This is a genomic window from Youngiibacter multivorans (assembly GCF_017873395.1).
GTDB lineage: Bacteria > Bacillota > Clostridia > Clostridiales > Clostridiaceae > Youngiibacter > Youngiibacter multivorans.
The window spans coordinates 57,672-144,122 of the sequence record NZ_JAGGKC010000005.1 but is presented as its reverse complement, the minus strand read 5'-3'; the positions used below and the strand labels follow the sequence as shown (position 1 = coordinate 144,122).

At 47.3% G+C, this 86,451-nt stretch carries 79 protein-coding genes and 2 tRNA genes (1 of these 81 cut by a window edge); 57 read left to right on the top strand and 24 right to left on the bottom strand.

The features are described 5' to 3' along the window. The first annotated feature begins 370 nt into the window (after positions 1 to 370). The 11 genes from J2Z34_RS04615 (at position 371) to J2Z34_RS04565 (ending at position 11,373) form a co-directional block, all read left to right on the top strand. Positions 371 to 1,099 (top strand): zinc dependent phospholipase C family protein, encoded by a 729-nt coding sequence (locus J2Z34_RS04615; RefSeq protein ID WP_209458689.1) that lies wholly within the window; start codon positions 371 to 373, stop codon positions 1,097 to 1,099. Continuing rightward, the gene (locus J2Z34_RS04610; RefSeq protein ID WP_209458688.1) at positions 1,089 to 2,795 is read left to right on the top strand and encodes a B12-binding domain-containing radical SAM protein; all 1,707 of its coding nucleotides are present in this window, start codon (positions 1,089 to 1,091) and stop codon (positions 2,793 to 2,795) included. Before J2Z34_RS04615 ends, J2Z34_RS04610 begins: the two co-directional genes overlap by 11 nt. Before the next feature lie 97 nt (positions 2,796 to 2,892). Further along, positions 2,893 to 3,219, top strand: a complete 327-nt coding sequence (locus J2Z34_RS04605) for an ATPase (RefSeq protein ID WP_209458687.1) — start codon at positions 2,893 to 2,895, stop codon at positions 3,217 to 3,219. Beyond that, positions 3,206 to 5,149: a V-type ATP synthase subunit I gene (locus J2Z34_RS04600; RefSeq protein ID WP_209458686.1), complete on the top strand. Its 1,944-nt coding sequence runs from the start codon at positions 3,206 to 3,208 to the stop codon at positions 5,147 to 5,149. The genes J2Z34_RS04605 and J2Z34_RS04600 overlap by 14 nt, the downstream gene beginning before the upstream one ends. A gap of 16 nt (positions 5,150 to 5,165) precedes the next feature. Further along, positions 5,166 to 5,645, top strand: coding sequence for a V-type ATP synthase subunit K (locus J2Z34_RS04595; RefSeq protein WP_209458685.1), 480 nt, complete (start codon positions 5,166 to 5,168; stop codon positions 5,643 to 5,645). 46 nt (positions 5,646 to 5,691) lie between these two features. Further along, positions 5,692 to 6,249 carry a V-type ATP synthase subunit E gene (locus tag J2Z34_RS04590; RefSeq protein WP_209458684.1) on the top strand — a complete coding sequence of 186 codons (558 nt, stop codon included), beginning with the start codon at positions 5,692 to 5,694 and terminating at the stop codon, positions 6,247 to 6,249. 9 nt (positions 6,250 to 6,258) lie between these two features. Next, positions 6,259 to 7,260: a V-type ATP synthase subunit C gene (locus J2Z34_RS04585; RefSeq protein ID WP_209458683.1), complete on the top strand. Its 1,002-nt coding sequence runs from the start codon at positions 6,259 to 6,261 to the stop codon at positions 7,258 to 7,260. After that, positions 7,253 to 7,561 carry a V-type ATP synthase subunit F gene (locus J2Z34_RS04580; protein WP_209458682.1) on the top strand — a complete coding sequence of 103 codons (309 nt, stop codon included), beginning with the start codon at positions 7,253 to 7,255 and terminating at the stop codon, positions 7,559 to 7,561. Before J2Z34_RS04585 ends, J2Z34_RS04580 begins: the two co-directional genes overlap by 8 nt. Positions 7,562 to 7,575: 14 nt before the next feature. Next, complete coding sequence (locus J2Z34_RS04575) at positions 7,576 to 9,339, top strand: V-type ATP synthase subunit A (RefSeq protein ID WP_209458681.1); 1,764 nt, start codon at positions 7,576 to 7,578, stop codon at positions 9,337 to 9,339. Beyond that, positions 9,332 to 10,720: a V-type ATP synthase subunit B gene (locus J2Z34_RS04570; RefSeq protein ID WP_209458680.1), complete on the top strand. Its 1,389-nt coding sequence runs from the start codon at positions 9,332 to 9,334 to the stop codon at positions 10,718 to 10,720. The genes J2Z34_RS04575 and J2Z34_RS04570 overlap by 8 nt, the downstream gene beginning before the upstream one ends. Before the next feature lie 2 nt (positions 10,721 to 10,722). After that, positions 10,723 to 11,373, top strand: a complete 651-nt coding sequence (locus tag J2Z34_RS04565) for a V-type ATP synthase subunit D (RefSeq protein WP_209458679.1) — start codon at positions 10,723 to 10,725, stop codon at positions 11,371 to 11,373. An 85-nt stretch (positions 11,374 to 11,458) separates the two neighbouring features. Here J2Z34_RS04565 and J2Z34_RS04560 read toward each other — a convergent pair whose 3' ends face one another. Then, positions 11,459 to 12,634: a carboxylate--amine ligase gene (locus tag J2Z34_RS04560; RefSeq protein ID WP_209458678.1), complete on the bottom strand. Its 1,176-nt coding sequence runs from the start codon at positions 12,632 to 12,634 to the stop codon at positions 11,459 to 11,461. Positions 12,635 to 12,886: 252 nt separating this feature from the next. Between J2Z34_RS04560 and J2Z34_RS04555 the strand changes: the two genes are divergently transcribed. The 8 genes from J2Z34_RS04555 to J2Z34_RS04520 all read left to right on the top strand — a co-directional run bounded on the left by J2Z34_RS04555 (position 12,887) and on the right by J2Z34_RS04520 (position 18,647). After that, positions 12,887 to 14,083: an FprA family A-type flavoprotein gene (locus J2Z34_RS04555; RefSeq protein WP_209458698.1), complete on the top strand. Its 1,197-nt coding sequence runs from the start codon at positions 12,887 to 12,889 to the stop codon at positions 14,081 to 14,083. 110 nt (positions 14,084 to 14,193) lie between these two features. After that, positions 14,194 to 14,433 carry a DUF1292 domain-containing protein gene (locus tag J2Z34_RS04550; RefSeq protein WP_209458697.1) on the top strand — a complete coding sequence of 80 codons (240 nt, stop codon included), beginning with the start codon at positions 14,194 to 14,196 and terminating at the stop codon, positions 14,431 to 14,433. Then, a complete protein-coding gene (locus J2Z34_RS04545) occupies positions 14,433 to 14,825 on the top strand; it encodes a hypothetical protein (protein WP_209458677.1) in 393 nt (130 codons plus the stop codon). Before J2Z34_RS04550 ends, J2Z34_RS04545 begins: the two co-directional genes overlap by 1 nt. A gap of 361 nt (positions 14,826 to 15,186) precedes the next feature. Next, complete coding sequence (locus tag J2Z34_RS04540; RefSeq protein WP_209458676.1) at positions 15,187 to 15,357, top strand: DUF896 domain-containing protein; 171 nt, start codon at positions 15,187 to 15,189, stop codon at positions 15,355 to 15,357. A 15-nt stretch (positions 15,358 to 15,372) separates the two neighbouring features. Continuing rightward, the gene (hprK, locus tag J2Z34_RS04535; RefSeq protein ID WP_209458675.1) at positions 15,373 to 16,320 is read left to right on the top strand and encodes an HPr(Ser) kinase/phosphatase; all 948 of its coding nucleotides are present in this window, start codon (positions 15,373 to 15,375) and stop codon (positions 16,318 to 16,320) included. 88 nt (positions 16,321 to 16,408) lie between these two features. After that, positions 16,409 to 16,831: a Fur family transcriptional regulator gene (locus tag J2Z34_RS04530; RefSeq protein WP_209458674.1), complete on the top strand. Its 423-nt coding sequence runs from the start codon at positions 16,409 to 16,411 to the stop codon at positions 16,829 to 16,831. Between the two features lie 65 nt (positions 16,832 to 16,896). Further along, positions 16,897 to 17,778, top strand: a complete 882-nt coding sequence (locus tag J2Z34_RS04525; RefSeq protein ID WP_209458673.1) for a DMT family transporter — start codon at positions 16,897 to 16,899, stop codon at positions 17,776 to 17,778. A 218-nt stretch (positions 17,779 to 17,996) separates the two neighbouring features. Then, positions 17,997 to 18,647: a YczE/YyaS/YitT family protein gene (locus tag J2Z34_RS04520; protein WP_245250509.1), complete on the top strand. Its 651-nt coding sequence runs from the start codon at positions 17,997 to 17,999 to the stop codon at positions 18,645 to 18,647. A 102-nt stretch (positions 18,648 to 18,749) separates the two neighbouring features. Here J2Z34_RS04520 and J2Z34_RS04515 read toward each other — a convergent pair whose 3' ends face one another. From J2Z34_RS04515 to J2Z34_RS04500, 4 genes are read right to left on the bottom strand one after another with little or no spacing between them, the layout of a single operon-like run. Beyond that, complete coding sequence (locus J2Z34_RS04515) at positions 18,750 to 19,157, bottom strand: VOC family protein (protein WP_209458672.1); 408 nt, start codon at positions 19,155 to 19,157, stop codon at positions 18,750 to 18,752. A 34-nt stretch (positions 19,158 to 19,191) separates the two neighbouring features. Further along, the gene (locus J2Z34_RS04510; RefSeq protein ID WP_209458671.1) at positions 19,192 to 20,013 is read right to left on the bottom strand and encodes a PHP domain-containing protein; all 822 of its coding nucleotides are present in this window, start codon (positions 20,011 to 20,013) and stop codon (positions 19,192 to 19,194) included. Positions 20,014 to 20,023: 10 nt separating this feature from the next. Further along, positions 20,024 to 21,250, bottom strand: coding sequence for a hypothetical protein (locus J2Z34_RS04505; protein ID WP_209458670.1), 1,227 nt, complete (start codon positions 21,248 to 21,250; stop codon positions 20,024 to 20,026). A 29-nt stretch (positions 21,251 to 21,279) separates the two neighbouring features. Then, positions 21,280 to 26,094, bottom strand: coding sequence for a cytidyltransferase (locus J2Z34_RS04500; protein WP_209458669.1), 4,815 nt, complete (start codon positions 26,092 to 26,094; stop codon positions 21,280 to 21,282). A gap of 126 nt (positions 26,095 to 26,220) precedes the next feature. Between J2Z34_RS04500 and J2Z34_RS04495 the strand changes: the two genes are divergently transcribed. The 7 genes from J2Z34_RS04495 to J2Z34_RS04465 all read left to right on the top strand — a co-directional run bounded on the left by J2Z34_RS04495 (position 26,221) and on the right by J2Z34_RS04465 (position 32,735). Then, positions 26,221 to 26,577, top strand: coding sequence for a hypothetical protein (locus J2Z34_RS04495; protein WP_209458668.1), 357 nt, complete (start codon positions 26,221 to 26,223; stop codon positions 26,575 to 26,577). Between the two features lie 12 nt (positions 26,578 to 26,589). Then, positions 26,590 to 27,537, top strand: coding sequence for a DUF4097 family beta strand repeat-containing protein (locus J2Z34_RS04490; protein WP_209458667.1), 948 nt, complete (start codon positions 26,590 to 26,592; stop codon positions 27,535 to 27,537). Between the two features lie 84 nt (positions 27,538 to 27,621). After that, positions 27,622 to 27,810, top strand: a complete 189-nt coding sequence (locus tag J2Z34_RS04485; RefSeq protein WP_023389074.1) for a ferredoxin — start codon at positions 27,622 to 27,624, stop codon at positions 27,808 to 27,810. An 85-nt stretch (positions 27,811 to 27,895) separates the two neighbouring features. Continuing rightward, complete coding sequence (locus J2Z34_RS04480; protein WP_209458666.1) at positions 27,896 to 29,125, top strand: O-antigen ligase family protein; 1,230 nt, start codon at positions 27,896 to 27,898, stop codon at positions 29,123 to 29,125. A 22-nt stretch (positions 29,126 to 29,147) separates the two neighbouring features. Then, complete coding sequence (locus tag J2Z34_RS04475) at positions 29,148 to 29,708, top strand: thermonuclease family protein (RefSeq protein WP_209458665.1); 561 nt, start codon at positions 29,148 to 29,150, stop codon at positions 29,706 to 29,708. A gap of 160 nt (positions 29,709 to 29,868) precedes the next feature. Then, positions 29,869 to 31,236, top strand: coding sequence for a glycoside hydrolase family 1 protein (locus J2Z34_RS04470; protein WP_280922301.1), 1,368 nt, complete (start codon positions 29,869 to 29,871; stop codon positions 31,234 to 31,236). Positions 31,237 to 31,304: 68 nt separating this feature from the next. Beyond that, the gene (locus tag J2Z34_RS04465) at positions 31,305 to 32,735 is read left to right on the top strand and encodes a 6-phospho-beta-glucosidase (protein ID WP_209458663.1); all 1,431 of its coding nucleotides are present in this window, start codon (positions 31,305 to 31,307) and stop codon (positions 32,733 to 32,735) included. A gap of 148 nt (positions 32,736 to 32,883) precedes the next feature. Here J2Z34_RS04465 and J2Z34_RS04460 read toward each other — a convergent pair whose 3' ends face one another. The 9 genes from J2Z34_RS04460 to J2Z34_RS04420 form a co-directional block, all read right to left on the bottom strand. Continuing rightward, on the bottom strand, positions 32,884 to 33,204 hold the full coding sequence (locus J2Z34_RS04460) for a PTS sugar transporter subunit IIB (RefSeq protein ID WP_209458662.1): 321 nt from the start codon (positions 33,202 to 33,204) through the stop codon (positions 32,884 to 32,886). Positions 33,205 to 33,213: 9 nt separating this feature from the next. Beyond that, a complete protein-coding gene (locus tag J2Z34_RS04455; protein ID WP_209458661.1) occupies positions 33,214 to 34,632 on the bottom strand; it encodes a glycoside hydrolase family 1 protein in 1,419 nt (472 codons plus the stop codon). A 93-nt stretch (positions 34,633 to 34,725) separates the two neighbouring features. Further along, positions 34,726 to 36,039, bottom strand: coding sequence for a PTS sugar transporter subunit IIC (locus tag J2Z34_RS04450; protein ID WP_209458660.1), 1,314 nt, complete (start codon positions 36,037 to 36,039; stop codon positions 34,726 to 34,728). A 116-nt stretch (positions 36,040 to 36,155) separates the two neighbouring features. Further along, positions 36,156 to 36,470 (bottom strand): PTS sugar transporter subunit IIB, encoded by a 315-nt coding sequence (locus tag J2Z34_RS04445; RefSeq protein WP_209458695.1) that lies wholly within the window; start codon positions 36,468 to 36,470, stop codon positions 36,156 to 36,158. A gap of 16 nt (positions 36,471 to 36,486) precedes the next feature. Then, positions 36,487 to 36,792 carry a PTS lactose/cellobiose transporter subunit IIA gene (locus tag J2Z34_RS04440; protein ID WP_209458694.1) on the bottom strand — a complete coding sequence of 102 codons (306 nt, stop codon included), beginning with the start codon at positions 36,790 to 36,792 and terminating at the stop codon, positions 36,487 to 36,489. A 520-nt stretch (positions 36,793 to 37,312) separates the two neighbouring features. After that, positions 37,313 to 38,623, bottom strand: a complete 1,311-nt coding sequence (locus J2Z34_RS04435) for a PTS sugar transporter subunit IIC (protein ID WP_209458659.1) — start codon at positions 38,621 to 38,623, stop codon at positions 37,313 to 37,315. 136 nt (positions 38,624 to 38,759) lie between these two features. Beyond that, positions 38,760 to 39,074 (bottom strand): PTS sugar transporter subunit IIB, encoded by a 315-nt coding sequence (locus J2Z34_RS04430; protein ID WP_209458658.1) that lies wholly within the window; start codon positions 39,072 to 39,074, stop codon positions 38,760 to 38,762. Between the two features lie 15 nt (positions 39,075 to 39,089). Then, on the bottom strand, positions 39,090 to 39,422 hold the full coding sequence (locus J2Z34_RS04425; protein ID WP_209458657.1) for a PTS lactose/cellobiose transporter subunit IIA: 333 nt from the start codon (positions 39,420 to 39,422) through the stop codon (positions 39,090 to 39,092). Between the two features lie 82 nt (positions 39,423 to 39,504). Next, positions 39,505 to 39,816: a PTS sugar transporter subunit IIB gene (locus J2Z34_RS04420; protein ID WP_209458656.1), complete on the bottom strand. Its 312-nt coding sequence runs from the start codon at positions 39,814 to 39,816 to the stop codon at positions 39,505 to 39,507. A 143-nt stretch (positions 39,817 to 39,959) separates the two neighbouring features. Between J2Z34_RS04420 and J2Z34_RS04415 the strand changes: the two genes are divergently transcribed. Beyond that, positions 39,960 to 42,623 (top strand): sigma-54-dependent transcriptional regulator, encoded by a 2,664-nt coding sequence (locus J2Z34_RS04415; protein WP_209458655.1) that lies wholly within the window; start codon positions 39,960 to 39,962, stop codon positions 42,621 to 42,623. 34 nt (positions 42,624 to 42,657) lie between these two features. On the opposite strand, the gene J2Z34_RS04410 is transcribed toward J2Z34_RS04415, so the two are convergent. Next, positions 42,658 to 43,071 (bottom strand): hypothetical protein, encoded by a 414-nt coding sequence (locus J2Z34_RS04410; protein WP_209458654.1) that lies wholly within the window; start codon positions 43,069 to 43,071, stop codon positions 42,658 to 42,660. A gap of 117 nt (positions 43,072 to 43,188) precedes the next feature. On the opposite strand from J2Z34_RS04410, the gene J2Z34_RS04405 reads away from it, so the two are divergent. Beyond that, on the top strand, positions 43,189 to 45,078 hold the full coding sequence (locus J2Z34_RS04405) for an ABC-F family ATP-binding cassette domain-containing protein (RefSeq protein WP_209458653.1): 1,890 nt from the start codon (positions 43,189 to 43,191) through the stop codon (positions 45,076 to 45,078). A gap of 105 nt (positions 45,079 to 45,183) precedes the next feature. Here the strand turns inward: J2Z34_RS04405 and J2Z34_RS04400 are convergent, their stop codons facing one another. After that, on the bottom strand, positions 45,184 to 46,092 hold the full coding sequence (locus J2Z34_RS04400) for a LysR family transcriptional regulator (RefSeq protein WP_209458652.1): 909 nt from the start codon (positions 46,090 to 46,092) through the stop codon (positions 45,184 to 45,186). Positions 46,093 to 46,443: 351 nt separating this feature from the next. Here J2Z34_RS04400 and J2Z34_RS04395 point away from each other — a divergent pair, with 351 nt between their 5' ends. The 5 genes from J2Z34_RS04395 to J2Z34_RS04375 all read left to right on the top strand — a co-directional run bounded on the left by J2Z34_RS04395 (position 46,444) and on the right by J2Z34_RS04375 (position 50,456). After that, entirely contained in the window at positions 46,444 to 47,820 is a 1,377-nt protein-coding gene (locus J2Z34_RS04395; protein ID WP_209458651.1) for an SLC13 family permease, read from the top strand. 34 nt (positions 47,821 to 47,854) lie between these two features. Further along, on the top strand, positions 47,855 to 48,439 hold the full coding sequence (locus tag J2Z34_RS04390) for a UbiX family flavin prenyltransferase (protein WP_209458650.1): 585 nt from the start codon (positions 47,855 to 47,857) through the stop codon (positions 48,437 to 48,439). Then, positions 48,420 to 48,809: a prenylated flavin chaperone LpdD gene (lpdD, locus tag J2Z34_RS04385; protein ID WP_209458649.1), complete on the top strand. Its 390-nt coding sequence runs from the start codon at positions 48,420 to 48,422 to the stop codon at positions 48,807 to 48,809. Before J2Z34_RS04390 ends, lpdD begins: the two co-directional genes overlap by 20 nt. A gap of 395 nt (positions 48,810 to 49,204) precedes the next feature. After that, on the top strand, positions 49,205 to 49,843 hold the full coding sequence (locus J2Z34_RS04380) for a DsbA family oxidoreductase (protein WP_209458648.1): 639 nt from the start codon (positions 49,205 to 49,207) through the stop codon (positions 49,841 to 49,843). A 16-nt stretch (positions 49,844 to 49,859) separates the two neighbouring features. Continuing rightward, positions 49,860 to 50,456, top strand: coding sequence for a nitroreductase family protein (locus J2Z34_RS04375; protein WP_209458647.1), 597 nt, complete (start codon positions 49,860 to 49,862; stop codon positions 50,454 to 50,456). Positions 50,457 to 50,516: 60 nt separating this feature from the next. Here the strand turns inward: J2Z34_RS04375 and abc-f are convergent, their stop codons facing one another. Beyond that, positions 50,517 to 51,998 carry a ribosomal protection-like ABC-F family protein gene (abc-f, locus tag J2Z34_RS04370; RefSeq protein ID WP_209458646.1) on the bottom strand — a complete coding sequence of 494 codons (1,482 nt, stop codon included), beginning with the start codon at positions 51,996 to 51,998 and terminating at the stop codon, positions 50,517 to 50,519. Positions 51,999 to 52,010: 12 nt separating this feature from the next. Next, positions 52,011 to 52,508: a Cys-tRNA(Pro) deacylase gene (gene ybaK, locus J2Z34_RS04365; RefSeq protein WP_245250507.1), complete on the bottom strand. Its 498-nt coding sequence runs from the start codon at positions 52,506 to 52,508 to the stop codon at positions 52,011 to 52,013. Positions 52,509 to 52,699: 191 nt separating this feature from the next. On the opposite strand from ybaK, the gene J2Z34_RS04360 reads away from it, so the two are divergent. From J2Z34_RS04360 to J2Z34_RS04275, 18 genes are all read left to right on the top strand, one after another. Next, positions 52,700 to 53,239: a helix-turn-helix domain-containing protein gene (locus tag J2Z34_RS04360; RefSeq protein WP_209458645.1), complete on the top strand. Its 540-nt coding sequence runs from the start codon at positions 52,700 to 52,702 to the stop codon at positions 53,237 to 53,239. A 10-nt stretch (positions 53,240 to 53,249) separates the two neighbouring features. Continuing rightward, positions 53,250 to 54,293: a spermidine/putrescine ABC transporter ATP-binding protein gene (gene potA, locus J2Z34_RS04355; protein ID WP_209458644.1), complete on the top strand. Its 1,044-nt coding sequence runs from the start codon at positions 53,250 to 53,252 to the stop codon at positions 54,291 to 54,293. After that, entirely contained in the window at positions 54,290 to 55,129 is an 840-nt protein-coding gene (locus J2Z34_RS04350) for an ABC transporter permease (protein WP_209458643.1), read from the top strand. Before potA ends, J2Z34_RS04350 begins: the two co-directional genes overlap by 4 nt. Then, positions 55,123 to 55,914, top strand: a complete 792-nt coding sequence (locus J2Z34_RS04345) for an ABC transporter permease (protein WP_209458642.1) — start codon at positions 55,123 to 55,125, stop codon at positions 55,912 to 55,914. The genes J2Z34_RS04350 and J2Z34_RS04345 overlap by 7 nt, the downstream gene beginning before the upstream one ends. Before the next feature lie 53 nt (positions 55,915 to 55,967). After that, positions 55,968 to 57,002, top strand: a complete 1,035-nt coding sequence (locus J2Z34_RS04340) for an ABC transporter substrate-binding protein (protein WP_209458641.1) — start codon at positions 55,968 to 55,970, stop codon at positions 57,000 to 57,002. Positions 57,003 to 57,285: 283 nt separating this feature from the next. Further along, the gene (locus tag J2Z34_RS04335; RefSeq protein ID WP_209458640.1) at positions 57,286 to 59,430 is read left to right on the top strand and encodes a TIM-barrel domain-containing protein; all 2,145 of its coding nucleotides are present in this window, start codon (positions 57,286 to 57,288) and stop codon (positions 59,428 to 59,430) included. Between the two features lie 15 nt (positions 59,431 to 59,445). Next, the gene (gene malQ / locus J2Z34_RS04330) at positions 59,446 to 60,924 is read left to right on the top strand and encodes a 4-alpha-glucanotransferase (protein WP_209458639.1); all 1,479 of its coding nucleotides are present in this window, start codon (positions 59,446 to 59,448) and stop codon (positions 60,922 to 60,924) included. A 2-nt stretch (positions 60,925 to 60,926) separates the two neighbouring features. Beyond that, positions 60,927 to 63,290 carry a glycogen/starch/alpha-glucan phosphorylase gene (locus tag J2Z34_RS04325; RefSeq protein WP_209458638.1) on the top strand — a complete coding sequence of 788 codons (2,364 nt, stop codon included), beginning with the start codon at positions 60,927 to 60,929 and terminating at the stop codon, positions 63,288 to 63,290. 292 nt (positions 63,291 to 63,582) lie between these two features. Further along, positions 63,583 to 64,905 carry a sugar ABC transporter substrate-binding protein gene (locus J2Z34_RS04320; protein WP_209458637.1) on the top strand — a complete coding sequence of 441 codons (1,323 nt, stop codon included), beginning with the start codon at positions 63,583 to 63,585 and terminating at the stop codon, positions 64,903 to 64,905. A gap of 67 nt (positions 64,906 to 64,972) precedes the next feature. After that, positions 64,973 to 65,407, top strand: coding sequence for a hypothetical protein (locus tag J2Z34_RS04315; RefSeq protein WP_209458636.1), 435 nt, complete (start codon positions 64,973 to 64,975; stop codon positions 65,405 to 65,407). A 13-nt stretch (positions 65,408 to 65,420) separates the two neighbouring features. Further along, entirely contained in the window at positions 65,421 to 67,514 is a 2,094-nt protein-coding gene (locus J2Z34_RS04310; protein WP_209458635.1) for a carbohydrate ABC transporter permease, read from the top strand. After that, complete coding sequence (locus J2Z34_RS04305; RefSeq protein WP_209458634.1) at positions 67,514 to 68,401, top strand: sugar ABC transporter permease; 888 nt, start codon at positions 67,514 to 67,516, stop codon at positions 68,399 to 68,401. The genes J2Z34_RS04310 and J2Z34_RS04305 overlap by 1 nt, the downstream gene beginning before the upstream one ends. Positions 68,402 to 68,427: 26 nt before the next feature. Then, entirely contained in the window at positions 68,428 to 69,519 is a 1,092-nt protein-coding gene (locus J2Z34_RS04300) for an ABC transporter ATP-binding protein (RefSeq protein WP_209458633.1), read from the top strand. 70 nt (positions 69,520 to 69,589) lie between these two features. Further along, entirely contained in the window at positions 69,590 to 70,621 is a 1,032-nt protein-coding gene (locus J2Z34_RS04295; RefSeq protein WP_209458632.1) for a LacI family DNA-binding transcriptional regulator, read from the top strand. A 65-nt stretch (positions 70,622 to 70,686) separates the two neighbouring features. Then, entirely contained in the window at positions 70,687 to 72,417 is a 1,731-nt protein-coding gene (locus J2Z34_RS04290; protein WP_209458631.1) for a glycoside hydrolase family 13 protein, read from the top strand. A gap of 2 nt (positions 72,418 to 72,419) precedes the next feature. Then, entirely contained in the window at positions 72,420 to 74,123 is a 1,704-nt protein-coding gene (locus J2Z34_RS04285) for an alpha-amylase family glycosyl hydrolase (protein WP_209458630.1), read from the top strand. 177 nt (positions 74,124 to 74,300) lie between these two features. After that, on the top strand, positions 74,301 to 74,672 hold the full coding sequence (locus J2Z34_RS04280) for a VOC family protein (protein WP_209458629.1): 372 nt from the start codon (positions 74,301 to 74,303) through the stop codon (positions 74,670 to 74,672). Between the two features lie 49 nt (positions 74,673 to 74,721). Further along, positions 74,722 to 75,117 carry a VOC family protein gene (locus tag J2Z34_RS04275; protein ID WP_209458628.1) on the top strand — a complete coding sequence of 132 codons (396 nt, stop codon included), beginning with the start codon at positions 74,722 to 74,724 and terminating at the stop codon, positions 75,115 to 75,117. A 174-nt stretch (positions 75,118 to 75,291) separates the two neighbouring features. Here the strand turns inward: J2Z34_RS04275 and J2Z34_RS04270 are convergent. Beyond that, positions 75,292 to 75,380, bottom strand: a tRNA-Leu gene (locus J2Z34_RS04270). Between the two features lie 36 nt (positions 75,381 to 75,416). After that, positions 75,417 to 75,503, bottom strand: a tRNA-Leu gene (locus tag J2Z34_RS04265). A gap of 205 nt (positions 75,504 to 75,708) precedes the next feature. On the opposite strand from J2Z34_RS04265, the gene polA reads away from it, so the two are divergent. From polA to J2Z34_RS04245, 4 genes are read left to right on the top strand one after another with little or no spacing between them, the layout of a single operon-like run. Continuing rightward, positions 75,709 to 78,318: a DNA polymerase I gene (gene polA, locus J2Z34_RS04260; RefSeq protein ID WP_209458627.1), complete on the top strand. Its 2,610-nt coding sequence runs from the start codon at positions 75,709 to 75,711 to the stop codon at positions 78,316 to 78,318. Continuing rightward, a complete protein-coding gene (gene coaE / locus J2Z34_RS04255) occupies positions 78,311 to 78,931 on the top strand; it encodes a dephospho-CoA kinase (protein ID WP_209458626.1) in 621 nt (206 codons plus the stop codon). The genes polA and coaE overlap by 8 nt, the downstream gene beginning before the upstream one ends. Beyond that, entirely contained in the window at positions 78,912 to 79,472 is a 561-nt protein-coding gene (locus tag J2Z34_RS04250; protein ID WP_209458625.1) for a lytic transglycosylase domain-containing protein, read from the top strand. Before coaE ends, J2Z34_RS04250 begins: the two co-directional genes overlap by 20 nt. Before the next feature lie 12 nt (positions 79,473 to 79,484). After that, a complete protein-coding gene (locus J2Z34_RS04245; protein ID WP_209458624.1) occupies positions 79,485 to 79,769 on the top strand; it encodes a hypothetical protein in 285 nt (94 codons plus the stop codon). Positions 79,770 to 79,829: 60 nt separating this feature from the next. Here J2Z34_RS04245 and pulA read toward each other — a convergent pair whose 3' ends face one another. From pulA to J2Z34_RS04225, 4 genes are all read right to left on the bottom strand, one after another. Then, positions 79,830 to 81,917, bottom strand: coding sequence for a type I pullulanase (gene pulA / locus J2Z34_RS04240; protein ID WP_209458623.1), 2,088 nt, complete (start codon positions 81,915 to 81,917; stop codon positions 79,830 to 79,832). Between the two features lie 107 nt (positions 81,918 to 82,024). Continuing rightward, positions 82,025 to 82,219: an SHOCT domain-containing protein gene (locus tag J2Z34_RS04235; protein ID WP_245250511.1), complete on the bottom strand. Its 195-nt coding sequence runs from the start codon at positions 82,217 to 82,219 to the stop codon at positions 82,025 to 82,027. A gap of 30 nt (positions 82,220 to 82,249) precedes the next feature. After that, complete coding sequence (locus J2Z34_RS04230) at positions 82,250 to 82,549, bottom strand: SHOCT domain-containing protein (protein ID WP_245250506.1); 300 nt, start codon at positions 82,547 to 82,549, stop codon at positions 82,250 to 82,252. A 96-nt stretch (positions 82,550 to 82,645) separates the two neighbouring features. Next, complete coding sequence (locus tag J2Z34_RS04225) at positions 82,646 to 84,355, bottom strand: urease accessory protein UreH domain-containing protein (RefSeq protein ID WP_209458621.1); 1,710 nt, start codon at positions 84,353 to 84,355, stop codon at positions 82,646 to 82,648. Between the two features lie 213 nt (positions 84,356 to 84,568). On the opposite strand from J2Z34_RS04225, the gene J2Z34_RS04220 reads away from it, so the two are divergent. Then, complete coding sequence (locus J2Z34_RS04220; RefSeq protein WP_209458620.1) at positions 84,569 to 85,837, top strand: N-acetylmuramoyl-L-alanine amidase; 1,269 nt, start codon at positions 84,569 to 84,571, stop codon at positions 85,835 to 85,837. A 29-nt stretch (positions 85,838 to 85,866) separates the two neighbouring features. Further along, a protein-coding gene (locus J2Z34_RS04215) for a glycoside hydrolase family 1 protein (RefSeq protein ID WP_209458619.1) crosses the window boundary here: on the top strand, positions 85,867 to 86,451 show its beginning. 864 nt of this gene lie beyond the right edge of the window; only the first 585 of its 1,449 coding nucleotides appear in the window; its start codon is at positions 85,867 to 85,869; its stop codon lies off the right edge, out of view.

Below are 86,451 nucleotides of genomic sequence, written 5' to 3'. Positions count from 1 at the left end.
TTTGTGCCTTTCTTGTCCTGGATCAGCACACTTTCATTGTATTGCTATGGGTCTCCTTTTTCAAAGTTCAGGTTTTTTCATTACAGGAATGCTCCTTGATGGTATTAGTTTCATTGTACCACCAAGTGGAGAATGTGCTCACAAGGGGCTTTGGCGAGATCGATTTTTCGCAATATGGCATGCTTAAGAGCCATAACTTATCGAATAGAGAATATATATTTTAATAAATTGATGATTTTGAAATTGTAAACGGTATTATTATTGATTGTTCAATAAATGAGCGCATATACGGTGAATTGACGCAAGATTTGCAAAAAAAACTCCGCAAAGGAGTATAATGTAATCATTAACATCAAGGAGCTGATCCCAGATGGAGGGTGCGATAGACAAGAAGCCCAAGGGCGCTGTCGAATACACATATGGAAAGGTCCTCACCGGCGTCATGGTAGCGGCCAATCCACTGAAGAAAATGGCTTTCAAGACCCCGTGCATGGTGCACAGGTTCATTAACATACAGGCTGTCCAGATACTCGAGAATGAAGGGCACATTGATGCGGCCCATTTCTATAAGGCATTCATAAAGCCCCTTAACGAAGGGGCTACTTGGGCTGACCAGGATTTCAAGTCGATAAACCACTTCTATCATAACAAGATGCAAAAGGGGTTGTACGGGTTTTCGGATGCGCTCAGCGAGGCAAAGAAATACAGGGACAAGAGTCTTTTCTATTTGAGCAGGAGCAACACCCATAAGTCGGTGTTCTACCTGGGGGCGGTGTGTCACCTTTCCCAGGACATGACGGTACCTCAGCATGTCAACAACAAGCTGCTCGACAGCCACAAGTCCTATGAGACCTGGATAAAGAACAAGATATTCGAGGAGATAGATTATTCCGTAACTGACGGGGTAAAACGATTCAGTGACTTCGATGAATACATCAGGGAAAATGCGAAGTCAGCGAATATGGCGGTAGAGGAGTTCAGAAGGGAAGAAGACAGGGACAGGCTCTATTATGAACTGTCCACAAGGCTGCTTGCCGAGGCGCAGAGGACAACCGCAGGTCTGCTCCTTGACTTCTACGAGCTGTACTATGCGAAATAGGCCGAAGGTTGTCCTTGTATCCATAGACTCCAGATTCATTCATACCAACATAGCGCTGAGGTACATGAAGGAATTCACGAAGGACTTGAATTATGATTGCATGATAAGGGAATATACCATACAAAGCCCCCTTATGGACATGCTTGACGACATACTGGACGACGAGCCTCAAATTGTGGGCTTATCCACATATATATGGAATGTGGATACTGTAGAAAGGCTCTCCCGACTTCTAAGGATTGGGAGGCCGGATATCAGGCTTCTTTTCGGAGGACCCGAGGTGAGCTGGAATGCTGAGGAAAGCCTTCTGAGACTTTCCGGGGACTATATCATAACAGGTGAAGGTGAGGAGACTTACCGTGAGCTGATTGAAAAATGCATATTGAACATGGAGGCCACTGGTTTCTTCAGCCTCGAAGACAATGATGTAATCAGAGGTCTTGCAGCCATGCGTAATGGAATTCCTGTAAGGTTTCCAGCAAGAAGCAAAATGGACCTTTCCAGGCTTCCATTCCCATATTCTATGGATGAAGACCTTAAAGACAGGATCGCCTGCATCGAGGCATCCAGAGGATGCCCCTACAGCTGCTCCTACTGCCTGTCGTCTGCTGAAAAGGACCTGAGGTTCAGGTCAGCTGATGATGTGATGTCAGATGTTGAGAAGCTCCTGGGCCTTGGGGCAAAGCTTGTGAAGTTCATGGACAGGACCTTTAATGCGCATCCTGATGCGGCAGAGATATTCAGGAGGATAATAGGCCTAAAAACCAATGCGGTCTTCCATTTCGAGATGTCACCGTCAATGGTTGATGACCTGCAGATGGGGGTGCTGAAGGATTCTCCTCCCGGAAGGATGCAGTTTGAAACCGGTGTGCAGAGTACAGATGAAAATGTGCTGAGGATGATAAGTAGATTTTCATCAGGGTCAAAGGAAGGTCTTAAGAAAATCCTTTCCCTTGGAAATATCCACCATCATCTTGACCTGATTGCAGGACTCCCCATGGATGACATGGAATCCTTCAACAGAAGCTTCAATGAGATATATTCCTTAGGTCCGGATGTTCTGCAGCTGGGATTCCTGAAGATAATAAAGGGAACCCCCATGGAGAGGGAAACGAAAAGGTGGAATATCATTTACAGCCCCTTCCCACCTTATCAGGTCATAAGCACCGGAACAATGGGCAGAACTGATATGGAGCGGCTGAAGTCCGCTGAGAAGTCTCTTGAAAAATATCATAATACGGGCAAATTCGAAAATTCTTTGAAATATGCCATAGGCTTCCATGAGAATCCGCTTCTCTTCTTTGAAGGTCTGGGCAAAGCGCTTGACAGCGAAGGGTACAGGGTCCGTTCACCATCATCTGATGACTACTACAGGATATTCCTCATGTATTCGATCAGGGAGCTGGAGAGAAAAGACGGATTCGAGCCTGGGCTCATGAGGGACCTTGTAAAGTATGACTTTCTCCTCTGGAACAGAAGGCAGGGCATTCCTGATTTTCTGGAAAGGATTGATAAAGATACAAATGAAGTCAGGAGAAGGCTTAAAAGGGAAGGAGGAATAGAGGGACACGTAGAATGGTTTGAAAATGATGTTGTTTCGCACTTGTCAAAAAACGAAAGAAATCAGGGTCCTGTTGCCATATTGTTCGAGAAGGGTCGAACGTACGGTAAAATTATCACATTGTTACAACAATAACAATTGAAAATCGGACGGACATGGTATAAGATAATGTCTATGCGGTAATTTAAATCATATTAAGTGGTACTTATTCTTTTATAAAGGTGGTGAGAAAGTGGCGAAAGAAGCGATCGAAGCTGTAAAAGCAGCAGAAGAAAGAGCGAAGGACATACTGCTCGAAGCTGGACAGAAGGCTAGAGATTCAAAACGAGAAGCTGAAATTTCGGCAGAGAGGTCATATAGAGAAATCCTCGAAAAGGCTGAAAAGCAAGCTGAAGAATTGAAGGCCTCTGCTGTCAGAGAGGGGGAGGCAATTGCAAAGCCGGCTATTGAAAAAGGCCTGCAGGCTGCAAAAGATATCGCATCGCTCGGCGATGACAAGCTAAAGGATGCGGTGAACATCATTATCGAGAGGATCGTGAAGACAAATGGCGATAGTTAAAATGAGCTCCTTCAGCTTGTTTGCCTTCGATTCTGAAAGGGACGACCTCCTACATGAACTGCAGAAGTTCGGATATGTGCACTTTTCTGACCTGGCCAATGATGAGGTTCTTAAGGGAGAGGGATTGCGTGACGTAATCGTTCCCGAGGGAATAACTGAAGTGGACCAGGACATCGCTAACATAAAGTACGCACTCGAGATACTGTCGAAGAATGACTCGAGGGAGACCGGATTAAAGGCGATGATCAAAGGCAAGACGAACTTCACACTTGAAGGACTTGAAGAAACAGCAGGTGCATATGATTACAAGCCTGTTTACGAAAGTCTGAAGGACAGGATGGGAAAGGTCGAGAGCCTGAACCAGGAGGAGATGAGGCTGAACGCTGCATCCGACGAACTGAAGCCCTGGGTGACACTCGGGTATCCGGTAAGTTCGATGAAAGGCTTTAGCCAGAGTGAAGTTTTCACAGGAACAGTCCCGAAGAAACTGAAGGATAAGCTGATGAATGAACTTTTGCCTTTCGACTACACCTATTATGAGGTGATAAGCGAAGGCAAGGACGAATCCTATCTTCTTGCAATCTCATCAAAGGAAGAGAAGGATGCAGTCAATGAGGTACTCAGGAACAACAGCTTCTCAAGCATCAAGATATCTGGTGAAGAGGAGCCCGACAAGGAAATGCACAAGATAGCCGAGAGGCTCAGTGCCCTGAAGTCGGAAAGGGATGCCATAAAGGCTGAGATAAAGGAAATGGCAGTTCATCTGCCTGACCTTGAAGTATACTACGAGTACCTGATGAACAAGAAGGTAAGGCTCCATGCTTCGGAAAATTTCCTAAGGACAGACAGCGTTAATGTGATCAGAGGCTATATCCCTACGGAAATGGCCGGTGACTTCAGGAAGGCCGTGGAGGCGTCCCAGAAGAACGCCTACTATCTGGATGTCAAGGAAGCTACCGATGAAGGTGACATACCAATACTTCTTAAGAACAACAAGCTTAACCAGACATTTGAGTCGCTTACAGCGATGTATGCGCTGCCGCAGTACAATGAAATTGACCCGACACCTCTTCTTGCACCGTTCTACCTGTTCTTCTTTGGAATGATGGTGGCGGATGTGGGCTATGGTTTGATATTGCTTGTAGGAACAGCAGTAATCCTAAAGATTGCGAACCTATCGGAAAGTACCGAGAAGTTCATAAGGTTCTTCTTCTATCTGAGCATACCAACCATATTCTGGGGTGCCATCTACGGATCCTTCTTCGGAGGGATAATAAAGATACCAGGACTCATTGATCCTGCCAAGGATTACATGATGATACTGATAATGTCAATCATATTCGGTCTTGTCCATGTATTCTTTGCCCTTGGTGTAAAGGCTTTCCTTTATGTCAGGGCTGGAGACCCGATCGGGGCCCTGTTCGATGCAGGCTTCTGGTATATGGCCCTTATCGGAGCCATAGGCTTCCTGCTTCCAATGTTCCTTGACCTTCCACCCGCAGTCAAGACCATCTCAATGGTTGTCATGATTATCGGAATGGGCGGAATAGTTGTTACAGGTGGAAGATCAGCTAACACAGTGGTCGGCAAAGCCGCAGGCGGACTTTACAGCCTTTACGGAATATCAAGCTATGTAGGGGATTTCGTATCCTATTCAAGGCTAATGGCGCTCGGACTTTCAGGAGGCTTCATAGCATCAGCGATAAACATGATGATAGGGATGCTTTCAGGAATGGGAATAATTGGCATACTCTTCGGAGTTGTGCTGTTCGTGGGCGGACAGGCATTCAACATATTCCTGAGCCTTCTTGGCGCATACGTCCATACATCAAGGCTTACCTATGTTGAATTCTTCGGAAAATTCTACTCAGGTGGCGGAAAGCCCTTCAATTTATTTCAAAATGCTTCAAAATACATCAATTTAAAGTAGTTAGGAGGAAATGTAAATGACTTTTTCACAGTTCTTGATTGATAATGGTGGCGTTGTTTTTGCAATACTCGGTATAGCCTGCGCGGTAATATTCTCAGGTTTCGGTTCAGCTAAAGGTGTTGGCCTTGTTGGTGAGGCAGCTACAGGACTTATAGTAGAAGAGCCTCAGAAGTTCGGTAAATCCCTTGTACTTCAGCTTCTTCCAGGTACCCAGGGCCTCTATGGATTCGTTATAGGACTTATGGCGCTCGGACAGCTTGATGCAGGCCTTACTCTTCAGCAGGGAATGTACATATTCATGGCATGCCTTCCTGTAGGACTTGTAGGCTGGATATCAGCTATTGCACAGGGTAGAACAGCGGCTGCAGGACTTGCAATACTTGCAAAGAATGAAGAACACTCCACAAAGGGTATAATATACGCCGTAATGGTTGAGACATATGCACTTCTTTCATTCGTCATATCCCTAATACTTCTCAACGCGGTGACTTTCTAGGCTTAGCCTGAAAGCTGCAGAGAAAATATAGGAAGGATGTGAGGGAATGTCAAATCTGGATAATCTGACCGAGAAGATCCTCGCGGACGCCAGGGAAAAAGCCCAGGCCATCCTCGATGATTCAGTCAAGGTCAAGGAAGATCTTGTTGATTCGAAGATCAAGGAAGCGAACGACAGGAAGAACAGGATCATAGAAAAGGCAGCCTTCGAAGCCAACCTCTTGAAAGAAAGGGTAATCTCCAACGGAGAGCTCAAAGTAAGGAACGAGAGCCTGAAGGCAAAGCAGGGAATAATCGACAGGGTCTTTGACCTTGCGAAGAAAAGCCTGGTGGAGCTCGGAGATGAAGACTATGTCAGGTATCTGAAGGATACTTTGGCAGGTCTCAGCCTCAAGGGTACTGAGACTCTCATCGTGACCAGCAGCATGAAGGAAAAGGTTAAGGCTCTGAACCTGGGATTCAAGGTCTCTGACGAAGAGAACTCGGCCTCAGGATTCCTTGTCAAGGACAAGGGAGTACTTCTTAACTACACCTTCTCTGATCTGGTTGACTTTCTCAGGGACGAGCTCGAAGCAGATGTAGCCTCCGCTCTTTTCAAGGAATAGGAGGTACTTATGAACAGAATGGATTTCGCCCAGGCTGTTACCAGGACCAGAGTCCTGGAGACCAGACTCCTTACCAAGGCAAGGATAGAGAGGATGGTCGATGCAAGGGATATAGACGAGGCTCTGAAGATACTGGCTGAAACTGAATACCAGTCCTCCATGGCCGGTGTCACAAGGGGCGAGGATTACGAGAGGATTCTCTCGCAGGAGCTCAAAAGGGTATATAAGCTCGTTGGTGAGATGACAACCGAGAAGTCGGTAGTAGAGATACTTTCACTTAAGTATGACTACCATAACCTCAAGGTTCTCGTCAAGGAGACAGCCATGAAGGCTGATTTCAAGGAAATGTACGTTAATCTTGGAGGCAGGGACATCCAGAAGATCAAGGCAGCCTATGCGGCTGGAGACCTTAGGGATGTGGAGCCGAGGCTTAGGGATGCCCTCATTGAGGCATCAAAGGACATGGAAGCTACAGGAGACCCTCAGAGGACAGACATGATACTGGACAGGCATTATTTTGCACACCTGTCTGCAGTCGCAGACGAGTCGGGAATACCGCTTTTCACAGATTATGTCAGGACGATCATAGACTTTACAAACGTAAAGACGCTTGTGAGGGTAAAGAAGCTTGAAAAGGACATTAAGTTCCTTGAGGAAGCTATAATCGAGGGTGGCACCATTCCACGCGGGGACATACTTCTTTCCCTTTCCGACTCATTGGAGACCATGATGTCAAAATTCAAGGGCTACAAGATAAGCGACGAGCTTAGGAAGGGACTGGAGTCCTATCAGAAGACCATGAGGCTTTCAGAATTCGAAAGGATCCTGGACAACTACCTCATGAAGCTGAATCTGCAGTCCAAGTCCATAGTCTTCGGACCGGAGCCGGTATTCTCCTACCTCGCCGCCAAAGAGGCCGAGATGAAGGCACTGAGGATCATAATGGTGTCGAAGCTTAACAAGATCTCACCTGAATCAATCAGGGAAAGGCTGCGTGAGCTTTATGTATAAGATAGGAGTTGTGGGCGACAAGGATTCCATACTTGCCTTCAAGGCGCTTGGAATCGATGTATTTCCCGTTTTGGACAAGGACGAGGCAAGAAAGGCAGTTGATACCCTGGCAGCAAGGAAGTACGGTATCATCTTCATCACTGAGCAGATGGCTGAGCTGATCCCAGAGACCGTTGAAAGATACAACAAGGAGATAGTTCCTGCGGTTATACTCATACCGAGCAACCAGGGATCCCTTTCCATAGGCCTCAGAAGGATCAACGCAAATGTTGAAAAAGCCGTTGGTTCAAATATTTTGTAGAAGGGGAGCTTAGATTGAAAGTAGGAAAGATAATCAAAGTATCCGGTCCCTTGGTTGTTGCCGAGGGTATGGATGACGCCAACGTCTATGACGTTGTCAAGGTTTCAGACAATAAGCTCATCGGAGAGATAATAGAAATGAGAGGCGACAGAGCCTCCATACAGGTATACGAGGAAACTACAGGCATCGGACCAGGAGAGCCGGTCTATACGACAGGCAACCCTCTTTCGGTCGAGCTGGGACCAGGACTTCTTGAGTCCATGTTTGACGGCATCCAGAGACCTCTGACCTCTATTAGAGAGCTGGTGGGGGACTTCCTTGTAAAGGGAGTCGAGGTACCCGCCCTTGACAGGGAAAGGGTTTGGCATTTTGTCCCCAAGGTAAAGGCTGGAGACAGCATTTCTCAGGGTGACATCATCGGAACAGTTCAGGAAACATCGATAATAGAGCACAGGATAATGGTGCCAAAGGGAATTTCAGGTGTCGTCAAGACGATAGCTGAAGGAGACTTCACTGTTGCAGACACTGTTTGCACCCTTGAGGACGGAACTGAAATCAACATGATCCAGAAGTGGCCTGTAAGGCGCGGAAGGCCTTATGACCACAAGCTAAATCCTGATGCGCCTCTTGTTACGGGACAGAGGGTCATAGACACATTCTTCCCGGTTGCAAAGGGCGGTACAGCTGCGGTTCCGGGACCTTTCGGTTCAGGAAAGACGGTTGTTCAGCATCAATTGGCAAAATGGGCAGATTCAGAGATAGTAGTATATGTTGGCTGCGGAGAGCGTGGAAACGAGATGACTGACGTTCTTATGGAGTTCCCTGAGATAAAGGACCCTAAGACCGGAGAATCACTCATGAAGAGGACTGTCCTCATAGCCAACACATCCAACATGCCTGTTGCGGCCAGAGAGGCCTCAATATACACAGGCATAACAATAGCGGAATATTTCAGGGACATGGGATACTCCGTAGCCATAATGGCTGACTCAACCTCCAGATGGGCTGAGGCCCTGAGGGAAATGTCCGGAAGACTTGAAGAGATGCCTGGCGATGAAGGATATCCGGCTTACCTGGGATCCAGAGCCGCCGACTTCTATGAGAGGTCAGGAAAGGTAGTATGCCTTGGATCTGACGGAAGACAGGGAGCGATAACAGTAATAGGTGCGGTATCACCTCCTGGTGGAGACATCTCCGAACCTGTATCGCAGGCGACCTTAAGAATCGTCAAGGTATTCTGGGGACTGGATGCGAACCTCGCGTACAGAAGGCACTTCCCTGCGATCAACTGGATGAATTCCTACTCGCTATATCAGACCAAGGTAGACAAATGGATGGACGCCAATGTTGAGAACACCTTCGCCTCAAACAGGGCAAAGGCAATGGCTCTTCTTCAGGAAGAATCAGGACTCCAGGAAATAGTAAGGCTTGTCGGAAGGGACTCACTTTCCGAGGGCGACCAGCTCAAGCTGGAAGCCGCAAAGTCAATCAGAGAGGACTACCTTCAGCAGAATGCGTTCCACGAAGTGGATACATACAGCTCGCTGGAAAAGCAGAACCTCATGCTGAAGTGCGCGCTTGCCTTCTATGACGAAGGAAAGAGGGCTCTGGACAACGGCATATACCTTAACGACATAATCAAGCTGAAGGTCAGGGACAGGATCGCAAGAATGAAGTACCTGCCAGAGAGCGAAATATCAAAAATCAACGAGGTTATGAAGGAGCTTGTCAAAGCCGTGGACGACCTCATAGAGGAAGGAGGAATCCTTAATGCTTAAAGAGTACAGGACCGTCCGCGAAGTCGTCGGACCGCTTATGGTTGTCGACGGAGTTGAAGGAATTAAGTACGAGGAACTGGTGGAGATCGAACTCCAGACCGGTGAGAAGAGAAGAGGAAGAGTCCTTGAGGTCAACGGGGACAAGGCCATGGTACAGCTATTCGAAGGTTCATCAGGAATCAACCTGAGGGACACAAAGGTCAGGTTCCTTGGCAAGCCGCTTGAACTTGGAGTTTCTGAGGACATGATAGGAAGAATATTCGACGGGCTTGGAAGGCCAAAAGACGGCGGACCCAAGATCATACCGGAGAAGAGGCTCGACATCAACGGAGTCCCTATAAACCCTGTATCAAGGGACTACCCTTCAGAGTTCATACAGACAGGAATATCAGCAATTGACGGACTGAACACGTTGGTCAGAGGACAGAAGCTGCCCATATTCTCAGGATCAGGACTTCCGCATGCAGAACTTGCAGCTCAGATTGCAAGGCAGGCGAGAGTTCTTGGCAAGGGCGACAAGTTCGCCGTTGTATTCGCGGCAATGGGTATAACCTTTGAAGAGGCACAATTCTTCAAGGATGACTTCAACAAGACCGGAGCTATAGACAGGGCAGTGCTTTTCATGAACCTTGCTGACGACCCGGCCATAGAGAGAATAGCAACACCAAGAATGGCGCTTACATGCGCAGAGTACCTTGCCTTCGAAAAGGGCATGCATGTACTTGTAATACTTACTGACCTTACCAACTATGCTGAGGCCCTCAGAGAGACATCAGCTGCCAGGAAGGAAGTACCAGGAAGAAGAGGATATCCCGGATATCTGTATACCGACCTTTCAACGATATATGAAAGAGCCGGCAGGATAAAGGGAAGAAGCGGATCCATAACTCAGATCCCGATACTTACCATGCCTGAGGACGACAAGACTCATCCAATCCCTGACCTTACAGGATATATAACCGAGGGACAGATAATCCTCTCAAGAGACCTGTACAAGAAGGGAATCCAGCCTCCGATAGATGTTCTGCCTTCGCTTTCAAGGCTGAAGGACAAGGGTATCGGAAAGAACAAGACCAGGGAAGACCATGCCGATACAATGAATCAGCTCTTCGCAGCATATGCGACCGGTAAAGAAGCCAAGGAGCTGGCGGTAATACTTGGTGAATCAGCACTGTCTGAGACTGACAAGGCATTCGCGGATTTCGCAGATGCATTTGAGAAGAGATATGTCAGCCAGGGCTATGACAACAACAGGGAAATAAAGGATACGCTTGAACTTGGATGGGAGCTTCTGACTATACTTCCAAGAAATGAGCTGAAGAGGATAAGGGACGAGTACATTGAGAAGTACATGCCCCAAGAGACCAAAGGAGTTGAATAGCCATGGCTAAGCTCAATGTGAACCCTACCCGAATGGAGCTCACAAAGCTCAAGGTTAGGCTGTCCACCGCTTCCAGAGGCCACAAGCTCCTCAAGGACAAGCAGGATGAGCTCATGAGAAGGTTCATCGAGATGATCAGGCGAAACAAGGCCCTGAGAGTCGAGGTGGAAACGGAACTCCAGAAATCCTTCAAGGAATTTCTGGTAGCAAGTGCCATAATGTCTCCGGAGTTCCTTCAGGAAGCTGTCGCTTTCCCTAAGGAAAGCATAACAGTGGACATCAAGAAAAAGAACATAATGAGCGTCAACGTTCCTGTGATGAATTTCATAAGGAAGCTCGAAGGCGATGAGGGCAGCATATATCCTTACGGATTCGCCCAGACCTCCTCTGAGCTTGACGACGCCATTTCAAAGCTCTACTCCATAATGCCAAAGCTCCTTGAGCTTGCAGAGGTGGAGAAATCCTGCCAGTTGATGGCCGACGAGATCGAGAAGACCAGAAGAAGGGTAAACGCACTGGAATACAGGACTATACCTGAACTGAAGGAGACCATCAAGTTCATCAGGATGAAGCTTGACGAGAATGAGAGAAGTACGATTACAAGGCTCATGAAGGTCAAGGACATAATCCAGAAATCGCAGGAAACAGCATAATAAAGAAAGGGCAGCATGCAAATCAGCATGCTGCCCTTTCTGTTCATTGTGGCAATATGATACTGTTGTACTCTGGGCGTCTGTTTCAGCTCTTCTTCCGGACCTTGCCGTAAACCATCCTGAGGAATGCAATTCCAGGCATGGGGTCACCAAGCTCAAGGATGGCAGGAGCCTTTCTCTTAAGCAGCGAGAGAGCCATTCCTGACTTTGAAAGCTGTCCGGCCCTTGCATATTCCCTCATGGCAAGAAGGTCTTCGTAAAGATATCTGAAGTAGATTCCGCTGTCATAGGTCTTCCTGTCATGAAGGATAGTCTCTCCAATCATTTCCCTGTAGGCAAGAAGGGGAAAGTTAACGCCGGCCTTGTAGAGCAGGCTGTTAAGGTTGGTTGTCCTTGCGTTTATCTCGATAAGGTAGTACTTTCCTGTCTTCGAATCCTTCTTGTACTCTATCTCGCCGAAGCCTCTGTATTCAATGTCCTTGAAGAATTTCCTGCTCATTTCATGGAGCTCGGGAACCAGCCTCTGCTCGGTATATACTGAAGCACCGAAGTTTATCGGAAACTGCCTGTGCTTCTGGCATGTCATCCAGTGGGTAACGTCAGAATGTTTGTCAAGGTAAGCGTCGTATGTATACATATGGTCGTCGAAGCCCGGGATGATCCTCTGGACCACGCCGCCCATGCCTGCTTCCATGATGGTGTCCCTGTATTTTTTAAGGTCGTTACTGCCCTTCAGAAGGAAGTTCTTGACCCTGAACTTTGCGACGAACTGCGTTGATTCTGTAGGTTTGAGAATGCATGGATAGCCGATGGTTTTATCGACCTTTTCTACAATATCGGGATCATCCAGCTGGACGCTTTCAGGCACCGGCATCCCGTATTTAATTGCCAGCTTCTCAAGTGAATCCTTCATCAGTGCGTCTGTCCATTTGCCCTTCCTGTCCATTGGAAACAGGTAGTGCTCCTTGAGGATATCAAAATTCTTGTCGATGAATTCGACATATGGGTCACCGCTTGGAAACAGCACAGGCTTTCTGTCCTGCTTCTTCGAGTATTCCACCATATACCTCACAAGCCTTTCCTCCTCCTTCCTGTAATGGGGGACGATCAGCTGCTCCTTGAGATATTTGGATTTTGCACCGTACGTGTTTTCAGTTGAATAATCCATTGAAACGGTATAGATTCCTTCTTTGCCTAGACATCTTATTATTGACAGGCCTATATAGTAATTTGAGCCAAGAATGACTGCTTTATTCTTCATTTTAATCCTCCTGTGCTTCCTAACTATACTATAATACAATTTCTGGCACATGGCATTCAATAGTTTCGCAGCATCTTAATCATCATCATTTTCCAATACCTTGCTTGTATGTTTTTGCAGGAATGCACAAATGAAAAGTGTTTGCACACAAATGTCATTGAAACAAATTTATAATCATTATAAAAAAGTAGTGCAAAGCAAACATAAATTTGATACAATATAATTGTTAAAAATTGATATGAGGTGATTATGATGGCTGCAAAGCTTTTAAAGGAAAATCTATACTGGATTGGCGTGGAAAACCCTGAGCTCAAGGTATTTGACATCATCATGGAGACTAAGAAGGGAACGACCTATAACTCCTACCTGCTGGTTGGAGAGGACAAGGTCGCTGTCGTGGACAACGTGAAGAATCCGTTCTATCCGGAATTCAGGGGAAATATTGTATCTGTCATCGGTGACAGGAAGGTAGACTATATAGTGACGCTCCATACGGAATGTGACCATTCGGGGACGATTGGAAGCCTTCTGGATGATTATCCCGATGCACAGGTAGTATCCTCCAGGGCTGCAATGAATTACCTGAAGGACATTCTGAACAGGGAGTTCAGCTGGATAGATGCCAGGGACAAGAGTGTACTCCCCCTTGGAAAGGACTTAAGCCTTGAATTCATATCTGCCCCCAACCTCCACTGGCCGGATACCATATTCGCATATGCAAGGGAAATGAAGACAATGTTCACCTGTGATTTCCTCGGTTGTCACTATGCAGAAGAGGAAGCCCAGTCTGCTGATGACGCAGGAAGCTACCTTGAAGAGATGAAGTACTACTTTGATGTCATAATGGGACCGTTCAAGGGCTTCGTGAACAAGGCGCTGGACAGGCTTGAGGACTATGAATTTGACATGGTATGCGTAAGCCATGGGCCGGTGCACACAGAGGATATAGGCTTCTACTTGGAAAAGTACAGGGAGTGGGCTGCCTTTCCTGAAAACTACCAGCAGGACATTGAGATACTTTACGTATCCGCATATGGCAACACAGCGGATGTGGCTAACCATATCGCAGAAAGGCTCAGGTCAAAGGGTGAGACTGTCCATGTGAATGACATTACAGAAATAGGGATAGAAGAAGCATCGAGGAGACTGGAGGAATCAAAGGCGTTCCTTGTTGGGTCACCCACGATCAACAGGGATGCCGTCCTGCCAGCCTGGGAGCTTCTTGGACACGCTTCAGCCATAACGAACAAGGGAAAGGTCTGCGGAGCCTTCGGGTCCTATGGCTGGACAGGAGAGGGTGTGCAGCTTCTGACTGAAAGGCTTTCAGGTCTCAAGATGAGTCCGGTTGAGGGGTTTCGGTTCAAGTTCGTGGCATCTCTCGAGGAGTACATGCAGGCAGATGAGTTTGCTGACAGGTTCCTCGCCAGGGTTCTGGAAAAGTGCAGATAGGATTTAATTGGATTTCTTTCTTAGATGTTCGTTGAAGCATTCTCACTTAGGTGTTATTATTTAATCAGACAAAAAAAAGATGCAGGGGGTGCACTTTGGAACGTGAGATAATGAAGTTCAAGGATGAAGATGGCAACGTGGTGGAGCTTGAAGCCGTGGCGAGGGTATATGTGGAAGAACAGGAGTACCTCGTACTTGCCCCCCTTGACGAGAACAGCGAAGATGAGTTCGTATTCAGGGTGGACAAGGATTCTGAAGGCAAGGAGGAGCTCAATGCGGTCGAGGATGACGTGGAGTTCCTGAAGGTAAAGAAGGAATACAAGAATCTTTTATACGGTGAGGTGGAATAATGGAAAAGAAGGATATCATCTCCATGATGGAGGACAAGGGACTTAGCGACATAGAGACACTAAAGGACGAAGAGGGTGTCCTTGTTGTCAGGGCATTCTATGATTTTGACGACGAGGAGCTGGCATCCGCGGCAAGCTTTGCAAAGGAAGAGGCCGAAGAGGAGAGCGACGAATACTACTTTGACCATATGTTCCCGTTTCTCACAGACCTTGCCGTTGACAATATCGGCGACATAGTTGAGGAAATAATCGAAGACGAGAACATAGACGGGCAGTTCATTACCTACGATATCGACCCGGAAGACTATGGTACAATAGAAGTCATCCTGATGTTTCTGAAGGATGACCTTGATGTTGATTTTGAAACAGTGCTTGAAGAGCTGAGCCTCTGATAAATGCCGTTACTCCATGGGGGACAAAGAACTTGGCAGAATATTAAGTTAATTTGTTGAGAGGTTTGTTGTAAATGGCCTGAAGTATGATATAATCTAATTAGGAATCCTGAGATGTACGCGTAGCCTATAAATTCAACCTACATTACAAATCCGGGATCTCCAACAAGATGGATGATATCAGACTTAAGGTAGTAGCTACACCTTCTCCATGGAACGTAAGGAGATAGAATTCCACCTGAGGGGAACCCACCTGCATAGAGCAGGTATGGATCAATAGGTGAACGGCATGTCGGGAAACTAGAAAGTTTGTGGTTGCTCTGCATTTATTGCAGAGCAATTTTTATTAAGGAGCATTATAATGGAACATGATGAGCTTGTAGCAAAGATAAACGAGTATTCAAGGATAGCCAGGGAAAGGGATCTTACCCTGGAAGAGACAGTTGAACGTGAAAAGCTAAGAAGAGAATATATTGACAGGGTGAAGGGAAACCTTAAAGGAAGCCTTGAGGGGATAGAACGCAAAAAATAATCGGGGGATATGTCGATGGCTGTTACAGTGGAAAAGATAATCAAGGAATTCGATATGGAGGTGCTGGTAAAGGGTCCTGAGAACGACGTCATAAACATAACCGACGTCAACAGGCCGGGGCTTCAGCTAGCAGGCTTCTACAATTACTTCAGCAGGGAAAGGATCCAGGTCATTGGCCAGGGGGAATGGAGCTTTCTCGATGAACTCATACCTGAACTCAGGAAGAAAAGGCTAGGAAGGTTCATGAGATACAACATTCCGTGCCTGGTAATAACCAGGGGTCTTGAGCCCCACCAGGAGATTGTGGATGCAGCGAAGACCTACAAGAGGTGGCTGCTTAGGACCAGTGAATCAACCACAAATTTCATATCGAAGCTCACCCTGTACATAGCCAACGCCACCGCACCTGAAACCAGGATGCATGGCGTTCTTGTCGACATCTACGGCATGGGAGTGTTCATAACAGGTGAAAGCGGCATAGGAAAGTCCGAAGCCACACTTGAACTGCTCAAGAGAGGCCACAGGTTGGTTGCTGATGATGCAGTCGATATCAGGGAGGTTGACGGAATCCTTAGGGGCAGGTCCCCTGAGATCACCTTCGGCATGATGGAGGTGAGGGGTCTTGGAATAATTGACGTCTCAGCGCTGTTCGGACTGTCTACAATGGTACAGAACAAGAGGCTGGACATAATTATCCACCTTGAACACTGGAGAGACGACGGTGATTATGACCGCCTTGGTATGGATGAATACCAGGATATCCTTGGCGTCAAGGTAAAGAAGATAACCGTTCCTGTCAGGAGTGGAAGGAACATATCCATAATCATCGAAGCTGCTGCTGCCAACTACAGGCATCAGCGTGTAACGAAGGTATCTCCTGCCGAGGTCATCGACCAGAGGATGCGGGAGGTAGCTACAAGGGACAAGCTTGGCGATTATTCCAGCATGGTTGACCTGGATTAGAACCTGGATCAGAAAATGGTTACTTTTCCATGCAAATCTGTTAAAATATAATTGATATAAATTGGAATGATTATAAGGAGGTGTCGTGATGGCGGTGAAGAACATCGATGTTTATCTGAGGGAAAATGGAGTCAAGCCCTCATATCAGAGAAAAAGGATTTATGAGTACCTTATGAACACGCATAACCATCCCTCCATAAACGACATCTATGATGCCCTGATAGGGGAAATTCCAACTCTCAGCAAAGCGACAGTATACAACACCATGAATCTCTTCATCGAGCACAAGCTGATTGAGATACTGCCCATTGAAGCGAAGGAAGCAAGGTTTGACATCTACAATCCCATGGAGCACGGACATTTCAAGTGCGATGTCTGCGGCAACATATTCGACGTCACCATAAAGGTGCCTGTATCTGAGCTTTCAGGAGACCTTGAAGGATTCGAGGTAACCCATGAGATATTCAACTTCAGGGGAGTCTGCAAAGACTGCCTTGAGAAAAAAGACTGATAAGATCAATGCCGGCTGATTACAGCCGGTTTTTAATTCACTAAGGATGAAGGGACTGTTGGATGATGAAAAGATACAAGGGTGAAGCGGGGTTGCTTCTGGTTGCGATGATATGGGGAAGCGGGTTCATAGCAGGAGCCATCGGCCTTGATTACCTGACGCCTTACCAGGCTATGGCAGGCAGGTTCTTTGTCTCATCGCTGCTGCTTGATGTTTTCTTTTTCAAAAGGCTTAAAGGAATGAGAATTGAAACCTTGAGGAAGGGCATTATAATTGGGATATTCCTTTTCGGAGCCTTTCTTCTCCAGACACTGGGTCTTGAGCTTACGACACCTTCAAGGAACGCATTTCTAACAGCAGTAAATGTAGTGATAGTACCGTTCCTTGGATTCATATTGCTAAAGAAGAAGCTGAACTGGAAGGAAACCTCAGGTGCGATACTTGCTTTAATTGGAGTAGGAGTGCTTTCACTTGACCTGTCAGGCTCGATAAATCCGGGAGATTTCCTGAGCTTTCTCTGCTCAATAGCGTTTGCCTTCCACATATTCTTCACAGGGATGTACTCGCAGGAAGAAAGCGCCATAGACCTTACGATTATTCAGATGAACGTTTCATTCCTTCTGTCGGCAATCGTACTTGCAGCAAGAGGCGGTACAATGCTTGGTGCTCAGCCTGAGGGCTATGCTGCCATAGTGTACCTGGGAGTCTTTTCAACTACCATAGCATTCTTCCTTCAGACATACAGCCAGAAGTTCACGAATGAAACGAGGGCTGCTGTAATAATGTCCACAGAGGCACTTTTTGCCACAGTTTTTTCTGTAATTGTGTTCCGAGAGGTTATTTCAACAAGGATGATAGTAGGGGCCTCACTGATATTCCTGGCGATACTTTTTCCCATGGTCTGGAAGTCAAGGGCAGCAGTTACCAAAGCTGCTGAAGAGATATGATAAGGCTTGAACACCTTCATTCAGCATGAACACCTTCATGCTGAATGAATACATAACGGCAGGAAAGCTATCCTGCTTTTTTTTATGTAAATTTTCAGGAATTGAAATAACAGAATTTGAAAATCCGTTGAAGCAGCTATGCTGTTAATGTAGACTCAAGTCATGGGATAGAGGTTCTTGAAGCCTTCTGCCACTTGTCATCAAAGGAGAATTGTCAAATGAAGGAAATCAAAAGATATGCTGCAATGCTCGTACTGATAATAGCAACCGGCATTGGCGCGGCATTTTCGATAAAGGCAGCTGTAGGAGTCGGAGCATGGGATGCCATGACTCAGACTTTGGGATTCCTTACAGGAATAAAAGTAGGCACAATAGGCATGGCAATCAACATATCCTGCGTTGCGGGACAGCTGGTCATCCTCAGGAAGGACTTCAAGTTCAGACACCTGCTTCAGGTACCGGTAAGCATCCTTCTTGGCATGGTGGTCAATTTCGTGCTCTACAACGTACTTGGAGACATTTCGTTTGACAGCTATCTATTGAGGATTGCAGTCCTCGTTTCATCATACACTCTTATAGCCGCATCGGTAGGTGCAATAATGGACCTGGACGCAGTCACATTCGCACTTGAGGGACTCTGCATGGCCGTTGCAGGCAAGACAGGGCTGAAGTTCAGCCATATCAGGCAGCTTGTTGATGTAATCTGCATAATGCTGGTGCTTATTCTTGTAGTCACAATCAAGGTTCCTCTTACCGTAAGGGAGGGGACTGTCATAGGCATGCTGATGTTCGGGCCGATGATTGGATTCTTCATGAAGAAATCAGGTCCTTTGTTCAGGAAGCTGAACCTATCAGCAACCTGTGCGTAGCTCAGGCATAAAATATTCGATAGATGAAACGGGTAAATGATGACAGCATCATTTACCCGTTTTTTAAAGTTTTTGTTCTCTTATTTTAGCTTATCCCTTTAATCACTCAACCTGTTGGAAACCTGCCTCGACAGTTGGACCGTTGGTAGTAAGGCAGAAAGGGTGGCCCGAAGGATCCAGCATTATATGGTATGAGGAATGGAACTGCTTCGGTGAATCTGCCGCGCCTATGCTTCTTGCATAGGAAACTGCTGACTCAAGGTCAGTGACAAAGAAGTCCAGATGGAGCTGCCTGCCAACCGCCGGAGACGGAAAGGTCGGAGGTATGTAGCTTTTCACTGGATATAGGGAAATTGAGATGCATTTGCCCGTAAGTGTCGGAATGACATCCTCCGAATATGGCTCAGGAATGAAGCCCGTTAGAAGCACATAAAAATCCATCATTTTCTTCACGTCTTCCTCACTGCAGTCGATGACTATGGTATCCAGACTAATATTCGGTCTTTCCATAATATGCTTTTCCTTTCAGTTTAAATGTGCTGTTTCACATGAATCTGCTCAAGAAAGGGACCAGATGTTCAGGGTCATATTCAATTGAGGCAAGGTAGCCATGCTTCCTGTCACCCTTGATTCCGTGATAGTCTGAGCCTGCAGTGACAAGAAGGTTCTTCTGTCTCGCAAGAAGCAGCGACTTGTTGGTAAGCTCCTCATTGTTCAGGAAGTAGTAGCATTCAAGTCCGTCAAAATCGTACTCAAGCAGGTCTTCCAGAGTGTTCTTCTTGTAGATGACAGGATGGGCGAGAACGACAACGCATCCATAGCCTTTCAGCAGCTTTATGCCTTCTTCGACAGGAAGATACTGGTTTTCCACATATGCAGGGCTGTCTTTGGATATGAAGTTGTCGAAGATGTAGTCTAAAGTGTACTGCTTGTAGAGCTTCGTTATTTCCTTGGCTACGTGGACACGTGTAAGGACTCCTGTGGAATTGTTCCTGATCTCGTCATAGTCCAGGTCGATTTCAAAATGCTGCTTTAAAAGCTTCAGCATTTTCTTCACCCTGTCGTTCCTGTGGGTGTACTTGTCCTGGAGAAATTCGCAAAGCTCGGTGTTCTTGTAGCTCTCGTCAGTGAAATAGCCGAGGACGTGGATGCTTTCTTCGTTTCGGCTTGTCGTAAGCTCTATTCCGGGTATTAGCTTTACTCCGCTTTCCATTGAGAGCTCAGCAAGCCTTGGAAGGGCAGCTGTTGTGTCATGGTCGGTGACAGCAAGAGTGTCAAGCCCTTCCTTTACGGCTAGAGCCATAAGCTCGTCTGGAGTCAGCCTCCCGTCAGAAGCGGTGGTGTGGCAGTGCAGTTCAAGTCTCATATATATCTCCTTATCTGAAAAAACTTAGCAGAAAATCTTCGCATGCTTCAAGCTTTGGAAGGATGCTCCTCAGCTGGATCCTTTCCGGCTGCGTGAATCCTTCTGACAGCATGCTCCTTGCCCCAAAGAACACCTTTCCGTCGAACCAGGCTGATGCGTGGTATTCTCCGCGTATGGCCTTTACCATCTGTATTGCTCCTGATGAAAGTGCCGGTGCTATATAGGGCTTAAAGCCGGTTTCCCTGATCCTGAAGTTTTCATGCTCAGTCCTTGCTGCCAGATTATCTGATACTTCCTCATCATATTCAGAAAGGGAATTAACAGCGATGATACCTTTTCCATGTGGTCCGTATACCCTGAGGTCGTCTCTGTAGGCTCCAAGCTCTTTCGCTATGTACCTGGCCCTGCCCTCCATGACTCCGAGTCCGAAGCCCCTTATCCTTTCAGGTGCAATGCCGCCGTTGACCATAAGGCTCATGCAGAGCTGGTCAACCGGGTCCGATACTATGAAGTACATTCCCCTGAAGCCTGCTTTTTCCGCATCCTTTGCGTATTGCAGGAGAACAGCACTGTTCTTCTCGAACTGTACCATCCTGACATCCTTAAGATCTGTGCCTAAGGGCGGAACGCCCAGGGAAACTGTGAAAATGAGGATGTCGCAGTCAAGAAGCTCCTGGTATGAGGAGACTATGACCTCAGGCATCGGGCCTCCATCGCTTATCTCATTTACCTCGAGCTCATACCGCCTGAGCTTATTCTCATCGGGGTCGAATATCCTTATGGTTCCGACCTCATCGCCCCCAAGAAGCCTGAGACCTATGAGAAGAGTTCCTCCCACATCTCCGAGACCTGCGATTGAAATCCTTGGCTTCCATGGTATGATCGGCTCAAGGTCGCCCGGGGCCTTTACCATATGGACCCTGAGGCTTCCAAGCGAGTCCTCCTCATCCATCAGTATGCGAACCCCTGTATAGCCAAGGAGCTCCTTCATGCTCTGGGCAACATGCCTGTTCAGCTTTACCCTTTCATCGACGAGGTAGACCGGTGAGCCATCTGCGGCAAGCTCACCTATGTCCGAAAGGCAGTTTTCCTCCTCGTTTTCGGCAACCAGAGCCATCACCGAATCAAGCAGCTCCGGTTCAAGGCTGTCGAGAAAAGCGGGTATGTCGGTTGAACCGCTTCTCCTCGAACATTCAATATATGCAAGTATTTCCTCAAGTGAAAAAGTGTTCCTCATATTATCTCCTTTCAGGCCTTAATATTTCGCTACCTTATGAGCCTGTCGTACCTCATGAGCTGTTCCAGGTCTGACTCCAGATAGCTCGAAGGGCTTCTTGACAGGTCGTAGGCAATGTCCTTGCCCTTGTCTGGTACCCTGGGCATTGTAAATACATGGCCAAGGGAGGATAGCGTAAGCTTCCTTTCATAGTATTTATGGAATTCCTCCTCAAGCACCTTCAGTATTTCAAGGGAGCTCTCGATGGAGACCCTGGAAAGCTCGAAGAGAGCCTCGTTACCGGCTTCAAGTATGAAGTTCGGGGAGGTGTAAGGCAATATCAGGTTTACTGAAGGTATCAGGTTCCTCTCCGGGAATGAGCCTCTCCAGAGGGCATTTCCGCCGATGAACGGGTACAGGTCGATTTCGTTGAACCAGACCTTGAGCCTTGGGATGTAGTAAACCGAGTCCACTGCATAGCCCTTGTGAGCCATGAGGTCCAGTCCTCTCGCCGAGAGGATTCCGGTGATTATCTTCCTGACCTCGATTCCTTCCTTCTTGAGCAGGGGATTCAGTGCCTTCATCCTGTAGCCCTTGTGAAGAAGCGTATCGACCAGTATGACAGGCCTTTTGAACGAGGCCAGTGTCCTTACCTGGTCCTCAAGGGACAGGTAGAAGGGAACCTCCTTGATGGTGAAGTCCTTCATGTCTGAATTGAAGTATTTCTCAGTGTGAAGTGACTTTGTGACAGTGTTCGGTATGAGCTCCCTGTCCAGTATGTCGCCGTAGGGGACGCACATTAGGTCGCCGAGGGTCCTTGGTTCAGTCACCTTCATCGAGACGCCATTTTCTTTGCATATCTTCTGGATCATACCCTGATGCAGCATAAGCGGCTCATAGGGTATCAGAAGGGTACCCGGGAAAAGTCCGCAGATAGCCTTTTGAAGCCGTCCCCTCGCGGTGGAGATCGCAGCAGCAAGCTTCTGGTTGGTCCTGAAGGGATCCTTAAGTATGTTGTCTATGTCGAGGTTAAGGACCAGTGGAGTCCTCATGTCCACATACAGCAGGGGATGCTCGTCTGAAAGCCTTCTGAAGTTGCAGTGCTCCATGATCGAATGGAATCCCAGGTCGTTCAGGAGATCGTGCTTTGGAAGGTATAGGGCATATTCATAATCCCTGGAGGTTGCGAAGGACAGAGTTTCTGTAAGCAGAATCTGCTTGTAGTTCCTAAGCCTGTCAGGAGGGTCCGTGAAGAAGCCGTCAAGGATCATTATCCTTCCCTGGTTCTTTTCCCTGACAAGGTTAGCAAGCCCGGGTTCGCCAACCTCCATCAGTATGTTTTCGCTCCTCGCCCAGTGGAACATCGACATACCCACAGGCCTCCCAGTGTTCATATCCTTCAGGACAAGGACTCTGCCTGAGGGCCTCCTGTAGTTGCTTTTTACAAGGCTACTGATGGTCTCGCTGTCATCTCCGAAGAGGGTCCTGATTTCCGAATCCAGCTCTTCGTTATATGCAGGAGCAATTTTCTTCTCAAGGAAGGACATCTGAAGCAGCGTCTTCTCCACTGGTGTCTTCTGGTAGAAGCCGTTGGTATATATGTATTTTTGTGCAAGAGGGTCTATGAGCGAGGAAATATCCCTGTTTTCATCTATGTTGACCCTTATCTGGGTGGAGCTGATTTCCTTCAGGTCCTTCGGAAGGTCAAGGAACATGACATCGCTTAAGATGCTCCTTATCCTTCTCTTGCTGCTGCGTCCTCTGCTCCTCTCAAAGACCAGGTGCCTCAGGGAATGTATCGAATCTTCAGTAGGTGGTTTCTTGTAGCTTGAGGCATTTTCGACCACATCGCTTCCGCAGACCATGCTTACCTCGCCGTTGAAGGAGTCTTTAAGCATCCTTATGTCCTCTGAGCTGGACAGGTTCATGGGCATGTCCTCAGGATAGAGGTAAAGGCCAAGCTCTCCTGCTGTGCTCATGTTAAGTATGCTTCGCCTCACCTTGTTGGGAAGGGTCTTCTTGGACCACGAGAATTCATCAATCGCAAGATATACCTCGTATCCCAGGTCCCTTATCAGTATGGCTATGTTCCTGTGAGATATTGTGAACGGGTCGAAGGTTCCGGGGAAGAACGCATATCTCTTTGCTTCGGTCAGCTTCAAGTCACCGTGGTCATGTATGTATCCTGACATAAACCTGTATATATGGTTAAGTCCTGCACTTTGGGCAAGGAACAGAAGGTTCCTGTCATCATGGGAAAGGAGAGTCAGAAGCTTCTTTCCGATCATGTCGAACAGCTGCCTCTTGTGCTCGTCTGAAACCATACCAGAAGCAAAAAGCACCTTACCTATGGTTGTGAATGAGGACCTGATTGTCAGCGGGTCGTAGTCGGACAGACCGTAAAGCAGGACCCTGACCATATTCTTTATTCTTTCTGTCTTCTCTTCCTCGGAAAGCTTAAGGTCCCTGAAACCGAACTCAATGAAGGACTCGAGGCTCGTTCCCAAAGTCTTGAGTATGAGGCTCCTGACGGAGGAAGTCGAGGTCTTTACCTTCTGGAGGAGGTCGTCGATGATTTCATCGAATTCCTTGGCTGGAAGAAAAAGGAGAGACTTTCCCAGTGGCTTCGGTATGTATTCGGTGAACCTGTGGCCTTCAATTTCAAGTGCCCTCAGGAGTTCAACCGAAACCTCGTTCCTTTCGTTGGGACTGAGCCTTCCCATAAGCGCCAGGAGCGTGTTTCCTGCAGTCCTCCTGACCGACTCGATGGCAGATACCTTGAGCAGGTTACAGAGGTGTATGGCATTGTTAAGCGCCATGGTGCCGTCACCTGTAAGGGTATAGTAGAGAAGCAGCCTTATTGAGACCCTCTTCACTATCCAGTGGGTGGCACTCTTGAGGTTGGCGAGATAGATTGCGGATATCTCAGACCTCCTTTTTTCAAGCTCATCTGAAAGAGCCTTCCTTTTCGAGGGGTCGCCAAGCCTTGCAGAAAGCCTGAAGAGAAGGTATACCTCCGCTGTCTCGGTTTCAGGCCTGATCTTATGGATCTTTTTCCTGAGCGTTCCGATGAAGCTGTCTGAAAATGCGCCAGTCATGTCCTGTGAGGTCAGCACCTCAAGTGCTGCAAGCCTTTGTATGTAGGTTCCCGACAGCATGTCTGTAAGGTATTTCTCCATGACTGCCGCATCACATGGTATGTGCCTGAGGGATCCTGCAAGGAACAGGGATGTGTCCTCGTTCTTGAGTGAGGAAGCAGTATAGCTTCGCATGACAACCTCTGAATACTCGCATACCCTTGATTCAGGAAGGGCTTTGAAGAGCGACTGCATAATGCCGCCAAGTGAGTATCCGAGAAAGAACCTGTGGCTCTCTATTGTGTTGTGGTCGGGGTACAGCAGGCTCTTCAGCGTTGAATCAAGAAGGTCCTTCCCCTTAACCATTGAGGATGGCTGAGTTTCCTCAAGGGGCAGCTCCTTCCTGTAGTCCTCGTCGAAGGTTCCGATGAGCCTTCCGATTATCTCGCTTGAATGATGCCTGATGTCGTCTTCAGGATGGACAAGGTTTTCCTTCAGGAAGCTGATGACCTGCAGCTTCTGGTTCTGGGTCAGGTATGTTGAATATTCCTCGAGGATCCTTATGTACTCCCTCAGATCCTTCCAGTCCCTAAGGCTTCTGGCCTCTTCCAGCATTGACTCCATGGAGAACTCGTTCCTCAGCTGCCACATGACCCTGATGTTATGGTCGATTGCATGGTATTTGAGCCTGTCCACGATTTCTTTGCCGAAGCACAGGCTTGCGTTCTTGAGGGTTTCAGGGACAGGTTCAGGTGCCGCATAGGCGTCGGTAACAACACCCAGCGTCTTCAGATACTCCTCGAAGTCCTTGAGCTTGGCATATACCTTTTCGTATCTTCTCCTTTTGGCATCATCTACGTTGTCCAGCTTGTCAAGGATCACCGCAAATGAGTCATCAAGGCCGTATATGTACATGGTGTCTTTTCCGTTGACTTTCCTGTTCTTTACCCTGAAGTCGGAGTATATGAGTATGAGGGCCTCCAGTGACAGGTTCTCCAGCTCCAGGTCCCAGGTCGAATGGTTGACCGCTATGTTCCTTATGTAGTTTATCCCATGCTTCTTGAACCAAATGTCTGAATAGTAGTAGTGGAGATAGGGGACTCTGCCCATCTCTCCCTGCTTCACGCCGTACTTCCCGATATCGTGTCCTGCAAGTGCTCCTGATACCCTGCCCAGGTCTATTGTAAGCCCAAGGGCCTTGAGCTGCCTTGCTATCCTCATGCCGACATGGTGCACTCCTGCCACATGGTCAAGTGTGTTGAATCCAAATAGCTCCCTTGAAAGCTTCATGATCTCAAGGATGTGGTCTTCATCCATGGCTTTCATGAATTTGCCGTACTCATCCTCCTCAAGGGCTTCAAACTCCTCTTTTGTGAGGAATGCGAAGCTGTGCACGACGTGGAACTCCCCGGAACCGCTGTGGGATTCCAGCCTGTTAAGTTCCCTGTATGCCGCAGCGTAGATGGAAGCGAAGTCTGATTCAGTCTGGCTGAATTCTCTGTCCCTTGAATCCTTGAAAGCCTTTTTAATCAGATATTCGTATACGTCCTTCAGGTCCATGTCTGGAACATCCATGATTTGTGACAGATGTCCTTTCACCATGCCAAGTAGCGTACCGCCTGAAAAGTCGAGAAGGCTTGACAGGCTGTGCAGGTCCTTGATGAAGGTCTTGTCCGACGAAAGGAACAAGGCTGCATCCCTGCCCGGCCCGAGCCGCTTTAAAAATGCAGGCGAAGAAAGCCTTTTCCTGATGTTATCCTGGAATTCCCTGTTCTGAGATTTTCCCATAGAGATTGCCCCCCAAAGCACACGATATTCTCTGTTCCCCTTTATTATATCCTGATAAAAGCTCGTTTGCATTTTAATTAAGCTTTAATCGAAGGGCGGTATAGTCATTGTATGGAGGGCAGAGCTATGTATGATGACAGGAACAAAAGAGACAAAGACAGATTCATAAAGGGACTGATCATCGCATTTGTGCTGATGGTAGTGGGGCCAGCCATTTTTGGCGTCATCGGGTCCTTGATCATTGCGCTCCTTTCAGTGTCCTTCGGGCTTCTTGTTGCGGCCCTGGCCCTTATCGCCTCTCCTCTCCTTATCCTTCTTCTGCCGGGTACGATTCTTCTGGGATTGCCCGCTGCTGCTCTCTTCTTCATGGGGATAGGGGTATTGGCCCTTTTCGTACTGAGCTTCACGCTTGTAATAAGGATCATAAAGTCAATTGTCATGGGGATAATAGGTATCATAAAGAACATTTTCAGAAGATTTTAGGAGGAAATGGCAATGGATACTTTCAAGAAGATAATTCTGGTCTGCCTTGTAGTGGCTTCAGTATCGTTCGGCATAGGAGCATGGATATTTTACGAGTCAGGATTCAGCATAAATGAGTTCGGAAGTCAGATTGCGAAATTCCTTGAATCAGGGAACCTTCCTATAATCGGGGATAATACGCTTACCCAGGAATTTTCAAGGACATATACATTTTCGGTTGATGATGCCAAAGAGATTTCAGTGGATACAACAATCGGTGACGTAACGGTCATCAGCCATGACGGCGATGAGGTTGTGGTAGACATTACAGGAAGAGTGTCCAGTGGCTACAGGGGAACACTTGAGACCGCATATTCCAGGGATGGAAAGGTTACGGTGGAAGTACTTAAGGATTCAAGCCTCTCCGGCCTTCTCGGGCAGAACGAAGCGAAGATAGTGATCAGCATACCTCACACGGCTCTTGAAGCAATGTCAGTTGCATCCGTATCAGGGGAAGTTGACATGGATGGAATTGAAGCAGGGTCGCTTAAGGTGAGGACAGTTTCCGGGGGTATTGAACTTACAGGAATCGAGGCAGGAAAACTTGATGCCGGAAGCGTCTCAGGAAGCATTGCAGCTGACGGCACTTTCGGAAGAGACGGATCAGATATATCGACGACTTCAGGAAGGGTTGAGCTTATTGGGATTGAAGGCAGGTTTGCAGTAGATACGGTTTCAGGAGAGATTGTAATTGATTCTGCTGAAGTAAATGGCGGAGAAATTGTGACTGTATCCGGCAGCATCACCCTGGAGCTTCCTGAAGGACAGTTCTCATATGACCTGAGCTCGGTATCCAGCAAGATCAGGGTGTCAAGAAACGGGAGCCTGGTTGAGAGCACAGGATCTTCAAAGGAAATCAACGGTACAGCTCCACTATATAAGGTGAAGTCTGTATCCGGAGGCATATCGATAAGTCAATGAAATAACAATGTTCACAATTTGTTCACAATTGTCATTGCAAATTTCTTTATAATATAAGTATCACGTGAAAGGGGGATTATGAGAATGAAAGCATTTGTAGATCAGGATCTCTGTATCGGCTGTGGAGTTTGTGCAAGCGTTGCTCCTTCAGTGTTCGATATGAACGACGATGGAAAGGCTTTTGCTGTTGCAGACGAGGTTGACGGAGCAGACGTTGACGCTGCGAAGGAAGCTGCTGACAGCTGCCCGACATCAGCAATAACAGTCGAGTAAGACAGGCAAGGAGACCTTAGAGGTCTCTTTTCTTTTGCCTTTTTTTGGGGTATAGTCTAATGTAGATTCGATTTTGGAGGACTGTATGGGCTTTTTCAACAGAAACCATCTATTCAGGCTTATGCTTGCAGCAATATTCCTTGTCCCGCTGGTTCCGATGTATATCACGCCGGCTCTTTTTGTGCCGGTAATAATATTCTATCTCCTTTATACAAAGAAAAACCCTGATGCATACGCAAGAATGAGAAGGTCCCTGGCTGAGATCAGGAAGTCAAGGTTCTCACTGGCGTTAATGCTCCTTTCAATATGGTCGCTGGTATCTGTGGTCTACTCTGGTGACAAGGCCATGTCCCTGGCAGGAGCTGCCATATATGCCAGTGCATTCGCTGCCTTCTTTATTTTGAAGTTCGAGCTTAACAGGCCGTTCCATACCAAGATGGTGCTGAGGACATACATATCCTCTGTGGTTGTAGTTTCAGCTTACCATGCACTTCAGCTCGTCTATTTTGCATTCTTCAGTCCGAAGCCATTCGTGAGGACTGAACATACATCCTTCATCGAGCATGGGAACATTCTGGCCTGCTATATGCTTATAGCCCTTTTTCCCATGGTGGTAATGGCTGTAAGGACCAGAAAGAGGGATGTAAAGCTTGCAGTATGGTACGCATTCGTTTCATGCCTCATAACCGGTTCGATTTTCCTGACAGGCTCAAGGGCTGGAATGCTTGGTGTATTCCTTGGGATACTGACCCTTGCCTTCTACAGCTCAAGGAAGTTCCTGGCAGTTCTCATACCGGCTTCATTCATGCTGATGGTCGTACCGTATTCAAGGAACAGGATACTCGACATCTTCAGCTATGAACAGAACTATTCGAGGCTAAGGATATGGAAGGCTGCCCTATATATGGCGAAGGAGCACCCGATACTTGGAATAGGCCTCAACAGCTTTTTCCACGAGTATCCAGGCTATGTGGCACGATTTCCGGAGCTGAACAACCCCTATGACAACAACGTGGTCTATCATGCGCATAATGCGCTCTTCAACATTCAGGCTGAGCTCGGCATACCGGGGATGGTCCTGCTTATGCTTATGCTTGTTGCCATGTACATTAGCCTAGTCAGGTATCTTGGCTCGGACAAGGTGTGGAAGGACGGATTATCCTTCTATTCAGGGTTTGCCGTTTCCATGATAGTTTTTGTTTTCCTTAATCTCATAGACAACTATTCCCTTACGCCTAAGATAATATGCACAATCGCAATCCTTGCGGGCGTCATGCACGGCGACGCCAGAAACAAGGGGATGCTGCACTTCTAGGAGGGCATTTGAAAGGATCGACATGCGAAGAAAAATATGGAATATCCTCTACATTATCCTTGCTGCTGCTATTCTGATACCTGCGGCCCTCGATTTTCTAAGGACTCAGAGCTACAGTGATTCCATACCTTCAGGATTCAGGGAGGCATATGTCACATCAGTCTCTGACGGTGATACGATAAGGCTTTCTGATGGAACTGCAGTAAGGCTTATAGGGGTCAACACTCCTGAGACATCAGGGGAAATTGAGCTGTATGGAGCTGAAGCCAAGGCCTATACAAAAATGATGCTTGAAGGCAGAAAAGTGTACCTCGAGAAGGATACTTCTGAAACAGATGCATATGGAAGGCTTCTGAGGTATGTATGGCTTGAGCTTCCTGACAAGGTTAATGATGAAGCGATAGATGAGCATCTGTTCAACGCACTTCTTGCAGCGGAAGGACATGCCCAGCCCTACGAGTTTCCGCCTGACACAAGATATGCTGAAAGGATAATGGATCTGGCGAGAACTGCACGCGATGCCGGTAAAGGCCTGTGGGGCATTTCGAGGCAGGGGACTACCAAAGGCACCTACGTACCATAAGATTTCTGTGAAGAATGTATTAATTTTTAGGGAAGCCCTGTTTCCAATTGTTGGAAACAGGGCTTTTCAGAGCCATCAGGTATTTTGTTCCTATTCTAAATATGCATAAAGGACCGTATAATTGAATCAAAGAAATATGCATGCAATGGGAGGGATAGAGATGGAATACAGGTTTCCTGAGAAGTTCTTTTTCGGTGCAGCAGCGTCAGGACCGCAGACGGAGGGTACGTCAGGCAAGAAGGGCATGGATATCTATGAGTTCTGGTACGAGAGCGAGCCTGAAGACTTTTATCATATGGTAGGACCGAAGATTGCCTCGGATTTCTATCACAGGTACATTGAGGATATCGGCCTGATGAAGGAAATGGGGCTGGATTCCTACAGGACCTCCATAGAGTGGTCAAGGCTCATTCCGGAAGGCATCGGTGATGTTGACCCGGAAGCCGTGGATTTTTACAACAGCATGATAGATGAGCTGAAGAAGCAGGGGCTCGAGCCATACATCAACCTTTTCCACTTCGACCTCCCGGTTAAGCTTCAGGAATACGGTGGATGGGAATCAAGGGTGACAGTCGATGCATACGTCGATTATGCAAGGGTCTGCTTCGACCTGTTCGGAGACAGGGTCAAAAACTGGTTTACCTTCAGCGATCCTCTGGTACCTGCAGAGCAGGGCTATGTGGAAGGCAACCATTATCCGAAGGTAAGGAACCTGAAAAGGGCTGTACAGGTAGCATACAACATGATCATAGCGCATGCCTCAGCTGTGGAAGCCTTCAGGGAGATGGGCACCGGCGGGGAGATTGGCGTCATCATGAACCTGAGCCAGGTATATCCGAAATCTGGTTCGAAGGAGGACCTTGAAGCCGCTGAAGCCTGCGACCTGTTCATAAACAAGGCGTTCCTGGATCCCGTGCTTAAAGGTGAATTCCCTGAAAAGCTTATTCATATGCTTGAAAGGAGCGAGATACTTCCGGAGGTAAGGGATGGTGACAAGGAGCTTATCGCAAAAAACAGGGTTGATGTCCTGGGAATAAGCTATTTCAAGCCCAGAAGGGTCATGGCACCCGCAGACAGGCTTCAGGAAGGACTCAACTACTATTTCGTCAACTACAGGATGCCCGGCAGGCGCATGAACGTATACAGGGGCTGGGAAATCTATGAGAAGGGCATATACGACCTGCTCACCGACCTGAGGCTTAATTACGGCAATCCGGCATGCTTCATTGCCGAAAACGGCATCGGGGTCGAGAATGAGGACAGGTACCGTCTGGACGGTGAGATCCATGACACCTACAGGATCGACTACATCAGGAACCATCTGAAATGGATCCTGAAGGCCATAGAGGAGGGCTCTGACTGCAGAGGCTACCATGCCTGGTCATTTACCGACAACTGGTCATGGAACAATGGCTTCAAGAACAGATATGGGTTCGTTGCAATAGATACAGCAACACTGAAGAGGACGGTAAAGCTTTCCGGCGAATGGATGAAGGATGTCACAGGGGACAAGGGTTTTTCAGATTGAACGATAAATGGCCGGGGAGGCAATGATTAGCTTGCTTCCCCTTCAAATGATAAATCAAGGAGGTAATTATGGGTTTTCAAAAAGGTTTTCTATGGGGCGGAGCTGTAGCTGCCCATCAGCTTGAAGGTGGCTTTGACAAGGGTGGAAAAGGTCTCAGCGTTGCCGATGTCATGACTGCCGGAGCCCACGGGGTGCCAAGAAGGATTACTGACGGCATAATGCCGGGGGAGAACTACCCGAACCATGAAGCCATAGACTTCTATGGCAGATACAAGGAGGACATAGCACTATTCGCAGAAATGGGATTCAAGTGCTTCAGGACATCCATAAACTGGCCGAGGATATTCCCGAACGGGGATGAGACTGTTCCAAACGAGGAAGGCCTGAAGTTCTACGATGACATGTTCGACGAGCTGCTTAAGCATGGCATAGAGCCGGTCATTACACTTTCCCACTTCGAGATGCCATATGGGCTATTCAAGAAATATGGCGGATGGAGGGACAGAAGCGTAATTGACTGCTTTGCAAGATACGCCGAGACAGTGTTCAGAAGATACAAAGACAAGGTTAAATACTGGATGACATTCAATGAGATCAACAACCAGATGAACCTGAAGAACCCGATATTCGCCTGGACGAATTCCGGTATCCAGTTCAAGGAAGGGGAGGACAGGAAGGAAGTAATCTACCAGGCTGCCCACAACGAGCTCGTGGCAAGCGCCCTTGCAGTAAAGATCGGCCATGGAATCAATCCTGACTTCAAGATAGGCTGCATGGTATCATTCCATCCTGTTTATCCATTTACTTCTAATCCAGAGGATACTCTGCTTGCACTCCACACAATACATGACAGGATATTTTTCACAGATGTCCACTGCCGTGGCCATTATCCTGCATATGCCCTTAAGGAATGGGAGAGGGAAGGCTATGACATAAAGATGGAGCCTGGCGACGCTAAGATACTTGAAGAAGGTACCGTAGATTATATCGGCTTCAGCTACTACATGTCTGACACGGTAAAATCAGGGGCTGAAGGTGAAAACAAGGACCTGGTGACTGGCTCACACGTAAGCGTTAAGAATCCTTTCCTCCAGGCATCGGACTGGGGATGGGCGATAGACCCTGTAGGCCTGAGAAATGCTCTAATTATGCTCCATGAGAGATATGAGAAGCCAATGTTCATCGTCGAAAACGGCCTTGGAGCAGTGGATGTCATAGAAGAAGACGGAAACATAAACGACGACTACAGGATTAACTACCTCCGTTCTCACATCGAGCAGATGGAAAAGGCCATAACCCATGATGGAGTGGAACTTATGGGCTACACCCCATGGGGCTGCATTGACCTTGTATCCTTCACCACCGGCGAAATGAAGAAGCGATACGGCTTCATCTATGTGGACAAGGACAATGAAGGCAAGGGGACCCTTGACAGGTCAAAGAAGAAGTCCTTTGACTGGTACAAAAAGGTAATAGAATCAAACGGTGAGATCCTGTAAGGCGAGCAAATGGCAGGGTATCACAAGATGAAGAAGGTTCAGGCGAAATGCCTGAACCTTCTGTTTTTCTTTTGTTTATTATTCTTCTTGTGCTCTATATTATCTTGTGTTCTATATATCAGTCTTACTCATGCTGCTTTTTAGTGGATTATCTGACCTTTCCCTCTTCAATCAGCTTCTCTGCCAGGGCAAGGACCTTCCTGCCGTCCATCATTCCGTAATCCGCATTTGGAATCATGGCAACCGGGATCCCATGGCCCAGGCATTCATCGGAAATCCTTTTGAAGGTGAACCTTATCTGAGGTCCGAGAAGTATCACGTCAGCATAGGGAATCACCTTTCGTAGATGGCCTTCGCCAAAGGCGGAAATCTCCGCTTCAAGACCTTTCTTGTCAGCTTCCGCCTGCATCCGTTTCATGAGGACGCTGGTGGACATGCCGCCTCCGCACAGTAAGACTATTCTGATCATTTGTGCCTCCTATGCAAGGTCAGTCCCGTTTGATCCTATGACCTTATTGTACCAGCCAAAGCTTTTCTTCTTTATCCTTCTCATGTCCTTGAGGTCATTTTCTTCCCTGTTGACATAGATGAACCCGTATCTCTTGCCGAAGCCCTGATGGGTGCTGACAAGGTCGATTGCTGACCACGGGCAGTAGCCAAGGAGGTCAACTCCGTCATTTACAGCTAGCCTTGCCTGCTCTATGTGGTCTCTCAGGTAGTCTATCCTGTAGTCGTCGTTAACTATGTCGCCTTCTTCAAGCTTGTCATATTCACCAAGACCGTTCTCTGTAACAAGAAGCGGCAGGTTGTACCTGTCATTGATTTCTCTCAGAGTGCTCCTGAAGCCTGTAGGATCAACAGTCCATCCGAAGGATGTGAGCTTGAGGCTTGGATTCTCACCCTGCCTGTAGACTCCCTCTTCACCGGATACGATCTGCTGGTCTGCCCCTGCAGCTTTGTCTGACCCGTCGTTCCTGCTTGCAGCAACTGTTGCAGTTGAGTAATAGTTGAAAGCTATAAAATCAGGCTTTGCAAGAGGAGCTCCAAGGATAGCCATGTCGCCATCCTCGATGTTTGGCGTCCAGCCTCTTTCTTCAAGATAGCTCCATGCTATGGAGTTGTATCTTCCGAATACGCACATGTCAAGATACAGCCAGTTCCTTATGGATGTCCAGTTCATTGCTGCTATGACATCATCTGGATTGCAGGTTTCAGGATATATCGTGGTTATGTTCGGAGCAGGCCCTATCTTTCCAGGAAGCTTCATCTCATGGTAGAGTGTGATAGCCTTTGCCTGTGCGAGAAGCATGTGGTGGTTCTGCTGGTAAATTTCCTTCTCGATGTTCTCGGTACCAGGTGCCACGATTCCAAGTGCCGCACCATGGAGTATCATCATGTTCTGCTCGTTTATTGTAAGCCAGTACTTAACCCTGTCTCCGAAATTATCATAAAGCACCTTTACGTAATCTACATATGCATCGATTGTGGCCCTGTTTGACCAGCCGCCCTTCTGGTGGAGAGCATATGGCAGGTCGAAGTGGTACTGGGTCACTATCGGCTCCATTCCATACTTCAGGATCTCGTCTATGAGATTCTTATAGAACTCAAGTCCCTTTTCATTGATCTTTCCAGTGCCTTCCGGGAAGATCCTTGTCCATGCTATCGAGAACCTGTATGCCTTGAGGCCAAGCTCTGCCAGCAGGGCGATGTCTTCCTTGTAATGGTGGTAGTGGTCACTTGTGACCTTGAAGTCAGCAAGTCCCTCAGGATGGTGTCCCATATCCATGACGGACAAGCCTTTTCCGTCCTCGTTCCATGCTCCTTCTACCTGGTATGCTGAAGTGGAGGCTCCCCATAGGAAGTCGCTTCTGAAGTCCTTAAGCTTCTTATAGTACATATATATCATCCTTTCGTATTTCGAGTTCAAGAATCAAGGGAGGAAGTGTTTCCACTGTCCTCCCCGCTGCATCTTTTGTTGTGTTGTCTTTAGTTATTCAGCTGGGTGGAGGAGATGTTCCTCGTGGATCGCAGCTTCTTCCTTCGCGTCAGCAGCATCCTGCTTCTTGAAGAACGGGAAGTATATTACTACTGAGAGTACAAGTATCAGCGCCTGAACAACCGCACCCTGCCAGCCTGTTACTATGAAGCCGGAGATGATAGGTGGTGTTGTCCATGGTGCCATGACTCCGGAGAACGGAGGCATGAAGCCTATGCTTATCGCCATGTATGTGATGAACGCTGCAAGTGCAGGTATTACCATGTAAGGTATAGCTATGAGCGGGTTCATTACTATCGGAAGTCCGAAGGTTACCGGCTCATTTATGTTGAACAGGCCAGGAACAAGGGCTATCTTTCCGAGTGTCTTGTTCTTTGCTGCCTTTGCAGCTATGAGCATTGCAACGACAAGTCCTATTGTTATTCCTGTTCCGGTCATGATTATGTAGTTATCCCAGAACTGCTTGGTTACTATCTTGGCTCCGTTTGCTATTGTAAGTGCAAGGCCGCTGTCAAGAATTGCCTGGTTAGTAGCTGTGTTTGCAAGAAGTATTCCATCCATTACTCCATTTACTATCGTGGTTCCATGTATTCCAAAGAGCCAGAAGAATGGTGCAAGAGCTGAAAGGAACATTATTGCCGGAAGTGAATCTGTGATGTTCTGGAGCGGGCTCTGAAGAACCTTGTAGATCCATGCCATGAAGTTTGTGTCCATTGATTTGAAGAGGATGTACAGGAGCATTGCGCCTGTGAATATGATTCCGGCTGGAATCAGGGCTGCAAACTGCTTTGATACGCCTTCAGGAACTCCGTCAGGCATCTTGATCGTAAGCTTCATGTCGAGGAGCTTGGAGTATATTGCGCCAACTACAAGTCCTATTATGATGGCGGCGACCATTCCCTGTCCGCCTCCCCAGGCTTTGTCTATAACGTTTCCTATTGTGACTCCGCTTGCCTTGTCAGTTACTGATCCTGGTGCGAGTATAAGGAAGGTTACGAGTGCGAGGAAGCCTGCATTGAGTCCGTCATGGGCACATAGCTTCGCATACTGGTAGGCTATGGCTACTACCGCAACGAGTGCGATGATGTTGAAGGTTGACCTGTATACCTGGAACAGTGGATCCCTGAAGTTCTCACCGAATATTGATATGAGGAAGTTGTTGATCACAGGGCTTGGAAGCTGTGCGAGAAGGAGGAATATCGATCCTATCATAGTGAGGGGAAGTGTGAAGATGATACCGTCTTTGAGTGCCCTGACTGCTTTGGTGTTGACAAAGGTCATTACGCCATTTACAAGTTTTTCTCCCATTTTTTCTCTCCTTAGTCTTATTATTTTATATTAGTGCAATTGGTAACAGTTTATTAGGTTGTATGAACTTATAATATTGCGGCAGCCTGAGAGGCTGTCATATTGAGGCTTTAAGTCTACTTCTTTGCTGCTATTATCTTCTCAGCAAGTGCAAGCACCTTTACACCATTCATCATGCCGTAGTCAGCAGGTGGAATGACATCTACCGGTACGTTGAACTTCTCTGCTTCAGCGGTTATCTTCTTGAGAGCGAACCTTATCTGAGGCCCCAGAAGGATGACATCAGCACTAGGACCGACCTTTGCCAGCTGTGATTCAGGGTATGCTGCGATATCTGCCTCAAGTCCCTTAGCCTTTGCAGCCTCCTGCATTTTCTTGACGAGCATGCTTGTGGACATTCCTGCCGCACAAAGTAATACGATTTTCATGATTTTCATACCTCCATTGCTATTTCTTTGCTTCTATTAGTTCCTGTATAGACTTTCTCATCTCTATGAGCTGAATTATAAGGTTCTTTTCTGAGATCGCTGTCATCAGGTGATCCTGGCTGTGAACGAAGAGTGCCGAGATTTCAACCTTCTCACCGTTGGCTTCCTTGAATAGGAATGATGTCTGTGCCTCGTGAGCCTTTTCCATCGCCTCATTGGCTTTTGTTATGCTCTCCTTTGCCTCATCATACTTACCTTCGTTTGCAAGGCTTAAAGCTTCATAGGCATGGTACCTTACATCGCCGGAATCTATTATGATCTGCATTATGAGTTCTTCCAATACATTCGCCTCCTTTGTTTTACACTATACATATAGCAATTGCCGTGCCAAAACACTATAAAACACCGAATAAAAATGCTGCAATAAAGCCGAATCGCCCATACAGCGGGTTTGGTGCTGGCAAGAAATTTTATGGAAAAACAGGAAATAAAACAGTGTTTCGCATTGTATCGATACTGCATCGCAGTGTTTCGTCGAATTTCAGCAGTGTTTCGAAAAAAGCCTGAAAAACACAAAAACAAAACGCTTGAAAACATTAACATAGTTCTACAGTCTGCAAGTATGTGATTAAAACATTTGAATTATTTCGTTTGTGACTGAAATATACGAAATTCATGACCGGAACTGTCCGATTTGGCACGATTATGCGTGAATTTTTCGAAACACTAGTCAAGCTTGCCATGAACAGAGCGTCTGGTCATTTGCGGAATTTGACTCGGTTGCCTGAAAATGGGAATGAAAAAAGGAAGTGTTTCCACTTCCTTCATTAAAACTTGTTCTTTGATTACTCTGCTGCGTGAAGATGTTCCTCGTGTATTGCAGTCTCTTCCTTCGCGTCAGCAGCATCCTGCTTCTTGAAGAATGGGAAGTATATGACTACTGACATTACAAGTATCAGCGCCTGAACTACCGCACCCTGCCAGCCTGTTACTATGAAGCCGGAGATGATAGGTGGTGTGGTCCATGGTGCCATGACTCCTGAGAACGGAGGCATGAAGCCTATGCTGATTGCCAGATACGTGATAAGCGCTGCCAGTGCAGGTATTATCATATAAGGGATCGCTAAAAGCGGATTCATTACTATAGGAAGACCGAAGGTTACCGGCTCATTGATGTTGAAAAGTCCGGGAACAAGAGCTATCTTTCCGAGTGTCTTGTTCTTTGCAGCCTTTGCAGCTATGAGCATTGCAACGACAAGTCCTATGGTTATTCCTGTTCCTGTCATGATGATGTAGTTATCCCAGAACTGCTTGGTTACTATCTTGGCTCCGTTAGCTATCGTCAGTGCCATTCCACTGTCAAGGATAGCCTGGTTTGCAGCAGTGTTTGCAAGGAATATTCCATCCATGACTCCCGTTACTATGGTAGTTCCATGGATACCAAAGATCCAGAAGAACGGCGCGAGAGCTGCCAGGAACATGATTGCCGGAAGTGAGTCTGTGACGTTCTGCAGCGGGCTCTGAAGCACCTTGTAGATCCACGCCATGAAGTTTGTGCCCATGGAGTTGAACAATATGAACAGGAGCATTGCGCCTGTGAATATGATTGCGGCAGGGATCAGTGCTGCAAACTGCTTCGATACGCCTTCAGGAACGCCGTCGGGCATCTTGATAGTGAGCTTCATGTCGAGAAGCTTTGAATATATCGCACCTACGATAAGTCCTATTATGATGGCGGCGACCATTCCCTGTCCGCCTCCCCATGCCTTGTCAATGATGTTTCCTACAGTGACTCCCGATGCTGCGTCAGTCTTGGATCCTGGAGCAAGGATAAGGAATGTGACAAGTGCCAGGAATCCAGCCATGAGACCGTCGTGGTTGCAAAGCTTCGCATACTGGTATGCTATGGCTATGACTGCAACCAGAGCTATGATATTGAACGTCGCTCCATAAACCTGGAAGAGAGGAGTCCTGAAGTTCTCACCGAATATTGAAATCAGGAAATTGTTGATGGCATCGCTTGGAAGCTGTGCAAGCAACAGGAATATCGATCCAATCATGGTAAGTGGAAGTGTGAAGATGATGCCATCCTTCAATGCGCGTACGGCCTTTGTGTTGACAAAGGTCATTACGCCGTTTACAAGTTTTTCACCCATGTTTTTCTCTCCTTAACATTGAATTTTGTCGCATGCAACAATTACAAGAAAATTCAGGAAAGCCATGATGTCTTGAGTATATGAAATTGGATTATTCCTGCAGCCTTATTGCGGCTGCGTATAATACTTGGATGGACTATTTTTTTGCAGCCGCCATCTTTTCAGCTAGCGCAAGTACCTTGACTCCGTTCATCATTCCGTAGTCAGCAGGTGGTATGACATCTACAGGTACGTTGAATTTCTCAGCTTCAGCGGTTATCTTCTTGAGAGCGAACCTTATCTGAGGCCCGAGTAGAATAACGTCAGCACTAGGGCCGACCTTTGCAAGCTGTGATTCAGGGTATGCTGCGATATCTGCCTCAAGTCCCTTAGCCTTTGCAGCCTCCTGCATTTTCTTTACAAGCATGCTTGTGGACATGCCCGCTGCGCATAGAAGTACGATTTTCAACATTTCATGTTCCTCCCTTTAGTTATTCTTGGCTTCGATGAGGTCCTGGATGGATTTTCTCATCTCTATGAGCTGTGCGATGAGATTCTTTTCTGAGATCGCTGTCATCAGGTGGTCCTGACTGTGTACGAACAGGGCTGATATTTCAATCTTTTCACCGTTAGCTTCCTTAAACAGGACGGATGTCTGTGCCTCATGTGCCTTTTCCATGGCTTCATTAGCCCTCTTGATGCTTTCCCTAGCCTCTTCAAACTTTCCTTCATTGGCCAGGGTGAGAGCCTCATAGGCATGGTATCTTACGTCACCGGAATCGATTATGATCTGCATTATGAGTTCTTCCAATACATTCACCTCCTTGTTTTCCTTTTGATTTATGATATCTGCAATGTAAAATTGGCTGCCGATTTTAAGTCATGAGACTGCCTGATACCTGCTATTCTTTTGAAGCAAGTCTTTCAGCCTGTTCCAGCACCTTGGCTCCGTTCATCATTCCGTAGTCCTGAGGAGTGATCACCTCAACTGGAATCTTGTATTTCTCACATTCAGCCGCAATCTTCTTGAGGGCGAACCTGATCTGAGGACCGATGAGCACAACGTCAGCAGTGGGAACATACTTTGTGAGCTGTGACTCAGGATATGCGCTTACCTTCAGTTCAAGATTCTTAGCCCTTGCCGCATCCTCCATTTTCCTGATAAGCATGCTTGTCGACATCCCGGCTGCACAGAACAATACAACTTTCAACATAAATTCTACCTCCGAACATGATCTTTGATGATGACCGCTTTCATATGAAAACGATAAAACTCTTTAAAACAATTATACTACACTTGAAACAATATAAAACACTATGTATTATGGATTAAGAGTGAATTTTTGATGAGGTAACTATGAAGAGAATAGATAAGGTATATTCCAGATTATGTGAATACAAGAACCAGGATGGTGTGGACGCCAACACACTGTCAGAAGCACTTGGCCTTTCAAGGGCCAATGTGAGCTTCGACCTGAACAGGCTGTATGAGGATGGCAGGGTCATGAAGCTTTCAGGGAGACCTGTTAAGTTCATTGCCGGCATAAATGTGAACAGTCTTCACAATAGTGTCACCAGCGAGCTGGACCGTTTAGGAAAGGAGAGTCCCAGCCTGAAGACGGTGGTTGACCATGCCAAGGCTGCAATCCTTTATCCGCCAAAAGGCATGCACAGTATAATACTCGGCGATACCGGAGTTGGAAAGTCCACCTTTGCTTCCCTTATGTACAAGTATGCTGTCGAATCAGGAGTGAAGTCGAAAAACTCTCCTTTTATTGTCTTCAACTGCGCAGATTACGCCAATAACCCTCAGCTTCTTACAGCCCAACTTTTCGGGGTGAAGAAGGGTGCGTTCACCGGAGCGGATCAGGACAGGGAGGGTCTTCTCGAGAAGGCTGACAATGGCATACTGTTCCTCGACGAGGTTCACAGGCTGCCTCCGGAAGGGCAGGAGGCTCTCTTTGTGTTCCTTGACAAGGGAACCTTCAGGAGAGTCGGTGACCCGGAGGACAGGACATCCAATGTCCTGATCATAACCGCTACGACTGAAAACCCTGCTTCAGCCCTTCTCAAGACCTTCACAAGAAGGATCCCAATGACCCTTCGGATACCTTCATTGAAGGAGAGAGCCATAGATGAGAGACTTGGACTTGTGAAGACCTTCTTCAGGGAAGAGGCTGCAAGGATAGGCCATGAGATACATGTGTCCATGAACCTGATGAAGGCGCTGCTGATGTATGAGACCTCCGGAAACGTGGGACAGCTTAAGAACGACATTCAGATTGTCACAGCAAAATCCTATGCGGAGTTTCTGACTGGAAAGAGATCTAAGGTCGAGCTCTGGAGCGCTGACCTTCCACCCTATATCAAGGAAAGCCTGTTCAACGAGAGAGGCTACAGGGACATTTGGAACCGGCTCTTCGAGAATGACATAGACAGCTTCAATTTCGGGAATGGAAGCAAGGTCCAATCCCTTACCACCAAGGAAAACACGATATATGACTTCATAGAGAGAAAAATTGGTGAGCTTAAGATAAGAGGTGTAGAGGAGAAGGAGATAGACACCCTCATGGAGGGCTACATATCAGAATTTGTCAGCACCTACATAGAGAAGAACAAGGATGGGTTGACCAAGGCAAATCTTGCGAACATCGTAGGGTCCGACATCATGGAGATAAGCGACAAGATATACTCACACGCAATAACGAGCCTCGGAATCCAATACAACGGCAACACCTTCGTGGCTCTCGCACTGCATCTGTTCGCTCTCCTGCAGAGGGTAAACCAGGGTTCACAGATTGAGAATCCACAGGTAAGGGTCATTAAGAGGAAATATCCGGAAGAGTACGCAGTAGCAATCGAATGCCTTAACATGATAAGGATAAGCACCGGTCTGGAGATACTGGAGGATGAGGCAGCATTCCTGGCACTCTTCTGGCTTCCGGCTGATGAAACAATCAATACAAAGGACAGGGTGAGGATAGTTGTCATCGCCCATGGAGGCAGCACTGCAAGCTCCATGGTTGATGTGGCTACAAAGCTACTGGGAGAAAGCTGGGCACATCCCATAGACGCTGCCATAGAGGTTAGTCCTCAGGTCATATTCGAAAGGCTGAGGAAGCATGTATCTGAGAATCCCACGACAGAAGGATATCTTCTCATGGTGGACATGGGGAGCCCGACGAATTTCGGTCCTGAGATAGAGGAGGAGTTCGGTGTCAGAATAAAGACACTTCCGCTTGTCTCAACACTGCATGTCCTGGATGCGACAAGGAAGGCGATATCCGGCGTAAGTCTCGACGAGATATACAGGGATACTCTAGCTGTCACACCGCAGAGCATGATCCCGGGACTTTATCAGCAGGAAGAGCATGCATCAAGGTATGTGATCCTTACCGCGTGCCTTACTGGAGAGGGAAGCTCGCAGGTAATGAAGAGTTTCCTGAAATCAAACTTACAGTACAACAAGAACCTGTTTGAAATCATGGCGATAAATGCGATCGACAGGGAATCCCTGATTAGCAAGGTAATGAGGATAAATGCCGAGAGACCGGTAGTAAGCCTCGTTTCATCGATACCAGTGGATATGGACATCAAGTCATATTCGCTCACTGAAGTGCTTTCCTTGAGCGCAATTAAGGAGATACAGGCTGAAATCGACCTGAAGACACTGATCGTCAATATGGACCAGGTGCTTAAGGACGTGCTGGTTTCTATAAAGGAAGACGGACTCAACTACAAGGTTCACGACCTGATCATGGGTATGGGGAGCGACCTTAAGTCACCCATACCGTCGGACATGCTGCCAGGCGTCATCATACACATTGCCTGCATGGTAGACAGGCTGGTCTCAGGGGAGCCAGTCACTCCTTTCGAGGGTAAGGATGAGTACATTTCAGAGAATTGGGAGAGGTACGAAATTGTGGAGAAGGCCCTGTCAGGCTTTGCTTCCAAGTATGGGGTTAAGGTTTCAAACGATGAGATATGCTTTGTCATGAAATTCTTCGAGAAGGATGAATGAGTAAGAGCCGGATGATTTACCATCCGGCTCTTCTTCACTTGAGTCCCGCCTTTTCCTTAAGCCTCAGTACGAATTCTCTTCGTACGGACTCATCCATGGGCTCAAGCATGATCTTGACATCCTGACCTTCCTTGAGCACGATTGTCACCTGGTCCTTGAACTGCCTGACCTGCCTGATATTGGTGTAGGCTATGGCCGGCTTCCTGAAAACAGACGACATTACCCTCAGCGACTTCTCCTCAAGCCTCAGATAAACACCGCCATTCCTTGTGTATGCGGTATAGGCAGAAATCGCAAGCGCGAATTCAATAGCTGAAAGAGGTATCAGTGCATACCACTTAAGAGAATCACCGCTTATTGCGACAAAGGCAAGTACCAGGAAAGCAAGGACTGTCCATGCTATCCCTGAAATCAGATATTCCTTTTTCTTCTTGATCCGAAAATCCATCATCCACCCCCACGTACAGTATACCAATCCCAAATGAGAGGTGCAATGACAGAGGATTCGTAGTAAAATGTACTGTATTGGAAAAATTAACGGTAGAGATTTAAGGGGAGCTAAAGATTGAATATACTTGCAGCAGAATCCATATCCAAGAGCTTTGGCGAAAAGGTCCTGTTCAGGGATGCCACGTTCGGCATATCAGAAGGGGACAAGATAGGAGTAATAGGAATCAACGGCACAGGGAAGTCAACGCTTCTTAAGGTGATATCAGGGGAACTTCCGACTGATACAGGCAGGATCGTTTATATGAACGGGGTTAGGATCTCAGTGCTTCCTCAGGATCCTGAATTCGATCCCGAGGATACGGTCATTTCTGCGATTTTCAGCGGGGAAGGCTCCCTTTCGATAATAAGGGAATACGAGGATGCTGTCGGGAGGTCAAATGAATCACCTGATGACAGCGTGCTGCATGATGAGGTAATGAGGCTAGCGGGAAGGATGGATGACGAGGGGGCATGGGGTCTGGAATCTGAAGCCAAGGCTGTCCTTACAAGGCTCGGCATAACTGAATTCTACAAGAAGACAAAGGAGCTTTCAGGAGGCCAGAAGAAAAGGGTGGCAATGGCAAGGGCGCTGGTCCTTCCGAGTGACCTTCTGATCCTGGATGAGCCTACAAACCATATAGATGATGTGACAGTTTCGTGGCTTGAAGGTATGCTCAAGAACCGGAAAGGCGCAATCCTCATGGTTACCCATGACAGGTATTTCCTGGAGAGGGTAGCTGACAGGATGCTTGAGATCGACAGGGGCGAGGTAATATCCTGGCAGGCAAACTTCTCAAGCTTCCTTGAGCTGAAGGCTGAGAGGGAAGAGCTGCTTGAGGCAGGAGACAGGAAAAGGCGAAAGCTGTTCATGAAGGAGCTCGAGTGGATGAGGAGGGGCGCAAAGGCCCGGACTACCAAGCAGAAGGCGAGGATCGGAAGATTCGAGGAACTTGCCCAGACCGACTCAAGGCCTGAGCAGTCAGCAATTGAAATCAAGGCTCTGTCATCAAGGCTTGGCGGAAAGACAATTGAGCTCCACGAAGTATTCAAGGCATATGACGGGACTGAGCTTCTCCATGGATTCTCATACAACCTGCTCCGCGACGACAGAGTCGGTATAGTCGGCATGAACGGGCTCGGTAAATCGACGCTCCTTGCAATAATGGCAGGTGCGCTGGACCCGGATAGCGGAAAGGTGGAAACAGGAGAGACAGTAAGGATAGGATATCTTACTCAGGACTACACCTTCAGGGACGAAAGCATGAGAGTCCTTGAATATATAAGGGACGCTGCGGAAAATATTGAAACCACCGATGGCATGTCGACGGCATCACAGCTTCTTGAGACATTCATGTTCCCTTCGGAATTCCAGTGGACTCCGATCAGCATGCTTTCCGGAGGCGAAAAGAGGAGACTCATGCTCCTTAGGATCCTCATGGAGAAGCCTAATGTGCTGCTTCTGGATGAGCCTACAAATGACCTGGATACAATGACCCTTGAGGTTCTTGAGGACTTCCTTGATACCTTCAGCGGAGCTGTTGTTGCAGTATCCCATGACAGATGGTTCCTTGACCGTATGGCCCAGAGGATACTCCATTTCGAGGGGAACGGGAATATAACCATGCATCCGGGAAACTATACAGACCTTTCAGAAAGGCTGGAGCAGGTTCTGGAGGCGGTACCTGAATCGCAGGCTGTTGCAAAGGCAGAGCGAAAGAAAGACAGGCCAAAAAAATTCAGCTACAGGGAACAGAAGGAATACGAGGGTATCGGTGACAGGATAGCAGCTCTTGAGGAAAAGATATCGATGCTGGAAAAGGAAATGGAAAGCAATCCGGCGGATTTCGAGGCCTTAAGCAAGCTGACGGAGCAGAAGTCAATGTGTGAAGCAGAGCTGGAAGAAGCGATAGAAAGATGGGCTTATCTGGAAGAGCTGGCGGAGGAAATTGCCAAAGGCAATGAATAGTCATTAAAGGGTGCCAAAAACCAGAGAATCTGGTTTTTGGCACCCTTTAAAATTTATTGTTATTAATTTTTATATATTTTCATTTACAGTTATACAACCGGTTCCCTATGCATTATCTGTCTGAGAGGGAACAGTCTCATAAGAAGTGAATGAGGTGAAGAACCTTTCCGCACCGAAGCTGGCCTTCTTATCTTTCCTCCTGATAAGTGCAACACTTGAAACCAATGGCTCCTTAAGCTCTACAGCAGCAAGCTGAAGGCTTACGTCATTCATCACCAGTCTTCTTGGGAAAAGAGTGATGCCAAGACCCGATGATACCATCGTAAGAAGAAGCTCATGCCCGCTTAAAGTGTACTTGACGTTCGGAGTGAAGCCAGACCTCCTGCATGCATCCATACAGAGTCTGTTTATTGTGGATTTATGGTCGAGAAGAATGAAGGTTTCATCCTTCAACTGGTCCATGCTTACATTTTCAAGTCTTGACAGCGGATGGCCTGATGCGCATACCAGGACAAGGGCGTCATCCATGAGAGGCTTGATTTCGTATTTTTCCATATCCATGAAATCAGTCCTGGCTATTGCCACGTCCAGAACATGGTTGTCGAGCATGTACACAATTTCCTTCTGCTCCCTTTCAAGGATATCAAGATGTATTCGGTCATTCGCCTCCTGGAATCTTGCCATCATGCCGAGCAGGTTGTACTGCGCAAGAAAGGGAAGAGTTCCTACTTTAACGCGGCTTGTTTTTGTATCATCTATTGTGGAAAGCTTGTCCACAAGCTCAAGGTAGTCATTCCTGGACTTTTTTGCAAACTCGAGGAAATATTCTCCTGCAGGAGTCAGATCGACTCTTGAGGAGGTCCTGATGAAAAGCTGGACGCCAAGCTCTTCCTCCAAAGCCTTGATTTGCTTTGAAAGAGATGATTGCGAAATGAACAGCTCTTCAGCTGCATGTGAAAAGCTCCGGCTGCCTTCTATTGTCAGAAAATAGTGAACCTGGCTGTAAGTCATCATTGATTCCTGCCTCATCTGTCCTTATAAGTATTAATTTTACTACTGCGCAGCTCTGTTGGGAACACTCTGGAGCAATTCTTCTTAAGTACGGAGATTTCAAGCAAAATGCAGAACATTGCTAGATTCCAAATTGGAATACATGGATTCCAGAACTGAATTGCAAATGGGAGGTAAAATTTGATTAAATATAAACGATACAGCAGATAGAATGGTATAGGAATATGCATAATCACTTTAGGGTTGCATATTGCGGAAGACAGTATGCGTTCCGGACCTTTTGCATGTTCTGATGTAGATTTCTTTCAGGAATATCAAGGGTAGAAGAATAATGAAGCATAGGGTGGATGAATGATGGACAAGAAAAAGCTTGGACTTGTACTTGGCATTGCAGTTGCCGCAGCCACGGCCATTATCCCGATTGACGGGCTCACTTACGAAGGCAGGATGACTCTTGGCCTGACGCTCATGACAGTTGTGTTCTGGGCCTTCCAGGTTGCACAATCAGGATACACATCAGGGCTTTACCTGGGGCTCCTTATCGTTACGGGCTGCGCACCATCAGGAACTGTATTTGCCTCATGGACCGGGCCTACCATGTATCTGGTGATAGGAGCGTATCTAATCGCAGGAGCTGTGAAATCATCAGGTCTTGGCGAAAGGATAGCATACGCATTCATAATAAAATTCGTGGACTCATACAACAGTATAATAATATCCGCCTTTGTGCTTACTTTCATTCTAAGCATACTGATACCTCATCCGTGGCCAAGGGCATTCCTGATCATGTCGGTCATGTCTGTGGTGATTAGAAGCGCAAATCTTCCCAGGGAAGATGCGGTGAAGATAGGATTCTCAGTATTTGCGGCATCTGTGCCTGTTTCACTAATATTCCTTACCGGTGACAGCGTCATTAATCCACTTGCAGTTCAGGCTTCTGGAGTACAGGTTGGCTGGTCCGACTGGTTTAAATACATGGGAGTCCCGGCAATTGCCGCAAGCATAATAACATGTCTCATGATACTCGTGCTTTTCAAGCCTTCGAAGAAGGTGACAATGAACAAGGATGAGATAAGGGCAAAGCTTTCAGCTATGGGCAAGCTGAAGGTTATCGAAAAAAGGACCATGGTATGGCTTGTAATAGCAGTGGCATTCTGGATGACCGACTCTGTGCACGGGGTGAACATCGGATGGGTCACGCTTATCATAGCAATGCTTATGAGCCTTCCGGTAGTTGGAGAGGTGCTTACACCTAAATCATGGTCTGAGGTTCCGGTGCACGTGCTCCTTTTCCTGACAGCTGCAATGGCTATAGGAAAGGTAGGCGGCGCTACCGGAATGAATTCATGGATAGCCAATACGATTCTTCCATCCAGTGTACCTGCAAATCCTTTCATACTTGCGGCATTGATAGCTGCGATATCAATAGGGATACACATGGTGCTTGGAAGCGTGATTGCTGTAATGGGAGTCGCGATTCCCGCACTTCTTGCCTTCACACTTCCTATGGGGATCAATCCCCTTATACCTACATTCCTTGTGTATACTGCTATTGCAGTACACTACGTATTTCCTTTCCAGCATCTGAACATGCTTGTGGGACAGGGTGATGAAAATGGGATGTATTCGCAGAAAGAGACTATGAGGCTGGGTATTCCTCTCACTGCAGCTGTTTTTATCATAACAGTGGCTGTAGAGGTTCCCTGGTGGATGCTTCTAGGGCTTTTCTAGAGCATGCGCTGATGATTTTGAAAGGATGGTTTGAATGAGGATAATAGTAGGAATATCAGGAGCAAGTGGAGTGGTCATGGGCTACTTCCTGCTGAAGGCATTGAAGCAGCAGGAGGGCTGTGAGGTTCACCTCGTAATTTCCAAGGGAGCAGTGACTACCTGGGAGCTTGAAACCGACATGCCCCTTTCAAAGCTTACTGAAATCGCGGACGTGGTACACAGCAACAAGAATCTTGCGGCTTCAATATCAAGCGGCTCTTTCCAGACAGACGGAATGATTGTCGTACCTTGCAGCATGAAGACACTGGCAGCCATAAGCGCCGGATATGCCTCAAACCTGCTCGTCAGGGCGGTGGATGTTTGCCTCAAGGAGAACAGGAGAGTAGTGCTTGTGCCAAGGGAGATGCCCATGGGCAAGGTTCATCTGAGAAACATGAAGGAAGCAGCGGATATAGGGTGCACAATCGTACCTCCGATGCTGACTTTCTATAACAACCCACACTCGCTGGATGACCAGATCAACCATGTAGTGGGCAAGATCCTCATGCAGTTCGGAATGAGACACACGAAATTCATACCCTGGGAAGGAGCGGTTGACGATGAAGCAGCAAAGCTTTGAAGCAGGAGAAGGGGTCTACAAGGTTGAAGCGGAAGTCCTTCTTTGCGGCAGGGATGTTTCCGTTGCTATATGCGGAGGGGATACACCCCACATCGGTGCAGTTGCACTGGCATCACCCAGGATGAGCCTTGCCGACAAGGAGAAGACATCAGCCTCAGCCAGCGTCATCTGTGTTACGGGACACAAGGAGGACGAGCTGGCAAGGTCAGCGGCACTGAAGCTTGCTTCAAGGTTTTCCTGTCAGACCGTAGTTGTAGCAGGCATACACATCGATGATGCTACAGAAGATGACATCAAGGTACTATGGAAAAACTATGAAGCTGTGATGGGAAAGATAATTGACGGACTGGAAAGCCTGATGGAAAAGTAGCTTCAGGCTGAAAACACAGAGGAGCAGTAACAGGTAATCATGTTCAAGATGATAAGGATCATACGAACAACAAGAAAAGCGGAGGAGGCCTGAAACCTCTTCCGCTTTTCTTGTTGTCACTCATTGTCTCCATGGCTGTTTGATAAAAATTAACGAAACAAGTCATAGATAATGATAAAATAGCAATATCTGCATGGTTTTCATGTCAAGAAGCTCCTGTGGTGTAAATCAGATTGTCATATTGTCAATAACATTCATTTGTTATTCAAAGCTGTGCGAGAAATAGCACTAATTAGTATTAAATCCTCATATTTGATAATATGCGATGAAATTGTATAAAATCTATGGTATCATTGGATTACGGCGAAGAACACAGCCGTGAAGGAGCGATGATCTTGAGGATAGATATTTGGTCTGATTATGTATGCCCGTTCTGCTACATAGGTTCCACAAGGCTGATGAAGGCGCTTGAGGAAACTGGTCTAAAGGACGGAGCCGAGATAGTATACAGAAGCTTCCAGCTAGACCCTGATGCGAAATCAGGCGAAAGCAGCCCATATTATATAAGCCTTTCTGAAAAGTACGGCATATCACATGAAGAGGCCAGGGACAGGATCAGGCAGGTTGCAATGATGGCTTCAAAGGACGGACTTAATTTTACTGATGAGCTGTTCCATGTAAGCACCTTCGATGCACACAGGCTTGGGCACCTTGCAAGGAAGAAGGGCCAGGGATCAAGATTCACTGAAGCAATGTACCGTTCGTACTTCGTGGACGGACTGGACATATCTTCAAGGGATGTACTTCTTGCAATTGCACAGGAGGCAGGCATTCCTGATGATGAGGCTATTGATATCTTAGACGGAAGCGGGTATTCTGCAGACGTTAAAAATGACCAGAAGGATGCAAAAGATTATGGAATCAGCGGCGTGCCGTTCTTCGTAATCGACGGAAAATACGCACTAAGCGGTGCCCAGAGCCCTGAAAGCTTCAGGAAAGTACTTGAAGGCGCAAGAGACGGGAAATTAGGATAATAACAGGAGGAAAAAAATGAACAATTTCAATGAAATCATGAAGGCCAGAAGGTCATTCTACAACATAGGTGCAAGGGAAGTAGTCGAAAAGGAAAGGATAAAGTCAATCATAGAGGATGCAATGCTGTATTCGCCTACTGCCATGAACTCGCAGAGCGGGAGGGTTGTTGTTCTGTTTGATGAAAACCACGCGAAGCTTTGGAGCATAGTTAAGGAAACACTCAAGAAGGTAGTCCCTGAGAACGCATTCCAGGCAACAAGCGACAAGATAGATTCATTTGCTGCCGGACTCGGAACAGTTCTTTTCTACGAGGATACTGAAGTAGTAAGAGGACTTGAGAAGCAGTTCGAACTCTACAAGGACAACTTCGTCCCATGGTCTTATCAGTCATCAGGCATGCTTCAGTACACTGTCTGGACAGGACTCACTTCAGAAGGCCTTGGAGCATCGCTTCAGCATTACAATCCACTTATAGACGACGAGGTCAGGAAGACATTCGGCATACCTGATACCTACAAGCTCATGTCCCAGATGCCTTTCGGAAGCGTAGAGGGACAGCCTGGAGCCAGGAATGCAAGTCCAGTAGCTGAGAGAGTGACCGTATTAAGCTAATAGCTTTAAAATTTATACCGGCAGAGGGTTACCTTTGCCGGTTTTTCTGTAACTGTGTATTCAGGAAAGGCTTATTGTCCTCGTGGCTACAGCTTCGCAAAAGGCGCTGTCATGCTCAACGAATATTATGGTCGGCTCGTATTCGAGCAGCAGCTGTTCTATCTGGATCCTTGAAAATACATCGATGAAGTTCAGGGGCTCGTCCCAGACATGGAGATGTGCCTTTTCGCAAAGGCTGCCTGCAATAAGGACCTTCTTCTTCTGTCCGCTGGAGCAGTCCTCAATATCCTTTTCAAATTGTGCCTTTTCGAAGCCGAGCTTCTGAAGGATCGCCCTGAAGAGGGCCTCATCTATGTCCTTTTGGATGCAATGGTCCCTTATGCTTCCATGGAGATGAGAGGTGTCCTGGGAGACGAAGGAGACCTTCAGGTCCGCTCCCTTCCAGAGTGTTCCGGCATGGCTTATGTCTTCCCCGCAAATAAGCTTCAGGAGGCTTGATTTCCCTGAGCCGTTCCTGCCGGTCAGGGCGATCCTGTCTCCGGTCCTGATCTCAAATCCAATTCCTGAAAGTATTGTCCTGTCACCGTAGCTTATCGAAATATCCTCAAGGCTTACGAGCCTTTCTGAATGGAAGTAAAGCTGAGATATCTTCAGGCTGTAGGTTCTTTCAGTGTCCTTGAAAAGCTTTGATTTGTCCTCTATGGCCAGGTTCTTCCTTGCTTCGATTGACTTTGACCGCTTCATCATCTTGGCTGCCATGTGGCCGATGTAGCCCTTGTCAGGCTTAGAGCCTGAATTCCTGGTCCCGATTTTGGTCTTTTCCACCTTGTCCGACCAGTCAGAGGTTCGTCTTGCAGAGTCCTTAAGCCTCCCGATCTCCTTCTTCAGCCTTTCGTTGTCATCAGCCTCCATCCTGTCCCTTATTTCCTTTTCGTTCCACCAGGTTGTGAAGTTACCCTTCCTGAGCTCGATGCCTGTCCTATTTATGGAAAGTATGTGGTCAATGCAATTGTCAAGGAACGCCCTGTCGTGCGAAACGAGTATGAAGCCCTTCTTGGAGGACAGGTATTCGCTGACAATTTTCCTTCCTTCCAGGTCCAGATGGTCGGTTGGTTCGTCTATGAGAAGGAAGCTTGTTTCCTTAAGGAACATGGCAGCAAGGAGAACCTTCGTACGCTCTCCGCTGCTTAAGGTGGAGAATGGCCTGTATAGGACATCTTCATCCACAGAGAGAAGGTTAAGCTCCCTAATAAGCTCCCAGTGAGAAAATTCTGCGTTTATGCCATTTATAACATCCAGCGTCATTTGTTTCATATTCTCCACAACATATGGAAAATACTCGAATGAGACACAAGACGATATGTTGCCGGAGTATTCATAAAGGCCCTGAAGCAGCCTCAGGAAGGTAGTCTTTCCCCGTCCGTTCCTGCCGGTAAGACCAAGCCTCCAGTCAGTATCAAGTCGAAGGTCGACGTTCTCGAATATGTTGTCGTAGCTGCCCTCATAGGCGAAGGTGAGGTCTGTTATGGTTATCTGTGACAAATGAGCACCTCCCTACCTGAATATGCTCTTCGTATCCTTTTTTATGTCAGTAACAGCTGCACGGGTAGCTCTCACAAGGTCTTTCGGATCAGCTTCGATCTGGAAGCCTCTTTTCCCTGCGCTGACGACGATCCTCTCGAAGGATCCTATGCGCTCGTCGAAGAAGGTCTTGAATTGCTTCTTCATACCAACTGGGCTGCAGCCACCGCGGATATAGCCGGTAAGCTTCTCCAGGTCCCGTTGGTCGATCAGCTCTATGTTCTTCTCATCAGCTGCCTTCGCAGCCTTCTTAAGGTCAAGCTCCTCAGTCAGCTGCACCACGAACACATAGTTATTTCCGCTGTGGCCGACGGTGACTATAGTCTTGAATATGGAAAGGACGTCCTTTCCTATCTGATCTGCAAGATACTCAGGGGACATTGACCCTTCAACAATCTCATAGGTCATAAGCTCGTATGCTATCTTTTCCTTCTCAAGGAGCCTCATGGCATTGGTCTTTACGTTCTTCAAATCATCACTTCCAGTCTTTGTTTCATACTAATTATAGCAAAAAACACAAAGCATGGCACACGGGCATAAAGCGATAACAGAAGGACACTGGAAGGAAGCTATGGGAAACATTGATTTTATTTCAGGTTGGTAATATAATCGAAGTGAGTTTAGTGATTCTATACTTTTTGTTTAATAAAGGAGGGGTTGAGTTGAAGATAGGTGAGAGGATAAGGGACCTGAGGACCAGAAACTACCTCACTCAGGAGGAGCTTGCTGACCGGTGCGAGCTCACCAAGGGATTCATATCACAGCTCGAAAGGGAACTGACTTCGCCGTCGATCGCGACCTTAGTAGACATCCTTGATGCCCTGGGAACCAATCTCAGGGAGTTCTTCACGGAGGATGAGGAAGAACAGGTCGTGTTTAGCTCTGAAGACACCTTCATGAAGACTGATGAGGAACGTGGATATTCCATAACCTGGCTCATTCCGAACGCCCAGAAGAACTCCATGGAGCCCATACTGGCTGAAATCCTTCCCGGGGGGGAGACCAAGGAGGACAGTCCCCACGAGGGTGAGGAGTTCGGTTATATCCTTTCAGGAAGCGTAGAACTTATAAGAGGACGTGAGGTCCAGAGGCTTGAGAAAGGAGACAGCTTCTATTTCAAGTCCCGGTCCGGACACCGGGTGAAAAACAGCGGGAAAAAGAATGCGGTGGTGATATGGGTCAGCTCGCCGCCGAGCTTCTAGGGGGATTAATATGAATGGAAACATAATAATAGAGCTGAATGGCATCTCTAAGAGCTTTGGAAGTGAAGAGGTGCTTAAGGACATCGACCTGAAGATCCGGGAAAATGAGTTCCTGACACTTCTTGGACCATCAGGCTGCGGAAAGACTACGACGCTTCGCATCATAGGGGGATTCGAGTCAGCGTCGAAAGGTGAGCTGCTGTTTGAGGGGAAAGACATTTCAGGGGTTCCCCCCTACGAACGACAGATAAACACTGTTTTCCAGAAATACGCCCTTTTTCCGCACCTCGATGTCTATGGGAACATAGCCTTCGGGCTTAAGATAAAGAAGGTGCCGAAGGATGAGATGCATGAGAGGATACTTGAGATGCTGAGGCTTGTGGACCTTAAGGGCTTTGAGAAAAGGAACGTGAACTCCCTGTCAGGAGGCCAGCAGCAGAGGGTCGCCATAGCAAGGGCGCTTGTCAACAAGCCAAAGGTCCTTCTTCTTGACGAGCCTCTTGGAGCGCTTGACCTGAAGCTTCGGAAGGAGATGCAGCATGAGCTCAAGCGCATGCAGCAGAGTGTAGGCATCACCTTCGTCTATGTCACCCACGACCAGGAGGAAGCCCTTACCATGTCCGACACGGTGGTGGTCATGGACAAGGGTGTAATCCAGCAGAACGGGACACCAATCGACGTCTACAACGAGCCAAAGAATGCCTTTGTTGCCAGCTTCATCGGTGAAAGCAACATAATGGACGGAATCATGCATGAGGACTTCCTGGTAGAATTCTCGGGAAAGAGGTTCGTATGCGTCGACAGGGGCTTCAGGGAAAGGGAGAAGGTCCAGGTGGTGGTAAGGCCCGAGGATGTGGAAATCGTATCACCTGAAAAAGGTGATCTGACTGGAGTCGTGACAGAGGTTACCTTCAAGGGTGTGCATTACGAGATGGAGATAAGGGGAGATGACAGGAGGTGGCTTGTCCACAGCACCAGGATGGTTCCTGTAGGATCATCTGTTGGCATTAAGATAGTGCCTGACAACATCCATGTCATGGGAGGCTTGTCATGAGCTTCAGGAAGAGTGCATACCCGTACCTTGTCTGGCTGTCCATATTCATAGTCGTTCCGCTTCTCCTTGTGGCATGGTTCGCATTCACAACCGGAGACAGCGGGAATTATACGGAGTTCACTCCAAGCCTATCCAATTTCAGCAGGTTCTTTACACCAATATATATGAGCGTGCTTTGGAGGTCACTTAGCCTTGCCCTCCAGTCAACATTGATCTGCCTACTGCTTGGATACCCGGCAGCATATATCATTTCGAGGGAGAAGGAAAGCAGAAGGAATGCCATGATCCTTTTGTTTGTCATACCTATGTGGATGAATTTCCTTCTGAGGACTTACTCGTGGCTGACAATACTCGGAAAGAACGGGATAATAAACAGCATCCTTGGATTCCTAGGAATTGCCCAGATGGAACTCATCTACAACGATACAGCTGTGCTTCTTGGAATGGTGTACAATTTCCTGCCTTTCATGGTCCTGCCGATATATTCCGTGCTTTCGAAGATGGACAGGAACCTGTATGAGGCTGCTGAAGACCTTGGTGCTGATAAGCTGAGGGTGTTCTGGAAGGTTGTGTTTCCGCTAAGCTTTCCCGGGATCATGACGGGTATAACCATGGTGTTCATACCTGCTGTCAGCACATTCATAATATCGAACCTCCTGGGAGGAAACAAATCGAACCTCATAGGAAACCTGGTTGAGCAGCAGTTCAGGTACGTTGGCGACTGGCACTTCGGATCAGCCATGTCAATGGTGCTCATGGTGATTATCCTTGCGGTCATGGCACTGACCTCCAAATTCGATACCGACAAGGAAGGGGGTGCAGGCGGATTATGGTAGGCAAAGGTATAAAGAGGACCTACACGTTCCTTATCTTCTTCTTCCTCTATGCACCTATACTTGTGCTCGTTGCCTTCTCGTTCAACGAATCCAAGTCAAGGGGAGTATGGACAGGATTTACCCTAAAATGGTACGCCGAGCTCTTCAGTGACAAGGAAGTCCTTGAGGCTTTGTACAATACACTGCTTATAGCCCTGGGTTCTGCGATGATATCGACCGTTATAGGAACAGCGGCAGCCATTGGGATTCACTGGATGAAGGGCTTCAGGAAGACAGTCGTGGTAAATTTGAACTATCTTCCGGTACTCAATCCGGATATTGTGACTGCGGTTTCGCTGATGACGCTATACAGGGCACTCAGCCTTGATTTTGGAATGATTACGCTTCTGCTTTCACATGTTGTGTTCTGCACACCATATGTAGTGCTGTCAGTGCTTCCAAAGCTGAAGCAGATGAACACGAACCTTGCCGAGGCTGCCATGGACCTTGGGGCCACGCCGCTCTATGCCATACGAAAGGTAGTGGTTCCGGAGATAATGCCTGGAATTGTTACAGGTGCGCTTATCGCGTTCACTCTGTCCATAGACGACTTCGTGATTAGCTTCTTCAACACAGGCCATGGAGTCTCCAACCTCAGCATTCTCATCTACTCGATGGCAAGAAGAGGTATAAATCCGGTTATCAACGCACTTTCAACACTTATGTTCGTATTTCTTCTGGTCCTTTTGCTCTACATCAACAGGAGGGCTGACAAGGAACAGAAAGGTATCGTTCAATCTGAATAAAGGAAGGAGGAAGCGAAGCAGGCCTTAACGCTAAGGGAGGTTTCGCAAAAGAAATGAAGAAAATAATAGTATCTGCAATCCTTGCAGTGATGCTCATGGCAGTATCTGCATGCGGGGAGAAGACAGAATCCATCAATGTGTACAACTGGGGTGATTACATAGACGAGACAGTGCTTGAGGAGTTCGAGAAGGAAACCGGTATAGAAGTGAACTATGACACGTTCGCAACAAATGAGGACCTTTACGTCAAGCTTAAGCAGGGTGGCTCCAGCTACGATGTTGTTTTTCCGTCGGACTACATGATTGAAAGGATGATCAGGGAGGACCTGCTCCAGAAGATTGACAAGACGAAGCTCACTAACCTCAAGGAAGTCGACCCGGCCTTCCTGGGCCTCGACTACGACAAGTCAGGGGATTACTCGGCTCCGTACATGTGGGGTACGGTAGGTATAATCTACAATACAACACTCGTAGATGATGAGGTCAAGAGCTGGGACATACTCTGGGAAGAGAAGTACAAGGGACAGATCGTAATGCTTAACAGCCAGAGGGATACTCTGGCGGTAGCCCTGAAGAAGCTTGGATATTCACTTAACACGAGAAGTGAAGCTGAGCTTGAGGAAGCGAAGGAAGAGCTAATAAGGCAAAAGCCGCTGGTATATGCATACCTAGGAGACGAGATCAAGGATGTGGTAATCGCCGGTGAGGCAGCGCTTGCGGTAGTATGGTCAGGCGATGCCATGGTCATGATGGATTCAAATGAGGACCTCATGTATGTCATTCCTGAGGAAGGTTCAAACCTATGGTTCGATTCCATGGTTGTCCCGAAGAGTGCAAAGAACAAGGCTGGCGCAGAGAAGTTCATTGACTTTATGCTGAGGCCTGACATATCCGCAAAGAATGCTGAGTACATCGGGTATTCAACACCGGTTACCAAGGCAGTTGAGATGCTTCCGGTGGAAATCAGGGAAAGCCTGGTTGCATACCCGACAGATGAGATGATTGAAAACTGCGAGGTCTTCAAGGACCCCATGGACATAATATCAGTGTATGACAGGATATGGACTGAAATAACGTCAGCAGAGTAAAAACAGAATTATGCTTAACATGAAAAAAGCCGTTCGGGACAAGCTCCCCGGACGGCTTTTCCATTGGCAGACAAGGATATTCTTCAAACTTTGTGAGATATTCTGCAATAAGGTACTAATGATGACATATCCATATACTGATATCATTTCAATCATCAGGCTTTAAGCCTCGAATTGACCGTCGCTGGATATGACTTAAAGAAAAAACCTTTACAAAAAACTTTTTTATGCTATATTGGAATTATCAGTGCAATCGCTTGCACAACTTCAGGAGCGTGATATATTGAAAGCATTTGATATCGCAGAAGGAATAAGGGTGCTTGTCTACGGCGAGCCAATGGACACTGGTGCAGTTGTTTGCCGACTGGGAAATGAGATAGAGGCGGATGGTTTCGGTCATGTTGAACTGCTTGGACCGGATGCTTCAAGGATAACCATGGAGCTTAAGAAAAAGGACATTGTATATGGCCTTGGCGCAAACCTTGGCGGCATAAACAAGAGAGGCAGGAAATACGAGAGCTATTGCACTGATGAACCGGTGCATTCTGAGGAGAAGAAAAGGCTTTATGCAGCACATAATTTCCTGATGATTTCAGGCAATGGCGCAAAGGGATTCTTCATCGACTTTCCGGGTCTCATAGGCTACGACATAGGATGCTCGGACAAGGACAAACTGATAATTGATGTTGCGGGAGAGGATTTTGCAGTCTATGAGATCGATGGCAAGAATGAGGATGAGGTTGTACAGCGCTTCCACTCCATCATAGGAAGGAGCTACGTGCCTCCCAAGTGGGGACTTGGATATTTCCAGAGCAGGTGGGGCTATGAGACCTCAAAGGATGTTAGGCGTGTTAAGAAGAGCTTTGACGACCTTGGCATACCGCTTGAGGGAATCTACCTTGACCTCGACTACATGGAGGATTTCAAGGACTTCTCGGTGTCTGACGAAAGGTTTCCGGATATGGAGGAGCTGGTCAGGGAATTCAAGGAGGACGGTGTTTACATCATTCCGATAATAGATGCCGGTGTCAAGATCGAGAAGGGCTACGATATCTACGAGGAAGGGATACTAAATGACCACTTCGTGAAGACCGAAGCAGGAAAGCCCTATGTGGCTGCAGTATGGCCCGGCAAGGTCCACCTTCCGGACTTTTTGAGACCAGAAACCAGAAAATGGTGGGGAGAGAAGTATAAGGTCCTTACAGACCTCGGGATCGAAGGCTACTGGAACGACATGAACGAGCCTGCTATATTCTATGACGAGGAGGAACTTGAGAAGGCCGTGGATGCGGCAATAGCTTCAAAGGGCGCTAACCTGGGTGTGTTGAAATATTTCGAGCTCAAGGACCTTTTCAAGGATATGGGAAACAGGGAGAGGTACTACAGGACCTTCTACCATGAGGTTGACGGAAAGGTTGTCGTGAACGAGAAGGTACACAATCTATATGGCCAGAACATGACGGTGGCTGCAGGAGAAGGTCTGAGGAGTATCCTTGGTAAGAGGCATGTGCTGATCTCCAGGGCATCATCCACTGGAATGCACAGGCACTCAGGGATATGGACAGGAGACAATTCCTCATGGTGGAGCCATCTGGAGCTTAACATAAGGATGATGCCAAGCATAAACATGGCGGGCTTCTACTACGTTGGAGCTGACACCGGCGGCTTCGGAAACAGCACCAACTGGGAGCTTCTGACAAGATGGCTTCAGTTCTCGGCGTTCACTCCGCTTTATCGAAACCATTCAGCTATAGGCAATGATTTCCAGGAGCCATATATATTCGGTGATGAGGTCACGGGCTGGAACCGTGAAATAATAAAGGCGAGATATGCCCTTATCCCATACCTCTATTCAGAGATGATGAAGTCTGTGATGAATGGAACCATGATGTTCAGGCCTCTGTCCTTTATGTTCAGGGATGATGCGTCAAAAGACACAGAAGACCAGCTTCTGCTTGGAAAGGAGCTGATGCTTACACCTGTCACAAAGCCAAATGCCAGTGGACGGACAGTCTATTTGCCTGAGGACATGGCGGAGGTAACCTTCAGGGATGGAGAGGTTAGTCTCGAGAGGACAGCTTCAGGTCTCAGGCGGCTTGAATACGGATTTGACTGCCTTAAGTTCTACCTCAGGAAGGATTCCATACTTCCATACAGCTCACCTTCAATGAACGTCAGGAGCCTTGACATAGGTACGCTTCATGCAATCGCTTACGTTGATAAGGAAGCTGAATATGTGCTGTATGACGACGACGGAGAGAGCTACGGATACGAGACAGGAGAATCGTGGAGTACAACGATAAAGGTCAGGCGGGATGGCCTGGATTTTTCAGCAGAAGCAATAAGCGACAATCCGAAGATAGAGAAAATAGTTGTGGACATACTTGGAACTGACGGAGATAGGATAAGAAAGACAATAACAATATAGGAAAGGAAGTGTACCATGCAAAAGAGATCAAGCGGGATACTGATGCACATATCCAGCCTGCCCGGCAGATACGGGATAGGGGATTTTGGAAGGGAAGCCTACAGGTTCGTAGATTTTCTTGTGGAAAGCGGCCAGGGAAACTGGCAGATACTTCCTCTGGGAGTCACCGGCTACGGAGACTCGCCATACCAGAACTTTTCAGCATTTGCCGGCAATCCCTACTTCATCGACCTTGATGAATTCCTGACAAAAGGGTATCTGACAGAAAAGGACATCGATAAGGAAGACCTTGGAAGCGATCCCCATTCTGTGGATTACGGAAAGCTCCATGAGGGAAAGAACGCTCTGCTGAGGAAGGCATACGTCAATTCGGCTAACGCGCTGAAGCCCGAGCTGGAAAGCTTCCTTGCTGAGCAGGGTGAATGGCTTCGTGACTACGCTCTCTTCATGTCCATAAAGACAGTGAACGGCGGGAAGTCATGGTTTGGCTGGGATGAGGAGCTCCGGAATTTTACATCGAAAAAGGTACTGGAATTCGAGAAGGCAAATTCTGAGGAGGTTCACTTCCATGTATTCCTTCAGTATTTCTTCTTCAGACAGTGGAAGGCACTGAAGGCTTATGCCAACAACCATGGAGTAAGGATAATCGGCGATATACCAATTTACGTTGCTGAAGACAGCTCTGACCTGTGGGCGAATCCAAGATTCTTCAACCTGGACAAGAAACTTAATCCCAAGACTGTTGCCGGTTGTCCTCCGGATGCCTTTTCAGCGACGGGACAGCTGTGGGGAAATCCGATCTATGACTGGGATGCAATGGAGAAGGACGGCTACAGCTTCTGGATAGACAGGATTAAGGCAAGCCTTGACCTGTATGATTCAGTGAGGATAGACCATTTCAGGGGCTTTGAAGCATACTGGGAAATCAAGTACGGAAGCCTTGACGCTGTTAAGGGCGAGTGGACCAAGGGACCGGGGATGAAGCTTTTCAGTAAGATAAAGGAAGAGCTCGGAGACATGGACATCATCGCGGAGGACCTTGGATTCCTTACGGAGGAAGTATTCCAACTCATTAGGGATACGGGATTCCCTGGCATGAAGGTTCTGCAGTTCGCATTTGATTCACGTGAGTCCAACGACTACCTGCCTCATACCTATGACAAGAACTGTGTCGTATATACGGGAACCCACGACAATGAAACTACTGCCGAGTGGATGGCTACGGTAAACAGGGACGATTTCAGCCAGGCAGTAAGGTACCTGAAGCTGAACTATGATGAAGGCCTGGTATGGGGATTCATACGGGGAGCCTGGTCAAGCGTGGCAAACCTTGCCATAGCACCTATGCAGGATTTCCTTTGCCTGGGACGAGAAGCCAGGATGAACAAGCCTTCAACGATCGGAGGAAACTGGACCTGGAGAGTAAACAAGGATGAAATGAACAGCTGCCTTTCAAAGAAGATCAGGGAGCTGACTAAAAGATACGGGAGATAGAGATGTTTGACAAAAAAAGACTTCAAGAGAGAATGAATGCCCATGCTGCAGTGTCCTTCGGAAGGACACTTAAGGAACTTAATGCCAGGGAAAGCCACATTGCCTTTTCAAAGGCCATCATGGAAGAGGTGGTCCCCCTGTGGACAGCCACCAGGGAAAAGCAGGAGGGAAAGAAGAAAGCCTGCTACTTTTCAGCGGAGTTCCTGATGGGCAGGGCTCTCGGAAACAACCTGATGAACCTCGGGATAAATGATGAGGCCAGGGAAGTGCTTGGCGGGATGGGACTTGACATCAATGACATAGAGGAAGCCGAAGAGGACGCAGGGCTTGGAAACGGAGGACTGGGAAGGCTTGCAGCCTGTTTCCTTGACTCTGGTGCAAGCCTAGGATACCCTCTCAACGGTTATGGCATCAGGTATGAATATGGTATCTTCAAGCAGTCGATAAAAGACGGTGCACAGGTTGAGGAAGGCGATAACTGGCTGGAGTACGGGGACCCATGGTCTGTAAGGCGTCTTGATGAAGCGGTGGAGGTATCCTTCTTCGACGGCCCGGTGCTTGCTGTGCCATACGACACTCCGGTTATCGGCTATGGCGGAAAGACAGTCAACACATTAAGGCTGTGGAAGGCTGAGGCCCTGAAGCCATTTGGCTTCAAAGAGTTCAACGACGAGGACTACGAAGGATCTGTCAGGGAAAAGAATAATGCCGAGACAATAACCAAAGTACTTTATCCCAACGACTGCACCGACAAGGGGAAGCTTTTGAGACTCAGGCAGCAGTACTTCTTCGTTTCAGCGTCCTTGCAGGACATTCTGGCAAAGCATTTGGAAAATGGGTTCAGCCTTGAAAGCTTTCCTGATTACCATGCCATACAGCTGAATGATACACATCCTGCTGTAGCCGTACCTGAGCTCATGAGGCTGCTCACTGAGGTACATGGAATGGATTGGGACGAAGCCTTCGATATAACAAGGAGGACCCTTGCCTACACAAACCATACCATTCTCGCTGAAGCACTGGAGCAGTGGCCGGTCAGGCTATACAGGAAGCTCCTGCCGGGGATATACGGAATAATAAGTAAAATAGACAGACAGCTGCAGTCAGACCTGAGGTCAAAAGGAATAAGAGGAAAGGCACAGGATAGATACAGGATACTCCTTGGCGGAAGTGTAAAGATGGCCTGGCTTTCAATTTACGGGACCCATTCCACAAACGGAGTTGCTGAGCTTCACACTGAGCTTCTCAAGGAAACTGAGCTCAGGCATTGGTACGACATATACCCGGAAAGGTTCAACAACAAGACGAACGGCATAACCCAGAGGAGATGGCTTAAGATGTCGAATCCGGAGCTGTCAGCTCTTGTCACTGAGCTCCTTGGTACAGACGGATGGATAACTGACCTTGACCTACTGAAGGGATTGAGAGGCTATACAGATGATGCGAATGTCCTTGAGAGACTGAATGAAATCAAGAGGGTAAAGAAGGTTCAGCTTGCTGAGCATATAAGGAAAGTCGAGGGAATAGAGATCGACCCGGATTCGATATTCGACATCCAGATCAAAAGGCTCCATGAATACAAGAGGCAGCTTCTGAATGCTTTCCATATACTTGACCTGTACTACAGGATAAAGGAAGGGGATGCAGAAAACATCACTCCAAGGACCTTCATATTCGGTGCCAAGGCAGCGCCTGGCTACAAGAGAGCCAAAGGCATAATCAAGTACATCAATGAGATAGCGAGTCTTGTCAACAGCGATCCTGAAACCAAAGGTAAGCTTAAGGTTGTCTTCGTGACCAACTACAGGGTATCCTATGCGGAAAAGCTTTTCCCGGCTGCAGATATCTCGGAGCAGATATCAACGGCAGGAAAGGAAGCATCAGGAACAGGCAACATGAAGTTCATGCTTAACGGTGCGCCCACAATAGGTACACTTGACGGTGCGAACATAGAGATAGTCGAAGAATCCGGGGAGGAGAACAACTTCATATTCGGTCTCAAGGTAGATGAAATAGAAGATATGAAGGAAACCTATGATCCTCATGTTCCATATCTTGAGGTGCCTGGACTGAAGAGGGTAGTTGATTCGCTTATTGACGGAACCTTCAATGATGGAGGAACCGGAGCCTTCAGGGAGCTTCATGATTCGCTGCTAAAGGGTGCAAGCTGGCACAAGCCTGACAACTATTTTATACTTGCCGACTTCGCCTCATACAGAGAAGCGCAGGAAGAGGTGGGAAAGGTCTTCAAGGACAGGCTGTCTTTCGCCGGGAAGTGCCTTATGAACATATCAGGAGCCGGAAAGTTCTCGTCTGACAGGACCATCAGGGAGTATGCAAACGAGATCTGGAACCTTGAAAATTGATTTTATTGCAGAAGAATCTGTAGTTATCTATCATTTTGTTAATGCAAGGGCTTGCATTGATTATTTTGGTAAAAATGCTCATTTTATGCAAAAAATCTTGATTATACGGTTTCAATGCGGTATACTTTAGAAGTAAAGCGTTTTCATTATCGAAATTGTGCAAACGCGTGCATGAATCTTACGAGATTATTGCACGCGTTGCATAAGGGACACCTGGTAAACGTATTCTAATAACGCTAGTTTCAAAATCAAAATACTGCCTCAAGGCAGAATCATTCTAGGAGGATGGAAAATGAAAAAAATTGTAAGTCTGGTTGTTGCTTCAATGCTCGCACTTTCAGTTGCAGCCTGCGGAGAGAAGACACCTACTACACCAACTGCCGCTCCTACTACCCCTGACAAGGGACTTAAGGGCACGATTTCAGTACAGGCGGAGGAAGGATGGAAATCCTACTATGACGCCGCAATAGCAAGGTTCAAGGCAGACAATCCTGATGCGGTAGTAAACCTTATTGTGAAGCCATCCTTTGAACATCTCGATGCGATTGACAAGACTGACGTCACAAACAAGGATGTTGCTGACGTATTCGCAATCCCAGCAGACAGGATCTACGGACTTTCAAAGAACGAGGCTTTAGCACCTATCGATGCAAAGGCCATAGCTGACAAGGTTGGCGGATTCGCAGACTATGACAAGGGACTTGGCGGAAACTTCAAGATAGGTGCCGACTACCTGGCATTCCCGATGAACATCGAGACACTCATAGCATTCATCAACACAAAGAATGCTGCAGCAGCAAGTGTTGATACCAAGGCAATCGAGATCTCCGACGCGAAGGTTGGAGAAGTACTGATTCCTGCATTCAATGCATGGTATGGAGTTGCTCTACTTAACTCAGTTGACATCGAGCTCCTTGGTAAGGATGCTTCAGGAAAGCTCTTCTCTGATATGACCAAGGAATGGAAAGACCTTGGAGCAGACAAGCAGGCTGTCATAACTGAGATCTACAACTACTGGAAGACCTACACAGAAGGCGGAGCTTCAGTAATGTGGGACAAGGATGCAGCATGGGGCCACATGGACACTGAATTCACAACTGGCGGAAAGGCCATAGCAAGAATTGAAGGTCCATGGGATACAAGCAAGCTTTCGAAGCTCGCTGCAGAGGGAGCTGACCTCAAGATAGCTCCAATCGGAACTGTAACACTCAACGGCAAGCCGCTTACACATTGGAAAGGCGGATGGGGACTCGCAATCAATGCCAGGAACGATGGAAACGCAGACCAGATGGCTCTTGCAGAAGCATTCATAGCAGAGCTCATCAACCCCAAGTATGCAGTTGACTTCTTCAAGGCTACCGGAAAGATAATGGAGAACGTACCTGCAGCTACATATAAGGCTTCAGACCTCTCCGCAACAGACAAGCTTGTAATAGAGAACGTTCTGGCATCCTACGCTGATGCACCTGCAAGACCTCTCTTCACAGAGTGGGGTTCAGTATGGGATACATGGCAGAACTCACTTCTTTCATGGTCGGCTGTAAAGCCTGCTAACGCTGAAGCGGCTTACAAGGAAATCAAGGCTGCATTCGACGCCATGATGCTCAACTTCTAAAAATAGGAACTTTATAGGAAAAGAGAGGCCAAGGCCTTTCTTTTCCCATATAAGAAAGGAATTTCCGATGGAAAACACCGTCAAACTGCCGACAAAGAACCTGTATGCCATTATCCTGGCATCAGGATTCATAATATTCTTTTCATCACTTGAGGCAATCATGGCAGCGAAGGATAGAGGGCTGTATGATGCCTGGATAACAAAGGCTGGTTCCGATGCCGATCTCGGCCTATACATATCTGCAGTATTCATGACATATTTTCTGAAGATCATGATACCGGCCGCTCTGTCGGTATATGCGATTGCAGCCCGAAATAAAATAGGGGTCAACAGCCTCTTCGTATTCATCTGGTCCGTGCTTGTAGCGGGCGGTGGAGCATACGCATTTATCGGAAGGAACACGTCATCGGTTTTTTTCTATCTGGTAATGGCTGGCTATGCAATCCTGCTGTTATCCGTACTGTCTGTTTCAGACGCATACTCCAGCGGGAAATATAAGTAAAGGTGGGAATATCTTGGCTAAATACAGCGAATTCGTATACGACTACATAGGCAACGCGTACGAGAGAAAGAACCTTTACCTCAGGGACGTGGCCCTGCTCCAGAAAAGGATCGGGGAAGCAGCTTCAGAAGAGAAAGCCGGATTGTCAAAGGATTTGGCGAACCTCACGTCCCAGAAGGAAAGTCATCCGTATAACATCAAGCTGAAGGATTTCAATGAAAAGGAAAAGGTCTTCCTCAAAGGTCTTGAGGACAGGACTAAGGAATTCACATCATCCCTTCCGGCAGGACTCTCCAAGGAGGGGAAGGAATTCAGGGTGGACCTCGAAAGGGCGAAGCTTCAGAAGGAGTTCTACAAGGACTATACATTCCTTACCTATGATGCGAAGCTGAAATTCGATGAAAGCAATGTCATCCTGAGGCTAATGCCCGAAATCATAGAGACATCTGAAAGGCTTGAAAATGAGCTCTCCGAAGCCATAAGGCTGAAGGGAACATTCAGCACAGAAGATGAGAACAAGGCGAAGCTTGACATAGATGACTATGTGACTGAGCAGAAGAAGGCTATGGAGATCGCCCAGAACAGGCTCAAGGATAAGAAGGCTAACGGTCTTATCTCATCCAAGGCTCTGAAGAACGGCGTACAGGAACTTAAGAAGGAATACAGGAACAATGTCAGGGTGAAGTCCTATGACTCTCCTGAAAGGAAGAATTCTGAGTTCATAAAGAGCAAGCGGTTCGAGCTTAAGGATTACCTGAAGGTCAGAAGACGGGTCGTCAATGCGGACATTGCAGATGCAAGAAGGAACAATCCAATTGAAGTTTCGAGGACAAGACCTCTTTACTCGTACCTGTCGATTCCATTACCGGGACTCGGTCAGCTCCTTAACGGTCAGATCGTAAAGGCTGCACTGTTTTTCCTTGCCGCCATATTTACCTATGTGATTGCCATACCCTACGCACTTGGCTTCGGAAACTATCAGGGCAATGGTATAGCAGGACTCATAACCCTGGCTGAAGGTGCCAGAAGGATAGACAAGTCGCTGATATTCATGATTGAAGGAATAATAGCAATCTTTCTTCTGATATTTGCGGTTGTCCTAATAATCCTCAGCTTCCGTGACGCCATGGGAGTGGAGAAGGGAATGATTAAGGGCATAAGGCCCGGAAACTGGTTCGAGACAAAGACCAAGCTCGGTGAGGAAGGCTTCCCTTACATGGTTTCGCTTCCAGCCCTGCTGGTAATCGTATTCATAGTGCTTGTGCCTATATCGACTGCGATCCTCCTTTCCTTCACCGGAATGGATCCTCAGAACCAGTCCAAGTTCCCATGGGTGGGAATCCAGAACTATGCGCTGATTGCCGGAGGAAAAGGTCTTGCAGGAAAGGTATTCTACAGCATATTCGGATGGACAGTACTCTGGACGCTCCTTTCGACGACACTGGCCATTTTCCTTGGATTTGCCCTTGCACTCATTGCAAACAATGAAAGGATAAAGGGAAAGGCGTTCTTCAGGATAGTGTATCTTCTTCCATGGGCTGTACCTGCATTCATAACGATAATGTTCTTCAGCATCATGTTCTCGCCGAACGGAATATTGACAGACGTCATTGAATTCGTGTTCGGATCGAGGTTCGAGGTAAAGAACAATGCGATGCTCACAAGGTCAGTCCTGATATTCATGCAGGGATGGCTGGGAAGCTCGTACATATTCCTGCTATCCACCGGAGTGCTTCAGGCGATACCTGAGGACCTGTATGAGGCTGCCCAGATAGACGGGGCAAGCGCATGGCAGAAGACGATGAAGATAACGGTTCCCCTGGTCCTTTTCCAGACAGCTCCGCTTCTGGTCGGACAGTATACATTCAACTTCAATAATTTTTCCATAATCTACCTCTTCAACGGAGGCGGACCGTTCAATCCTTCCGTTTACGGAAACCTTGCAGGGTCCACTGACATACTTATTTCATACATCTACAAGCTGACAATGGATAACCAGTACCAGTCAATAGGAGCGGCTATCACGATAGTCATATCCTTGGGACTCATGGTGTTTACATTCTTCGGCTATAGGAATTCGAAGGCATTCAAGGAGGAGAGGCTATAATGGCAAAGAAGAAAAAGGAACTTTACCTTTCAGACCGTCAGCCTCTTAACCTTGGCGGAATGATTATGCTTGTGCTGAGCTATGCGATACTGATCTTCTGGGCATTCGCCATACTCTGGCCTCTGTCGCAGATGGTAATATCCGCATTCAACGGCAAGCAATACGACTATCTCATATCAAACAGCGTGTTTGAATTTTCAACAATACACTTCAAATATCTGTTTGAGGAGACACTGTATCTAACCTGGGTAAGGAATACTATAATCATTGCAATAACTACCGCAGTGCTTACAATACTTATCGTATCCTTCACGGGCTATGCTTATTCAAGGTTCAGGTTCAAGGGAAGGAAGCCATCTCTGATGGCGATCATGCTCATTCAGACCATACCTTCCTTTGCCGGAATAACAGCATACTTCACAATGTACTCCATACTTAATTCCATAAGCCCTGTATTCACAAGGCAGCTTATGCTGATAATGATTTACGTGGGCGGAGGAATAGCATCAAACACATTCATTCTCAAGGGCTATATCGATTCCATCTCCACAGAGCTGGATGACGCGGCAAAGATTGACGGATGCTCCAACATGCAGGTCTACAGGCTTATAATCATGCCGATCGTAAGACCGATGCTTGCAATAATCGCCCTGTGGTCGTTCATTGGACCATTCATGGACTATCTGCTTCCAAGCGTTCTCCTTACAAGCCCCGAGTCATATACTCTGGCAGCAGGGCTGTTTACGCTTATCAACAACAGGGAGACGCTGAATCAGCCGGCATTTGCGGCTGGAGGGCTTCTTACGGCAATCCCGATAGTCATACTGTTCGCGGCGCTGCAGAAGCAGCTCGTATCTGGTCTTGCAAAGGGCTCGGTCAAGGGTTAGGAGATATGAATGAGGAGGAATCTTAGATGAAAGTTACTTTAAAAGACATAGGAAAGAAATATGAGGGCAGAGAGGAATTCACATTAAGGAACATAAACCTTGAGATAGAGGATAAGGATTTCTGCGTAATCCTCGGTCCGTCAGGCTGTGGAAAGACAACTCTCCTTAGGATGATTGCAGGACTCAACTCCATAACAGAGGGTGACCTCCTGTTCGGAGAGAAGAGGATGAACAAGGTTCCTTCCAAGGACAGGGACATAGCAATGGTCTTCCAGTCCTACGCCCTTTACCCACATATGACTGTCTACGACAACATGGCCTTTTCGCTCAACATGAGAAGGGAAAGGAAGAGCGTCATAGACGAGAGGGTCAGGGAGGCTGCTGAGCTGCTTCAGATAACAAGCTATCTTCAGTCGAAGCCATCGGACATTTCAGGAGGACAAAGGCAAAGGGTTGCCCTGGGCCGTGCCATGGTAAGGAAGCCGAAGGTATTCCTGATGGATGAGCCGCTTTCGAACCTTGATGCCAAGCTAAGGGAGCACATGAGGGTGGAGCTGGTAAGGCTTCACAAGGCCCTCGGTACCACATCCATATATGTAACCCACGACCAGACAGAAGCCATGACAATGGCGACGAAGATAGTCCTCATGAACGAGGGCAAGATACAGCAGGATGGAAAGCCTGAAGAGTTCTACAACACTCCGGCTAACCTTTTTGTTGCAAGGTTCATTGGATCACCTACCATGAACATATTCGAAGGCAAGATAGAGAACGGAAGGTTCGTGTCCAATGATTCATACATCAAGGCTGAGCCGAAGCCTGAGGATAAGGTGAAGGTTTCAGAGTATGAAGGAAAGAAGGTTTCTCTGGGCATAAGGGCGGAAAGGTTCAAGAGAGTTGAGAATGAGCCGCTGGGAGATACGTTCGAGTGCGAGCTTGACGTCATGGAAATGCTCGGCAAGGAGAAGATACTTTTCACAAAGCTTCCAAACGGGCAGGACATAACAATATCAGTTCCCGGTTACCTTGACTATGTGCCTGGCAACAAGTACACATTCGGATTTGACCTGGACGCGCTGCATTTCTTTGATACTGAAACAGGCCTCAGGATAAACTGATGCTTGGATTATCACAGCATTCGGGTTAATATATCAGAGTGCGCAATTAAATTTAAAGGGGGTAAGGGGCTTGAAGAACGTCGGAAAAGTGACGGTAAATGATGTGGCAGAATTGGCTGGAGTATCTCCATCGACAGTTTCAAGAGTCATATCCAACAACCCCAAGATAAGCCAGGAAACAAGGGACAAGGTACAGAAATGCATGGAGGAGCTGGGATATTATCCCAATGCAATAGCTCGTTCCCTTGCAAGAAGCATGACAGGGACAATAGGCGTAATAATGCCTACGAGGAAAGAGGATTTGTTCCTCAATCCGTTCTTCCCTGAAGCGCTCCGGGGCATCGTAAAGGGTGCTTCAATGGAGGGTTATGACCTGCTGCTTTCGACCAATACCGAAAAGAGCGGTGAGCTGAACATCATAAAGAACTTCATCAGAGGCTCTAAGGTTGACGGCATCATACTCATGTCAAGCAAGGTCAATGACGAGTGCGTTGATTACCTGAGGAGCGTGGATTTCCCGTTCGCTCTCATTGGTTCCACCTTCAGGTTCGATGACAAGATAAACCACGTTGACAACGACAACTACATGGCTGCATATGAGGTTACGAGATATCTTTCCATGATTGGAAGGAAAAGGATCGCCATGATCGGCGGAGATGAGAAACTTACTGTAACCCAGAAAAGGATCGAGGGCTACAGGAAGGCACTTACAGAGAGCAACCTGCCTTTTGAAGAGCGGCTGCTGTTCACGGGAAAGTTCGATGAGGAGACCGGCTACAGGTATGGAACTGAGATCGCAAAGATGGTGCCAAGGCCAGATGCGCTGATCGTAACCGACGACCTTATCGCATTTGGAGCAGTGAAGGTATTCAGACTCATGAACATTTCAATACCGGAGGACATGGCTGTTGCGAGCTTCAACAACAGTGTGCTGTCAAGGTACTCGGATACTCCGCTGACCTCGGTTGACATAAACGCAACTGCGTTAGGAGAAGGTTCGGTGAAGGTCCTGGTTGAGGCTATCAAGGGAGTCAGGGGCAAGAAGATCATTATCCCCTACACCATATACAAGAGACAATCAACCGAAGGAAAAGCTCCTTAAAAGGAACGAATAGCATTGAAGGGGCAGCGTCATCGCTGCCCCTTTGAGATATCAGGGAGGAAATTTTGAATAGACACGCGATTCTACATATTCCAGATACACCCTATGCCTACCCTTCAGGAAAGGATTCGCTGACCCTGAGACTCCGAGCCGCAAGTGGCGACAAGGCTGAGGTCATCGTAAAATACAAGGACAGATATGACTGGACGGGAAAATTCAGGGAACAGCCCATGGAGCACTTTGCGTCAAACAGCCTGTTCGAATGGTTTGAGTGTAAAGTAAGCCTTCCAAGGAACAGATACAGGTATTATTTTGAGATAAGGGACCACAGGGGAGTTAAGCTCTGGCTCGATGAGAGAGGGCTTAAGTCTGATGAGGAGAATATGGAGGCTGCTGCTTTCCAGTATGCCTATATCGGAGAGTCTGATGTCTACAGGGAAAGCGATTGGCTTCAGGAGTCTGTGGTATACCAGGTTTTCCCGGACAGGTTTGAGAACGGGAACAGTGAAAATGACCCTGAAGGTACGCTTAAGTGGGGCATGAAGCCTACTGCAAAAAACATGTTCGGCGGAGACCTGAAGGGTATCACAGAACGTCTTGACCATATCAGGGAGCTTGGAGCAGACCTTCTTTACCTTACTCCGATATTTTCGTCCTCCTCAAACCACAAGTACAACACAATGGATTACTATTCTGTGGACAAGAGCTTCGGAAGCATGGACGATGTCAGGGAGCTTGTTGAAAAGTGCCACAATCTTGGGATAAGGGTAGTATTCGATGCCGTCTTCAACCATTCGGGGAGCGACTTCTTTGCATTCCGCGATATCCTGGAGAACCAAAGGGATTCAAAGTACGCCAACTGGTATCATCTGGATGGTTTTCCTGTCACAACAGGAAAGACAAACTACTATACTTTCGCTGACAGCATACCCTCCATGCCCAAGTTCAACATCTCGAATCCAGAAGTCAGGGAATATCTGATTGAAGTCGGGAAGTTCTGGGTCAGGGAGATGGGCATAGATGGCTGGAGGCTGGATGTATGTGACGAGGTTGACCACAGCTTCTGGAAGGACTTCAGGAAAGCTGTGAAGTCAGCGAATCCGGATGCTGTAATAATCGGGGAGATCATGCATGAAGCATCTTCATTCCTGAAGGGAGACGAGCTTGATTCCATAATGAACTATCCGTTCAAGGGAGCCTGTGTTGACTTCTTTGCCAAGAGGTCAATAGACGCCGAGATGTTCTCGGGAATCCTCGCTTCATCAAGGGCAATGTATATGGACCAGATAAACAGGCAGATGTGGAATCTTCTAGGAAGCCACGACACGAAGAGGTTCCTAACTGAAGCTTCAGAGGATAAGAACAGGCTGAGGCTTGCTGCCGCCTTCCAGTTCCTCTACATAGGAGTACCGTACATATACTACGGAGATGAGATCGGCATGGCGGGAGGCAAGGACCCGCTTTGCCGCGGCTGCATGGTCTGGGACGAGGAAAAGCAGGACAGGGAGTTATTAGGATTCTTCAGAAGTCTCATAAGGATAAGGAAGGAAAATCCAGCTCTAATCAGGGGTGACCTGAGGATAGAGTTTGGAAAAGGGGGGATTGTTGCCTTCTCAAGGATATATGGAAATGACAGGATACTTGCTGTATTCAACAATTCGGATTTGAAAAAGAGACTGAGGAAGGGAATCCCTTCAAAGGTGATAAACCTATTTACGGGAGACACTATGGAGCTTAAGGGCAGCGTTGTAATTGAGCCGATGAGTTTCCTGGCACTTAAGGTAATGGAGGATTGAACATGAGAAGACTTGGAATGGCCTTAACCTCTGCAATGATGACAGTACTCCTGCTTTCATCATGTACAGGCAGCACCAGGATAGATACTGAAGGCATGGTGACAACATCTGAAGATTCATTTACCTGGGATGATGCTACCGTATATTTTGCAATAACCGACAGATTTCTAAACGGAGATGAGTCAAATGACAGCTCCTACGGAAGGCAGAGTGTAGATGAAAAGGGCAAGACAATAGCAACCTTCCATGGCGGAGACGTCAAGGGGCTTACAAAAAAGCTTGAGGAAGGCTACTTCAGGGACCTTGGGGTGGATGCCATATGGATAACAGCGCCCTATGAGCAGATTCACGGGTTTGTCAAAGGGACTAACGATGAATTCCAGCATTATCCATTCCATGGCTACTATGCCCTTGACTGGACCATGATGGACAAGAACATGGGCACAGTTGCGGAGTTCAGGACATTCGTAGATACTGCTCACTCACAGGGGATTAGGATAGTTATGGATGTGGTAATGAACCACGTAGGTTACTCAACTGAGACAGACATGGAGGAGTTCGGCTTCGGTGACGGCGCCTGGGACCGCTGGTGGGGAAGCTCATGGGTTAGGTCTGACAAGGAAGGTTATGAAAATGGAGGCTCTGACGATATAACGATGACACTTGCAGGGCTTCCGGATATCAGGACGGAAGTAAAGGATGATGCAGGCCTCCCTCCGGTCCTTCTGACCAAATGGGCGAAGGAAGCTGAAGGCTATGATGAATGGATAGTCCCTGAAGCGAAGGGGCTTAGAGCTGACATTGGCCTGTCACCTGCAGGCTATATCACAGAATGGCTTACAGCATGGATCAGGGAATTCGGGATAGACGGATTCAGGATCGATACTGCAAAGCACGTAGAGCTGGGAAGGTGGACTGAGCTTTCCAAAAAGGCTGATGAAGCCCTTGAAGCCTGGAGAGCAAAGAATAGCGGTAAGCCTGGAGCGAAGTGGGATGACAGCTTCTGGATGAATGGCGAGGTTTGGGGACACGGAGTGGTAAGGGACAGGTACTTCGATGGAGGCTTTGATTCTGTAATCAACTTCACCTTCCAGGGTGAAAAGAAGAACGGGCCTGCATACGACATGGACACCATGGACAGCGTGTTCACAAACTATGCGGATGCACTGAATGAGGACACATCCTTCAACGTCCTCTCATACATCTCACAGCATGATACTTTCCTTTATGACAGAAGGAAACTTATCGAGGGAAGCACATACCTCATGCTGCTGCCGGGAGCCGTCATGATATTCTATGGAGATGAAACCGCGAGACCTATGGGTGATGGCGGATCCGACTATACTCAGGGCACAAGGTCCGGTATGAACTGGGATGCCATAGACCAGGAAGTCCTTCAGCATTACAGGAAAATAGCAGCCTTCAGGCACAGGAACATTTCTGTAGGAGCAGGTGACCACAAAATGCTGAAGGAGGAGCCTTATACATTCTCAAGGACCTATGCAAAGGACGGACTGGACAACAGAGTGATAGTCGTGATTGGAGCTGAAGGAAAGACAACCATCGACGTATCCTCGGTATTCGCAGATGGTGACACCGTCCGTGACGCCTATTCCATGGAAGCAGCTGTCGTCAGGAAAGGGAAGGTAACTTTCACGTCTGATGACAAGGGGATAATCCTCATTGAGAAGCTTGTGAAGAAGTAGGACAAAATAAACAGATTATAAAAAACGCTTCGGAAATTCCGAAGCGTTTTTTAAATGCGATCATGCGGTTATTCCAAAAGATTTTCCGATTGTTCATGCTTTAGTTTCCTTCTGGTGATTAAATTAACTGATGGTTACTATAGAATTTAAGTGCAGATAAAGAACGGAGGGATGAAAATGGGATCAGGCGCTTTTTCAATCAGCCTTGCTGTCAAGGACATCAGGGCATCAAAGGTGTTCTATGAAAAGCTTGGCTTCAGTGCGCTAATGGGTGAAGCGGAACAGAACTGGCTCATCATGAAGAATGGTGATGCTGTAATAGGCCTCTTCCAGGGAATGTTCGACAGGAACATAATGACCTTCAATCCGGGATGGGACCAGGATGCAAAGGAAGTGAATCCATTCAGGGACTTAAGGGACATACAGGAGGAGCTTAAGGCTGGAGGTATAAGTCTTCTGAGCGAGGTTGCAACTGATACGGAAGGACCTGGCAGCTTCATGCTTTTGGATCCTGACGGCAACCAGATTCTATTCGACCAGCACAGGTGATTGATCATATTGAATATAGCGGCCGTTAATGCCGCAAAAGGAGGAAACCATGGGAAGACCGGTACATTTTGAGATACAGGCAGATGACATTGAAAGGGCTAAGAAATTCTATGCTGAAGTCTTCGGATGGAAATATGAGGACTACGGTGAATTTACAGGGACTCCTTACTTTGGAGTCATTACAGGAGAAGAAGGGACTCCAGGAATAAACGGCGGCCTTATGGGAAGGCAGGGCAGCAGCCCATCATTGGGGCAGGGAGCGAATGCCTTCGTATGCACAATGGAAGTGGATGATTACGACACCGTGGAGAAGAAGATCCTCGAGAACGGTGGTATTGTCGCGATGCCCAAGTACGCACTTTCAGGAATGGCATGGCAGGGGTATTATCTGGATACCGAAGGAAATGTGTTCGGTATTCATCACCCGGATGTCAATGCGAAGTAACGTGGCAGGATTAACTTTAAAAAACATTATCAACCGGGTAGTGCAAGTATTTATTCTCATATAATGCTTTTCTGCATATAAACAAGGATGTCATGTGCAGAAAAGATGGCAGATGATGAATACTAAATGAAATAAGCCTGACTTTCTCATATCGAAAAAGTCAGGCTTATTTTTTGGTGCTGGCGACCGGACTTGAACCGGTACAGGAAATTACTCCTACAGGCTTCTGAGACCTGCGTGTCTGCCAATTTCACCACGTCAGCATGGTGCTTAGCTCAGCTTGCATCAAAGGTTCTAATTGGTGCCGGTGGTCGGGCTCGAACCGACACGGTATCGCTACCACGGGATTTTGAGTCCCGCACGTCTGCCAATTCCATCACACCGGCATGATGCTTTCTGAAGCTTACTTAATGATTCTAACAAAGGAAGTGGGAAAATTCAAGGATTAGTTTCAAAAAGTGCAAAAAAGTGAAAACTGAAATGTGGCTATTGGATGAACAATGGCTGAATATGGTTCCCAAAAAGACACGTGGAAGCCGGAATAAGGTATAATCATAGGTGACAATACAAAGAACAGATTGGAGCGAATTTATGGCCAGATTACTTGTAATTGACTCGAACAGCATAATGAACAGGGCATTCTATGCCAATCCGGACTTTACCACATCAACAGGACTTCACACAGGAGCCGTTTATGGATTCATGAACATGCTTCTCAGGATAAAGGAAGACATAGCCCCGGACTACATCGTGGCTGCCTTCGACAGACCAGGCAAGACCTTCAGGCATGATGAGTATGAAGACTACAAGGCTGGCAGGAAGGGTATGCCTGATGAACTTGCTCAGCAGTTCCCGGTAATCAAGGAGCTACTTTCATATTTTGCTGTGGATATCCTGGAGATAGATGGCTTTGAGGCAGATGATGTCATCGGGACACTTTCGCTTCAGGCAGAAGAGGACGGGGACGAGGTATTCGTGCTCTCCGGAGACAGGGATACCCTTCAGCTTGCATCAAAGCTGACCAAGGTCGTAATAACCAAAAAGGGTGTATCGCAGACTGAAATATACGACTATGACAGGTTTGTGGAGGTTTTCGGAATCACCCCGACCCAGTTCATAGACGTGAAAGGCCTTATGGGCGATGCCTCCGACAACATAAAGGGTGTCAAGGGAATTGGTGAGAAGACTGCATTCAAGCTGATAACGGAGTACGGTTCCATTGAGAACCTCCTCCTTAACCTTGATTCGCTGACGCAGAAGAAGGTAAAGGAAAACCTTATGGAATACAGGGAGGATGCCATATTCTCAAAGAGGCTGGCTACCATAGTCAGGAACGCGCCTGTAGATATAGACCTTATGAGGTTTAGAAGCCAGGAGTCCTTTGATATCGACAATATAAGAAGGATGTTCTCTGAGCTCCAGTTCAAGAGCCTTCTTGAGAAGTTCAAGGGTGAGCCTGTAAAGGAGGAGAAGGTGGCTGCACCTGCTGAATTCCTGAGCATTGACAGCCCTTCGGAACTTAAGGCACTTGAAGGGAAATTCGGGAAGGGTGACCTTGTTGCCCTATCCTTTGACATCAGGCAGTCCGTAATGCTGACTGAGAGGGACATCACAGCAATTTATGCTGCATCGGAAAAGGGGGATTTCGCAATCAGCCTTTCTTTCCTGATGCCTGATGAGAAGTCAGTGGAAATCCTGAAGGCCTTCCTTGAAAATGAAAATATTAAGAAAGTTTGCTTCAATGTCAAGGATGCTTATACGACTTTAAGGAAGCATGGTATCGAAATGCAGGGAGTGGTGTTTGACGCAAACCTTGCAGCTTACCTGCTTGATCCGGCAGATGGAAAGCTGTCTCTGAAGGACCTTGCACTTAAGAACATGGAGGAATTTACCACAGCTGAAGGGACAGAGGGCCGGATCAATGAGACCAGGGGACTTCTGTCACTATATGAGAAGCTTGGGTCGAAGATAGAGGAGTCAGGACTTAAGGAACTTCTCTTCGATGTTGAGATGCCGCTGACCTACATACTATCTGACATGGAGATCGAAGGCTTCAGGGTTGACGCGAAAATGCTCGACAATTTAGGTGAACGGTTCAGGAAGGACATTGCCGGCATGGAGAAGGAGATATTTGAGCTTGCTGGGGAAACGTTCAACATAGCCTCGCCAAAGCAGCTTGGAGTCATTCTTTTCGAGAAGCTTGACCTGCCTGCAACAAAAAAGACAAAGACCGGATACTCGACAAACGCCGAGGTCCTTGAATCGTTAAAGGACAAGCATCCGATAATAAGCAAGATCATGCTTTACAGGCAGCTTACCAAGATCTATTCGACCTACATTGAAGGACTTAAGGCAGCGATAGATTCAGACGGAAAGATCCACTCTAACTTCAACCAGACTCTGGCAACGACAGGAAGGCTCTCAAGCACTGAGCCTAACCTTCAGAACATCCCGATAAGGACAGAGATGGGAAGGGAGATAAGGAAGGTATTCATCCCTGAGAAGGAAGGCGACCTTCTGGTTTCAGCTGACTATTCGCAGATAGAACTGAGGGTTCTCGCACATATAGCAGGCGACGAGAACATGATAGAGGCGTTCAACAATGATATAGACATCCACCGGAAGACCGCTTCGGAGGTTTTTAACGTTCCTCTTGATGAGGTAACTCCGATTCAGAGGAGCAATGCAAAGGCCGTAAACTTTGGTATAGTATACGGAATCTCTGACTTCAGCCTTTCAGGGGATCTTGGAATAACAAGGAAAGAGGCAGGAGAATACATACGGATCTATTTTGAAAGGTACCCTAATGTAAAGAAGTACCTGGAGGACATAGTTGAGGTAGCAAAGCAGAACAGATATGTGACCACGATCATGAACAGGAAAAGGTACATTCCGGAGGTCAATGACAGGAACAAGATAGTGCAGGCTGCAGGAGTCCGTCTCGCCATGAACAGCCCGATTCAGGGAAGCGCCGCGGACATCATAAAGGTAGCCATGGTCAAGGTCTACGATGCACTGAAGGAAAGGAAGCTGAAGTCAAAGCTGATCCTTCAGGTCCACGATGAGCTCATACTCAATGTGCCCGCTGAGGAGCTCGATGAAGTACAAAAGCTTGTTACGAGTGAAATGGAGCATGCGCTTGACCTCAAGGTAGAGCTCAAGGCTGAAGGCTCCTATGGCTCGACCTGGTACGATGCATAGCATGCTCAGGATAGGGATAACAGGGGGCATAGCCTCAGGCAAAAGCACCATAGTGAAGTTCATCTCCGGGAAGGGCATACCCGTTGTAGATGCTGACATCATATCGAGAGAGGTCCTGGAACTATATCCCAAGATAATTGATTACCTGAAAGGCAAGTATGGGAATCTGGTTTTCAAGGATGGAGTGCTTGACAGGAAGGAGCTTGGGAGGATAATCTTCTCAAGCGACAAGGACAGGAAGGCTTACACTGATGTCATAATGCCTTTCATCAGGCTTGAAATCGAAAAGAGGCTTGACAGGCTTGAATCGGAAGGCTGTGAAGCTGCCATACTTGACGCTCCGCTTCTCTTTGAGGAGGGGTTCGAAAAGGATATGGACGCCAGCATACTGGTTTATGCAGATCCTTTAGTGCAGCTTCAGCGCCTTATGAAGAGAAATGGAATTACTGAGGAAGAGGCAAAGCGGATGATCAGCAGCCAGATGCCTGTACAGAAGAAGCTTGAGCTCGCTGATTATGTAGTAGACAACAGCGGTGACCTCGAACGAACCAAGGAGGAGATCGATATGGTCTTCATGAAGATGGGTATATATTTTGAAGAAGAGAATTCGTAAGAAGAGAAGAGGAGCTGCCTTCTCACTTGCAATCATTTTGATAGTAGCTTTTGCCTGGTATGCGGGAACTGTAGTATTCCCGATAAGGTACTTTGACTATATTGAGAAATACTCCCTTGAAACAGGAGTGGACAAAGTGCTGATACTATCTGTAATACATGCGGAGTCAGGCTTTGATCCTGAAGCTGTGTCTGCTGCTGATGCAAGGGGTCTTATGCAGATAAATGAATCCACCGGCAAATTCATTTCACAAAAACTTGGAATGGAAGACTACACCCAGGAGAAGCTATATGACCCGGAAACAAGCATCAGGATGGGTACCTGGTACCTTTCGTACCTTGGCGGTCTATTCAGTGCCGAAAGGACTGCACTTGCAGCCTACAATGCAGGACCCGGAAGGGTCAGGGAATGGATAGCCTCACCCGACACCGGGGACGGTGAGAATCTTCTGCAGATACCGTATGCAGAAACCAGCAGCTATGTGAAGAAGATTGAACTAAGGAAAAAAATATACAGGCTTCTATATTTCTGGAAGCTTTGAGGAGTGATGATCATGAGATTCCTGCCTGAATCAGGACTTGGAAGGATAGCAACGCTTTTGACGGTCATTTCAGCGGCCTTCATAGCATTGACGTACCTTATATTCGAGCGAATGGATGCTCTGCTTACTGATGGCACATATCTTGGAGCACCGATCATGGTCATCGCCATAGTCGCCCTGTTCCTTGGCCTGGCAGCAGTAGTCAGGGATGAAGACCGTTCTGTCACGGTTCTGGTCTCAGTTCTTTTCGGAGTGCTTGTTCTCCTGGTTATTGCCGGAAACCTAATATTCCATTGAACTTATTACAAACGGAAGGCGCATGAGCCAAAGCTCAAACGCCTTCCGTTTTTATGTCTGCTATCTCTTCTTCCTGAACCTTCCGTGGAGCGCTATAAGCCCGGCTGATAGGAGAGCAGCTGCCAGAATGATTTTTCTGTTCCTGGAGTCGTGGAAGTCCCTGTAGTCTGCCTTAAGCTCAAAGTCTCCATTTGCTTCAAGGACGAGTGCTGATGTGCCCTTCAGGACGCAGGACCCGCCTTCAGCAATTCCTATAGGCAGGGTTCCAGCCTTCTCTTTATCGACCAGGATGCTCCAACTGCCATCAGGTATCCCAAGTATTACATCATGCCTGCTTCCGTTGAAGGCTACGAGAAGGCTTCCTTTTTTTTCAGGTGCTTCGGATGACACTATATAGGCAACCACATTGTTTTCCCTTATCCTGAGGGAGGATCCCTTACCTTTTCCATAGAATACAAGGTTCTTCCTTATATCTTCAGCAGTTCCAAGCCTCAGCGCCTTCCTTGATTTCCTGAGCTCTGCAAGGCCTTTGTAGTAGTGGAAAATGTCAATGTTTTTGGTCTTCAGGTTCCAGTCCAGCATATTGACGACGTCGCCTGATTTGTAGGAGTTCTCGTCACCGTTCTTCGTTCTGAGAAACTCAGAGCCGGCATGAAGGAATGGTATTCCCTGGGATGTGAGGACTATCGCGTCTGACAGCCGGCTCATGTCCCTTAAGTGCTCTTCATTGCTGCCGCCAGAGATCCTTAGCTTGTCATAAAGTGTGTGATTGTCATGGGCTGCGCAGTAGTTTATTGACTGCTCCGGACTTCCTGCCCAGGGGGCTGAAGAGTAGAGCAGGTCACCCATATCTACCTGAGGGTGGCTTACCGCACCAGCTATTCCAAACTTCAGCGCTTCTTCGCTGCCTGTTGCTCCTGCGACGAATCCTTTGCTCTTAGCCTTGAAGACATGTCCCCTGATGGCGTCTCTGAGGTCGTCATTGAATGCTCCGATCCTCTTTGTCCTTATGATATTCTTCTTGACCATGCGATGATCTTCAGGAAGAGGGCTGTCTTTTGCGGTCCAGCCTTCGCCGTATATCAGTGCTGATGGATCTTTCTCGTGGACCTTCTCCTCGATAAGTGACATGGTCTCTATGTCGTGGATTCCCATGAGGTCAAACCTGAAGCCATCCAGCTTGTACTCATCAAGCCAGTAGAGGACTGAATCTATAATGTATTTCCTTGCCATAGGCCTTTCGGAAGCGGTTTCGTTGCCGCACGCCGAGGCGTCGCTAAATTCAAGCCCCTTTGTCCTGTGATAGTAGTATGGGACTGACAGGTTAAGCCATGAACCTTCGGTAATGCCCGTATGGTTGTAAACCACATCCATGATTACCTTGAGTCCCTTCTTATGCATTGCCATTATTGCTTCCTTCAGCTCCCGTATCCTCGACATTCCATCGAAGGGGTCCGTAGAGTAAGAGCCTTCAGGCACATTATAGTTGTAGGGGTCGTATCCCCAGTTGTAGCCGCCTTTCTCCTCATCGACAGTAAAGAAGTCGAAGATTGGAAGAAGCTGCACATGTGTGGCTCCAAGCTCCCTGATATGGTCTATACCTGTGGCGAATCCATGGGGATTCCTTGTTCCTGACTCGGTAAAGCCAAGGAAAAGACCTTTGTTCCTGATGCCTGATGATGGACTGACTGACAGGTCCCTCACATGGACCTCGTATATTATTGAGTTGACCGGATCAGTCGCTTCAGGCTTCTTGTGCTCCCGGAAGCCAGGAGGGTCGGTATCCTCAAGCCTTATGACCATTGAGCGGTTCCCGTTTATACCGGCTGCCCTTGCATAGGGGTCTGCTGTCTCGTGCGAATGCCCGCTGAAATTAACATCGAAGGTATAGCAGGTACCGCTAAGGTCTCCGGTAATGACTGAAAGCCAGGTCCCGTGAGTGCTCCTTGCCATTTCCACCGTGCGGAAGGGCGATCCTCCCTTCTGGGACTTGTAGAGCTTTAGCTGCACTGAATCAGCAAAGGGTGACCACAGCCTGAAGTAGGTCTTTCCTGAAATGATCCTGACTCCCAGGTCATCTCCCTCATAGGTGTTGCTTTCCCTGAATTTCCTCGAATCATATGCTTTCTGCATCTCTGAAAAGGTCACGATATCCTCTCCTTAAGTATCCTTTTTGTGATACTGTAACTAGCTTCAGTATACTACATAGTGCACATAACAAAAAATGAGGAAGCTTTCGCTTCCTCACATTTATCTTATCTTTCTCTGAGCATGGACCGTCTTCTCAGATATTCCTCTTCGGTTATGTCGCCTTCAGCGAATCTCCTGTCAAGAATTTCCGATGCCCTGCCTCTGTCTTCTCTGTAGTCATCGTATCTTCTTCTTCCGCCATGGCTGTCGGAGAAGTACATGAACAGAAGAATTACTAGCAGTATTGGGAAAAACATCATCTTCAAGTCACTTCCTTTCTATGTCGTCGTTCATCCTGTGATGAGCTTTTTCTTCCGCTGGTATTCCTCTTCAGTAAGCTCGCCTCTGGCAAACTTCTCATCAAGGATCTTTAACGCCTCCGGGGAATAGCTGCTGATATTGGTTGGTCCAGGATGTCCTGGATGTCCGCGCCTTGCTATTCTTACTATCAGATATACAATGAGTGCGAGCAACAGAATTCCTACTACGACCATGATGCCTATCTGCCATGGATTCATCCTGACGTAATACCAGTCCATCATTCCGCCTCTTCCATCGTATCTGTAATTGTTGAATATTCTTGGGAACATGTTTTCAACTCCTTTACCTTGTTTACTATATGATAGTATACAATTATGAACTGAACATGATGAAAGGAGGGGATAAATGTGGCAAGAACGTGGCAGTTATTTTCCCATATATCTCTGCCATACTGATTCAGCGCTCTCTGATGCCATATCAACAGGTACGTATATTAGCCCGACAAGCTCATGGTCTGCAAGGATTACATAAGTCCCGGTCTTCTCAAGGACAATAGAACCGGAAGCCAAACTTCCAATAGTCTTCAGGTGAGAGGCTTCTGAATTTGTTTGTGCAAATACTACTTCAATTTCCTTGTCCTTGTATATGAAGTCACTTAGTCCTATTTCAAGCTTAAGCTCCTTCTTTGGTTCTGCAACAAGGATAAGCGGCACGATCTCATCTCCTTCAGCAATGACCTTAAGCTCCTGATATGAGCCTTTGTCGGTTGCGAAGCCTACATGGGATTCGGGGCGTGAAGCAGTGGCAAAACCTTTTCTTATGGCCTTCTCCTCTGACAGATCAATGGACTTCAGGTCGTCCACTACCATGATCTTTCCCTTCATCATAGACATCCAGCAGGAGAAAAGTATGTCATCTTCACCGGGTGTAATCGAGATGATATTGTCGCCCTCAGAGAGTCGGAATTCCTTCTTGTACGCAGGTATTGAAAGTGCAGAATTGCACTGTGTCATTTCTACAGCCCTGAAGTTGATTTCAAGAGGGATACCCTCCATTGCATAGACAATCTGCGGCTCGAAGCCAGTGGCAGTTACTCTGATCTCAACGGTCTGCTTCCCGCCTTGCACAATGGCCTTGGCTGAAGTATCATCCTTTTCTGATTGAAAGAACCCCGCAATGATTGAGCCGGGAGACATGTCTATTCCCATGGAAACCAGACCTCTTCCGCCAAGTGAAAGGCCGAAGAGCAGAACAAGGATCCCTGAAGCCTGAGCAAGATGTCGGCTGGATTTTCTGGTAAGGCTTCCTGATATGATGCCGAAGCCAAGCATGAGGGGAACCGTGCCAAGGGAGAAGGCAAGCATTGAAAGTGCACCAAGTGCCGGACTTCCGGTGCCCAGAGCGAAAATCTGCATTGTCTGCAGCGCGCCGCATGGCATGAGTCCGTTAAGGAGTCCTACAATGAAAGGTGAGCCGGCTCCATTCAATTTTCCGATTGTCGGCAGGTTGAAGGAAAGCCACGAAGGAAGCCTTAATCCTGATATCTTCAGTCCCATGAGGACCATTGCAAAAGCAGCGCCAAGCTGCAGCGCACCCTTCATTCCGGGGGTTAGTGACAGTGCTGATCCAATTAGGCCTGCAAGAGCACCAAGTGCAGTGTAGGAAACCACTCGTCCCAGGTTGTAGAGCATTGATGAGCCATGGATGCCAAGCCTTGGGAAGCTTCCTCTTCCACTCTGTGAAAGCGCAATTCCCCCGCACATGCCTATGCAATGGAAGGAGGAAAGTATGCCTGCAGTAAATAGCATTGCATATGATGCCGAGCTGTTTATCTGAAGCGGATCGAATGCTCCATACATGCTGGCAGCAAATATCAGGATACCTGCCATGACCATTACTACATAGCCTTTGACAGAACCGTTTCCGGAAGGCATATATCCTGTATCGGATAGTACATCCCTTATTTCATCCATGCTGCACATGTCTTCATCGAAGGTAATGTCGCATAAATTTTCCGCATGGCTTGACTTTGCATTGAGGACACCCGGAATATCCATGAGAGCCCTCTCTACAGCCGTTTCACAGCTTGTGCATGTCATATGTGAAAGTTTGATTTTTCTGGTTATTATTTTCATATTACATCCTTGCTAAGGCATTTATGCCGTAAATTCATAACCCTTTAAAAATAACAGAATGTAAAGCAAAAATCCACCTGTTTCGACAAAGCATATCCTTGGGTAAATGTGAATTTTTAACGGTGTGGAATTAACAATCATTTTCACTTTTTGACAAGCTATGTTTCTGCCTGGTGTATATAATAAAGGTAGAGTGAAATTTGGAGGTGACTTTTGGACTTAAGGAAATGTTTTTTTGCGATAATTGTAATCGTATCCTTAGCATTATCAGGCTGTGCACAAAAGGAATATGTAATGGCAAATCCGGAACCTTCAAAGCAAAGCTATTCGAAATTGTATGAGGATGCAAGAGACTATATTGCCTCTGATCGCTTTGATGAGGCTGAGGAGATTCTTAAAAAAATAGCACAAGACCAGAATGAAAAAGAAGCACGTGCAATGATGAAGGAAATCAATACTCTGAAGGAATCGCTTCATAGCTATACAAAAGCTTCAGAGCTTCTTGACTCAGGCAAATTCCGTGAATCATTTGAATCACTGATGGAAGTAAGCAGTCTGGATACAAAAAGGCTCACTCTTGTACCGGAAATGACCGTAAAGATACGGAAAGCAGTGCTTGAAAAGGCTGAAGGCCTTAGGACCTCAGGGAATGATGCAGAAGCCAAAGAACTTCTTGAAGACTACCTCATGTCAGATCCAGGCGCTGAATCAGTTATTGCATATGTAGGAAGATTGAATTCACCGCAGCCGACAATGACGAAGCCAACCGAAACCGATCCTCTGCCAACCATTGCTATACCACTGCCTACAGAACCAGCTGTAGAAGCTCCAACTGAGACAATCCTGCCCAAGGAGGTCTACGTGGTAACTCTGGATCCAGGGCATCAGCTTAACGGGAGCAGCAGGCTTGAACCAATAGGACCAGATTCAACTGTGATGAAGCCGAGAGTATCATCGGGTACCATGGGGATAGAGACCAAAATTCCCGAGCATGAGCTTGTACTGGATTTATCCCTGAGGGTCAGGGAATTGCTGATTGAAAAGGGTATAGAAGTGGTTATGACAAGAACTGTCGCAGAGGTTGACCTGAGCAATATAGACAGGGCCAAGATCGCCAATGAGAATTCTTCTGACCTGTTCGTGAGGATACATGCCAATGGTGCAAATGATACCAGTGTCAGTGGAATATCCGCATACTATCCGAGTACCAATAACCAATGGGCGGGACAGCTAAGCAGTGACAGCAGGAGGGCATCTAATCTGATACTTGAAGGAATTGTCAGAGAGACTGGAGCAAAGGACAGAGGAGCAAGGGCAAGTGACAGCTATACCGGAATAAACTGGTCCGAGGTGCCTGTAACTATAATTGAGACAGGGTTCATGACAAACCCAGATGAGGATCTATTGATTTCGACAGACGAGTACAGGCAGAAGATGGCGATTGGGATAGCTGAAGGAATAATCGCATTTCTTGGCCTCTAGAATACAAATGAGAATAAGGAGGAATATCGATGACAAATTTCAAGTTTCCTGAAGGATTCCTGTGGGGTGGAGCAGTTGCTGCAAACCAGTACGAGGGTGGCTACAATGAGGGCGGAAAAGGACTTTCGACAGCTGATGTCATGACAGGCGGAACTCACACGATACCGAGAAGGATAACCATGAAGCTGGAGGAGGGGACGCACTATCCCAGCCACGAAGCCATAGACTTCTACCACAGGTACAAGGGAGATATAGCACTTTTCGCAGAAATGGGATTCAAGGTATTCAGGCTTTCAATCGCATGGTCAAGGATATACCCGAACGGATACGACACTGAACCGAATGAAGAGGGACTGAAGTTCTACGATGATGTATTCGATGAGCTTAAGAAACATAATATTGAGCCTCTTGTTACCATATCCCACTACGAGATGCCGCTTGGCCTTACTGAGAAATACAACGGCTGGGCAGGAAGGGAATGCATCGACCACTATGTCAGATACTGCGATACCATATTCAGAAGATACAAGGACAAGGTTAAGCTATGGCTGACCTTCAATGAGATAAACATTCTGACAATGCCAATGGGAGCTTTCCTTGGCGGTGGCATACTC

Excerpts from the sequence above, each read along its gene's own strand:
- J2Z34_RS04580 (WP_209458682.1), top strand. The coding sequence starts at position 7,253 with ATGTATAAGATAGGAGTTGTGGGCGACAAGGATTCCATACTTGCCTTC.
- J2Z34_RS04395 (WP_209458651.1), top strand. The coding sequence starts at position 46,444 with ATGGACAAGAAAAAGCTTGGACTTGTACTTGGCATTGCAGTTGCCGCA.
- J2Z34_RS04435 (WP_209458659.1), bottom strand. The coding sequence starts at position 38,623 with ATGGGTGAAAAACTTGTAAACGGCGTAATGACCTTTGTCAACACAAAG.
- J2Z34_RS04245 (WP_209458624.1), top strand. The coding sequence starts at position 79,485 with ATGAGATTCCTGCCTGAATCAGGACTTGGAAGGATAGCAACGCTTTTG.
- J2Z34_RS04440 (WP_209458694.1), bottom strand. The coding sequence starts at position 36,792 with ATGCAGATCATAATAGATTCCGGCGATGTAAGGTACCATGCCTATGAA.
- J2Z34_RS04350 (WP_209458643.1), top strand. The coding sequence starts at position 54,290 with ATGAGCTTCAGGAAGAGTGCATACCCGTACCTTGTCTGGCTGTCCATA.
- J2Z34_RS04495 (WP_209458668.1), top strand. The coding sequence starts at position 26,221 with ATGTATGATGACAGGAACAAAAGAGACAAAGACAGATTCATAAAGGGA.
- J2Z34_RS04510 (WP_209458671.1), bottom strand. The coding sequence starts at position 20,013 with ATGAGACTTGAACTGCACTGCCACACCACCGCTTCTGACGGGAGGCTG.
- J2Z34_RS04390 (WP_209458650.1), top strand. The coding sequence starts at position 47,855 with ATGAGGATAATAGTAGGAATATCAGGAGCAAGTGGAGTGGTCATGGGC.
- J2Z34_RS04315 (WP_209458636.1), top strand. The coding sequence starts at position 64,973 with ATGGAAAACACCGTCAAACTGCCGACAAAGAACCTGTATGCCATTATC.
- J2Z34_RS04450 (WP_209458660.1), bottom strand. The coding sequence starts at position 36,039 with ATGGGAGAAAAACTTGTAAATGGCGTAATGACCTTTGTCAACACCAAA.
- J2Z34_RS04530 (WP_209458674.1), top strand. The coding sequence starts at position 16,409 with ATGGCGGTGAAGAACATCGATGTTTATCTGAGGGAAAATGGAGTCAAG.
- J2Z34_RS04550 (WP_209458697.1), top strand. The coding sequence starts at position 14,194 with ATGAAGTTCAAGGATGAAGATGGCAACGTGGTGGAGCTTGAAGCCGTG.
- J2Z34_RS04340 (WP_209458641.1), top strand. The coding sequence starts at position 55,968 with ATGAAGAAAATAATAGTATCTGCAATCCTTGCAGTGATGCTCATGGCA.
- potA (WP_209458644.1), top strand. The coding sequence starts at position 53,250 with ATGAATGGAAACATAATAATAGAGCTGAATGGCATCTCTAAGAGCTTT.
- J2Z34_RS04520 (WP_245250509.1), top strand. The coding sequence starts at position 17,997 with ATGAAGGAAATCAAAAGATATGCTGCAATGCTCGTACTGATAATAGCA.
- polA (WP_209458627.1), top strand. The coding sequence starts at position 75,709 with ATGGCCAGATTACTTGTAATTGACTCGAACAGCATAATGAACAGGGCA.
- J2Z34_RS04415 (WP_209458655.1), top strand. The coding sequence starts at position 39,960 with ATGAAGAGAATAGATAAGGTATATTCCAGATTATGTGAATACAAGAAC.
- J2Z34_RS04490 (WP_209458667.1), top strand. The coding sequence starts at position 26,590 with ATGGATACTTTCAAGAAGATAATTCTGGTCTGCCTTGTAGTGGCTTCA.
- J2Z34_RS04480 (WP_209458666.1), top strand. The coding sequence starts at position 27,896 with ATGGGCTTTTTCAACAGAAACCATCTATTCAGGCTTATGCTTGCAGCA.
- J2Z34_RS04570 (WP_209458680.1), top strand. The coding sequence starts at position 9,332 with ATGCTTAAAGAGTACAGGACCGTCCGCGAAGTCGTCGGACCGCTTATG.
- J2Z34_RS04525 (WP_209458673.1), top strand. The coding sequence starts at position 16,897 with ATGAAAAGATACAAGGGTGAAGCGGGGTTGCTTCTGGTTGCGATGATA.
- coaE (WP_209458626.1), top strand. The coding sequence starts at position 78,311 with ATGCATAGCATGCTCAGGATAGGGATAACAGGGGGCATAGCCTCAGGC.
- J2Z34_RS04545 (WP_209458677.1), top strand. The coding sequence starts at position 14,433 with ATGGAAAAGAAGGATATCATCTCCATGATGGAGGACAAGGGACTTAGC.
- J2Z34_RS04455 (WP_209458661.1), bottom strand. The coding sequence starts at position 34,632 with ATGTACTATAAGAAGCTTAAGGACTTCAGAAGCGACTTCCTATGGGGA.
- J2Z34_RS04325 (WP_209458638.1), top strand. The coding sequence starts at position 60,927 with ATGTTTGACAAAAAAAGACTTCAAGAGAGAATGAATGCCCATGCTGCA.
- J2Z34_RS04465 (WP_209458663.1), top strand. The coding sequence starts at position 31,305 with ATGGGTTTTCAAAAAGGTTTTCTATGGGGCGGAGCTGTAGCTGCCCAT.
- J2Z34_RS04595 (WP_209458685.1), top strand. The coding sequence starts at position 5,166 with ATGACTTTTTCACAGTTCTTGATTGATAATGGTGGCGTTGTTTTTGCA.
- J2Z34_RS04460 (WP_209458662.1), bottom strand. The coding sequence starts at position 33,204 with ATGATCAGAATAGTCTTACTGTGCGGAGGCGGCATGTCCACCAGCGTC.
- J2Z34_RS04320 (WP_209458637.1), top strand. The coding sequence starts at position 63,583 with ATGAAAAAAATTGTAAGTCTGGTTGTTGCTTCAATGCTCGCACTTTCA.
- J2Z34_RS04280 (WP_209458629.1), top strand. The coding sequence starts at position 74,301 with ATGGGATCAGGCGCTTTTTCAATCAGCCTTGCTGTCAAGGACATCAGG.
- J2Z34_RS04230 (WP_245250506.1), bottom strand. The coding sequence starts at position 82,549 with ATGTTCCCAAGAATATTCAACAATTACAGATACGATGGAAGAGGCGGA.
- J2Z34_RS04560 (WP_209458678.1), bottom strand. The coding sequence starts at position 12,634 with ATGAAGAATAAAGCAGTCATTCTTGGCTCAAATTACTATATAGGCCTG.
- J2Z34_RS04285 (WP_209458630.1), top strand. The coding sequence starts at position 72,420 with ATGAGAAGACTTGGAATGGCCTTAACCTCTGCAATGATGACAGTACTC.
- J2Z34_RS04540 (WP_209458676.1), top strand. The coding sequence starts at position 15,187 with ATGGAACATGATGAGCTTGTAGCAAAGATAAACGAGTATTCAAGGATA.
- J2Z34_RS04610 (WP_209458688.1), top strand. The coding sequence starts at position 1,089 with ATGCGAAATAGGCCGAAGGTTGTCCTTGTATCCATAGACTCCAGATTC.
- J2Z34_RS04500 (WP_209458669.1), bottom strand. The coding sequence starts at position 26,094 with ATGGGAAAATCTCAGAACAGGGAATTCCAGGATAACATCAGGAAAAGG.
- J2Z34_RS04400 (WP_209458652.1), bottom strand. The coding sequence starts at position 46,092 with ATGATGACTTACAGCCAGGTTCACTATTTTCTGACAATAGAAGGCAGC.
- J2Z34_RS04585 (WP_209458683.1), top strand. The coding sequence starts at position 6,259 with ATGAACAGAATGGATTTCGCCCAGGCTGTTACCAGGACCAGAGTCCTG.
- J2Z34_RS04305 (WP_209458634.1), top strand. The coding sequence starts at position 67,514 with ATGGCAAAGAAGAAAAAGGAACTTTACCTTTCAGACCGTCAGCCTCTT.
- J2Z34_RS04555 (WP_209458698.1), top strand. The coding sequence starts at position 12,887 with ATGGCTGCAAAGCTTTTAAAGGAAAATCTATACTGGATTGGCGTGGAA.
- J2Z34_RS04515 (WP_209458672.1), bottom strand. The coding sequence starts at position 19,157 with ATGGAAAGACCGAATATTAGTCTGGATACCATAGTCATCGACTGCAGT.
- lpdD (WP_209458649.1), top strand. The coding sequence starts at position 48,420 with ATGAAGCAGCAAAGCTTTGAAGCAGGAGAAGGGGTCTACAAGGTTGAA.
- J2Z34_RS04505 (WP_209458670.1), bottom strand. The coding sequence starts at position 21,250 with ATGAGGAACACTTTTTCACTTGAGGAAATACTTGCATATATTGAATGT.
- malQ (WP_209458639.1), top strand. The coding sequence starts at position 59,446 with ATGCAAAAGAGATCAAGCGGGATACTGATGCACATATCCAGCCTGCCC.
- J2Z34_RS04410 (WP_209458654.1), bottom strand. The coding sequence starts at position 43,071 with ATGGATTTTCGGATCAAGAAGAAAAAGGAATATCTGATTTCAGGGATA.
- J2Z34_RS04485 (WP_023389074.1), top strand. The coding sequence starts at position 27,622 with ATGAAAGCATTTGTAGATCAGGATCTCTGTATCGGCTGTGGAGTTTGT.
- J2Z34_RS04300 (WP_209458633.1), top strand. The coding sequence starts at position 68,428 with ATGAAAGTTACTTTAAAAGACATAGGAAAGAAATATGAGGGCAGAGAG.
- J2Z34_RS04470 (WP_280922301.1), top strand. The coding sequence starts at position 29,869 with ATGGAATACAGGTTTCCTGAGAAGTTCTTTTTCGGTGCAGCAGCGTCA.
- J2Z34_RS04430 (WP_209458658.1), bottom strand. The coding sequence starts at position 39,074 with ATGTTGAAAATCGTACTTCTATGCGCAGCGGGCATGTCCACAAGCATG.
- J2Z34_RS04275 (WP_209458628.1), top strand. The coding sequence starts at position 74,722 with ATGGGAAGACCGGTACATTTTGAGATACAGGCAGATGACATTGAAAGG.
- J2Z34_RS04375 (WP_209458647.1), top strand. The coding sequence starts at position 49,860 with ATGAACAATTTCAATGAAATCATGAAGGCCAGAAGGTCATTCTACAAC.
- J2Z34_RS04565 (WP_209458679.1), top strand. The coding sequence starts at position 10,723 with ATGGCTAAGCTCAATGTGAACCCTACCCGAATGGAGCTCACAAAGCTC.
- J2Z34_RS04420 (WP_209458656.1), bottom strand. The coding sequence starts at position 39,816 with ATGTTGAAAGTTGTATTGTTCTGTGCAGCCGGGATGTCGACAAGCATG.
- J2Z34_RS04225 (WP_209458621.1), bottom strand. The coding sequence starts at position 84,355 with ATGAAAATAATAACCAGAAAAATCAAACTTTCACATATGACATGCACA.
- J2Z34_RS04590 (WP_209458684.1), top strand. The coding sequence starts at position 5,692 with ATGTCAAATCTGGATAATCTGACCGAGAAGATCCTCGCGGACGCCAGG.
- J2Z34_RS04235 (WP_245250511.1), bottom strand. The coding sequence starts at position 82,219 with ATGATGTTTTTCCCAATACTGCTAGTAATTCTTCTGTTCATGTACTTC.
- J2Z34_RS04345 (WP_209458642.1), top strand. The coding sequence starts at position 55,123 with ATGGTAGGCAAAGGTATAAAGAGGACCTACACGTTCCTTATCTTCTTC.
- J2Z34_RS04600 (WP_209458686.1), top strand. The coding sequence starts at position 3,206 with ATGGCGATAGTTAAAATGAGCTCCTTCAGCTTGTTTGCCTTCGATTCT.
- J2Z34_RS04615 (WP_209458689.1), top strand. The coding sequence starts at position 371 with ATGGAGGGTGCGATAGACAAGAAGCCCAAGGGCGCTGTCGAATACACA.
- J2Z34_RS04475 (WP_209458665.1), top strand. The coding sequence starts at position 29,148 with ATGCGAAGAAAAATATGGAATATCCTCTACATTATCCTTGCTGCTGCT.
- hprK (WP_209458675.1), top strand. The coding sequence starts at position 15,373 with ATGGCTGTTACAGTGGAAAAGATAATCAAGGAATTCGATATGGAGGTG.